The following is a 115343-nucleotide window of genomic DNA, read 5'->3' on the forward strand; positions in this document are numbered from 1 at the left end:
CGCCGTCTTACGGATTTTGATCAAAAGGTCGTTGTGCCCCAGCACAGGCAGGTCGGTTTCTGTCATCCAGATCCCCGGCTCTGCTTTCAGTTTTGCCAGCGCTTTCATTTTGTTCGTCATTGTCACTTACCCAATCAGACCCATTTCTTTGCCGACTTTGATAAAGGCATCGATAGCCTTGTCCAGTTGCTCACGGCTGTGCGCGGCAGACATTTGTGTGCGGATACGAGCCTGGCCTTTCGGTACCACAGGGAAGGAGAAACCCACCACATAGATGCCTTCTTTCATCATGCGTTCAGCAAATTCACCCGCTACTTTTGCATCACCCAGCATCACCGGGATAATGGCATGGTCAGCCCCTGCCAGCGTGAAACCTGCTTCACTCATGCGGGCACGGAAATGGTTGGCGTTGTCCCACAGTTTTTCACGCAGGTCACCGCTTTCTGCCAAAAGATCGATAACACGGATAGAGGCAGCCACAATCGCCGGTGCCAGTGAGTTGGAAAACAGGTACGGACGCGAGCGCTGGCGCAGCCAGTCGATCACTTCTTTTTTACCCGACGTGTAGCCGCCCGATGCGCCGCCCATGGCTTTACCCAGCGTGCCGGTGATGATGTCAATACGGTCAATCACATCATGATATTCGTGGGTGCCGCGGCCGTTTGCACCCATAAAGCCGACGGCGTGTGAGTCATCTACCATCACCAGTGCACCATATTTTTCCGCCAGATCGCAGATAGCCGGCAGGTTCGCAACCACACCGTCCATCGAGAACACACCGTCTGTCACAATCAAGGTGTGGCGCGCCCCTTTTTCTTTCGCCGCAATCAGTTGTTGCTCCAGCTCTTCCATGTTGTTGTTGGCGTAGCGAAAGCGCATCGCTTTACACAGGCGTACACCGTCGATGATAGACGCATGGTTCAGCGCATCAGAAATGATCGCGTCTTCTGCATCAAGAAGGGTTTCGAACAGGCCAGCGTTGGCGTCGAAGCAGGAAGAGTAAAGGATGGTGTCTTCCATACCGAGGAAGGCGGACAGTTTCTCTTCCAGCACCTTGTGTGCATCCTGGGTGCCGCAGATAAAACGCACGGAGGCCATGCCAAAACCATGCTCATCCATACCGGCTTTTGCCGCTTCAATCAGCGCAGGGTGGTTAGCCAGGCCCAGATAGTTGTTGGCACAGAAGTTCAACACGTCTTCACCGGATGTCACCGAGATATTGGCCTTTTGGGCTGAGGTGATCACGCGTTCATCTTTATACAGGCCTTCAGCTTTGACGTCTTCAAGCTGCTGGCGGATTTGCTGATAAAAAGCGGCAGTCATCGCTTACTCCATCAATGGAAACTGGAACGGGTTGATATCAATATGTTTATTCCATCACATTAAGCCAAAGCGTCTAAATAACCCCTAGCTTTCAGGATGACATATCAGAAAGAGTGTAGATGATAGAATTCTGGGGAAGGTTGCGTCTATCGAATTAGTACATCTAATTGTGTTTGATCACGCGGAATCTGTCGCGCTTTGGGTGGTTTCCATCTGGGCACGGTAATGTCCGATAAGCGCTGAGACCACCGCCTTGCCTTTACCGGTCGTCATGGGTGACACCATGTTGAGGATTTGAAGCACGCCCTGAAAAATCACAACCGGTGTCACCCTGGCCTGTGGCGACTGGGCGCTTTGGTAAAATATCCAGCTGGACGCAACAAGCTTGAGGGTACTACACAGTGATTGCAGGGCTTCATCATCCATATCCAGCCAACCGGTTTCACGGAACCGGCCCAGCATGGCAAAAAGATTGGCTTTCAGGGCCTGCTGAGCGTCAAGGTACTTTGTCTGCAGCTCAGCATCCCGGCTCAGGATGTCCGGCAGGTTGGCGTAGAAAAAACGGTAACGCCACATCAACTGAAACGTCGCATCAAGGTATGCAAGCAGGCGCTGCTCATCGGATTCCGCTGGCACTTCCGGCTGAAAACCGGTGGAAAGATCGCGCGCGTATTGATCGAAAATACTGTGTATAATCTCTTCTTTATTACGGAAGTGGTAATACAGGTTTCCCGGACTAATTCCCAGATCAGCCGCAATATGGTTGGTAGTCACATTCGGTTCGCCCTGCTCATTAAAGAGCGCCAACGCGGAATGAATGATGCGGTCGCGGGTTTTCATGGTTAAACTGCTATCCTCAAGCCCAGAAAGGGAAATGTTACCATACGCTCTCTCAGTTTGCTGATGGGGTGTTCTCATAATTCAGGCCGAACAGAATGTAGGTGAAGATATGATTATAGTGACTGGCGGCGCCGGCATGATCGGCAGCAATCTGGTTAAAGCGCTGAACGAAGAAGGTTATAACGACATTCTGGTGGTCGACAACCTGAAAGACGGCACCAAATTCGTAAATCTGGTTGATCTTAATATCGCAGATTACATGGACAAAGAAGATTTCATCGCCCAAATCATGGCCGGTGATGACTTTGGTCCTATCGAAGCGGTATTCCACGAAGGCGCATGTTCTGCCACCACAGAGTGGGACGGCAAGTATATGATGCTGAACAACTATGAGTATTCCAAAGAGTTGTTGCACTACTGCCTTGAACGTAACATTCCCTTCCTATACGCCTCCTCTGCCGCGACGTACGGCGGTCGTGACCATGATTTCATCGAAGAGCCCCAATACGAAGGCGCGCTTAACGTTTACGGTTACTCAAAGCAACTTTTCGACAACTATGTCCGCCGCATCTGGGCGGATGCTGAAGCCCATGGCGAAACCCTGTCTCAAATCACCGGCTTCCGCTATTTCAACGTGTATGGCCCACGTGAAGGCCACAAAGGTAGTATGGCGTCAGTAGCATTCCACCTGAACACCCAAATCAATGACGGCCAAAACCCGAAACTGTTCGAGGGCAGCGATACCTTCAAGCGTGACTTCGTGTACATCGGTGACGTGTGCAAAATGAACCTGTGGTTCTGGAAAAACGGCAAATCCGGCATTTTTAACTGCGGTACCGGTCGTGCCGAATCTTTCCGCGCAGTTGCAGATGCAGTGATCAAATACCATGGCAAAGGGGAAGTGGAAGAAATCCCATTCCCGGATCACCTGAAAGGCCGTTATCAGGCTTACACCCAGGCAGATCTCACCAAAGTACGCGCAGCTGGCTACCCGCATGAATTCAAAACCGTTGCGGAAGGCGTGGCTGAATACATGGCCATATTGAATAAGTAATTGGCGACAAACGGGCCTCGGCCCGTTTTTTCATCTTTCGTTCGACTTCCTGTAGTTTCGACTCTATGAGCCAAAATACAAAAAACAGCGCGTACCTGCCAACGTTTGAGTGGGCATTTCTACACCCCCGCTATTGGGGTACCTGGTTGGGCATTTTCTTTGCCGCCATCATGGCGTTTGTGCCATTTCGCCTGCGTGACAAGCTGGCCGAGTTTCTCGCTAAGCGCTTGGTAAAAATGAATAACCGCGCGAAGAAGCGTGCAGTGATCAACCTTCAGCACTGTTTTCCAGATAAAACCGACGAAGAGCGTTTCGCCATCCTTGAGCAAAGCTACATAAACGCAGGGTGTGTCCTGCTCGGCTTTGCCACCATCATGATGCGCAGCAAACGCTATCTGGAAAAGCGTACCCTGTTCCGCAACGAGGAAATCCTGACCGAACTGGTCGAAAAAGGGGAAAAAGTGATTCTGCTGGTCCCTCACAGCTGGGCCATTGACTATCCCGCCGTGCAGCTTGCTTCCCGCGGCTTACCCGTTGCGGCTATGGTGAAGAAGCAAAAAAATAAAGTCGCAGACTGGTTGATGAACGTCCAGCGCCTGAAATATGGCGGCCGCACCCATGAGCGTGCGGATGGCATCAAACCCTTTATCAAGTCTGTTCGTGAAGGCTATCTGGGCTACTATCTTCCTGACGAAGACCACGGCCCGGATTCCAGTGTATTCGTGCCGTTTTTTGCTACACAGAAAGCCACGCTTTCTGGCCTAGGCAAGCTCGCAACCCTAAGTCGGGCGAAAATCGTGCCGTTAATGCCGGTTTACAACCGTGCAACCGGCAATTTTGAAGTGATCGTACAGCCACCACTTGCACCGTTTCCGTCAGGCAGTGAAGAAACCGATGCCCGTATGATGAACGAGCGTATCGAGCAGTTTTTGGAAAGCGATCCCGGCCAATATATGTGGATCATGAACCTGCTGCGTTCACGTCCAGATAATACCCAGCTTTATTAAGAGGGAATAAGATGAATATATTGATGGCCCTCTCCCAACTGGAAGTCACCGGTGCCGAGGTTTATGCCACCACGGTGGGTAATACACTCACCCAACGCGGCCACAATGTCTTTTATGTGTCAGATACCCTGACAAAACCCCACGATGGCCCTTATTTTAAACTGCGTTTTAACAAGCGCAGCATCCCGCGTCGCTTCTGGCACGTGGCCTATTTGGTGTATCTCATTAAGAAACACAACATCCAAATGGTGCATGCACATTCCCGTGCTTCCAGCTGGAGCTGCCATGTCGCCTGCAAACTGACCGGCACGCCGATGGTGACAACCGTCCACGGTCGTCAGCCGGTTCATGCATCGCGTAAAAAATTCCACGCCATGGGCAACAAAGCCATGCCGGTGTGCGAAGCCATCTATCATCAACTAATTGATGATCTCAACGTGCCGCAAGAGACACTGGAAGTCAGCCGGAACGGCATTGATACCCACAGCTACCAATGGCTGGCGCCGCCTCAGAATACACGCAAAGTGATCGCCATCATCGGCCGTCTAAGTGGACCGAAAGGCGACCTTTGCTACCGGCTGCTTGAAGAATGCCTCGATCTGGATAAATACGATGTCAAAATCGTCACAGGTACTCAACCTGATGCGCGTTTTGATAAATTTAAAGCCAAAGCCGATTTCGTCGGTTATGTAGAAGATGTCCCCGCAATAATGGCGCGTGCGGATCTGGTGATTGGCGCGGGACGTGTCGCCATGGAATCACTGCTTTGTGGCCGCCCAACCATGGCCATTGGCGAAGCATTGAATATTGGCCCTGTTACCCAGGAAAATCTCCAACAGGCCATGGCGACCAACTTCGGCGACATTGGCAAAAAAGAGCTGGATATCGACTTTTCCGTCATTCCAGCACAAATTGAAGCCGCACTTTCAGCGCCGCACTGTGACCCGCAGGTGTCAGAGAAAATCAAGCAAAGCTACGATCTTCAAAACATCGTCAGCCACCTCGAAACCATTTACCAGTCGGTTTACGTCTACACCAAGCGTAAAGATATTCCGGTGTTGATGTACCACCGCTTTATCAACAGCGATGACGGGAAAGGTACCATCGGCCCTTACCTGGATATTCGGATGTTCGAAAAACACCTCAAATTGCTCAAACGACTGGGGTTTGAAACGCTGACGTTTTCTGATCTGAAAGAGCACGGAGTGATCTCCCGCCTGAAAGCCGGCAAGCGCTATTGCATCATCACCGTGGATGATGGCTTTAAAGACAACTACACCCTGATGTTGCCATTGCTGAAAAAGTACAATTTTAAAGCGGTGGTTTATGCCGTTACTGGTGTGGACTTCAATAAATGGGATGTCGAACACCCTGAGTCACCAGAAAAACGTTTTGAACTGATGACCCCTTCAGAAATAAAGGCCATGGCCGATTCAGGTTATATAGAAATAGGGGGACACACACTCACACATCCACACCTGAATACATTGAGCCGTGAAGAACAAAAAGCGGAAATCATGGAAAACAAGGCGCAGTTAGAAACCTTGTTGGGTAAAGAGTTGGTTTCATTCGCCTATCCATATGGTGACTGGAACGAGGACAGCAAAGCACTGGCTAAAGAAGCAGGCTACCAATTTGCTGTGGCGACCAACAGTGGCCCCGTCGCGTTTCATGAAGACCCGTATTTAATCCGCCGAATTGGGATATTCCCGGGGACGGATGTATTATCTTTAGCAAGGAAAATAACTGGTGGGTATTTATTTAGAAAACTCACGCCTAAAAAGAATGTCTTCACCCACCTTGTTTTTAAAGTTCGCAATAGCGTCAAAATTGCGAAAGGAAACACCATCAAGTTTGGGGTGAAAAACCGGATTCGCAAATGCACCATTGCTATTCACGGGCGTGGAAACCGGCTTATTTTTGAAGACGGAGCGAATTTGAAAGGGGTTCACATTGAACTGGATGGCAATCATTGCACCATGATCATTGGCAAACACTGTGTAATAGGTGAAGGTTGTTACTTCTCAGCACGTGAAAATAATACAACACTGCGCATAGGCGATCATTGTATGTTTTCTCGCAATGTGAAATTAATGACCAGTGATGGGCATGATATACACACTCTGGAGCAAGAAAAAAGGATCAACTCGGCCAAGAATATCACTATCGGCAACCGTGTTTGGCTTGCCGACAGTGCTGTGGTACTCAAAGGTTGTACCATCGGTGATGGTGCGGTGGTAGGAATCAATGCAGTTGTCACAAAAAATGTGCCTAACAACAGCATTGCAGCCGGTAATCCAGCCAAAGTGATCAAAAACAACATTCGCTGGAATGAAGAGTTAACTTACTAACGACAACGATGTCGGCATTCCTCACCGGTATGAGGATAAGGAATGCATGACATTGTTTCGTGAAAGAAGTTGTCAATAAAGACAGATATTCCCAAGTGTCGAACCCAAAGCACGGTTCAAGTGACGCATTGATATCACTTTTTTTCAATATTTTTCCTTGGTTTTTCTCATTCATTCAGCACTAATTTGGGCTATTTAGCCTGCTTTTTAGCGTTTTCCCTAGCCTCCTCATGGGCTAACAAAAACAAACCCGATCCCGTATCTAAAAAGACAGGAGGATAAATGAACATATTGATTATTGGTCCGTCTTGGGTTGGAGATATGGTCATGTCTCAAAGCCTCTACAAAAGACTGAAAGAAAAACATCCCAGTGCACAAATTGATGTACTTGCCCCTGCATGGTGCAAGCCGATTTTAGAAAGGATGCCAGAAGTAAGCACGGCCATTGAAATGCCGGTTGGCCATGGTGAACTTAACCTGTCTACCCGTTGGAAGCTGGGTAAATCATTGCGCCAGAACGGTTATTCCCATGCATTTATCCTCCCGAATTCGGCAAAATCGGCACTCATTCCTTTTTTCGCCAAGATCCCGAAACGCACAGGTTGGAAAGGGGAAATGCGTTATGGACTGCTTAATGATCTTCGCCCTGATCGCAATGTTTTTCAGTACATGGTCGAACGGTACGTTGCATTAGCCCACGACAAAGAGCAAATGTTAGCGGAAGTCTCTATTGATAGCCTCCCTTTCCCTTCGCTAACCGTTGACCCAGAAAATCAGGCGAGCTGTTTTTCAAGGTTCGGCATTTGCGCCGACAATCAACTGGTTGGCCTATGCCCAGGCGCTGAGTTTGGCCCCGCGAAACGCTGGCCAGAAGAACATTACTCAGCATTAGCTCAACAACTGATTGAACGAGGCAATCAGATCTGTCTGTTTGGGGGCGAAAAAGACAGGGTTGTTGCACAAAACATTATCGACAACCTTCCCCGCGCCTCTCAAACGCAGTGTTACAACTTAGCGGGAAAAACATCGCTCGTCGATGCGGTAGACATGCTCGCAGCCTGCCATACTGTGTTTTCTAACGATTCCGGTTTGATGCATGTGGCTGCAGCGGTTGGCGCTCACATCGTCGCGATTTATGGTTCGAGCTCACCAAAGTATACGCCGCCACTATCAACATCCGTGGCGACAGTGAACACGGATATTGAATGTCGCCCTTGTTTTAAAAGAGAGTGTCCTTATGGGCATTTAAAATGCTTAAAAGACTTACATCCATCAACCGTTTTGGCGTCCTACAGCAGAATGGAAAATAGCCCCTAGCGTAGGACAAACGAAAAAACATATATAACAAACTGTTATGAGAATTATTATTGTCAGCCTTAAACATTCATTGGAAAGACGAAAGAAAATAGAAAAAACGCTTAGTGCATTAAAGCTGCCATTCTGTTTTTTTGATGCTGTAGACGGTAAAAATGAACACCATAAAATTTTTGACCACTACAACAACAAAAAACGCGTTTTTATTAAAGGGTATCCTTTAAAACCTGGTGAACTTGGCTGCTTTGCCAGCCATTACAGCCTATGGGAAAGATGCGTTGAGTTAAATGAGCCGCTATTAGTGCTTGAAGATGATATTGAGCTAGAGGATGACTTCCTCAATGTCTACAAAAAAATGCATTTGCTTGCAGAAAGTATCCCATACTTTAGAATAGGCCGTGTCCTTGATGCAAAATATAAAATATTTAAGCAAATAGATGATTGCCATGATCTCGTTCTGTATACAAAACCAGTGAGAAGTACTCAAGGTTATATGATTACTCCAGAAGCAGCGAAAAAATTTATCGATGCCGCTTATAACTGGTATGAACCGGTTGATGATTTCATGGAAAAAGAATGGCTGCATGGTGTTTTAAATTTTGGCATTGAACCTCCTTTGATTCGTCATGATTTTAATATTCATTCTGAAATTGGGGAAAGAGCCAAACCCTATATTCCACTGAACGTTAGAGTAATCAGAGAACTGTATCGAAGCTATGAATCGATAAGGAAGCTGTGTTACAGCTTTTATAAAATGAGAAAAGTTAATTTAACGACATAAGGCTAAGTCATGAAAAAGATCATTGCATACCTTCTTGGCTTGCCCAAGTCCATTTATGTTAATTTTTCTCTTTGCACCTTTAAAGATGCGATAAGGCTTCCTATTATCGTTTCCAGGCGAGTGAAATGTATCTCTCTATCGGGATCAGCCTCGTTTGAAAAAATAAGGCCAGGTATAGTACGAATTGGATTCGGCAGCGTAGAAACTGTTGATGACAAACATGAAAGAACCCTGCTTTTTATAAAAGGAAAAGTGCATTTTAAAGGAAAAGCAAAAATTGGCAAAGGGTCAAGAATTTCGGTGGTAGGGAAAACAACCTTTGGGAATAATTTTCATATTTCAGCTGATGCAAAGATCATATGCAGGCATGAAATTGAGTTTGGCGAAAATATTTTAATATCATGGGAAACACTGATCACGGATACGGATCATCACATTGTTACTGATTTTACTGGCAATATATTAAATAAAAACAAACCTGTCATCATTGGAAAAAATTCATGGATTGGTGCCAGATCGACCATACTCAAAGGGGTAAATCTCCCTCAAGGAACCATTTTAGGTTCTAACAGTGTTGTCACCAAAACAATAGACACTGAGCACTGTTGCATCGCAGGAAACCCAGCCAAAATAATTAGAAAGAATGTAAAGTGGAAAGAATGAAAGTCATCTATGTTATCAGTGATATATCCACTACAGGTGGTAGAGAAAGAATAACATTAGAAAAAGTAAAAGCATTTGAAAAATATGGTATTACCGCGCATATCATTTCACATAAAATATCAAATAAAGAAGCAATCACCCATTATTTTAGCGATAAAGTAATAGACTTAGGCATCAATGACTTTAACAATAAGCTATTGAATAAGCTGATAAAACGTCCTTTTAGAAAAATACTGTTCAAGCATAAAATAAAACATCACTTAAAGAAATTATCGCCTGACATCATCATTTCTCTGGGTGATGCGTACTCAGATAAACTAAAAAATATCTATCCTTCTTGTCAGCATATTACTGAAGTACATGGCAGTTATGATTTGTTCTTTGACACCTCCAAAAAGTCAAGAAAAAAAACAAGAATAGCGAAAGTAAAAAAATTTTGGCATAATGTCTCTCAAAATAACCACATGGTTATTTTGTCTGAGGTTGATGCTGAAAAATGGCAATTCCCTTCTATCTCTATCATTCCAAACTTTATTGAACACAGATCATTATATGAGAAAGACAAACAAAAGCGCTTCATTTTTGCCGGACGACTGTCTCCAGAAAAAGGCCTTGATTTACTGATAGAAACATGGCGAAACATTCAACGTAAAGGATTCCAAATAGAACTCGATATTTTTGGCGAAGGTATGGATTTATTACCTATCATAAAACAGTATGGTTTAGAAAATATGATCAGCGTACATCCATTCGATCCCCATATTATCGAAAGATACCAATCTTATTTGGGATGCATCATGCCATCTCGATCTGAAGGTTTTGGTATGGTTGCCTTGGAAAGTATTCATCAAGGTACCCCGGTAATAGCGTTTAATATTGAGTCAGGCCTCAGAGACATTGTCAAACACAACAGGAGCGGTTTACTTGCAGCCCCTTTTGATACCGAGGAAATGGCTGAGCACATTATCTCTCTGTACGACAATGACGAACTCGCAAAATCACTCTCAGATGGCGCAAGAAAGCACTCTATGTCTTTTACTGAAGAGAGCATTCTCCCCAAGTGGATGGCATTATTTGAGAACCTGGTGAACCAGACGTGACAGATTAACCGCCGACAGTGTCCGCAAAATCTGTACAAAGTTCGAACTGGTGCCGACATATTACGATAGTATCATTAGATACTAAGCGGTCTGCAATATTCCCAGCAGGGCAGCACTGCGCAATGATTAAGTCAAAAACCTGTTACCTATGAAAAATGATATCGCATCTCCGGTGATTTCCATCATTTGTCCCTGCTATAACGAGCAGGAAGTACTGGAAACCTTCACCACGACTATCACCGGTATTCTGACCGATACCGGCTTTAGCTATGAACTGTTGTTCATCAATGATGGCAGTAAAGACAATACCCTCGCGGTACTCAATAAGCTGGCAGAGGGTTGCAACCATGTCCGTGTGGTCAATTTATCACGCAACTTTGGCAAAGAGGCGGCATTGACCGCAGGTTTAGATCTTGCCCGGGGGGAAGTGGTCATTCCGATTGATGCGGATCTACAGGATCCGCCAGAGCTCATTCATGATTTTCTGCGCGAGTGGCAAAAGGGCTATGACGTGGTCGTCGCCAAACGCATCGACCGCAGCAGTGATACCTGGGCGAAAAAAATCACCGCTAATCTGTTTTATAAGTTCCATAATAAAATTGCGAAAATTGAGATACCCGATAACGTTGGTGACTTCCGCCTTATTACCCGTCGCGTGGTCAACGCCATCCGTTTACTTCCAGAAAATCAACGTTTTATGAAAGGAATTTTCTCTTGGGTAGGCTTTAATACCGCCGTCGTCGAGTACGTGCGACAGCCAAGGGCTGCTGGTCAAACCAGCTTCAATGGCTGGAAATTATGGAATTTCGCGTTAGACGGGATCACCAGCTTCAGTACCGCGCCTTTACGTGTCTGGTTGTATCTCGGCATTCTGTTTTCCGTCATCGCCTTTGCCTATGGCAGTATGATTGTTATCAAAACCTTAATTTTTGGTGTTGATTTACCGGGTTATGCCTCAATGCTGACCGCGGTGCTATTCTTCGGCGGCATTCAGCTGATTGGCCTTGGGGTGATGGGAGAATACCTCGGCAGGCTTTATATGGAATCAAAACGTCGCCCGACGTACATCGTCGAAAGCGACACGTATACGAAAAGCGACAACACGCCGTGAATCTGATCGATAACCTACTGGCACACCGTATTGTGCGCTTTGCAATGACCGGCGGGCTCGCTACTCTGACCCATATTGCTGTTGCTTTTACCTTGCTGCATTTTTTTTCTACCCGTGTGTTTTATGCCAACCTCGCCGGGTTTGCCTGTGCGTTTGGTTTGTCATATTTGATGCAGTCTCTGTTTGTTTTTCGCAGCACTTTGTCGCTGAAAAACCTGGTGCGGTTTTTCACTGTGCAGTTTTCAGCCTTACTGATTTCACAGCTGCTCAGTGAACAACTTCAAGAGACCAACAGTTACCTTCGGGTTTTACTCGTGGTGTTTATGATCCCCTTGGTCACTTACCTGATCCACCGTATTTGGACCTACAATCAACCCTCTACTTCTAAAGAATAATGTTCGGATAACCCAATGAATGTAAATCCGCTAAACCGATATGCGCCTTGGTTACTTGGCACAGGCTTTATACTTGGACTGGCTATGGCACTGCTGTATGCCAGCAACCAAATCTTGACTGGCGACCAAACACAGATGCTGCACAAAGGCTACTTGGGTGCCTATCAGGATATCTGGCTCGCCTTTGGTAATGCTGCCAGTGCAGTGGGTAATGTACCGGGTTCACTTTCTGCCTGGTTGGTGGGTGGCCCACTTCTGTTATGGGACAACCCCTGGGCACCGATGTTGGTGATCGTTACCTTGCGCATTGTTTCTTTCTTTCTTTTTGATGCCGTGATCAACGCTGTTTTCAGCCAGCCCGTGCGCATTTTCTTTATGGTGGCGTATTGGCTGAACCCTTGGTTGCTATACGACAGCACCATCTACAACCCCGCGTATCTTTGCTTTTTCACCGCACTGCATTTCTGGTCGGCGTTCAAACTGCGCGACACACCGTCCTTCTGGTACAGTTTTCTTCACGTGCTTGCCATTGGTGGAGCCATGCAACTGCATTACTCCTGGCCAGTACTGGCGGTGATCTCCTGTTACCTGCTGTACCGTAAAATGGCACACCCCAACTGGGCCGGCGTATTTGCTGCCGGTGCGGTGATTCTGGTCTCGCTGATCCCCTATTTTCAAGAATATATGACCAATGAAAGCATCAGCCGCGAAAGCGACCGCTACATTGGCTACGGCGCGGTGCATGTTTATCCGGTGTTGAAGGCTGTGTTGTACTGGCTTCGCTACAGTTCAGCTCTGTTCTCGAACCGCATTATCACTGATGTTACGTTCGACTGGGTCACCACCATTAGCTGGTTGCAAATGGCGCTGCAGTATTTGTGGCAAGCGGTGTTGTATGTCGTCGGTGCTGCGACTGTGGTGCTAACAGCACGCGTAAACTGGCGTATGTGGAAAACCATCAAGCCGACAGTCAAACGCGGTACTGCGATTGAGGATGATAAACAATGGCTGTTGCTGTTTGCTGTAGCCACCGTCATTGCCATCATCATTAACGCCATGTTGTCACCAATCACCTTCTCATACTGGCACCTGATCCTGACCTTCCCGCTGGCGCTGATCCCACTACTGGTCGCTGCCGAATCCTGGGCACAAACCATGCCGGAGCGTTTCACCAAGGGCGTGCTTGCTCTGGGTGTTTTCTTTCTGGTGGTCAATCTGGTTGCCGCCCACGGCAGCAACAAGTACTCCTATAACGTCGACTATGTGGAACAAGTTCAGCAATACCTGGTTGAGCAAGGTCTGACCCACTGATTCAGCACAGGGCCCGAAAGGGCCCTTTTGTTGTACACTAGCGCAGGTTTTACTGATAAGGCTTGATTGTGCGTATTCTCTACACCCTATTACTGGCGCTGGCGGCCCCTTTTCTTTTACTGGGCCTGTACCGGACAAAAGACAATAAACCCAAGGTAGGTAAACGCTGGGTTGAGCATTTTGGCCGCACACCTGCCCTTAAAGGCGACAATCCGATTTGGGTGCACGCGGTGTCTGTGGGCGAAGTGATTGCAGCCAAGCCTGTGATTGAGGCGCTGAAAAAGCGCTATCCCGACATTGCTGTGCTGGTGACCACCACCACAGCCACAGGCGCTGATATCGCGTCCAAAATAGAAGGTATCGAACACAGGTACATGCCGATTGACTTTGGTTTTGCGGTGCGTGGTTTCCTAAAAAACACCCATCCCAGGCTCATGCTTATCATGGAAACCGAGCTGTGGCCCAATACCCTTACTGCGGTAAAAAAGGCTGGTATTCCGATCATTGTGATGAACGCGCGCCTGTCAGAAAAATCCAAACGGGGGTATCAGCGCATTAAACCGCTTTTCAGCCTGTTGTCACGCAATATCAGTCACATTCTCTGCCAGTTTGACGATGATGCCCGCCGTTTCCTCGAACTTGGCGTAGCAAAGGAAAACGTCTCTGTCTCCGGCTCGATGAAGTTTGATCTCCCCAAATTCGATATCGACTCACCGGCAGTGACTGCACTTATCAGGCAAGTGACTGGCCGCCCTGTCTGGATCGCGGCCAGTACCCACCCCGGCGAGGACGAAATTGTGCTGGCTGCCCATAAAATCATCACTGAGATCGCCCCAGATGCGCTGCTGATTTTAGTGCCCCGCCACCCGGAACGTTTTGGGGAGGTGGCCAGCCTTATCGAATCCCGTGGTTTTGTACTGGCAAGGCGCAGCCTGGGGCAAACTATCGGTCCAGACACCCGTGTGTACCTTGGTGACACCATGGGCGAGATGATGAATTTACTGGCGGTCAGCGATGTTACCTTGATGGCAGGCAGTTTGATCGGAGAAAAGGTCGGTGGGCACAATTTGCTTGAGCCGGCTTCACTGGCAAAGCCACTTATCACAGGTCCCAGCTACTTCAATTTTCAGGTCATTGCCGAACAACTGATTGAAAGCGGCGCCTGCACCGTCTGTGACAACAGTCATCACATCGCGCAGCAGGTTATCTCACTGTTCAAGGATGAAGAAAAGAGGCGAAAAGCCGGCGAGGCAGCGCTTGGGGTGGTGGATAAAAACCGTGGCGCGGTCAAAAAAACGCTCGATGCCCTTGCTCCCTGGCTGGGATAAATAGCTCTGAATAGACAGCTCACCGGTTACATAGCACGCTGGATAACCGATTAACCCTGGTAACCTTTGAGCAGGCATTGCCAGTCAGATGCCTGCCAATGGATCTGGCGCTTGCCAACCTCTTTTCGAAATGATCGCTGCAAACGGCTCAAGTTTGCCGCTTTCCAACTGTCTCCCGAACGGCGGCCACACTTATCAAAATCAATCAGCCAAAACGCACCCTGACCATCAAGCAAAATATTGTGGATGTTGAGGTCGGTGTGGCAAACCCCGGCATCATGAAGCTGCCTGACGAGCCTGCCGATATGCTGGTAGCACGCTTCTGTGAGTGGCTTTTCCATTAATACATCCACCAGATCACGGGCCCCGTGCACTTTTTCAACCAGAATATCCGCGCGGTAGGTAAGACCCTCTTTCATCGCACGGGCAGCCAGTGGACGCGGGACGGGAATGCCTTTCTCACGAAGGTAATGGAGAAGACGAAATTCCGCCGCAGAGCGGGTGCGCTCCCAGCCAGTGAAAAAGTAACTGTCGCTCACTACGTTGCCGAACAGGCCTCCCCGACGGTAATGACGAAGTGCAGCAGGCACCGATTCGGTTTGAACGAACCAGGTTGTCCCCCGTCCAGTTGCTGAACCCAGCACGGCATTCTTAGCCTGCCAATGTGCAATGTCGAAGCTCTCAAGCACCTCTTCCGCTGCAATTAACGCATCATCAAACCAGACCCGGGTATTATTCTCAGCCAACACTTTCACAGGCACTCCCATTAATCGGCCCATTCTCGTCAAAGGCATTTTACATTGCAGATCGGCAACTGCATAATTTCAGGCAAGACAACCACAAAAGCATCATCATGGCCTTATTTACCACCCCACCCCAGTCTCTTTGCATACTCCGTCTTTCTGCCATTGGGGATGTATGCAACGCAATGGCAGCCGTGCAGGCTATTCAGTCCCAGTGGCCTGACACCCGGATAACCTGGATTGCCGGCAAAGCAGAAGCCGCGTTGCTCACACCGCTTTTGCCGGATGTCACCGTCATTGCTTTTGATAAAAAACAGGGTATTAAAGGCATGAAAGCGGTGTGGCAATCGTTGAAAGGGCAACAATTCGATGCACTCCTGCACATGCAAAGCGCGATTCGCGCCAGCGTGCTTTCCTTAGGCATCAAGGCCAAATACCGCCTTGGCTTTGACAAGGTTCGCGCCAGCGATCTGCAATCGTGGTTTACCAACATTAAAGTGCCATCGCCTGCTTCCCCACATGTGCTTGATGGATTTATGGCATTCACCGAAATGCTGGGGCTAGCACCGCAAACACCGACATGGAAAATCTCTCTCGCCAAGGAAGATATTGTTTGGGCGAAAGCACAACTGCGCGATAAACCGACACTCATCGTCGCGCCTGCTGCCAGCAAGGCCTTTAAGAACTGGACAGCCGAAGGGTATGCAGCGGTGATTGAACATGCCATGAAAAAGGGCTTTGACGTGATTCTGGCAGGCGGTCCGGGGCAGATTGAAATCGCGCTGGGTCAGGCCATCGAGAACCAGTTGTCACAACCGGTAAAAAACCTCATCGGAAAAACTACCCTGCTCCAGTTGCTGGCACTGGAAAAAGAAGCTTCACTGGTACTGGCACCAGACAGTGGCCCGGCCCATCTTGCCAATGCGGTCAATACACCGGTGATTGGCTTATACGCCCACCACAACCCCGCACGTACCGGTCCCTATAACTGGCGACAGTATGTGGTGAGTGTTTATGCCGAGGCCATTGAAGCTGAAACGGGAAAAACCGTTGAGCAGGTCTCCTGGCGCACCCGCGTGAAAGATGAAAACGCCATGCAACGCATTACGATTGAATCGGTGATCGCACGATTCGATGACGTCACCGAGAAAGAGGAACTGTTATGAGCCAGGCACAACGCGCCACCATCAGCGCCATCATTATCACCAAAAACGAAGAGCACATTCTGCCTGAGTGTCTTGCCTCATTAGACTGGGTCGATGAAATCATTGTTGTGGATTCTGGCAGCACCGACAACACGGTCGCAATTGCAGAAGCGGCTGGCGCAAAGGTGTATGTGAATGCTGAATGGCCGGGATTTGGTAAACAGAAACAACTGGCGCAGCGCTACGCTACCAAAGACTGGATCATCGCCATTGATGCTGATGAAGTCGTATCACCGGCGCTCAAGCAAAGCCTGCTCAAATTACTGGAAAACCCACCGGCAGAAACATTAGTTGAAGTCAATGAGCTGACCTGGGTGTTTGGGCGCTTCCTGCGTCACTCGGGATGGTATTACAGCCATGTCCGTGTCTATCCGAGGGAATACACCCAGTATGACGATGCATTGGTGCATGAAAAAATCATCCGTCCGGAAGGAGCGAAAACCCTTGTGCTGGACGGCGATTTGCTCCACTACTCGTATCGCGACCTCAACCACTATCTGGTGAAATCAGCGCACTATGCCAAAGCATGGGCAGATGCCCGTCAGGCCCGCGGTAAAAAAAGCAGCATCAGTCAGGGGCTCCTCCATGCGCTGGGGTGTTTCCTGAAAATGTATGTACTGAAGCGGGGATTTTTAGACGGCAAACAGGGCTTTTTGATTGCAGTGCTGTCAGCGCACTCCACCTTTGTAAAGTACGCTGATTTGTGGATCCGCGCAAACGACAGCCGAGCGGTTAAATAACGCGGCCAAGAAACCCCTTCACGTCCGGCAGAATGGCGTCGATATCAATTTTTGACATGTCTGCCGCCTCTTCCTTGTTTTTCGCGGCTGGTGGCGCAAACGCGATATGCCGCCCTTCGCGGTTAATCGGTTTCCAGCGAAGCGGCGTCGCACTGCGTTTGGCCGGGAAAAAGCCAATAGTTGGCACATCAACCGTCGCGGCAATATGAAGAGGCCCCGTTGAGCCGGCAATAAATGCACTTGCACAGGCAATGGATTGGGTGAAATCCTGCAAGCCATCATTTTTGTCATAAACGGCAGCATTGACGGACTTTTCCGCAAGGAAAGACTGAAGCGCTGACGCTTTTTCTTGTTCTCCCGGCCCGGCAGTCAGCACCCATTCAACCTCATGTTCAGAAGCAATGCCCGCCACCAAGCCAGCATACTGCTGAAGTGACAGGTTATTTGCCGATCCGCCGCTCCCGGCGTGTACATAAAACCAGGGCTTATTGGGATCCAGCCCCAATGCTGACGAGAGTTTTTGCTTTTGCGCAAGCAAGGTGCTGTTCTCAAAAGCAAGATAGGGAGCATGGGGTTCTTTTGCTTCAACGCCCAGCGTTGCCAGAAACGCACGGATAAGGTCGAGGTTATACTCAAACTCAGGTTTTGCGGACTGCGATCGGCGTTGCGTCACGCGGTGATTATACAAAAACTGGCAAATTTTGGTCGCCGGTGCCAAGCGAAACGGCACCCCGGCTTTCCAGACCAGCATCGCGTTGTAGCTGTCTGAGAACAGGCAAATAGACGCGTCAAACCGTTCGGCCCTGATTTGGCTGACAAGCGCTTTTTTACGCTGTTTATCGGCGTTTTTGCCACCATCGACCAACACTTTGTCTATCGATGGACAGAGTTCTGCCAATGCTTTGGTATAGGAAGGCACCAATGCGGTAATTTCCACGTCCGGCAGGGATTGTTTCAACATGGCAAATGCAGGCCATGCAAGCATGAAATCGCCAATCTTATCGTTTCTGATGACAAGGATTTTTTTCATTGTATCTACCTGATGCCCTATTCTGCACCGATCATACCTGATGAACGGCCTGTCGCTAAGTATTGGGTAAAAAGAAAAAGTGTCGTATGCATTGCTGTTTTTATGACTTCACCCTATGACGGGGAATAAAATGTCACGCGTTTTTGATAGCATGTCGCCAGTTCAGAAAATTGCAGGATACGACTGTGAGCAAGAAAGCCATCACCCGCGTGATTTACCCGGGTACTTTTGATCCTATTACCAATGGCCATGTTGATCTGGTGGAGCGTGCGGCATCCATGTTTGATGACGTCGTGGTCGGCATTGCCGCAAGCCCAAGCAAAAAGCCGCTGTTCGAGCTTGATGAACGTGTCGAGCTTGCAAAAGCCGTCACCGACCACCTCGATAATGTCAGTGTGGTCGGCTTCTCGGGCCTTCTGGTGGACTTTGCCAAGCAGTACCAGGCAAACATTCTGGTTCGCGGCCTTCGTGCAGTGTCAGACTTCGAATATGAATTCCAGCTTGCCAACATGAACCGTCGTTTGATGCCAGAGCTGGAAAGCGTGTTTCTGACGCCGTCTGAGGAAAACTCGTTTATTTCCTCAACACTGGTGAAAGAGGTCGCGCTCCATGGCGGCGATACCCGTGGTTTTGTCCATCCAAAAGTATTGGAAGCGCTGAATTCACGACTGAAAAAGTAACGCCAGCAACGCCCGAACCGCGGGCGTTGTCTATTTTTGGCACGCTGGGCAAAACACCGTATTGCGCTGGCCAATCTTCACGCTTTCAAGCACCTCACCACACACCGGACAGGGTTTGCCCTGTTTGCCATACACCCGCAGTTCCTGGGCAAAGTAGCCGGGCTTACCATCGGCCTGGGTAAAGTCTTTCAGCGTGGTGCCTCCCTGCCTGATGGCCATTGCCAATACCGCCTTGATCTCGGCCACCAACGTCTGGGCTTCTTCATGGGTCAGCTGTCCTGCTGACCGTGTTGGATGAATCTTTGACGTAAACAGGGATTCATTGGCATAGATATTCCCTACTCCAACCACCACCGCGTTATCCATGATAAAGGGTTTAATGGCGGTGCGTTTCCCTTTGGCTTTCTCAAGCAGGTAATCACCGGTAAAGTCGTCAGTGAGCGGCTCAGGGCCGAGCTTTTCAAGGACCGGATGATCGTCCCCTTTTTCCTGCCAGAGCCAGGCACCAAAACGGCGAGGATCGTTATAACGGATCACTTTGCCGTTAGAAAGATGCAGATCGACGTGATCGTGTTTGCCTGCGGGGGTTGCCTCCGGCAGTACACGCAAACTACCCGACATGCCAAGGTGCACCAGTGCATAGCCAATATCGGTTTCCAGGATCAGGTATTTGGCACGGCGTTTCACCGCCCGTATGGTCTGTCCTTCAATGTTGAACAAGGTATCCGGCACAGGCCAGCGCAGTTTGGGCTGCCTGACCTCCAGTTTGGTCACAACCTGATCTTTGGCATGGGGCGTGATCCCCATACGGCTCACTTCTACTTCCGGTAACTCTGGCATCCAGCTAGTTCTGTGTGTTGATTGGAAACAGATAGTTTGGATCAACCGAGACCGCAAGCCAACGATTTTCCCAGTTTTGGATAAGCCAGAATTGAGGCAGTTGATAATACATCAAACGAAATGGCTCCACCGACTCTCCCCGGTCAACCACCAGCGTGGCCGGTTTATTCAGTCCGGGCTTGAGCTTGTCATAGGTTGGCTTATCAATTTCCGTGCCGGAGAGATTTATCCAGCGACGGGCTAACTCAGATGCAGAAACCGAAAGCGGTGTATCGGTTTGCCAGGGCGTGCCATAGGTCAGGGTGAACTTTGGGAAACGCAGGGATTGTACTTCCACACCGGGCGGCATCAGCGTGATGATACCATCTGCTTGTACCTGTTCAGTCTGGCGTTCAGCATCACTTCCAGCCAACTGGCTTTCAAGGTATGTCGGCAGGTTTATCAAGGTGATAAACACCACAACACCCAGGATCAGGAAGTTATTGAACGTCTTGCGGGACGGTGTCGCCATCATTCACTCTCAGTATCAAGCACGTGTTCCCATGCTACCTGATACGACAGACATTCAGGTATAAAAAAACCCAGCCTAAGCCGGGTTTTTTACCAAAGCAAAGACCAATTATTTGATTTTTGCTTCTTTGTACATAACGTGCTGACGAACAACTGGATCAAATTTCTTGATCTCAAATTTGCCCGGCATGTTACGCTTGTTTTTATCAGTGGTGTAGAAGTGACCAGTACCAGCAGATGATACCAGACGGATCTTCTCGCGAATGCCTTTAGCCATTCTTTAAGTCCTCTTAAACGTTCTCACCGCGGGCACGGATGTCTGCAAGAACAGCATCAATACCTTTCTTATCGATGATACGCATACCTTTAGGGGTAAGACGCAGTTTAACAAAGCGTTTTTCGCTTTCTACCCAGAAACGATGAGTTTGCAGGTTCGGCAGAAAACGACGCTTGGTGGCGTTATTAGCGTGAGAGCGGTTGTTACCAACTACAGGACGCTTGCCAGTTACTTGGCATACTCGTGACATGAATGTCTCTCCAAAATCGTTTCAGCTCGATGCTAACCTTGTCCGCCATTCCTGCAATTTCTAGGTCAGGCTCAAGGTCAAGGCTAATCAAAGGTGGCGCATTATACAAAGTGAATCGGCATTGCTCAAGTCCCGAGCAGATCCTTTTGACACTTTTTGATCGTTTTTTAGCAACCTAGGTGACGCTGACCTGAGGCAAACCTCGCTCGCCCCCAGGAAAAACGCCATACAGCGGCTTTCTACCGAATTAGAGAGAAGATGTTAAAGTACGATCGAGTATGAAACATACTCTTAAATCCAACCACGCTCGGCGAAGGATACCACGTCACCATCACCGATCACCATATGGTCGAGCAAACGAATGTCCACTAACGCCAGCGCATCACCAATTCGATGGGTAATATGGCGATCGGCATTGCTTGGCTCAGCGATACCTGAAGGATGGTTATGGGCCAAAATGACTGCATTCGCCCCCAGCTCCAGTGAACGTTTGACCACTTCACGCGGATACACCCCAGCAGTATTGATGGTGCCTTCAAACAAGATTTCATCGGCAATCGGACGGTTCTGGTTATCCAGATACAACACCAGAAATGCCTCCCGCTGACGGTCGCGCAATTTCAGCGACAGGTAGTTTGCGGTGTGGGAGGGGCTTGCCAGCGCATCTTCCCGCGCAAGTGTTTCGCCCAGGTGGCGCTTGCTCAGCTCAAGTACCGCCTGCAATTGTGCATATTTCGCCGCACCCAGCCCTTTTCTTGCACTGAATTGCGTCAACGTTGCCAGCATCAGGCCGCGCAGGGAGCCAAAATCTTCCAGCAGATAGCGTGCGAGTTCGATGGCGTTCATTCCGGTGACACCGGTGCGAAGGAAAATGGCCAGAAGCTCAGCATTGGTCAATGCTTCTGGCCCCTTTGCCAGCAGCTTCTCCCGTGGCCGGCACTCTTCCGGCAAATTTTTCAACGACATGGCATTCTCTATCGGGAAAAGCCATGAGCGTTATCCTCATCAATGTATCCGTCAAGTAGTACAGCAGTAAGCTGCGATGAGAGCGCTAATCCCAGTGAATTGTGCAAACACATGATTACATTTCCCTGGGTGATACTTCTGTTTTCACATTCGTGGACGCACAATGGGCGATCACCGGTCTATTTATGCTATCTTTCCTCCCATTATCTATTGGTTAAATTCGTTATGGCCCAGAAAATCACTCAGACCCTGTCGGGCAAACATATCGTGCTTGGCATAGGTGGCGGTATTGCTGCCTACAAATGTGCCGATCTCACGCGTCGCCTGATTGAACGCGGTGCCGAGGTGCGCATCGTGATGACCCACGCAGCGAAAGAATTCATTACCCCGCTGACCATGCAGGCGGTATCCGGCTATCCGGTAGCAGACAGCTTGCTCGACCCGGCAGCAGAAGCGTCCATGGGCCATATCGAAATCGCCAAGTGGGCAGATTTGGTGCTGCTGGCACCGGCGACTGCTGATTTGATTGCCCGTGTCGCAGCCGGTATGGGGAACGATCTCCTGACCACTTTGTGCCTGGCTACCGATGCGCCTGTTGCCCTCGCCCCCGCCATGAACCAGCAGATGTACCGTGCCGTGGCAACCCAGGAAAACCTCGCCACACTGAAGCGCCGTGGTCATCCTGTATGGGGTCCAGCCAGTGGTGAGCAAGCCTGTGGCGATGTCGGTCCGGGCCGAATGCTGGAGCCAATGCAGCTTGTCGGGCTTATCGAAGAACACTTTACCGAAGGTGACCTCTCCGGCACTTCTTTCCTCATTACCGCTGGGCCAACCAGGGAAGCGATTGATCCGGTACGTTATCTCACCAACCACAGCTCAGGGAAAATGGGCTATGCGATTGCTGAAGCCGCAGCAAAACGCGGGGCAACAGTCACCCTTATCAGCGGCCCGGTCAACCTGCCGACGCCGGCAGGCGTTTCACGGATTGATGTGGAAAGCGCACAGCAAATGCATGATGCCGTCCATGCACATGCCGGACAGCACCAAATTTTCATTGCCTGCGCCGCAGTCGCTGATTTCAGGCCGGCAAACATTGCCGACCAGAAAATGAAGAAACAGGACGGTCAGGACGACATGACCCTCACACTGGTGAAAAACCCGGATATCGTTGCTTCTGTCGCCGCCATGACGGAAAACCGCCCCTTTACGGTGGGGTTTGCTGCAGAAACGCAGGACATTGAGCACTATGCCCGCAACAAACTGGCGAAAAAGAATCTCGACTTGATTTGCGCCAATGACGTATCACGCGAAGGACAAGGGTTTAACAGCGACCAAAACGCGTTACACCTGTATTGGCCAACTGGCGACAAAGCGTTGCCTCTGGCAAGCAAAGCCGACATCGGCCACCAGCTTGTCAGCGAAATTACAGCACTCTATCACTCGAAATAACGATTCAGCGGAAACTGGTTATGAAAAAAAATTGATCTTAAAATCCTCGACCCACGCGTTGGTAGCGAATTCCCCTTGCCAGCCTACGCAACAGAAGGCTCTGCTGGGCTGGATTTGCGCGCGGTACTGGATGCCCCGCTGACACTGGAACCAGGCCAGACTGAACTGCTGCCTACCGGTCTTGCTATCCATATTGCCGACCCGTCACTGGCGGCGACTATCCTGCCGCGTTCAGGTCTTGGCCACAAACATGGCATCGTGCTGGGCAACCTGGTTGGCCTTATCGACTCTGATTACCAGGGTCAGCTGATGGTTTCCTGCTGGAACCGCGGGAACACCACGTTTACCATTGAACCGGGTGAACGCATTGCACAACTGGTTTTCGTGCCGGTGGTCCAAGCTGAATTTAATATTGTGGAAACGTTCGACGAAACAGCGCGTGGTGCTGGTGGATTCGGGCATTCAGGCACAAAATAACCGTATTAACCCAGTGAAAAGTCTGAAAAATGCCACAGATGCGTGGTATTTTTCATGCCGCATTCACGCTTTCAGACATCCCTACAGGCACTGTCTACATCCATAGCGCATTATTCTTTTAATACAGAGAGTTCATCGTTAAGATAGCGGCTCTTCAGCCGATATTTGGGTCTGTGACCCCTAGAACAACAAAGGAACCATCTATTCATGGCTGGTCAAAGAAAACAGAATCGCAGAGAGGAAATTCTTCAGGCTCTGGCCCAAATGCTGGAGTCCAACCAAGGCAGTCAGCGCATTACTACTGCAAAGCTTGCTGCGCAGGTCGGTGTTTCTGAAGCGGCGCTTTACAGACATTTCCCCAGCAAAGCACGCATGTTTGAAGGCTTGATCGAGTTTATCGAAGAGTCATTACTCACCCGCATCAACCGCATTCAAAGTGACGAAAAAGATACCCTGACCCGCCTGCGCCTGATCCTGCAACTTCTGCTTGTTTTTGGTGAGCGCAACCCGGGCCTGACCCGCATCATGACCGGTCATGCATTGATGTTCGAACAAGACCGGCTGCAAAGCCGCATTAATCAGTTGTTTGAAAAGATTGAGACCCAGCTCCGTCAGGTGCTCCGTGAACGGCGCCTGCGGGAAGGCAAAGGGTTTCCCATTGAGGAATCTGTGCTGGCAGCACAACTGCTGGCCCAGGTGGAAGGCAGCCTGAACCGCTTTGTCCGTTCAAACTTCAAGCACCTGCCAACAGCAGAGTTTGACCAGTACTGGCTGCTGTTGAGCGCACAAATTCAATGATCGTGCAGGCATATATGTAAAAAAGGCTGCAATCATGCAGCCTTTTTCGTTTAAGTGCGAAAGTGGTTAAATCCCGTATTCTGCACGGTACGCTTTTACCGCCGCCAGATGTTCAGGGTTGCCGCCCTGCTCTTCCAGGTACGTCACCAGATCGCTAAGGCTGATGATAGACACTACCTGACAGCCAAAATCGCGCTCCACTTCCTGGATAGCTGACAGCTCACCCTTGCCGCGCTCCTGACGGTCAATGGCCACCAATACACCAGCCAGTTCAGCACCCTGTGCCTGAATCACTTCCATCGATTCACGAATCGCGGTACCCGCTGTGATCACATCATCCACCAGCATGATGCGGCCTTCCAGCGCGCTGCCAACCAGATTGCCGCCTTCACCGTGATCTTTGGCTTCCTTGCGGTTGAAGCAGTATGGCGTATCCACATTATGGTGCTCTGCCAGCGCCACTGCTGTGGTTGTGGCAATGGGGATCCCTTTATACGCAGGGCCAAACAACACATCATATTCAATCCCGGCATCCACCAGTGCTTCTGCGTAGAAACGGCCCAGACGCGCCAAATCCCTGCCGGTGTTAAACAGGCCGGCATTGAAGAAGTAAGGGCTCTTACGGCCAGACTTCAAGGTAAATTCACCGAATTTCAACACTTCTTTTTCCAATGCAAACTCGATGAATTGACGCTGATAGGCTTTCATTTTCTCTCCTGTCGAACTCACGCCGGCGCACGTGCCGGTATTACCTGAGGCATGGCAGCCCCAATCAAAGTAAGGTTTAAAAAAAGCGGCTCCCCGGGAAGCCGCTTTTTCATCAGTCAATTAACGATGCTTTCTGGATCGCCACAATGTCCTGAATACCTTTCGCTGCCAGAGACAGCATGGCATTCAGCTCTTCTGCGGTAAACGGTTCGGCTTCTGCGGTGCCCTGCACCTCAATCATGCGGCCATCTTCCAGCATCACCACATTCATATCGGTGTCTGCCGCAGAATCTTCCACATATTCCAGATCGCAAATCGGTGTGCCCTCAAAAATGCCCACCGACACCGCCGCAACATGGCCTTTCATTGGATTTTCTTTCAGTTTGCCTTCGCTGACCAGCTTGTTCAGTGCATCCGCCAGCGCTACGCTCGCGCCAGTAATGGATGCAGTGCGGGTACCGCCGTCCGCCTGAATCACGTCACAGTCAACCGTGATGGTGAAATCGCCCAGCTTTTCCAGATCCACCGCCGCGCGCAGGCTGCGGGCGATAAGACGCTGAATTTCCATGGTGCGGCCACCCTGTTTACCGTTTGCCGCTTCACGGCGGTTACGGGTATGGGTCGCACGTGGCAACATGCCATACTCCGCCGTGATCCAGCCTTGTCCCTTGCCTTTCAGAAAGCGTGGCACGCCCTCTTCCACGCTCGCGGTACAGATCACTTTGGTGTCACCAAATGCCACCAGTACTGAGCCTTCCGCGTGGGCGGTAAAATGACGGGTAATAGTGACCGGACGAATTTGACCAACTTCTCTGCCGCTAGGACGCATAGGGTTCACCTGTATAAATATGCTGAATTTCGTTAACCGGCGATTATAACGGCTTCCCCTTTTACACGCTAATACAATGCAGTGCTGTCGGATTTTTTCTCCTGTTTCCCGACAGGCTGCTGACATAAAAGCGGGTGACTGCGTATAATCAAAACAACTTTTATCAATGAGTGAACTTCAATGATCCACAGTATGACTGCCTACGCCCGTCGGGAAATCAAGGGCACATGGGGCACCGCCGTTTGGGAAATCCGCTCGGTTAACCAGCGTTACCTCGAAACCTATATCCGTATGCCAGAGCAGTTCCGTGGCCTTGAACCTATCATTCGTGAACGTTTCCGCAGCCGCCTTGCCCGCGGCAAGGTGGAGTGCAACCTGCGTTTCGAAGCCAACCAGTCCGCCAATACTGAGCTTAAAATCAACGAAGAACTGGCAAAACAGGTGATTCACGCCGCCAAGTGGGTCAAAGAAGTGTCCGGTGAAGGCAACATTGGTCCTTTCCAGGTATTGCAGTGGCCGGGGGTGATGGAAACGCCAGAGCAGGACATGGACCTGATCAACAAAGCCCTGCTGGAAGGCTTTGACCAGACTGTTGATGATTTCATTGCTGCCCGCGCCAGCGAAGGCAGCAACATGAAGGCCCTGATTGAACAGCGCCTCGATGGTATCGCGGCAGAAGTGGTGAAAGTGAGGGCGAAAATGCCGGAAATCCTGCAATGGCAGCGCGAGCGCCTGTTAACCAAACTGGAAGAGGCCAAGATTGAACTCGACGCCAACCGCGTAGAGCAGGAAATCATCCTGCTGGCGCAAAAATCGGATGTTGCCGAAGAGCTGGATCGTCTGGAGTCACACGTCTCCGAAACCCGGAAAATCCTCACCAAAGGCGGCGCCTGTGGCCGACGTCTGGATTTTATGATGCAGGAGTTCAACCGTGAGTCGAATACTCTGGCATCGAAATCGATCAGCACGGACATCACCGCCTCCGGCGTTGAACTCAAAGTGCTAATCGAGCAAATGCGCGAGCAGATCCAAAACATCGAATAAGCATCCAGCCAGACCGAAACAGGCTCCCGTTGCGGAGCCTGTTTTGTTGCCGGGCACCACCCAAATCCCGTATAAAAAGCCAAGAAAATCAATCCGATCTGCTTGTGTAAACGCGTTGCTTCCCCGATAATGTTACCGTAACATTGAAGGTAGCCATTGCATATGTCAAATCCCAAGAAAAACCGCACCACCCTGCAAGATATCGCTGATCGGGTTGGCATCACCAAAATGACGGTATCACGCTACCTTCGTAACCCCGACGCTGTCGCGGAAAAAACGCGCGATAAGATTGCGGCGGCGATTGAGGCGCTGGGGTATATCGAAAACAAAGCGCCGGCCATGTTGTCCAAGTCCTCCAGCCGTGCAATTGGTGTGCTGCTACCCTCACTCTCAAACCAGATTTTCGCTGCGTTTGTCCAAGGTATAGAAGCGGTGACAAACGCCCATGGTTACGAAATCCTGCTGGCGCACTTCGGTTACGACGAAAACGAAGAAGAGCAGAAAATCGCCTCGCTGCTCTCATATCATGTTGACGGACTGATCCTGACGGAAAGCCACCACACTCCCCGTACCTTGCAGATGATCCAAACCGCTGGCCTGCCGGTGGTGGAAACCATGGAAATCCCGGCCCAGCCCATTGATATGGCAGTGGGGCTGGATCATGTTGCCGCCTCGTATGACGTGGTGAAACGCATGCTCGATTCAGGCAAACGCAATATCGCCTACTTTGGTGCCCGGCTGGACACCCGGACCCGGCTTCGCATGCAAGGGTATGACAACGCGATGCAAGAAGCGGGGCTGGCACCCATTCACATGCTGACCGAAGAACATTCCAGCTTTTCATTGGCGGAAACGCTGTTGGCTCGTGCCCTTGACGCCCACCCGGATCTGGATGGCGTGTTCTGCACCAACGATGATATCGCCACCGGCACGCTGTTAAGTGCACTGCAACGGGGAATAAAGGTGCCGGAACAACTGGCTGTTGTCGGCTATAACGCATTGGATATCGGTCAGTCTGTCCGCCCGACCCTTACCAGCGTGGATACCCCGCGTTATGAAATAGGCAAGAAAAGTGCGGAGCTTTTGCTGGCACGGCTGAAAGGTGAACCCATCAAAGAAAAGGTGATTGATTTGGGGTATCGCATCACCCATGGGGAAAGTCTCTAGCGAGTGCAGAGAATAAAAAGGGCAGACCCGCTGCCCTTACCCATTTATCAGACGATAAAGCTTGCGCCCTCTTCGGCACTTGATACGTTTTCTCGCATCACCCGGAACAGGTTGCGCCCCCAGGTCTGCTGATACGCTTCGGTATCACGCTCAACCACGTCCCGCCCACGGGTATCACTGAGGTTATTCAGCTCGCCGGTCTGGCAGTTAAGGGAAATCAGGTCGCCATCACGCACCAGACCAATCGCACCGCCACGAATAGCTTCCGGCGAGACATGAATCGCTGACGGGATCTTTCCGGACGCGCCAGACAAACGGCCATCTGTCACCAAGGCCACGTTAAAACCAGCTTTCTGGATATTGCCCAGGATTGGCATCAGCTTGTGAAGCTCTGGCATACCGTTTGCTGCCGGGCCATTGTGCGTCACCACCACGATGCAATCCCTGTTCAGCTCGCCGCGCTTGTACGCCGCTTCTACCTCGTGCTGGCACTGGAACACTACTGCTGGCGCTTGAATAACCCGCTGCTCTTCTTTAACGGCAGACACTTTCACCACAGCGCGGCCAAGGTTACCGTTCAGCACTCGGATACCGCCGGTGCTTTGGAACACCTCACCATCAGCAGCAATCACTGAGGCATCCAGCGTGCCACTGCACGGCTGCCAGCTCAGGGTGCCATTTTCCAGTACAGGCTGGGTAAGCTGGTCTTCAAAGCCACCAAACACCGGCGTCACATCGGTGTGCAACAGGCCAGCAAGATTCAGGCGACGCAGCAGGGCTGGCACACCGCCCGCTTGCTGGAAGGCATTCATGTCTGCCGGGCCATTCGGATAAATGCGTGCCAGCAACGGCACCACATCCGACAAATCACTGATGTCCTGCCAGGTCAGTTGGATACCTGCCGCACGCGCTACCGCCACCATGTGGATAGTGTGGTTGGTGCTGCCGCCGGACGCCAGCAGGGCAATCACACCGTTCACCAGACTCTTTTCTGTCACCACATCATACAAAGGACGATACTGAGCTGACTCCTTGGTCATTGACGCCACTTTAACGGCTGCGTGCTCTGTCAGTGCGTGACGCAGGGCGGAGTGTGGATGCACAAACGCTGAGCCCGGCAGCATGAGTCCCATAGCCTCAAACACCAGTTGGTTGGTATTGGCAGTGCCATAGAACGTACAGGTGCCCGGCGCGTGGTAGGCGCGGCACTCCATATCCAGCAATGCCTCTTTACCCACTTCACCGGCAGCAAAACGCTGACGGACATCCACTTTTTCTTCGTTGCTTATTCCTGTCGGCATTAAACCTGCCGGGACAAAGGCGGTTGGCAGGTGCGCATAGGCCAGCGCGCCCATCAGTTGCCCCGGTGCAATTTTGTCGCAAATACCCAGCAGCAATGTGGCATCAAAGGTATTGTGACTCAGTGACAACGCCGTGGACTGGGCAATCAGGTCGCGGGAGAACAATGACATGTCCATTCCCGGCTGGCCCTGAGTCACACCATCACACATCGCCGGTACTGCCCCGGCCACCTGTGCGGTATGTCCATGTTCCGCCAGTGCTTTTTTAATCTGTGCCGGATAGTCCTGATAGGGCTGATGGGCACTCAACATGTCGTTATAGGCACTGACCAGTGCCACGTTGGCGTGGGTAAAATCAAGGATTGCTTTCTTTTCTGCCGAGCAGGACGCCGCAACCGCATGCGCCAGGTTGCCGCAACTCAGGCGCGCACGGCCCTTGCCTGCTTTTTCCTGTTCACGGCAACGCGCCAGAAACGCCTCTCGTGTTGGTCGGCTTCGCTCAACCAGCCTGTCAGTGATGGCCTGTACCTTGGGGTTGATCATTGCACCACCTCTTGGTCACCTTGCAGCACCCGGGCTGCTCGTTCAACCACCTCTTCCAGTGAGCCGCTGATGTCGACAACAAAGGTATTCGGTTCGCCGTCCGGGCGCTCCAGCGTTTCAAACTGGCTTTTCACCATGTTTTCTTTCATAAAGTGACCCTGACGTGCGCGCATGCGCTCCATGATCAATGCCATATCGCCGTCCAGAAACAGGAAGGAGACGTTGTCATTCCCCTCACGGATTTGGTCGCGGTACTTTTTCTTCAGCGCAGAGCAGACAATGATGCCATGCTCGTTTTTGCTTTCTAAGCTATAGGCCGCATCGCGGATACGCTCCAGCCAGGGCGCACGGTCATCATCATTCAGCGGTTGACCAGACGCCATTTTCTGGATATTTGCGCGGGGGTGAAGATCGTCCCCATCAATGAATTTGCGGTTGAGACGTTTTGCCAGCAATTCACCTACGGTTGTTTTCCCACTGGCACAAACGCCCATCACAATGACACTACTTCCAGCCATGACTATTCCTCTATACCAAATTTGCGCGCGCTCTCAATTTTGAAATTCTCAGCGCGATTTGGGTTTATATTAATAATGTTATCGGTAACATGTTACCGGTAACTATGACAAGTGTGAACTCACACACAAACAAGACCTAATCGTGAAAGGTGTTAAAAATGGAGCAGTTTGTACAAGCCTCTGACCCTACCTATCTGCTGACTGTCGCCGCACTTGCTATCGCCGCGCTGTTGGTTCTGATCATCAAAATGAAAGTTCACGCTTTCGTGTCACTGACCGTTGTCAGCCTGGGTACGGCTCTTGCGACCGGCGTCGCGTCTGAAAAAGTGGTCCCGACGATGATGGGCGGCTTTGGCGGCACCCTCGCTTCTGTTGCCCTGTTGGTTGGCCTGGGTGCCATGATAGGTAAAGTGCTGGAAGTGACTGGTGGCGCAAAAGTGCTGGCAGATACCCTGATCGGCCGCTTTGGTGAAGACAAAGCCCCGTTTGCGTTGGGTGTGGCGTCACTGATGTTTGGTTTCCCCATCTTCTTTGATGCTGGCCTTGTGGTGATGATGCCTATCATCCTGAGCGTCGCAGCACGCTTTGGTGGTTCGCCACTGAAGTATGCATTGCCTGCAGCGGGTGCATTTGCCGTAATGCACGGTTTTGTACCGCCGCACCCGGGCCCGGTTGCGGCGGCGGAGTTTTTAGGCGCGAACATCGGCCTGCTGTTGGTAGTCGGTATCCTGGTTTCAATCCCTACCTGGTACGTCGGTGCATATCTGTTTGGCCTGTATGCAGGCAAGAAATTCGACATCCCACTGTCAAAAGCGTTCTTCAACAGCGACACCGTGGTGGATGAAAACAAACTGCCGAAATTTGCCACTGTCATGGGTATTCTGGTGCTGCCGGTTCTGCTGATCTGTCTTGACACCGTTGTACACACCCTGTCTGTGGCTGGCGTGATTGACGGCAAAACACCGCTGGTTGAATTCCTGCGTATGCTGGGTAAAACCCCGGTAGCCCTGCTGATCACCCTGCTTGTCTGTCTGGCAGTATTTGCCAAAGACTATGGCATGGCAAAACTGGAAAAACTGTGTGGTGATTCTCTGGCACCTATCTGTGGCGTCGTACTGGTGACCGGTGCCGGTGGTATGTTTGGTGGTGTGTTGCGCGCAAGTGGTATTGGTGATGCACTGGCAGGTGCACTGACAGATACCGGCATGCCGATTATCGTTGCCGCTTTTGTCATTGCTACCTGTTTACGTGTAGCGCAGGGTTCTGCAACCGTTTCACTGACCACCACTGCAGCGCTGATTGCGCCAGTAGTGGCAGCAACCACTGGCCTGAGCGAATTGGATCTGTGCTTTATCGTGATTGCTATCGCGGCGGGTGCAACGGTACTGTCCCACTTCAACGATTCCGGTTTCTGGCTGGTTTCACGTCTGCTGGATATGGACGAGAAAACCACACTGAAAACCTGGACCGTGATGGAAACGTTGCTTGGCGGTATCGCATTTATTATCGTCGCAACACTGAGCTTTATTCTTTAGAGGTTAACCATGAAGACCCTTGAACAACGTCTGCAAGCGATCAAAATCGTCCCGGTCATTGCCATCAATGATGTCGCGCATGCGCTGCCACTGGCAAAAGTCCTGGTGGAAAACGGCTTGCCTTGTGCAGAGGTGACTTTCCGTACTGACGCCGCGGCCGAGTCTATCCGCGTGATGCGTGAAGCCTATCCCGATCTCTTGATTGGTGCCGGCACCGTACTGACCACTGAGCAAGTTGATATGGCTATCGATGCCGGTGTGGACTTCATCGTCAGCCCTGGTTTTAACCCAACCACAGTGAAATATTGCCAGCAGCGCAATGTCGCGATCGTACCGGGCGTCAACAACCCAAGCCTGGTTGAACAAGCCATGGAAATGGGACTGAAAACGCTGAAGTTTTTCCCGGCAGAACCGTCTGGCGGCGTGAATATGCTCAAAGCCCTGACCGCGGTGTATCCGGTGAACTTTATGCCAACAGGCGGCATTAACCCAGCCAATGTCGGTGACTACCTGAATGTGAAAAGCGTGGTCGCGTGCGGCGGTACCTGGATGGTGCCGACGGACCTGATGGACAAAGGCGACTGGGATGGCCTGGCGGCACTGGTGAAAGGTGTGGCAGACCTACTGGCATAATCCCCGAAAATAAATAAGCCGGGTCCCGGACAGGGACCCGGCTTTCTTTTAGGTGGGGCCTAGGCTGAGCTGCGTTCACTCACTTTCAGTAACATCAGCGGCAGCATCGCCGCATCCACATCCAGTTTTTCTTTCAGGGTATCCAGCGCTTTGGGGAAGTTTCCGCCATGGCTGCGCGCACGGTGAAAACTTTGCACAACCAGCACCAGATCGTCATCGGTCAGCGGGGTTTCCGCTGCCATTAACATCAATGCCCCACGAAGATAGAAGAAATCCACAATGATTTGGCTGAACTGTTCATACATGTTGTCAGCCGGAAAATCCAACTGGTACATCTGGTAAATAAAGTAATTTATCCATACGTGCTCATGCTCAGCCATGTACGCCTGATAATGGCCGTTAAACCCTTTTTCCAGCACCGCCTGTTGCTGGGAAATATTGTCACCCACGCCTGCCAGCGCTGCTTTCATGCGCTGATGGATTTTACTCAGGCGCGCCAATACCTGCGGTTTTTGCTCAAGCACATTGAGTGCAAACAAGGCGTTGTAGCCTTTTAGCAGGTACGATGCGTGTAACTGGGTCGCTGTCGGCAGGTCAGCATAAAACCCAGCAATCTCACCGCTCTGGATCTGGGCAATCACCTGCTCAAACACGTCTGTGCGCTGTTCAGGCGCACTCTGTGCCAGCTGTTTCAATGCCAAACCAAAGGTGAACAGACGTTGCTCCAGCGCCATGCTGGTATCAGACAACAACAGCACAAACAACTCACGCACGGCGTCATAACAATCGGGACGCACATAGGGCCTCGGTTTGAATGCGGGATCCTGAGTAACCTGGGTATCAAATGTCATCGCATCAGGGTTCAGCAACGCTTGCCGTACCGCTTCCGGACAAGACAGGGTGAGGTTTTTTTGTACCTGATCGCCACGCACTTTCTCCAGACGCGGATAGGTCTTACAGGTATGCGACAGCCGCGCATGTCCGTGTGTCGCATGCACCTCACACAAGCCATTTTCCATACGAAACGGGCAATTCCCCTGTGCATCGAGCTTAATTCTGGCATAACCCGCTTTTCCTCGGGTGCGTTCAATTGCCTGTGACGACTTAGCCTTAAACGCACTTTTCCGGGTCATAAAAATATACGTTCCCCGGTCGATGTTCACAGTCCAACTGTGGCAACAGTGATCTTCGCAATCCGACCCAATGCAGGAGAAGGTGTCATAGAATTTTGGAGTTACCGTGTACTTGTTCATGACTGTGTCATCGCCTTTAATCGGGAAACTGGCGCATTGTCCAACGCAAATTGCTTGGCACTTTTCACCGCTTCACCATGTTCATTGATGCTGTTGGGCAACGCAGGAACAGTGCCAAACAAACGCACCAGTTGCTCATCAGCCTCTTTTGTTAACACCATAATTTCTATCCGGCGGTTTTTACCGCTTTGCGGGTCAGCCTCATCCAGCAGGGTACGGTCGGCCATCGCGACCACCTGTAGCACCTGTTGCTGAGGCAATCCCGATCCCACCATCACCTGACGGGCTTTTAAGGCACGATCCCCCGATAATTCCCAGTTGGAATACGCTTGGGTACTAAACACTGTCGAATCTGTGTGGCCGCTGATAATCAAACGGTTTTGTATTTTTCCCAGCTTTGGCGACAGCGCGTAGAGTATGTCTTCAAAAAACGGCGTCATCTGGGCACTGCCCCGCTGGAACATCACGTTCCGTTTACTGTCCTGAATTTGAATACGCAGCCCCTGAGGCACAACGTCAAGGTGGATGTTTTCCATCGCATCCAGCGACGCCACAATCTCTTTCAATGCAATAGCCAACCCACTCAACTGCGCGGCATTCAGATACTGCCCCTCCATCACAGACATGGCGTTTTCCCCCTGTCCCGCGTTATTGCCTTTCTCCCCCTGCGGCACCTGCTCATGCAGAGAGTTACCGAGCTCACTTGTCCCACTGAGCGTCGAATTGATCGGGTTCTCAAACGGCGACGCCTCACCACCAAAATCAATCGGGAATGGGCTATTTCGAATATCGAACAGGTTGTCGATGCTTTCAAAGATAGTACTTTGCTGCAAACGGTACTGGATTTCTTCCCGCTCTTCCTTTGAGGTGATTTCCATGATCCAAAGCACCATAAAAAAAGCCATCATCGCAATTGCAAAGTCAGCGAAAGCCACTTTCCATGCGCCGCCGTGGTGATCATCATGATCGCCATGTTTCTTCTTTTTGATAATGATGACGTGTTGCTTATCGTGGGCCATGGCTCAGTCTCTCACCATCCACTGTTCCATCTCAGAGAACGATGGTTTGTACTCGCTATACAGCAAACGACGACCCGAATCCAATGCCAGAATCGTGGGTTTGCCCTGCGCCTGCGCCACTAAAATCGTCGCAACCATACGCAGCGCCAACATCTCTTTTTTCACCAAACCCGTGATACTGGATGACAACGGGTCAAACACGCCATACGCCATCAACACCCCGAAGAACGTCCCGACCAGTGCCGCTGCCACCTTCACACCAATCAATGTCAACGGACCACCAATATTTTGCATGGTGACGACAATCCCCAGTACCGCCGCCACGATACCGAAGCCCGGCATCGCCTCACCGGTTTTGGTCAGCGCTTTGGAAGGGCGCATCAAGTCTGCTTCCAGCGCTTCCATCTCCAGCTCCAGCGCCGCTTCCAGATCGTGATGGGTCATTTTTCCCATCGCCAGGGTACGCAAATTATCTGTAATAAATGGCAATAAAATGGGCGACTTCACCACATTCGGATAGCGCGAAAAAATGTCACTGCTCTCTGGATTTTCAATATGATCATCAAGCTTTTTCATGCCATCTTTACGCACCACTTCCAGCAACTCATACATCAGTTGCAGCACGGATTTATAGAAATCATCGCCGTAAGGCTTCCCCATCAGCATCTTGAGGCGGGTCAGGATATTTTTCAGCACATAAGGGGGATTGGCGATCACCATCGCCCCCAGTGCCGCGCCCAAAATGATGACAAATTCCGGCGGCTGCCACAGCGCAGCGATTTTGCCTGTCGCCATCACATAGCCGCCCATTACCGTGGCAAAAACAACAACAAACCCCAGTATTACCTGCATAAAAAGTGACTCCGCTATACCAACTGCCAGTCAGACAGTTTCTGATTAAGGGTCGCCAATGCTTTTTTCTGGATCTGGCAGATCCGGGCTTCCGTGAGATCCAGCACCAGCGCAATCTCCTTCATGCTCATTTCATGCTCAAAGTAAAAGCTCAGGACGATTTGCTCGCGTTCTGTCAGCGTCGCCAGTGCCGCTTTCAGTGCGACCGCCAGCTTTTCTTTTTCTATGTGATCGCAATACACTGCCAATCCCGGTATCGCGATATTATCTTCCTGCATCGATTCAAAACTGTGTGGCCGTTCCGCCTCATAATCCAGACGCAGCTGACGCACATCGCTGACAGACATCTCCATCGCCTGTGCCAGTTCCGGATCGGTCGGCGCACGCCCCAGAGTCTTCGCCACCTCCCGTTCTTTTTCACACAGTTGGTGGGTTTTCTGGCGAAGCTGGCGAGATCGCCAGTCTAAACGGCGCATTTCATCTAACAGCGCACCACGAATACGCGGCACCGCCAGCTTTTTCAGCCCACCTTCATCTTCCTCCGGATACCGGCGAATCGTTTCCAGCAGTGCCATCAGGCCGATCTGCTCCATGTCATCCCGGTTCATCACCACATCAGCCTGAATTGCCAGATGGTTCACCACCCGTTTAACCAGACCAGAGAGTTGCATCAACAGACGTTTTTCCCGGATTTTGCTGCCTACCTGATGCTGCTGATACGCGTGCAGTCCCACGGAAGACACTTCATTCATCATCAACATACTCACCCCTTACTGAATAACCATTTTGGTGATGAGTACGCGTTCCACGCCTTTGCCGCCGGTCATCTCATTCATCCGCTCCTGTAACGCGTTACGGATGTCCTCCTCCAACGCAGGAAGCGCGCCTGCCTTCGACAGCTCATTAAAATGTTTCCCGTTGAGCAACTTCACCACGGTGTTACGCAGCACGGGCATCATGTCTTCCATCTTCTTGAGGTCATCTTCCTCATAACTCATCAACGACATTTCCAGCATCAGGTAATGCAAACGGGAACCGCCTTCCAAACTGACAACAAAACGTGGCATAGAAAGAAACTTCGGCTTTTTCACCATCGCGGTCGGGGCAACCTCGGTTTCCTCCTTCACTTCGACGACACTTTCTTTCCATTGTGCATAAAACAGCCAGCCACCCACGGCCAGCAGCAAAAAGACAACGCCTGCCACCACCACGATAAGGCGCGACTTAGATTTTGGTTGTTCTTCAAGTGCTGTATTGGTCATATCATGCTCTCAATCTGATTAAACCACCGACGCATAGCGACCCAGATCGCTCATCGACGGCGTAGAAAAAGGGGATGATTCCTTCATTGGGTTACCCTTCACGGCGCGGTATTCTTGCTGCCCGCCCTGTGACTGGTCATGCCCTTGCTGCTGCGAACCACTCGACACAGACACATTTGCCAGTTGTAACTGGCTCTGTTCAATGTCAAGGCGAAGACGATCTGCATGCGTAAGCAGCGCTTCACGCAACTGCGGGTGCGCGGCTGCGATATGCACGTTCACTTTGTCGCCTTCTACGCGCAGGGTGATTTCCAGTTTGCCAAGCTCTGGCGGATCAAGCCGCACATGGGCGGTCTGGACAGCATCCTGCTGGTTAAACCGCAACCGGGCGCGTAACTGGTCAACCAGCTCACGTCCCCACTCCGGTTGAGAAATATCAACCGATGCGTCAAGCTGCTGCGCCGCGGTAGCCGGACTGGCGCCGGGTACCATGATCGCAGGGCGTGTTTGGGGTGATGGCTGAGGCGCCAGCCCTGGGGCTAACAGGCGCTCAGGGGCCGCGTCGTTCATCGTCACCGCCAAATCAGAGACCGGCAACGCATTCAACGGCTGGGCGGCACGATCCCCCGACATCTCCCGTAGCAACGGGGCGATGTCTGCCCGATCTGCGCGCACCGCAGCATCCGCCATTGCCGTTGTCTGAACGTGTGTCTGCCCTTGCGGTTGCAGATGAAGCAGCTTCTGCGCCTGTGCAGGCAGACTCTCCGAAAACGGTTTACCGGCCCCGTCCAGCACACCCTGGCGAGACGACTGCCCCAGCGCGGTCAGCGCCTGTGTCAGCTCAGACACAGGCAGCGCCCCGTCAGCCACTTGCCCAAACAGACTTTCCAACGTCGCCAATGCTGGCGGCGGCACAGATACGCCGTTTGCTTTCAACTGGGTGTTCAGCGTCGCCACTAACGCTTCTGGCGTGATCCCACCGTGTTGCAGGTTCACTATCCACTGGGCGATCTGTTCGCACTGCGGTGCAGCAAGAGCAGGAAACACCGTATCCAGTGCCGCTGACAGGGCATCCAGTTCTGATGCCTGCCACAGCGTATCGCTGGCCGAGCTCTGTTCGAGTGCCCCCTCACCCTGTGGCACGCTGCCAGGCAACACAGTCGTTGGGGCGGAAGGCTGTTGCTCCGCACTGTGCGACAGTTCTGCCCCCTGCGCAGCACCGTTTTGCGCCGCCAGCTCGCTGGCTTGCGCGTGATAGTTAACAGGTGTCGCTGCATTTCCTGTCTGTCCGCCAGTGACAGCAGGACGGGCACTGATGGTTTTTCCACCGGCACTGGGCACAGTGGCAGCATTGGTGGCTGTAACAGAAATTTGCATGTGAACTCAGTTACTCATGGTGTCCCAGATAAGCCATCACCCCCTGTTTTGTGGCTTCCTGTTGTGACAATTGAAGCCGAATACGTGCTTGCTCCTTTCGGCCCTCAGAAATCATGGTCGTATAAAACGCATTCAACCGGGTCAATGCCGCCTTGGTGTCAGCATTCAGCGGTTGTTGTTTAAACCGGTGCAACGCCTCGGACAACTGGATATCCAGCGCGCCAAGCGCAGCCCAGTCCCCAGCATTGAGCGCCAGCTCAAACTGGGTATAAAGATGATCAAGCTGCTGCGCGGTGTCGGCGCCATTTGATGAAGCCCGGGGTGCAGAGACGGGACGTGTCATCGGGTTCACTGTGCCACCTCAACTTTTTCCGGTTTCAGCACCACCCAACCTTCAAGGATTTGGGTGATCAGGTTGACCACCTCATCAATGCCCGCCAGGTCATTTTTCAGGTTCGCCTCAAACAGGCGACGCCCACAGTAGTCGTACAGACGGTACAACTCCTGCGTCACCTCTCCGCCTTTTTCCGCATCCAGCACCACGCTCAGGCCGTTAAGGATGTCCAGGCATTTGGAAATGGTCATGCCTTTGTCTGACACCTGACCACGTTCCATATAGCCGCGTGCACGGCTGAGATTTTCCAGCAACCCTTCCAGCAACATCTGGATCAGACGGTGCGGGCTTGCCGACGCCGCCTGCGCATGGTTTTTCGAATGTTGGTAGGCACCCAGGCCTTCATCAATCATCATGGTATTACCTGCTCTACATCAGCATGCTGATCAGCATGCTCTGGGTTTGGTTCATCTGTGCGATCTGGCTGTCCATCTTGGCGTAATAATCACGCAGAGACAGAGCCTTCGCTTCCATCCGCGCATCCAGTGCTTCCCGCTCTTCCTGCAAACGCTGATTGTCTGCATCCAACCGGTCGATCCTGACATCAAACAGGCCGCCGTTTTTGTGGTAATCGTCCAGTACGGTCAGCATGCTGCCCATGATGCCGGTCTGTTTTTCCGGCACTGAGCTGGCTGGATCGCCCATAAACAACTTGGCGATTTCATCGAAGTTGTCTTCCATCGCCTTGTCGAACTTGTCAGATTCCAGCTCCAGCGTACCGTCCATCTTGGTGGTGATCCCAAGCTGTGACAGTGTGCCCAGCGTCGACGAGGCGTATTGGTCAGAAATCACCGAACGCAACCGGCTGATCATCGAACGGGTTGCCGCATCACCAGACAGGGCCGCCGCCATTTCCTCACTGGATTTGGTGTAGGTGTTAACCGTTTCCACCACCTTGTTGTAGCTGTCGATAAACGTTTTCACCGTTTCTTTCACGCCGTCTTCATCACGCTGGATGTTGACGTTAACCGTGCCGGTTTCTTTCAGCGTCAGGGTGATACCGTCAATCACGTTTTCCATTTTGTTGGTCGGCGAAGTCAGTTCCATGTTACCGAACTTAACAACCGCATCTTGCGCCGCCTGAAGCGGCACGCCGAGATCGCTTACCGCCACATCGCTTCCGTTATCATCTTTGGCGGTCACGTTCGTCACCGACAGCCCTTTCACCGCGTTTGCCACCCCGGTGTCTTTGGCGTTGAGCACCATGGTCAGCTGATCGCCGGTCTGCACCAGCGTGACCTTGGCGCCATCGGCGTTTTCATGGCGGTTAATCGCACTTTGCAACTCCTCAGCCGTCACGCCTTTTTCGTCATAACGGGCAATGTTCTGGTCATATTCTTTGATGCGGGCATCAAAGCTGGCTTTGGCCTCTTGATCTTCTGCCAGTTTGGCCTCTGCTTTGGCTTCCCAGCCGTCTTCGCTGGTGTCAATGTTGTGCTCTTTTGCCACCTCGGTCAGGGTATCGGTACGGTACTGTGCCTTCTTGCTCTCTTCCTTGGTTTTCAGCTCGGTCGCCAGCGCGGCAATATCGACACTCACGGTTCCTTTATCCGTGGTGAATTCCACTTTTCCTGTGGTCAGATAGCTGCCTTTTTTCATCGTCAGCACTTTGTCACGCGCTGCCTGCGCCAGCTGGGTCACATCAAAGTTATATTCACCGGATACCGCACCGCCGGATACGGCCACGCCCATCACATCGGTGTTACTCAATTCGGCTTTCAGCTTGTTCAGTTCAGTGTAGGCGTTCAGATCTTCCACCGTGTTGCGAAAGCTGTTCAGTGCCCCCTGAATTTCTTTCAGGGCATCCATTTCCGCCGTGTTCATGCCTTCCTGGCGGTTTAACTGGTTCTCGACCGGGGCGCGCTCTGCCGCCACGATCGCTTGAATCATCGCTTCGTAATCAATGCCTGATCCGAGACCTGTCATTAACATGGGGTACTCTCCAAATACTGGGTGCCACGTCGACCTGCCGCTCTAACACTGTGTCGCGCGGCAGCAGGCCTTGAGCAATCTTTGTGCCAATTTCGCAGCATGAATTTTCAATGGGTTAATAAAAAGAAAGCGGAAGTAAACCTTCCGCTTTGAGGTGTTTTATGCGGTAAATTCCGCCCAGACTGAAACGTATTAACGCAGCAGCTGCGACACCATGCTTGGCATCTGGTTAGCCTGTGACAGCACAGTGATACCTGCCTGCATCATGGTGTTTTGCTTGGTCATATTGGCCGATTCTGCCGCAATATCGGCATCCATAATGCGGCCTTTTGCTACCGCCATATTTTCTGCAATATTGCCCAGGTTATTGATGGTGGACTGGAAACGGTTCTGGGTCGCACCCAGATCGGCGCGGATAGAGCCCACCGCATCTATCATATTGTCAATCGCTTCCATCGCTTTACCAGCATCTTCAGCCGTGGCGATATCACCCAGTTTTTCGGTATCCAGCATTGTGCTGTCTACTTTCACGTTAATTACATTAGGATCATGGCTTTTCAGTTCTTTACCAAGAGCCGTCATTGCTGCTTGCAGTTGAGACAAGTCTTTTCCATCCGCAATGTCTTTAAGCTCCCCCTTCCCTGTGTCTACATTTCCTTCTAACACGGATGCAAGTGCATCAAGTTTCTCCAGATTATCTTTATCACCTGTTTTCAGTGTTACCTTGACATTCGTGCCATCAGATTGATCTGAAACGGTTGCTTGGATACCCAAATCTTCAAGGACGGCTTTTAGTTCTTCTTCATTCGCAACCCCCAGAGATGCATAGGTAATATTTCCAGATTCAGCTCCATCAGTTTCAGTTTTAAGCTTCGTGGTAATTTTACTGACTGCATCCAATTTCTTCAGATCTTCTTCAGACGTACCCAATCCTAATTCCGCTAAACCAGCTTCTACAGCAGCCTGCACATCATATTTAGACAATTTACCTTCAGTCACATCATCTGCAGTCAAGACTTTGCTGTCTACATCCGCACCGACCTGGAAATCTACTCCTGCTTCTAATTTCTCAAACAGGTTTTCACCTTTACCATAGGTAGTAGTATCCGCAATACGGTCCAGCTCTTTTTTCATTTGCTGGAATTCTTTGTTCAGTGCCGCGCGGTCTGATTCTGAGTTGGTGCCATTTTTCGCCTGCACGCCCAAATCGCGCATACGGTGCAGGATATTGGTGTACTCCTGCAGCGCACCTTCCGCAGTCTGCGCCATAGAAATACCGTCGTTGGCGTTACGTTTTGCTACGTTCAGGCCGTTGATTTGTGATGTCATGCGGTTGGCGATTTGCAGACCCGCTGCATCATCTTTGGCGCTGTTAATGCGCAGACCGGTCGACAGGCGCTGCAAAGATGTGTTCAGTGAACTTTGCGTTCCCAGCAGGTTACGCTGTGCATTCATTGATGCAAAGTTGGTGTTGATGGTCATTGCCATAATAGTTTTCCTCTTTCATCGTCAAAAGGGATGTCAGTGCGGCGCCATGGCCATCTGCTCCCGTGTTCTTTTTCTGTCGATGAACTAAGACGACCGTTTTTTGGGGGACTTAAATAGAAAATAGAGATGAGAGGGGTGTTTATAGATTATTGATTTTATTGTCTTTTAAAGACACATAAAAAAGGCGGAAGCATTGCTTCCGCCCTGGTGACAAGGTGGGACAGCCCATCGCCACCCAAAATGAAACGTATTAACGCAGCAGCTGCGATACCATGCTTGGCATCTGGTTAGCCTGTGACAGCACAGTGATACCTGCCTGCATCATGGTGTTTTGTTTGGTCATATTGGCTGATTCTGCCGCAATGTCCGCATCCATAATGCGGCCTTTGGCGACCGCCATATTCTCCGCAATATTGCCCAGGTTATTGATGGTTGACTGGAAGCGGTTTTGGGTCGCACCCAGATCGGCGCGGATAGAGCCCACCGCATCAATCATGGCGTCAATCGCTTCCATCGCTTTACCGGCATCGTCGGCCGTGGCGATATCACCCAGTTTTTCAGTATCCAGCGTCGCACTGTCTACTTTGACACTGATAACGTTAGGATCATGGCTCTTAAGTTCTTTACCAAGGCCCTCCATCGCACTTTGGAGAGCTGTCAGCTCTTCACCTTGGTTGATATCTTTAAGCTCACCTTTTGTCATGTCTACATTTTCTTTCAATGCAGTTGCAAGAGTATCCAACTTACCTAATGCATCTTTGTCACCAGTCTTCAGAGTGATCTTTACTTTTGTACTGTCACTGCCCTGTGCAACCGTAGCACCGATACCTAAATCAGCAAGAACTGATTCCACTTCTTCTTTTGATGCAACTCCAAGATCAGTGAGATTAATATCATTAGACAGTTGACCATCAGTTTCAGTTTTAAGCTTCGTGGTAATTTTACTGACTGCATCCAATTTCTTCAGATCTTCTTCAGACGTACCCAATCCTAATTCCGCTAAACCAGCTTCTACAGCAGCCTGCACATCATATTTAGACAATTTACCTTCTTTCACATCATCTGCAGTCAAAACTTTGCTGTCTACATCCGCACCGACCTGGAAATCTACTCCTGCTTCTAATTTCTCAAACAGGTTTTCACCTTTACCGTAAGTCGTAGTGTCCGCAATACGGTCCAGCTCTTTTTTCATTTGCTGGAATTCTTTGTTCAGTGCCGCGCGGTCTGATTCTGAGTTGGTGCCGTTTTTCGCCTGCACGCCCAAATCACGCATACGGTGCAGAATATTGGTGTACTCCTGCAGCGCACCTTCCGCCGTCTGCGCCATAGAAATACCGTCGTTGGCGTTACGTTTTGCTACGTTCAGGCCGTTGATTTGTGATGTCATGCGGTTAGCGATTTGCAGACCTGCTGCGTCATCTTTGGCGCTGTTAATACGCAGACCCGTCGACAGGCGCTGCAAAGACGTGTTCAGTGAGTTTTGCGTGCCCAGCAGGTTACGCTGCGCATTCATTGATGCAAAGTTGGTGTTGATGGTCATTGCCATAATAGGTTTCCTCTTTCATCGTCAAAAGGGATGTCAGTGCGGCACCATGGCCATCTGCTCCCGTGTTCTTTTTCTGTCGATGAACTAAGACGACCGTTTTTTGGGGGACTTAAATAGAAAATAGAAACAAAAAGCGAAAATCTAACAGAGTAGAGAATAAACGAGAGAAATGAAAAGGATGGATGCAGGGCGGCGAGCGGGCTGGTATATGCCTGCGGTGGATAATGTCCACCGCAGTGCAGATATCAGTGGCCGTTTTCGGTGTCCAGCAGGGCCACAACATTGTGGCGGGTGGCATTGGCTTGTGCCAGCAGGGTCGGTACGGCGTTGTTAACCAGCAGCAGGGTAATGTCTTTGGGTAACTCAAACCAGCTGGCTTCGATACTGCCATCCGGTGCGATCAGGGTTGTATGTTCGTCTGGGGTGTAACGTCGCACCAAGGGGCTGGCGGCCAGACTTTGTGCCAGTTCGGCTTCCCTCTGCTTTTGTTGTTTATCCAGCGCTTGCAGGGAATGATGGATTTTCTGTAACAGACGTTCGATATCCGCCAAGGCCTGGCGGGTGGTCTCCGGTTTGCTGAAGTCTAACCCGTCCGGATCGGGACCGTGAGCCTCCTGCGGCTCGACTTTAGCCTTGACGGGGTTGCCTGCCGGAAGGACCTGACCATTACCCGACACCCAGATCCCGCCTTTGATGTCTGGCCAGCGCCCTTTATCAATGGTGAAGATCAGCTCTCCGTATTTGTCCAATGCCACCTGAATGTCGCGTGGGGCTAATGCCTTGTTCAGGGTTTCTACGATGGCTTTTGGGGTGTCATCCCAGCGAATACGCGCCCGAACCGTGCTTGGCTGACCGTGGTCAAACTGAAAACGCACCACTTCATCCTGATTGCGCCAACCATTCAGGCGCACCCCTTTCACGGTAAAGCTGTGTTGATCATTGCTGCCGCGCAAGCGTGGTGACAAGTCATGGTGCAGCACAGGTTCACCGTCATAGCGGGCATCTTTGGTCAACCGGGTCAGCCGGCTTTTCAGGTGACTGAGCGACTGTTGCAACTGTGACTTTTCATTTTCCCGTGCCTGCAAACTGCGGCGGGCGATCTGGCGCAATTGTTCCAACAGGGCCACGGCATCTTTCAACGCAGACACCGCACTTTGTGCATGGGCCGCCTCTTGGTGCCTGACCTTGGTTTCGACCAGAGCTCCGCGCTGCCTCCCCTTCGTCAGTGGTGGACGTTCTGACGACGGCGAGGGTTGTTCACGCTTTGCGGTGACACGGGCGGTTTCCGTCACCGGTTGCGAGGTCACCGGCTCCAGTGTGGTGCCTGTCGGTGCCGTCACAGGTGGCTGCTGGGTGTTGACTTTATTGACCAAGACGTCCTCTTTTTTCACTGCATCGGGCAATCAGGGGTTGCCCGTTGGGTTAACGCGTGGTGTGCGTACCGTTACATCATCTTGAACAGGGACAGGTTTTGGATCTTGGTATAGGACATTTGCGTTGCCTGTAAGGCGGCCATATGCGTGTTCAACCGTAAGATGGCTTCGCTGTAATCCAGATCTTCCACGTCGCTGATCAAGTTTTCGTTCATTAACGCATTGTCTTCGTGTGCCCCCGCAATGCGATCCATTGAGGCACGTTGCGCCCCCACGTCTGTCAATACCTGCCCCATTCCTTCTCTCACGGCCGAGATATGGGTTTGGGCGCGCGATACACTGGCGGTCAGGGCATCTCCGGTCACCGCTGGGTCGCGTAAGTCGTCGATCACAGATGCCAGCGTGTTAAAAATATCACTGCCATCATCCGCACCATTGAAGTATAGGTCATGTGCGGTCTGGTTGGCGGGGATCTGGGTTGACTCGGCAACAGAGACCATGCGCTGCTCTTGGTTTCCCTGAAACACATATAAGCCTGTGTCAGGATCGCGTGCCACCGCAGGGGTGTCTGTTTTGGTGCCTGAGAAAATATAATCCCCGTTCGGGTTTTGGCTGTTTGCCTCACTCAGTAACTGGTCAAGGATCCCTTCCAGTTCGCTGGCTATCGCCTCACGCCCTGTTTTATCGCTGTTACTGGCGTTGAGTACGCTGGCCACCAGCTCCTCTGCACGCAATAACGCATTGTTGGAGGCGTCAATGTGCGACTCCGTCAGGGTGAGCTGTTTTTCCAGATTAGTGATATTTTTCTGGAACTGGGCAATGTTTGATTGCTCACGGTTGAGCATCATCACCTGCACGGCACCCAGCGGATCGTCAGACGCGGCCAACATTTTTTTCTGTGAGCCCATTTCTGTCAGAACCCGGTTCACGCCCGCCGTTGAGGTCTGGATGCTGGTGAACATCATCTCATTGAGTTGCGCTGAACTTAAACGCATGGCTGACTCCTCCGCGGTTAGTTAAACATGCCCATGGTGATATCCAACAGCTGCTGTGCCGTTGAAATCACTTTGGCATTCGCCTGATACATTTGGGTGAACTGCATTAAACTCACCGCTTCCTCATCCAGGTTGACACCGCTGACGCTATCACGCGCGTTTTCTGCATGTTTTACCTGGCTTTCTGCTGAAGCCATGTCCGTTTTTGACTGTGAGGTTTTGATCGCCCAATCGCCACACAGACCGGTGTAAGCAGTAAACAGCGTTTTGCCATTGACCTTGTCAATGGTGTCGCCATATTGCGCCAAATCGGTCTCTGACAACTTTGCTTTATCAAGGGTGATCGGCGCATTTTTCAGGCCAATCAACGCCTCCAGATTGTCGCTGTTCCCCGGTTCATCCACCGTCCCGTTACCGGCAAAGGCCAGTGCTTTGGGATCGCTGACCAGCAGGGTCAGGTTTTTCGCTGCCCCTTCAATCTGATCCACGCCACCAAACAAGGGTTGTCCTTGCTTACCGTTCAAATCTACCCCCTGGGTGTGCTGGGCGTTGAACTGGGTAGCAAAGCTGTAGGCCATCACATCCAGTTCCCGCTCCAGCGACTGGAGATGACCATCCCGGTAATTGAGCATGCCGCCAATCGTCCCCCCGGCACTGCTGCCGAGCGTGAATGTGCTTTCGCCACGCTTGAGCACCAGCCCACCGTCACTGTTTTTCATCAATTGGCTGGCACTGGCCCCATTCACCAGTGGCTGGCCTTGATCCAGAGAAACCGACACCGAACCATCACTGTGATAGGTGGTGTTGATATCCATCATGCTGGATAACTCAGTCAATGTGGCATCCCGCGCATCCAGCAAGCTGGCTTTTTCTGCTTCTGAGCCGTTTGCCTCGCGCAGGCTTCTGTTCAGGCTCGCCAGGTTTGCCATCAGGGTATTGGCTTTGTTCACGCTCGCTTCCAGTTGGCCGTCAACCTGTTTTCTCTGGCTTTCCAGCTGTTGGCTCAGGTTGTTAAAGCGATCCACCATCGCCTCGCTCTGGCTGATGATAGTCTGACGGTACGCAATATCCTGCGGCTGTGCCGACGCTTCGTTCAACGCAGCATAAAAACGGTCCAACCCAACATTCAGGCTGGTGTTATCACTGGTCAGCAGCGCTTCAGCCTGGCTGAGGTACTGCGTGGTTGCCTGATGGTACCCAAACCCGCTGCGCTGACGCTGAATCTGCAGGTGGGTGAAGGTATCTGACATACGTTCAACGCTCGACACCTGAACACCACCATCCTGTGAACCAAAACTGATGCGCTGGCGACTGTAGCCCGGCACCAGGGATTGGTTGATGTTCTGGCCTGTCACAGAAAGACCGGCGCTCGCCGCATTCAATCCTGAAAGGCCAATGTTAAATAAGTTCATAGGTCATCTTTTCCCGTGATTCATTCATCACCGCGCAGGGCAAGGGAATCCTCGCCTGCCTGAGGGTTAAATTGACGTTGTTGCAACAGTGAAACCGTGCCGTTTCCCCAATACTGGGCGCTGTGATTGGTCACAGCAGAATGATCAACCCCGTCTGACGTGGTAATGGCGAACGGTTCAACGTTACCGGGTGTGCTTTGGTTATCTATAACGACCGTTTTTTCATCTGTCCTAACTGTATTTTTTTGACTGAGCTGACGCGTCAGCATGTCAGCAATTCCCAGGCTCTGCTGTCGGCTCAACTCCACGGCCAATTGTCCATCCAGCATGTCGCGGTAGAAGGTTTGCTGACGGCTGTTAAACAATCCGTCTTCTTCCTCTCTCAACGCATCAGAGGCTTGACGCATGTGCTTGAGCACTGTTTGTAAAAACAGGGCTTCAAACTGTTGGGACGCTGTCTGTAACGCCGCGTCTTTATCAGGATTGGCTTTGATGTTTTGTAGCGTGTGTGTGTCATTAAACAGGCGCTGCATATCGGTATCATTTACTTTCATTACAGGATCACCAATTCACCATCCAGTGCCCCGGCTTCATCCAGCGCGATCAGGATTGCCATCAAATCATTGGGGGAGGCCCCCAGGCTATTCACCGCGTCCACCAGCGTTTGCAACGAGGTGCCTTCTTCGCTTTCCGGCCAGATAAACACCTTGCCTTTTTCTTCGTCCACCGACACGGTAGAGTCAGGCGTGATCGCGGTGTTCCCCTGTCCAAACGCATTCGGCTGGCTGACATTGAGATTTTCCATCACGCTGACTGTCAGGTTGCCGTGGCTCACCGCAGCGGTATGGATATGCACATCCTGTCCCACCACCACCGTGCCCGTGCGGGCGTTAAAGACCACTCGGTCTTTGCGGGTGGTTTCTTCGACGTCCAGCTCTTCAAGCATCGACAGGAAGGTGACACGCTGGCTGGTATCCATCGGTGCCCGCACACGGATACGGGCATGACTTTCCGCCACGGCCACATCCGGCCCAAACACTTTGTTGATCGCTTTTTCGACATTGCGCGCGGTACTGAAGTTGGGTTTTTTCAGGTTCAGGACCACTTCTTCTTCCGTGGTGAACGAGGTCGGCACTTCCCGCTCGATGATGGCACCGTTCGGGATAAGCCCCGCCGTCGGGATATTCACGGTAACGCCCGACCCACTGCTGCCTTGCGCCTGAATCCCGCCCACCACTAAGTTCCCCTGTGCCATGGCGTAAATCTGGCCATCAGCCCCTTTCAGGGGGGTTAGCAGCAGCGTACCGCCACGTAAACTTTTGGCATCCCCCAGCGAGGACACAGTCACGTCGAGCGCCTGCCCTTTGCCCGCCATGGCTGGCAGGGTGGCACTGACCGCCACCGCCGCGACGTTTTTCAGCTTAGGATCCGCGTTGGCAGGCAACTGCACGCCAAACTGGCTCAGCATATTTTTCACCGACTGCTGGGTAAATTTGGTCTGGTTTTTATCACCTGTACCGCTCAGCCCCACTACCAGGCCGTAACCGACCAGCTGGTTTTCACGGATCCCTTTGACATCCGCAATGCTCAATAAAGGGCGGGCCATCGCCTGTGTCGGGATCAGCACCGAAAACAGGGTAAGTAATATCAGGGCACCCGTACCGAGCGAGCGGGTAAACGCGTTGTGTACTGTCTGTCTCATCACATTGGGAACCATGAGCTGTTGAAGAAACGGGTCAGCCAGCCGGCTTCATTGGCATCAGCAAGCGCCCCACGGCCTGAATAGGTAATACGTGCATCCCCCAAACGCTGGGAAGAAACCTGGTTATTTCCGTCAATGTCATCAACACGTACCAACCCAGACAGACGGATAAATTCATCCCCTTGGTTCAGTCGTAACCACTTCTCACCACGCACGCGCAATACCCCGTTTGGCATGACTTCATCCACCATGACAGTAATGCTGCCCGACAGGGAGTTCTGTTGTGAGCTGGATGAGGCACCACTGAAATCGCGGCTGCCACTCACACTCACCTCACCCTGAGGGTAAGACGTACCAAACAAGGTCGGGACGCCCATTGAGACATCACTGCTTTTATCAAAGCTGGTACCGGCTTTTTTGCTCGAACGTGTTTGCTCATCCAGCGTAATGGTCAGGATGTCACCCACGCGGAAAGCGCGTCGATCCTGAAACAAGGCCATGGAATAGTTGGCATTGAACAGCCCCCCATCAGGATCCGGGGTGTATACCGGCATGTCCATTTTTGGCACCACCTCTTCCGGTTGCTGCTCCACCACTGCGGACACAGGCGCACACCCTACAACCAACAAGCAAAGTAACGCGGATAACCACATTGCCATGACGCTTTGTGAGCGACGCAAAATCGAAAAATTCACTGACATTCTGTTCACCTGCCGACCCGGGTTGGATTACATGGATTGACTGATAAATTTCAGCATTTGATCTGCACTGGACACCACTTTGGCGTTCATTTCATAGGCACGCTGGGTGGTGATCATATTGACCATTTCTTCCACCACGCTCACGTTTGACCCCTCCAGCGCGTATTGGCTCAAATACCCCAAACCTTCTTCGCCCGGCACGCCTTCAATCGGTGCACCTGAAGCTCCGGTTTCACGGAACAGGTTGCCGCCAAGGCCTTCCAGACCCGCAGGGTTGGTAAAGTTCACCAGCGTCAGTTGACCGATTTCCTGAGGCTCTGCCTCACCCGGCATCGTGATGTTCACAATGCCATCTTTACCCACAGTAAAGCTCAGGGCGTTTTCCGGGATCTCAATATTCGGAACAAGAGGCAGCCCCGCGGCTGTCACCATCATCCCTTCGCTGTTACGGTGAAACTGGCCATTACGGGTATAGGCTGTGCTGCCATCGGGCATTTCAATCTGGAAGAAACCGCCGCCCATAATGGCTAAATCTGTTGCCTGCTGGGTGTTCTGGTACGCACCGCTGCGCATCAGTTTCTGGGTCCCCACCGTGCGCACACCGTTACCCAGCTGAATGCCACCCGGCACTTCATTTTGCTGATCAGCCATGGCACCAGGCTGTTTTTTGGTCTGGTAGAACAGATCTTCAAACACAACGCGGTCTTGCTTGAAGCCGACAGTGTTGACGTTTGCCAGGTTGTTAGAAATCACCTGCATTTGGGTGTCTTGCGCCGCAAGACCCGTTTTACTTACCCATAGTGCTGCGTGCATTGCTTTAAACCTCTGTACTTACTCTTATCAGTTGCCACGAACGAGACGGTTTCCGGTAGAGGCCAGTTCCTCTGCGGTTTTCATCATTTTGATCTGAAACTCAAAGTTACGTGACAGATCGATATTCTTGACCAACGCGTCAATGGCGTTGACGTTACTGCTTTCCAAATACCCCACGGCAACCGTTACGCCCTGATCCGCATCGACAGGCTCGCCGTTGTAGGTTCGGAAAAGGCCATCCTCTCCTTTGCGGAGCTGGTTAGGCTCTGGCTTCACCAGTTTGAGTTTCCCGACTTCCTGCACCGCCGCTGAGCCCGCAGTCACCACAGAAATCGTGCCGTCCTGGCCGATCATTAATTTTTCGTGTTCAGGGATCGCAATGGGCCCGCCGTCGCCCAGAACAGGGCGATCACCCAGCATCAGATCACCGTTCTCGTTAAGGTGAAAAGCCCCTGCGCGGGTATACGCTTCTCCGTCTTCCCCAACCTGAACTGCGAAAAAGCCGTTGCCACGGATTGCTACATCCAACGGGTTGTCAGTGCGCTTTAACGCGCCGGGCGTGAAATCGCTCCAGGTACTGCCTATCCCCGTCAACGTGCGGGTCTCCAGACCCTTACCCTGAATCTCGACGCTTTTTGCCAAACCAATATCAGCGCGGAAACCATCGGTGTTCACGTTCGCCAAGTTGTTCGCCAACACCTGCTGCGCCGTGATCACGCGTGTTGCACCAGATACCGCTGTAAAAAGTAATTTATCCATGACTCAATCTGTTACATGTTCTGGAACAGGATCTGAACCATTTCCTGGCTTGCCTGAATGGTTTTCGCGTTGGCTTGGTAGTTGCTCTGCGCGGACATCAGGGACACCATCTCTTCGGTCAAATCGACGTTCGAACTTTCATACGCCCCCACACGCAGTGCGCCAAACTGACCTGTACCAGGCTGGCCAAACAAGGCAGTGCCTGAGCTAAAGCTTTCTGTCCAACGCGTTCCGCCCGCTTGCTGCAACCCTTCCTGATTCGGGAAACGTGCTAACACCAGCTGACCTTGAAGCTGCGTTTTCCCATTGGAATAACGTGCATACACCGACCCGTCTGCATCAAAGTACCAGCCCGCCAGTTTGCCCGGCGCGTACCCGTCCTGTTTGCTTTCGTTAATCGAGAAATCGCTGCCGAACTGGGTAAATTCCGACACGTCCATCTCAATCTTCATTGTGGCAGAGCCATTTTTTGGGGTTAAGGTCACGGAGATAGGATCTTCTGGCTTAATCAGCTTGCCGTTCTCATCAAACTCCAGCTGCGTATTTTTAGGATCTAATTCCTTACCATCGGCCACGTAATGCACACTCCAGGTGTTCTCGTCAGTTTTGACAAAGTACTGGGTGATCTCGTGCTCACCGCCCAGTGAGTCGTACACTGTGGTGGACGCACTGCAGGTAAAGGTTGACGGGTCATCTTTGTCGAACTTTTTCTCTTTCGGAACGATAACCGCTGCGCTCGCATCCAGGTTCACGCCCAGCGACACTTTGGTGGTCACTTTCGCGGCCATATCAGCAGTAGAGATTTGCAAGTCAGTCAGCGCACCGTTTTGGATGCTGCCGGTTTCTGACACTCCATACCCTTGCAGGCGCAGACCGTCTGCCGTCACCAGATAGCCATCAGAATCCAGATTGAAAATGCCGTTACGGGTGTACATACGCTGGCCATTTTGTTGCACCATGAAAAAGCCTTCGCCGTTGATCGCCAGATCGCTGTTACGGCCGGTAGAGGTAGCGGCTCCACTGGTAAAGCTCTGACGCACATTGCTGACTTCAACGCCGCCGAACTCACCGCCACCAAACTGGGGGGCATACACATCCTGAAACTCGGTGCGTGACGATTTGTACCCCACCGTGCCAACGTTAGAAATATTGTGCGAAATGGTGTTGATTTGATCTGATGTTGCACGCAGACCACTCAAACCGATATTGATAGACATGACTTGGTATCCTCTTGGTAAATGTTATGCTGCGATTTCACGCATGTCGTACATAGACATCTTGCCGATGCCTTTCAGGTTCAGCATGATGACACCGCCATCAGACGGTATATTGACCGACTCAACGTCCGCCGCGATCATCATGCTGTGGGTGTCTGCGCTATCGCCGCGCTCACTCACCACGTCAAAATAAAATTCGCCGGTGCCCAGCTCCTGTGCGGATAGCTGGAATTCCACCATGCCAGCCGGCCTTGCCCCCAGCTTGATTTCCTCTACCACTTTGCCTTTCTCGTCGTATACCACCACTTTGGCGTTATCGACCGCTTCATCAAACTGCACCCGGGCATCGACCGTCTGGTTTTCTTGCAGCGTCAGGCCGTTATTCACGTCCATCAACACTTTCTTGCCCACCAAATTGGTGGCCTGAAGCATTTCTACGTTGGTCATGCCAATGTTCAGGTTGTTCAGGCCCACTTTGACGCTTTCCAGACTTTCTACCGCTGACATCATGCCCAGTTGGGTCAGGTATTGCGTACCGTCAGTCGGGTTCAACGGGTTTTGGTTCTGAACCTGCGCCACCATCATGGTGAGAAAGTCATTGCTCGATGGGTTCATCCCATTGGCACCAACTTGCGTTTCACTCGCCACCGCCTGATGGCTGTACAGGGATTCAGATCGTACTTGTGCCAAGCTCATACAAACTCCTAACCTGTCTGTCCAAGACGCAGAATGCTTTGTTGCATGCTGCGTGCACGCGTCATCACATCCACGTTGGTTTCAAAATTGCGTGATGCAGACATCATGTCGGCCATTTCTTCGACCGGATTGACCTGTGAATAAAACACATAGCCTTCTTTATTCGCCAACGGGTGGTTCGGTTCATAACGGCGTTGCAATGGCGCATCGCTCTCTAACACTTCTTTCACGCGCACCATCGCACCCTGAGTGCCGTTGCCTTTGTCTACCATCACAGTTTCAAAAACCGGACGTTTGGCCCGGTAGCCTGTTTGCTCCGAGCCCGACACCACATCGGCGTTTGCAAGGTTGCTCGCCACGGCATTCAGGCGAACCGTTTGCGCCGCCATTGCCGAACCGGCAATATCGTAAATAGTTGAAAAAGACATCGTTTACTTACTGCCCCTTAATTGCTTCACGTAAACCGTTAAGCTTCATGTTCAAAAACGTCATGCTGGTTTCAAATGCCATGGCGTTTTCTGCGAATTTCGCCTGCTCGACACCCAGCTCTACCGTGTTACCATCTTGCGAAGGCTGCATCGGTTCGCGGTACTGCAACGTATAGTGTTGCGATACATCACGACGTTGGATGTGATTCATTCGCGCCCGACTCGCGATGCTGTCCATGGCTTGTTCAAAGCTGATATCCCGTGCTTTGTAATTTGGGGTATCGACATTGGCTAAATTGCCGGCAATAACCTTGGCACGTTGAATTCTGAAATCGACCGTGTTTAGGTGGACACCCAGCGCTTTGTCAAAATCAATCGTCATAGTGCTCTTCGTCTCAGAAAAATATCGCGGCACCTTTAGCAGCTTCCGTGCCAACATTTACCGGGGCAAATATCAGTGAGTTACAGTAGGTTCCACCCCCATTTTCCGACGAGGCGGAAGCAAAACTTCCTCTTTTCCGCCCTGCGATGGGGACTGTTTTTGGTCACCTGGATGGGGATTTTTTCCGCCTCTGCCCATGTCAGTACGCCTGCCGTGAGCCGGACTTCCGTGGTGACATTTGTTGAGCAGTCGGTTGCTGATTTTGCGCGCTCGGTGGGCAGTGACACCTTCACTGCCACCGTGGATGCATTTGAGGTGCCAGGCACATGTGATACGCCAGTCACGATGGCGCTGAGCGACCCAACCCGTCCTGTCGGGCGCTTTACGGTGACCCTCAGCTGTGAACAACCGAAATACTGGAAGATACGGGTAAAAGCGGAAGCGGCGGTGATGGTCGATGTGGTGGTGGCCAAATCCCCCCTGAAACGGGGGCAGGCTATTCAGTTGACGGACGTCGCCACAAAAGCCGTCAATATTGCCTATGTCCGCCATGGCTTTTTTACTGACACGGAACCGCTTATCGGCAAACAGGTTCGCCGGAATATCTCGCCGGGGCGGATCTTAACGCCTAAGCTTATTGATCGGCCCGTGTGGGTGAAACGCGATCAGGAAGTCATTATCGAGGCCCGCCGGGATACGATGATCGCCCGCATGAAAGGCATTGCGCTGGAAAATGGCAGTGAAGGTGACATCATCCGGGTAAAGAACAGCACGTCAGAAAAGGAGATCCGGGCCAGGGTTTCCTCTCCTGGCACCGTCAGCACGATATTCTGAGTCATTGAAGCCACTTTTTTCATTTATGGGTTTAAGGTCTCAGCAAAGTTGGTCGTTCTTCAACAACCAGAATTTAGAGCATTTGGGCGTTAGGCAATGATCGGAAAAATTGGATTGAATCAATCGGTAAACTACCGACGTGAAATAAACAATACAGACACAGTGAAAACACAACGTAAGCCAGAATCAAACATCGCACTAAGTGAAGAAATGCGCACACTGCATGCCGCAAAAGCATCAATGGAAAACACACAAGACGTGGATATGGATAAAGTGGCAGCCATGAAAGCCATGCTCGAACGTGGTGAGATGACTGTCAACCTCGACAATCTGGCGAACAGTATCATCAATTATTACGAACCGGCGAAAAAATAGCCGATATCGGGGACGAACATGAACGACCGTACCACCCTTGTTAAAACGTTGCTGTCAGATCTGGCGCAGGACGCAGCAAACTATGACAAACTGGATTCCCTGTTGGCAAAGCAGCATGCGCATTTAACCCGCCGTGACAGTCAGGCATTGAATGCGATAAGCGAAACGGTGCAGCCTTTAATGGACGCATTGAACAGCAATGCGCAGCGTCGCGTGACATGCTTGGAAACACTGGGCGTATCAGCGGATGATGAGGGAATGCGAAAAGTGCTGACGGCATTGCCTGAGGCATATGGTCGTCAAGGATTGGCACACTGGGAGCGCATTTATGCATTGGCAAAACGCTGCCAGGAACAGAACAATGCCAATGGCCGTTTATTAGCACAACAAAAACAGTTGTTCGATAAACTGCTCAAGCCTGAACACGCTTTCAGCTATGCTCCCAGCCTATAAATAAAAAACACCCGCCGACACAAAGCAGTATGTCGGCGGGTGTTTATTTTCTTATTCGATCAACTCACAGCGCATCAATCCCCATCAAAGCGCGCGTCAACAGCACTGATGTCGGCGGGCGCTCGCTTGCATCGCCAATTCATCCAGCATTTTCTGCTCGGCCTTGGCTTTTTTCTGGTTGATGGCGTTCATCCTTTTTTCTATGACCTTGTCGCACATTTTCACCTGACGGTGCTGGTTAACGACACGCTCATTCACACTGCGCAGCTCTATCTCTGACAGCATCATTTCCTGCTTTTGCATCAGGCTCAGGTTGTCAAGCTGGCCGCGAAAGCGTGCAGTCCCCTTCATCAGCAAGGACGACACCTGTTCGCCGGCAGAAAACGCGTATTGCGTCTTCAGGTTTTCCAGCAAATTAAGACGCGCCTGATGCGCCTGATGGCGGCGGGCCGCTTCCCCCGCTTGGGTTTTCAAATCATCCAGCCGTTTTTGTTGCTGATCCCGCCAACGGCTAACCGCTGCTACTCGTCGCATGATTAGTCAACACCCGGTATTTGCATGAATTGCTCCATGCTGTCCGTCAGCGTGACGTTTTCATGCATGGTTTGCTGAAGAAACTGACAAATCGACGGGTATGCCTGCACAGCCAGATCCAGCTCATGATCTGCGCCTTGCTGATACCCCCCTAACGAGATCAATTCCTGAACCTGCCGATAACGGGCATACAATTGTTTCACCCGCTGTGCGCGTTTCAGGTGTTCTGCTGACACAATTTGCGGCATGGCACGGCTAATCGATTGCTCAATGTCTATCGCCGGATAATGCCCTTGCTCTGCCAACGCACGGTTCAGGACAATGTGTCCATCCAGGATCGCCCGCGCCGCATCGGCAATCGGATCCTGTTGGTCATCCCCCTCTGACAACACGGTATAGAACGCCGTTATCGACCCACCGTCACTGGCGCCATTGCCTGCCCGCTCGACCAGTTGGGGCAGCAAGCTGAATACGGAAGGCGGATACCCTTTCGTCGCCGGGGGCTCCCCTACCGATAAGGCGATTTCGCGCTGTGCCTGCGCATAGCGCGTCAGCGAGTCCATCAGCAGCAAGACGTCTTTGCCCTGATCGCGGAAGTATTCCGCAATACGGTGACAAAGTACCGAGGCACGCAGTCGCATCAGCGGCGGATCGTCAGCAGGAGAGGCGATCACCACGGCGTTGCGCATGCCTTCTTCACCCAGCGAATGCTCGATAAATTCACGCACTTCCCGTCCACGCTCCCCGATCAATCCCACCACGGTGATCTCGGCAGAGGTATTGCGCGTCATCATGCCTAGCAGCACACTCTTACCGACACCCGAGCCTGCAAACAGCCCCAAACGCTGGCCTTTGCCCACACTCAGCATGGTATTAATCGCACGCACGCCGACATCAAGCTGATGGGTAATCGGCTGACGTTTCAGCGGATTAATGGTATCGCCCTGTAAAGGCACACGCTGTTCGCAACACAATGGCCCCAGACTGTCTAACGGCTCACCCAATCCGTTGAGTACGCGCCCCAACAGGTTTGGACCCACCGGAATTTTGCTGTCGCCAAACAGTGGCAAAACGCGGCAACCCGGACGCAACCCGGTGGTGTGACGGATTGGCATCAGTACCGTCGCATGGCGGTCAAACCCGACCGCTTCCGCTTCCACCATGTCACCGTGATCGGTTTCAATCAGACAGCGCTGCCCCGTGGACAAGCGGCAACCCACCGCTTCCATGGTCAATCCGGCCATACGCACCAAACGTCCGTAGCTGCGCGCAACGGGAACCTCAGGAATATGCTGGCCTGCGCTCAACAGGCGTGCGGACAGTTCCGCGGCATAATCACGCATCGCCCATCACGCTCTCACGTACAGAATCCATGCAGACCTCCAGACGTTCATCGATATCGGCAATGGCCTCAGCATCATCACTGACGACGCGACAGCTTCCTGTTGCCAATGATTCATCCTGTTTCAGCGTCCAGCTTGCTACCGCATCTGGCATTAATTCAATCAGACGCTGGCAGTCCTGCGGATTTAAATACACGGTGACGTTTTTCTGTTGTTCAGGGATCTCAGCCAATGCTTCATTGATCAGGCGGATCATATGGCTAGGCTGCAATGTTAATTCGGTACGAATCACCTGGCATGCCACCTTTTCCACCAAATCACAGATCATTTCACTTTGATCGCGAACATACTGGTGAAACAGCGTTTCTGTCTGCTTCATCAACTGATCAACCGCGGTGACAGAGCTGTGCATTTGTTCTTTCACTTGCTCCATCCCCTGCTGAATACCTTGTTGCAGCCCTTCCTGCCTACCTGTTTCAACACCCTGGTTCATCCCTTCCTGATACCCTTGGTCGAACCCTTTTTGGTGGCCGTCATCAAAGCCACGTTGAAACTCATCCTGATAGCTGCCACTTTCATTGCCATACACGTCATCCTCTGCAGAAAGCAGCGATGGGAAGTGGTAGTTTCGATACTGCCCAGGCGTTGGATGCATAATTAACGGCGCCCTCTTATTCATACTGAATCCGCCCCTTATTCACTGAACAGTTGCAGTTCGATTTCTCCCGAATCGGCCAACTGACGCAGCAAGGTAACGATCTCTTGTCGTGCTTCTTCAACCACACTCGCACGCACGCGCCCACTGCTTTCAATAGCATCTTGCAGATATTGCGCAGCGCGTTTTGTCATGGTGGCAAAAATCTTGTCCTGCAGGGCTTGGCTTGCGCCTTTCAGTGCCACTGCCAGGGTTTCCTGATTAATATCCTGTACCAGGCGCTCCAGCGTTTCTTCACTCTGCTGCTCAAGAATACTGAAGTTGTACATTTTACTTTCCAGCTTCCCAACCAGCTCAGGGTCGTGCTCCTTCATGCCTTGCATGACTTTGAGACTGTAATCAGGCTTGAGACGATTAATGATCGCTGTCGCCTGATCCGTGCCGTCAATCGGCGTGCTGCTTTGCTGCGCAGGCAATTCAAGGAAACGGTTAATCAACACCTGCACCTCTTCCACCATACTTGGATGGATTTCACTGAGATTCGCAACACGATAAAGCAGATCGTCCATGCTGCTTTCCGGCAGGTGCATCAATACCTCCGACGCCACATCCGGATCGAGGTAAGCCAGAAACACCGCCTGCATCTGTGGGTGTTCGCCACTGATAAGCTCAGCAATTTTTGACGGCTCAAGCCACTGCAACGATTGCAGGTTCTGTTTCAATGTGTCGCCATAAATTGCATTCAGCAAAGGCTCAGACAACGAGCGTCCCAACGCTTTGTCCAGCGTGCGTTCAAGATACGCACGCGACGCACCTGAAATGCCGGACTCCGCTCTGAAATCATCAAAAAATCGACGGTATACGTTCGACACTTCATCATTTTTTAATGCAGGAAGGCTGGCCATGGTCATTGTCAGCTGCCGCACTTGTTCGCGGTTAAGCTGCTTCAGCACATTCGCTGCAGCTTCTTCGCCCATACTGAGCAAAAGAATGGCGGCATGTTCTACGCCTGTATTAAGATCAAATGTCTGCATTTTTCGGGGTCATCCACTGTTTCACAACATGGGCAACACGCTCTGGCTCTCGCTCAGATAGCATTTGTAAATACGACGACTGACCTTCAAGTCCCGTTTCTGGTGTCGGCAAATCTGGCATGTCATTCATCGCAGGTGTTTTACTGCCCTCTGAACCGACCGCCATGTCAGTACTCCCGCCCACAAACTCGCCCGCAACGGTTCGACTCAGCGTGCCTTCATTAGCGCCTGCATTCACCGTTTCCCGTGACGCGTTTTGCTGCGCCAGAGCACGGACAGCAGGACGAATAACCACCAGCAATATCACCAGAGATACCACCGCTGACAAAATGTAACGCAGGTAATCCAACCAAATATTATCCATCCACCAGGACGGCGTTGACGCCAACAACTCAGGCGCATCCGTATTAAATGGATGCACAAACAGACTCAGCTTGTCACCACGCGCCTCATCCAGCCCCAATGCATCAATCAGCATGGTGCGGATATTCTCACGTTGTGCATCACTAAAACTTTCCGCTTCGCCGTTAAGCAACACCGATACCGTCAGGCGTTCAACCGAACCCTGTTGGTACTTGATGTGCTTTAACGTGCGGTCAACTGCATAGTCTTTGGACGATTCACCACGCTTGTTAACCAAGGTACCATCACCGTCCTCTTTCCCTTCTGGCAGCCGGTTACTCTGTGTGCCCGGTACGCCTTCTGGCTCCTTCTGCCCCTCATTATCAAACGAACTGAATTCGTTACGCACCGTTCCTTTCGGGCCATAGGATTCTTCCGTCGCTTCCACGCGGTCAAAATTGACACTTGCCGCGACTTCTACCTGAAAGTTGTTGACGCCCACCATCGGTCGCAGCATTTTGGCGGCACTTTCAATGTACTCGGCTTCCAGTTTTTGTGTGTAGCTGAGGTATTGGCTGTTCCCCAGTTCACCGATACCGGTCCCCTGCCCAATCTGGTTGGACAATAAGTTACCGTGCTGATCAATCACGTTAACGCGATCAGCCTGTAGATCAGGCACGCTGCCTGCCACCAAATTGACGATGGCGGCAATGTTGTCACTATGCAGTACACGACCTGGCGTCAGCACCACCACAACGGATGCCGATGGCAGTTCCTTATTACGACCGACAAACAAAGTTTGCTTGGGAAGCGCCAAATGAACGCGCGCATTACTGACACCATCGAGCGTCATAATCGAGCGGGCCAGTTCCCCTTCAAGACCATGTCGGTATCGGGCGTTTTCGATAAATTGACTGGTGCCTAAGGCAAAATCTTTATTCAGAATTTCCAGTCCGGCAGGTACTTTTGCCTCTATACCCGCCGCAGCCATTGCAATACGTGCTGCCGCCACCTGACTGCGCTCAACCATGATGTTGCCTTTTTGTGGCTCAACGTAGTAGTCGAAGCGATTTTGCTCAAGTGCAGCAATCACCTGATTACGATCATACTGCTCCTGTTCACCATATAGCGGACGATACTCCCCTCCTTGCCAGAGCCCTAACACCACGGCGACAGCGACTGCAACCGCAATGGTGCCCAGCAGTGCAACAGTGCGGGCGCCGCTAAACACACGCTGTGGTGAAACCGCCATATTCAGCGTGGCTAATTTGTTTTTGAGTACGTTGATCACCTACGTCACCTATTACACTACACCGGCATTTTCATGACATCGTTGTAGGCCGTCATCAGGCTGTTTCTCACCTGCACCATGGCCGAAAATGACAAACTGGCTTTCTGGCTGGCAATCATGGCGCCCACCAGATCATCACTTTGACCTGTGTCAACGGCATGCATTTGGGCTGATGCTTCTTTACCCATGTTGTCAACACTGCGAATGGTGCTAGAGATGACGTCAGAAAATGACACGTTCTCCGCTGCCCCCTGATTCATAGGATTGGAGGCAATCGGCAGGGTATTGATACTCGCAACCTGCTGGCGGATATCATTAATTTGACTCACAACACTGTCTAAGTTCTGCAGTTCTTTTTGCATTTCATCAACCTCAAACGTTTGGTCATACCGTTAATGATGGAACAGGCTTTTTGTTCGAATCGCCCTGTTCTTACGCCAGTATCTGATCCACATCCCATCCGTTTTCACGCATGGTTTGGATCTTGTAACGCAGGGCGCGCGTCGTCACCCCTAGTGCTTGCGCCGTCTTACTACGATGACCATCAAAGCGGCGCAATGTATCGATGATGGTGTCAAACTCCGCCCGTTTTCGACTTTTCTGCAAAGACGGACTTTCTTCCTGAGCCACATAATGGCGTTGAGGCTCTATGGTCGGCTCAGCAAACATGACTGCCTCTTCTCGCTCATTCATTTGTGTCGTCAGATACATCGTGCCCGGCAAATTCAAGTCTTCACTGCGAATTTCACACCCACGGCTTAATACCAATGCGCGTTGAACCACGTTTTCCAACTCACGGACATTGCCCGGCCAACCATAGTTTTCCATTGCCCGTTGTGCGTCATCAGAAAAGCAAATCGACTGGTAAAAGTCCGGCATGTATCGCTTCACCATGTGTTCTGCCAAAGGCAGGATGTCTTGTCGACGCTCTCGTAACGGTGCGCACTGCAATGGGAACACATTGAGGCGGTAATAAAGATCAGAGCGAAAACGCCCTTCAGCCACCGCCTGTTCCAAGTTCTGGTTAGTGGCTGCCACCACTCGGATATCCAGCTTGACCTTTTTATTGCACCCCAAACGTTCCACTTCACGCTCTTGGAGCGCACGTAACAGCTTGGCTTGCATCGTCAGTGGCAATTCCCCGATTTCGTCCAGCAACAGGGTGCCATGGTTGGCGATCTCCAATTTGCCTGGATAGGCCTGTGCCGCACCTGTGAATGCCCCCTTGGCATGACCAAACAAAATAGATTCCACCATGGTTTCAGGTAACGCCGCGCAGTTAATCGCCACAAACGGGCCATTCGCGCGGGGAGATGCATTGTGAATAAAACGTGCCAGCACTTCTTTACCTGTACCGCTTTCTCCTGTGATCAATACAGACGCATCCGTTTGGGCAACACGCTGTGCCATTTGAAAAAGCTGTCGGTTGTATTGTGATTCCGCGACCACTTCTCCACCTGCCCCTTCCAGCATTTTCAGCCGGTTGACTAGCTGGACGAGATGAAACGTCTCAAGCGGCGCCAATAAATAATCGGCTGCGCCATGTTGCATCGCACGTGACACAGAGCCTGCCTGAGCCACGTTTGCCACCACAACCACAAAACCCCCAAACCGGTTAAACGGCGCTGTTGTCAGACACTCCGCAACATCTGAGCCATCGTCGAGTTTGCTCGGTACCAGCACCATATCCCAGTGACGAGATGCCATCATGCGTGAAAACGTGTCAAAACAGGGGGCATCCACCAGTTCAAAATCGGTATGTTGCACATGCACCAGATTGCTCATGTTTACCGTTGAACTTTGAAGCATCAAGATTTGCCATTTCTGTTTCATGAATCACCCGACACGATTTTTTTTGATTAAACGCACTGTGACATATCGTTTTTTATCGCTTTGTTGTTCACTCTCCTCCGTGACGATGTATCTGTCTCCATGCCAGCGAATTTCTAATTTCGATAACGGCACACCCGACTCAACCAGCAGCGAAGCCACCTCCTCCGCACGGCTTTGCGAAAGACGTAAGTTCGCAGAACGGTCTGAATAATCGCCTGCATAACCATCAATCAGAACCTTGTTGATGGAGCTGTCACTGGCAATCAATTCTGCAATTGACGCCAAATCTTTTGCATTCCCTGCATCCACCTCAAACGCGCCATTGGCAAAGTTGAGGACGGTATTTCTTGCTGTTCCATAGCTGATAGGGAGTAGTTGCGCGCGACACGCATTGAATGCCTCTGCGACAACAGAAAAATTCACATTGGTAATTTGTACGCTCTGGATATCCCCCTCACGATCTTGAAGACTGAGCCAAATCCAATCTCCATGTGATAACGCGTCATAAATTGGCTGCGCCTTATTGAGAGAGAGCCCGCCATCCAGACGTGCCTGAGTGTTGCCAGCGTAAGTCAGAGGTCCAGCCACATCGGCATGCCAAGGTGGTGCAATAGCCTCCACCGACATCAGGCTTTTTACCTTATCGCCAGACGTAGGCTGAATTTCAACGCTGACAGGCACCCCCGGCTCAGCAACAAGATTGACGTTGCCAAAACCATCAATCCAATACGTCAATTCACAACGGTTATTGTCACCACTGAACAACCAACGGGTGCTATCTAGATCAGAAAACCAAAGTCTTTCCGCAGAGAAAGCCAGTGGTGAAAACAAAAAAAACAAACAGAGCAAGCGCCTCATCAGATGCCTCATTCATGCAGTAACTTTTATCTTCAACACAATGCAATCCCCAAAAGGGAGGATTAGATCCAACGCCACACACGTTTTTCACGAGTGCACCGCTGGGGGTTTGCAACGTCAGGCCAAGAGTTAGACAGCACCAACACCGTCGCCTACAAAACCAGACAAACCCATTCACCTGCTCTCAATGCAGGTGGTGTTCTTTTTCACCAATTGCCAGATGTCGAAAAAGATGAATTGATCACTTTTTAAGCGGACAGCTTTAAACCATACTCTCTCCATCATGTCAAGCACCATTTGACTCTAATGCATTATAAACACCAAAAACGCTGTGAAAAACCACTTTGTTTAAAATTTAAACATTCGATACTTTTAACTTTTTTATAGCTATTCATAATCAAATATCGATTTTTAATGCTAAATATTGTTGATTTTTGGTTTTTTATTTTAAAACAATGAATAAATCCCCCTTTTTTCATAGCATTAGATTATGCGATGAATATCACCATCAAAAAATGAAAATCGATAAAAAGTCGTGCATTTCTCATTGACAAAACGCTGCTCAATATTTAGTCTCCGCACACTTTTTGTCCACTTGCGTTCGCTATTTTCGTAAATAGCGCTGTTACAGACCGGATAATTTCCGGAAAAAACAACAGGCAAGTGATTAAGAAAGCAGACATTTGATTTGAGCAACAGCGGCCTGCCCTCAGGCATCTGTTAGGTCTTTAGACGTACGACTGCATCGGATTATTTGGTTGTGAGTGGTTATGACAAAGAGAAGCAAAATCATCGCAGAAAACGATCTGGCCGATGTAAGGCCTTACGACCTTACCAGCCCAGAGCACCGCATCGGAGCCGTTCTGGCAACCATTGACAACGTATGCAAACAGTTCGAAACCCTGGCTAAGCAGGCATTCCAACATATTCTGCGTTGTCCGGTTGAATTTACGTATCAGCAACAACACACCGAGACGCTTCAGGATCACCTGAAAGCCATGGGTGAACAGTCACTTTATCGTGAATTTACGGTGTCACCACACCACTTCAATGGGGTACTGGTCATTGAGAAAGAATTGCAGTTTCTCTTGGTAGATTTGTTTTTTGGTGGCAAAGGGATTGTCAAGGCACGCACAACCATCAGTGATACTGAATGGCGCATGATGGCGCGTTTCTTTGGTCAAATGCTGGACCAATACGCCATCGCCTGGCAATCCGTTTCACCCTGGCAATGTCAGTTGCAGCCCAAAGAGAATCTGGACCTTGAAAATACGCGGCAAGACAGCCAGCTGCATCAGATCTGCCGGTTCACGATGAATGTCTGTGGTCATCAGGGTTGGATTGATATCAGCTTGCCACTCAACGGGCTGGATTTTCTTCGCCACCGGCACGCCACAGATGACGATGCGGCGACAGCCCCTGAGTTGCAACACATTGTCAACGCAACATTGAAAAAGGCACCAATACGCCTGTTAAGCACGCTTTGCGAACGCCAATTATCACTTGGAGACATCATGGCACTGAAAGTCGGTGATGTGATCCCGGTCGAGCTACCCGGTGAAGTGGTTGTTCGGGCAGGAAGGACACCTTTGTTTACGGCCAAGGTCGCTGAACAGAATGCGACTCTCGTGCTTCAAGTGCAAAACGTAATTGAACAGTAGTTAAGAGCATCATGACTGACTTAAATAACGATTTGAATCTGGATCTCAATGACCTTGATCTGGGTGGCCCGAGTTCAGACGCTCCCGCTCCCGTCAGCAGCAACGACATGCGTTTTATTCGCAACATTCCTGTCAATCTGACATTGGAAGTGGCGAGCACCGAACTTAAGGTGGGCGATCTGATGAATATCAACGTCGGCTCGGTGATAGAGCTGGATAAGCTCAGTGGCGAACCGATGGATGTACGTGTAAACGGCACACTGCTCGGTCACGCAGAAGTGGTGGTCGTGAATAACAAATATGGCTTGCGCCTGGTGAACGTTGTCGATGAAAAAGACATGCTGAGAGGATTGGCCAATTGATGCAACAGAAGCCTCTGTTCATTATTTTCTTTTTGTTGTTCAGCTTGCCCGCATTTGGGCAGGACTTGCCTGTGCTCACCGTAACAGGCCCAGACGGTACGGAAGAATACAGCGTGAAGATGCAGATTTTCCTGCTCATGACCATGCTGAGCTTCCTGCCAGCCATGCTCTTAATGGTCACCAGCTTTACGCGGATCATTATTGTGCTGGGTATTTTACGCCAAGCCATTGGCTTGCAACAAAGCCCGCCCAACACCGTGTTGGTCGGCATTGCGCTTATTCTCACGCTGTTTACGATGCGTCCGGTGTTAACCGACATCCATGAGAATGCCGTCAAGCCTTATCAAAATGGGACGCTCTCGCTGCAACAAGCCGTCTCCGTGGCGGAAAAGCCGCTTAAGGCCTTTATGCTGCAACAGACGCGTGAAACGGATCTTGACCAAATTCTGCGGATCGCAAACGAACCACCGCATCAAGCCGGTGAAGACATCGACTTGCTGTTACTGATGCCTGCGTTTGTACTGAGTGAACTTAAAACCGCCTTTCAGATCGGTTTTATGTTGTTTGTGCCGTTCCTCATCATCGACATCGTTGTTTCCAGCGTGTTGATGGCGATGGGGATGATGATGCTGTCACCACTGATCATTTCATTGCCATTCAAGCTGATGATTTTTGTGATGGTCGATGGTTGGAGCATGTTGGTTGGTACCCTTACTGCGAGTTTCGGATAATGATGGGATCTGAATTTGTCTCGGCGTTTTTTGGTGACGCCCTGTTCATGATTGTCAGTATGGTTTGTGTCCTTATCCTGCCAGGCCTTCTGGTTGGCCTGGTGGTGAGCATTTTTCAGGCTGCCACGCAAATCAACGAACAAACGTTGAGTTTTTTGCCACGTCTTTTGGTCACGCTCGCGATGCTGGGTTTTGCCGGACCATGGATGATGCGCACTTTCAGCGATCTTTTCGCTCGCCTGTTTCAAGACATTCCCCACCTTATTGGGTAACCCATGTACACGCTCACTGACGCCCAGGTCATGGCGTGGTTTGGTCAGATCTGGTGGCCGTTTCTTCGGATCGGTGCCTTTTTGACCATGATGCCCATCTTTGGTGGAATGAATATTCCCGTGCAAGTGCGGATCGGTTTGACGTGGTTGATTGCCGCCATTGCCGCGCCCTTGATGCCGCCTATGCCAGAGGTTGAACCTTTGTCATTGCAAGCCGCATTGTTGTCAGCGAAAGAAATTCTCATCGGCGGCATTATGGCGTTTGTGCTGGAGTTGCTATTCTCTGTTTTTATGACGCTCGGCCAAATTCTTTCCACTCAGATGGGATTGGGGATGGCGATGATGAATGACCCCGTCAATGGCGTCAGTATTGCGTCTATCGGTAAGTTCTATCAGCTTTTTGCGATTTTGCTGTTTCTTGCTCTCGATGGTCACCTCATCGCATTAGAGGTAATCGTAACGAGTTTCGATATCTGGCAAGTCGGTGAAACAATGAGTCAAATGGCGCTCAAAACCGTATTCATGCAGTTTAGCTGGATGATAGGCGCAGCTTTGCTACTGTCCTTGCCCGCGATGATCGCTATGCTACTCGTGAATATTGCTTTCGGTGTCATGAACCGTGCCGCGCCGCAGTTGAATGTTTTTGCGCTGGGCTTTCCCATGACCTTGCTGCTGGGTCTCGCATGCCTGTTTCTGACCATGTCGGGCATTCCACATAACTTTGCCAATTTTTGTGGTGAGATTCTGACCCTGATGACGCACTTGGAGGGCTGATAATATGAGCGATAGCAGTGCCCAGGACAAAACGGAACGCCCCAGTGAACAGAAAATTCGCAAGGCGCGCGAGGAGGGTAATCTCCCACGCTCCAGGGAATTGGTCACGGCGTTAATGATGGTTGCCAGCGCACTGCTGCTCAGTGCCTTTTCATCCGCAATACATCATACGATTGTTTCCGTGTCTGAAATGACACTGAATATCGACAAGGACACGATTTTCTCTCCAGATAAAATGGGCGAACTTCTGTGGCAAAGTGCCATTTTGGCTACACAAGCCTTGGCACCCTTATTTGCGCTGATCATGCTGGTTTCGATCGGCGCAAATCTGCTTCGGGGTGGCTGGAATATATCGACCAAAGCCATGATGCCCAAGTTGTCGAAACTGAATCCCTTATCCGGTATCAAGCGTATTTTCTCTGCCAACTCTTTGGTTGAGCTGATTAAAAGCATATTGAAAGTCACCTTTATTGGTGGCGCGCTCTATTGGCTTATTAATCACTACCTAAATGAAATCATTGCCCTTCAGCACACCCGCCTCAGTGCGGCTATTCCCGCTTTCCTGGACTTATTATGGACGGGCTTGTTTGTCTATGGCCTGGTGCTTTTATTTATCGCGGTGCTGGAAATGCCCTACTCTTCTTATGAATACATCAAAAAGCTGAAGATGACGAAACAAGAGGTAAAAGAAGAGCACAAAAACACAGAAGGCCGACCGGAAATCAAAGCGCGTATACGACAGCTCCAGCGCCAGATGTCACAACGTGCATTTGCCAAAACGGTACCGACAGCCGACGTGATTATTACCAACCCAACCCATTATGCGGTCGCGTTGAAATATGATCTCAGCAAAGCTAACGCACCGTTTGTGATTGCAAAAGGTGTCGATCAGGCGGCGCTGCAAATCCGACAAATTGCGCAACAACACGGTTTACCGGTCGTTGAGGTACCGCCTCTTGCCCGCGCGGTGTATTACTCTACCAATGAATGGCAAGAAATCCCGGCACAACTGTATGTCGCTGTTGCCCATGTACTGAACTATGTCTTCCAGTTGGATCAATACAAGAAAGGCAGACAGAGTAACCGGCCTACGTTTCCTACAGTGGTTGTCCCTGAAGAACTTCGACGATAAGCGGTGATCATGAAAACGAAATTTGCCTCTATCAATCAAGTAGTAGCCAAAGGAAAACTGGGGATCCCTCTCCTGCTGATGACCATTCTGGCGATGGTGATGCTGCCCATGCCGCCTTTCTTGCTGGATATCCTGTTCACGTTCAACATTGTGCTGGCATTGATAGTCATGCTGGTCGCCGTTTACAGCAAAAAACCGCTCGATTTCTCTGTGTTCCCCAGCATTTTACTTGTTGCCACCCTGTTGCGTCTGGCACTGAACGTGGCCTCAACCCGTGTTGTATTGTTGCATGGCCATGAAGGTGGCGATGCCGCCGGTAAGGTGATCCAGGCGTTTGGTGATGTCGTTATCGGCGGTAACTACGTGGTCGGTATGGTGGTGTTCGTTATTTTAATGATCATCAACTTCGTTGTGGTCACCAAAGGGGGCGAACGCATTTCCGAAGTGAGTGCACGCTTTACACTTGATGCCATGCCCGGCAAGCAGATGGCGATTGATGCAGACCTCAATGCCGGCATTATCGATCATCTGGAAGCCAAAGCACGACGTGAAACCATTGCCACCGAAGCCGATTTCTATGGTTCGATGGACGGTGCATCGAAGTTTGTCCGGGGCGATGCCATCGCCGGGATGTTGATCCTGTTCATCAACATCATCGGCGGTATCGCGATCGGTGTGTTCTCTTACGGTTTAGACTTTTCCTCCGCGTTCAAAACCTACGCCCTGTTAACCATTGGTGATGGTCTGGTTGCGCAAATCCCATCCCTTTTGCTTGCCACCGCCTCTGCGATCATTGTGACCCGGGTGAGTGATGCGTCAGACCTTTCCGGTCAAATTTCGCGTCAGATGCTGGCCTCTCCCGTTGTTATCTTAGTGGTAGCAGGCATTATGGTGGTGCTCGGCCTGATTCCTGGTATGCCACACCTTGCCTTTTTAAGCTTCGCTGCCGTGCTGGGCCTGGTCGGCTGGAAATTGCAACAACGGACGGAAAGTCCGCAAGTCGCGGAAGATCTGGCCCGTGCTGAGGCCCTGGTTGAAGCCGCTCCTATTGCACAAGAACACCACGAAATCAGTGCCAGTGATATTCCGCGCGTCCATGCGATAACACTGAGTGTCGGATACCGGTTGGTGAACCTTATCGACCGTCGTCAGGGTGCAGAGCTGCTTAATCGGCTGGCAGGCATTCGTAAAACCCTGTCAGAAAAACGTGGCTTTGTGATCCCACAGATTCATGTCCGTGATGATTTAGGGTTGGAGCCAAATGAGTATCAAATCGCAGTACGCGATGCGAACGTGGAAAAAGTGGAGCTGGAACTGGACCACCTGCTGGCGATCAACCCAGGTCAGGTATTCGGCGAGGTCGATGGCATTTTAACCCGCGACCCGGCTTACAATATGGAAGCCGTCTGGATAAAAACGGCCAACAAAGACAAAGCCATCAACCTGGGGTATACCGTCGTTGACCATGCCACTATCATCTCGACACATATCAGCAAAATCTTCAACGAGTATGTTGATGAGATTATCGGGCCCGATGAAGTAGAAAGCGTGATGAATCGGCTGAGCCAGTTGAACACGCGTCTTGCCGACGATTTACGACAGAAACTGACACCACAACAATTGCTGCGCGTATTCCGCCAACTGGCCGTAGATGGCGTGTCACTGAACGATATCGTGACCATCGCAAACGCCCTGGTGGAATCGTCAGAATTGTCAAAAGACCCCATCTTTCTTGCCGCCGACATTCGCTGTGCACTGCGTCGAAATATTCTCAGTGCGCTAGTCGGCACGGCACGGGAAGTGGCGGCAATTACCCTCTCTGGTGAATTAGAAAACATGCTATTGGACGCGCTCAGTCAGGCACAGGCCAGTGGACACGTTCAGTTGGATGGCTTTGCACTGGAACCCAGCCTGATCGATAAGCTGCAACGCAGCCTGCCTGACGTATTGGATTCCATGCGCATCAATGGCCATCCCCCTATTTTATTGGTCATGCCGCAGTTACGCCCATTGCTGGCCCGCTACGCACGCGTCTGTGCGCGAGGGCTTTACGTACTCTCGTTTAACGAAATTCCCGATGACAGAAATGTGTCTGTTGTTGGCAACATGGGCTGATAACACACCATCACCCAACATGCGGTATGCTTTCTAACACCACAGGAAAGCGTGAGAAAAGCACGCAACGCAGTCAAGGTGGATTTTTTTTAGCGGGCGTTCATGGTAACCTGCGCGCCCTTTCATCTCACAGTGATCATGACCATGAGCCAAGGTACGCTTTATATCGTTTCAGCGCCCAGCGGTGCCGGTAAATCAAGCCTGATTTCGGCCCTGCTGAAAGACAATCCCCGTTATGACATGAAAGTGTCTGTGTCCCATACCACCCGCGCAGCACGCCCGGGAGAGGAAAACGGCGTTCACTACCATTTCGTGTCTGTTGACGAATTTAAAGCGCTGATCGAGAAAAATGCGTTCCTGGAGTATGCCGAGGTGTTCGGTAACTTCTATGGCACATCACGCCTGTGGATTGAAGACATGCTGGCAAAAGGTATCGACATTTTCCTCGATATTGACTGGCAAGGCGCCCAGCAAATCCGCGAGAAAATGCCCAATGCAAAAAGCATCTTCATTCTGCCGCCAAGCCGTGAAGAGCTTGAACGTCGCCTGAATGCGCGTGGTCAGGATACCGATGAGGTCATCGCAAAACGGATGGAAGAGGCCCGCTCCGAGATCTCCCACTATAACGAATATGATTACGTTATCGTAAATGACGATTTCGATGTGGCCCTGATGGACATGAAAGCTATCCTTCGCGCCGAGCGGATGAAACAAGACAAGCAATACAGTCGTCATCACGATATGATTGACAGACTACTGGAGCAATAAAGCGCGCTGACAGCAAAAGATGTTTGTTGTTTAGGCCAGTTCGCTTTTGTATAATTTTCGGTCATTTTGATTTTATTACTTACTGGAGTTCTTCATGGCACGCGTAACCGTTCAAGACGCTGTTGAAAAAATTGGCAACCGTTTCGACCTAGTATTGGTAGCAGCTCGCCGCGCACGCCAAATGCAAACTGGTGGTAAAGACGCACTGGTTCAGGAAGAGAATGACAAGCAAACTGTTATCGCTCTGCGTGAAATTGAGGAAGGCCTGATCACCAAAGAGATCCTGGATGCCCGTGAGCGTCAAGAGCAACAAGAACAGGAAGCAGCAGAAATGGCTGCTGTCAGCACCATCACAGGAACTCTTCGCTAATCTAACGTCAGGGAAGCAGGCAGATTGTATCTCTTTGATAGCCTGAAAGAAGTCGCTGCACAATATTTGCCGGAGCCTCACCTTGAGGCACTCCGGCAAGCGTATTTGGTCGCACGAGATGCCCACGAAGGGCAAACCCGCTCAAGCGGTGAACCCTATATCATCCACCCTATCGCTGTTGCCCGTATCCTTGCGGAAATGCGTCTCGACCACGAAACCCTGATGGCAGCCCTGCTGCATGACGTGATTGAAGACACCGAAGTCACCAAAGAAGACCTGCAACAGCGTTTTGGCGATACCGTCGCCGATTTGGTGGATGGCGTCTCCAAGCTTGATAAACTCAAATTCCGCGATCGTCAGGAAGCGCAGGCGGAGAACTTCCGCAAAATGATCATGGCCATGGCCCATGATATCCGCGTTATCCTGATCAAACTCGCTGACCGCACACACAATATGCGCACGCTGGGCGCACTGCGTCCGGACAAACGTCGCCGTATCGCCCGCGAAACCCTTGAGATTTTCTCCCCGCTGGCACACCGGCTGGGTATCCACAATATCAAGGTGGAACTGGAAGAGCTCGGCTTTGAGGCCCTCTACCCCAACCGCTACCGCGTGTTGCGTGAAGTGGTGATCCAGGCGCGTGGCAACCGCAAAGAGATGATCCAGAAAATCCACGCCGAAATTGAAGGCCGCCTCCAGGATGCGGGCATCAATGCCAAGGTGCTGGGCCGTGAGAAGAACCTCTACTCCATCTACAACAAGATGAAGAATAAAGAGCAGCGCTTCCACACCATCATGGATCTCTATGCCTTCCGGGTGATTGTCGACACGGTCGATACCTGCTACCGGGTGCTGGGGCAGATGCATAACCTGTACAAGCCACGCCCGGGCCGGATGAAAGATTACATCGCGGTGCCGAAAGCGAACGGCTACCAGTCCCTGCACACGTCCATGATTGGCCCCCACGGCGTACCGGTGGAAGTGCAAATCCGTACCGAAGACATGGATCAGATGGCGGACAAAGGAGTCGCGGCACACTGGGCATACAAAGACGGTGCCGAGCGCGCCAGTGGTGGTGGCACAACCGCACAGGTCCGGGCCCAGCGCTGGATGCAGAGCCTGCTGGAGCTCCAGCAAAGTGCCGGCAGCTCATTTGAGTTTATCGAGAGCGTGAAATCAGACCTGTTCCCCGACGAACTGTTTGTCTTTACGCCGAAAGGACGCATTGTCGAATTGCCGGTCGGTGCGACGGCAGTGGACTTCGCCTATGCAGTACATACCGATGTGGGCAACTCCTGTGTCGGAGCCCGGGTGAACCGCCAGTCTTACCCGCTCAGCCAGCCGCTGAAAAACGGCCAGACCATCGAGATCATCACCGCCCCCGGAGCACGCCCCAATGCTGCCTGGCTGAATTATGTGGTGACCTCGCGGGCACGTACCAAGATTCGCCAGGTGTTGAAAACCAAGCGTCGCGAAGAATCCATTATCCTTGGCCGTCGCCTGCTCAACCATGCCCTGGGTGAAAAGAACATTCAGGACATTGAGCAGGAGAACATCGACAAGGTTCTGGTGGATCTGAAACTCGACACCATCAACGACCTGCTGGCTGCTATTGGTCTGGGTGAATTGATGAGTGTGGTGATCGCCAAGCGCCTGCTGGGTGATGCAGACAGCCTGGAAGAGCAAGGCGGATGCCTGCCTATCCGGGGCGCTGAAGGCATCCTGCTGACCTATGCCAACTGCTGCCGCCCTATTCCAGGCGATCATATCGTCGGTCACGTCAGTCCGGGCAAAGGTCTGGTTATCCATCGCGAAGAGTGTGCCAACATCCGCGGTTACAGTCAGGAGCCGGATAAATATATGCCCGTGGAATGGGGCGCCGATATCGATCAGGACTTTGCTACCGCATTGCGTATCGATATGCACAACCACCAGGGTGCACTGGCAGACCTGACCAATGCCATCGCGGCCACAGGCTCAAATATCCAGGGCCTGACCACCGAAGAGCGCGACGGCCGCCTGTACACGATTTACGTTAAGCTAACGACCAAAAACCGCGTACACCTGGCCAATATCATGCGCCGCCTCCGGATCATGCCGAATGTGGTGAAAGTGGTCCGACGAAAAAACTGACCTGAGCGTCCTCGATCAACCAAAGCGCCCGCTGATGCGGGCGTTTTTATAAACGGGAAACACATGACACCAGAACGTTTTGCACGCATTCATGAGGTACTGGCCACCCGCCAGCCCGACCTGACAGTGTGCATGGAAGAAGTCCACAAGCCGAACAATATCTCTGCCATTATCCGCACGGCGGACGCCGTAGGCATTCATCAGGTTCACGCTGTCTGGCCGAAAAACAGCAAGATGCGCACTTTAGGCGGCACCTCTGCCGGCGCCCGCAACTGGGTGGATGTTGTCACCCATGACAACACGCCGGACGCCTTTGCTGCCCTAAAAGCCAAAGGGATGCAGATCCTGGTCACCAACCTGTCCGAGACCGCGGTAGACTTTCGTGAGATTGATTACACCAAACCGACCGCCATTGTGATGGGGCAGGAGAAAACCGGGATCAGCCAACAAGCGCTGGCACTGGCCGATCAGGACATCATCATTCCCATGGTAGGTATGGTACAGTCACTCAATGTCTCGGTCGCCAGTGCATTGATTCTTTACGAAGCACAGCGCCAGCGCCAGAATGCCGGTATGTACCAGCGCACCCGTACCCTGATCCCACAGGCGGAGGTTGACCGGATCCTTTTTGAACGGGGTCATCCGGTGCTGGCAAAAGTGGCCAGGCGCAAAGGCCTGCCTTACCCGGCGCTCGATGACGAAGGTCAAATTGTGGCAGACCCAACCTGGTGGGCCAGCATGCAGGCCGCCAAGTAATTTCAATGCAAATGCAGGAGAGATGAGACCGCCATGCGCGCTTCAATGTTAGATGCCGTCCCCGTCACCTCATTGACCGGCGTGGGCGGGAAAATGGCCGAAAAACTGGAAAAGCTCGGACTGTTTACCGTGCAGGACCTGCTGTTCCATCTCCCCTACCGCTACGAAGACCGTACCCGTGTCTGGCCCATCATGAGCCTGATGCCCGGGCAACATGCCACCGTAGAAGGAGAAGTGGTCAGCAACAACACAGTATTTGGCCGCCGCCGGATGCTGACGGTGAAAATCACCGACGGCAACGGTTCACTGACCCTGCGCTTTTTCAACTTCAACGCGGCAATGAAAAACAGCCTCGAACAGGGCAAACGCGTCAAAGCCTATGGTGAAATCAAACGCGGTCAGAGCGGCCTTGAAATCATCCATCCGGAATACAAAGTCTTCTCAGAGCCCACCGAGCTTACACTGGAAGAGACCCTGACACCGGTTTACCCGACCACAGAAGGCCTGCGCCAGCTCACGCTCCGTAACCTCACCAGCCAAGCACTCGCACTGCTTGATGGCGCAGCTGTACAGGAATTGCTGCCGGAAGGCTTGTACGACAGGCAAATCACTCTGCGTGATGCCCTGAAGATCCTGCACCGTCCTACGCCGGATATTTCTGTCGCCCAGTTGGAAAAGGGCGAGCACCCGGCGCAGAAGCGCCTGATCCTGGAAGAGCTTTTAGCCCAAAACCTGTCCATGCTCGCCGTTCGCAGCAAGTTGCAGCAAGATCCGACATTTTCGCTACCGCCTTCGACTGAATTAAAACCAAAATTGCTTGCCTCACTGCCCTTCTCGCCAACCGGCGCGCAATCCCGCGTAGTGGCGGATATCGAACGCGACATGGGGCTGAATAAACCCATGATGCGGCTGGTGCAGGGCGATGTCGGCTCAGGCAAAACCCTGGTGGCTGCGCTCGCGGCCTTGCAGGCGATTGAGCAAGGTTATCAGGTCGCCCTGATGGCCCCGACCGAACTGCTTGCCGAACAACACGCCATAAACTTCGCCAATTGGCTGGAGCCACTGGGCATTTCCGTCGGCTGGCTGGCGGGTAAACTGACCGGAAAGGCCAAAGAAGCCCAGCTTGCCAGTATTGCCAGCGGTGAGGCCAAAATGGTAGTCGGCACCCATGCCCTGTTCCAGAAGCAGGTGGAGTTCGACAAGCTGGCACTGGTGATCATTGACGAACAGCACCGCTTTGGTGTCCACCAGCGCCTTGAACTGCGCGAAAAGGGCATGAAGCAGGGCATTCACCCGCACCAGCTCATCATGACCGCCACACCAATCCCCCGTACGCTGGCAATGACCGCCTATGCCGATCTGGACACCTCCATTATCGACGAACTGCCGCCGGGCCGTACCCCGATCCAGACCGTTGCTGTACCCGATACCCGCCGCATCGACATCATCAACCGTGTCCACGCCGCCTGCATCGGGGAAGGGCGGCAGGCGTACTGGGTCTGCACCCTGATTGATGAATCTGAAGTACTGGAAGCGCAGGCCGCCGCAGACACCGCCGATGATTTGGCCCGTGCCCTGCCCGATCTGAAAATTGGTCTGGTGCATGGCCGGATGAAAGCGGCCGAAAAACAGGCAGTAATGCAGGCATTTAAAGCCGGGGAGCTTCACCTTCTGGTGGCCACGACGGTGATTGAAGTCGGCGTAGATGTGCCCAATGCCAGCCTGATGATCATCGAAAACCCGGAGCGTCTGGGGCTTGCCCAGCTTCACCAGCTTCGTGGCCGGGTTGGCCGGGGCTCGGTGGCCAGTCACTGTGTGCTGTTGTACCACGCGCCACTGTCAAAAACCGCTACCCAGCGCCTTGGCGTGTTACGTGAAAGCAGCGACGGCTTTGTGATTGCCCAGCGCGATCTGGAAATCCGGGGACCCGGCGAGCTGCTGGGCACCAAACAAACGGGGATAGCAGAGTTTAAGATTGCAGATCTGGTACGTGATCAGAAACTGATCCCGGAAGTACAGAAACTGGCACTTTACCTGCACCAACATTACCCGGAGAACGCCAAAGCCATCATCACACGTTGGCTTGGCAGCAAAGACAAATACAGCAATGCATAAGGGCGGTCTCCCGCCCTTTCATTTTCATTATAAACCCGGTTCCGGTGTTACCCCTCATCCCAGTATTGCATCACCAGCGCCATCACTTCCGATTTGCTGTAACCCACCTCTCTGGCATCAGCAATCAGGGTGTTCAGCGTGGGCTTGATAAACCTGAACCTGTCTTCCATCCTGCCCTGTAAACCCTGACGGGCGACAATCATGCCGACACCGCGTTTACGCTCCAGCCAGCCTTCTTTTTCCATCTTCTGGTAGCAACGGGAAATCGTCATCGGATTGATATTGAGCGTTGTAGCCAGCTTTCTGACAGACGTCAGTTTCTCACCGGGGATCAGCGTACCCGCCACAATCTGACGCTGGATTTGCGTCATCAGCTGACGGAACTTTGGCGACGGATCATGTGGGTCGATAACGATCTTCATATTGGATCTCTGCTGTATCGGCGTTTTATTACAGTATTAGCAGAAGGCTCAAATATGAGACAGTTTTATGCGTTATCTTTCATATCAAAAAAGAAAAGTGCAGGACAAACCCGCACTTTTTCTGGGAAGGTTTACAGACGTTTCCGTCCTTGCCGCTTGGTCACTGGCAATACGATTTGGGCCCGCAAACCGCCTTGTGAACGTTCACTGAGCTTTAACGCGCCATTATGCTGCTCAACAATGCGCTTGACGATAGCAAGGCCAAGGCCCGTACCTTCAGAGCCACGCGCGGTGTCACCACGGGTAAAAGGCTGCATCACAGTCTCAACCTGATCAGCGGCAATCCCGGGACCGTTATCTTCCACCGCTATCCATTGGTGGCGGCGATCTGCCGAGGTTCCGGTACTGATTTTCACCCAGCCATTACCATAACGCACCGCATTGACCACCAGATTGGTCACCGCACGGCGGATAGCCACTTCGTTGGCCTCAAGGTTCCCTACCAACTCGCCTTTCACCACTTCAAGCTCGTGCCCGGTTGCACCATCAGCCACCGAGACATCTTCTGCCACCAGATTCAGGTCAATCTCACTCATGTCCTGAAGCTGTACTGAGCGCAGGTAATCCATAAACTGATTGATGATCTCGTTACACTCCTCGGTGTCCTTAATCATGCTCTCGGCCAGATAACTGTCTTGCGGAGACATCATTTCTGTCGCCAGGCGGATACGGGTCAGTGGCGTTCGCAGATCATGGCTGACACCGGCCATCAGCAGCGCTCTGTCTTCCTCAAGCTTACGAATACCGTCACTCATCTGGTTAAACGCCCTGGTCACCGCGCGGATATCAGAGGCTCCGCACTCCGGCACAGGAGGGGGAAACTTGCCATGTCCTACTTCCAGCGCTGCCTTTTCCAGCACCGCCAGTGGACGGTTCTGCACCTTGATAAACATCCATCCCCCGCCAATCACCAGCAGGGCGATAAACATCGAATAGAAGAACAGGGGCTGGAAATCATCCTGGTGCAATTCAGACAGCGGGATACGCATGACATACCCCGGAAACGCCGCACTCTCAAGCCAGAGCACATAATTTTTCGATTCCAGACTGATACGGGCTTCCGTCGGGGCATTGAGTTTTTCCGACATGTCGGCGCTCAGGTAATCCACTTCCGCCGCATGCCGGAATTCCTCCATCATCACAGGATCAGCATCATCATGCATGGTCACACCCAGCTTTTCTAACAGCTGGCGACGCAGCCCTTCATCGAGGTGGTATACCTTGCCATCCGACAGTGTCATGTCCCCGTTCAGCATCACCTGGATTTCATGGGCAAGGATTTTGTTGAACTGCTTGATACTCGGCAGCAGGGCGTAATTCAGTATGGTGAGGTAGGAGAAAATCTGGCTGGCAATCAGAAGGCCAGCCATCACCACGAGTGTACGGGCAAAGTTACTGCGTGGGGAGAAGCGCATGGATTAGGCTTCTCCATCCGGTACGAATACATAGCCCAGCCCCCATACCGTCTGGATGTAACGGGGTTTGCTGGGATCTTCTTCAATCATGCGGCGAAGTCGCGAGATTTGCACGTCAATGGAACGCTCCATAGCAGAATACTCACGGCCACGGGCCATGTTCATCAGCTTATCGCGTGACATCGGCTCTCGGGCGTTGGTGACCAGGGCTTTCAGCACCGCAAACTCGCCGGACGTCAGGGTCAGTGGCTCATCGTTACGGAACATTTCACGGGTGCCGAGGTTTAAGCGAAACTGACCAAACTCCACCACTTTCTCTTCACTGGCCGGCGCCCCGGGTGCTTCAACCGTCTGGCGGCGTAAAACGGCACGGATACGCGCAAGCAACTCACGCGGATTGAACGGTTTAGGCAGGTAATCGTCCGCGCCGACTTCCAGACCGACAATACGGTCAATCTCATCGCCTTTGGCGGTGAGCATCAGGATAGGCAACTGATTATTGGCCTGGCGCAGGCGGCGGCAAATGGACAGGCCATCTTCGCCCGGCAACATCAAATCCAGCACCATCAGGTGGAAATTCTCGCGGGAGAGCAAACGGTCCATCTGCTCGGCATTCGCCACACTGCGCACCTGAAAACCTTGCTCAGACAAATAACGCTCAAGCAGCGAGCGCAGACGCATATCGTCGTCAACAACCAGGATCTTATGATTATCTTGCATGCCTTACCTTTCTCTCCGGAGGGTGGGAATGCCACCAATATTAACGCTGATATAAGACACCAGACTATGACACGATGGGAAGAAAAACTGTTACCAGTTGTAACCCCGACCTAAAAATTCACTGTGTTTTTCATGCTTCAACGTAACGCTGCAAGGCGCGATGACTTTAATCATGGCAGCAAAGCGGTTATAACTCTTGCCAGAAAGCCACGATAGCACTCGGAAAGCAGAATGAAAAAAACCGATTTGGTTACCCGAGAAGGTTATAACAAACTCAAACAAGAGCTCGATTACCTCTGGAACGAGCGCCGGCCAGAAATCACAAAAATTGTGTCCTGGGCTGCCAGTCTTGGCGACCGCTCTGAAAATGCCGACTACACCTACAATAAACGTCTGCTGCGTGAAATCGACCGCCGCGTCCGCTATCTCAGAAAGCGTCTCGAAGTGTTGCGCGTGATTGACTATAGTCCACAACAGGACGGCAAGGTGTTTTTCGGCGCCTGGGTCGATGTCGAAAACGACGACGGCGACACCCTTTCTTTCCGCATTGTCGGCCCGGACGAAATTTACGGCCGCAAAGACTATATTTCTATCGACAGCCCGATGGCCCGCGCCCTGATCAAAAAAGAAGTCGACGACGAAGCCGTGGTCGCCACCCCTGAAGGGCCAAAAGTCTGGTACGTAAACCGTATCCGCTACCAACAAGACGAACAGTAACGTCATGCCCTGGCGTGACAGTGAATCAAAGGAATACCATGACAACCTCTATCTACCAACAAATTGCCACTGAGCTCAATGTACGTGACGCACAGGTAGTGGCTGCCGTTAACCTGCTGGATGACGGCAATACCGTGCCGTTTATCGCCCGCTACCGTAAAGAAGTGACGAACGGCCTTGATGACACCCAACTGCGTACTCTGGAATCACGTCTCAGCTACCTGCGTGAACTGGAAGATCGCCGCCAGGTGATCCTGAAATCGATTGATGAGCAGGGTAAGCTCACCGACGCGCTGAAAAAGGATATTCTCGACGCCGACAGCAAAAACCGGCTGGAAGATTTGTATCTGCCCTACAAACCCAAGCGCCGCACCAAAGGCCAGATTGCCATTGAAGCGGGCATTGAACCGCTGGCAACCCTGCTTTGGGAGCACCCCGACCACGATCCGGAAACCGAAGCGGCCAACTATCTGAATGAAGAAGCAGGCTTTGCAGATACCAAAGCCGTGCTGGATGGCGCGCGCGCTATCCTGATGGAGCAGTTCGCCGAAGATGCAGCCCTGCTGGATAAAGTCCGCCGCCATTTAAACCAGAACGCCGAAATCCAGTCCCGTGTCGTGGCAGGCAAAGAGGAAGAAGGCGCGAAGTTTAAAGATTATTTCGCCCATGATGAACGGCTCAGCAAAGTGCCCTCGCACCGCGCCCTCGCCATGTTCCGCGGCCGTAATGAAGGTATCCTGCAACTCTCACTCAATGCTGACCCAGGTCAGGATGAAAAATCCACCGGCTCTTATTGTGAAACCCTTATCTGTGATCACTATGGCGTGAAACTGGGTACCGCCCCCGCCGATCGCTGGCGCAAACAGGTAGTGAGCTTTGCATGGCGCATCAAAATCCTAATGCACATGGAAACTGAGCTGATGGGCAACCTGCGTGAAAGCGCGGAAAATGATGCCATCAAGGTGTTTGCCGACAACCTGAAAGACTTACTGATGGCTGCCCCGGCAGGTCCGCGCTGCACCCTTGGCATCGACCCGGGTCTGCGCACCGGCTGTAAAGTCGCAGTGGTTGACGCGACCGGTAAGCTGCTGGACACCGCCACTATCTATCCTACCCCGCCACAGAACAAGATTGCCGAATCTGCCCGCGTGGTGATGGCGCTGATCAAAAAGCACAAGGTGGATTTGATTGCGATTGGCAACGGCACTGCATCCCGTGAAACCGATGCCTTCGTCGCCGCGATGCTCAAAGACGCGGGCGAAAAAATCCAGACGGTGATGGTCAGTGAAGCTGGCGCATCCGTCTATTCAGCCTCAGAGCTTGCTGCCGCCGAATTCCCGGATCTCGATGTCTCACTGCGGGGCGCAGTATCTATTGCCCGCCGTCTGCAAGACCCGCTGGCAGAACTGGTAAAAATTGATCCGAAATCTATCGGTGTTGGCCAGTACCAACACGATGTCAGCCAGACTCAGCTTGCCAAGCGTCTGGATGCAGTGGTGGAAGACTGCGTCAACGCCGTGGGCGTTGACGTGAATAGTGCCTCGGCGGCGCTGTTAACCCGTGTAGCCGGTCTTTCGACTACCATGGCGGCAAACATTGTGGCGTTCCGCAATGAAAACGGCCGCTTTGAAGATCGCAAAACCTTGCTGAAAGTGCCGCGTCTGGGGCCGAAAGCCTTTGAGCAGTGCGCAGGCTTTTTGCGCGTCATGAATGGCAAAAATCCACTCGACGGATCTGCGGTGCACCCGGAAGCCTATCCAGTGGTGAAACGCATTGCGGAGAAATCCGGCAAAGCGGTTGATGCCATGATTGGCAACCACGATTTCCTGCGCACATTGAACGCGGCAGACTACGCCGATGACACCTTTGGCATCCCGACTGTCACCGACATTCTGGCGGAACTTGCCAAGCCGGGCCGCGACCCACGCCCGGAATTTAAAACCGCGACGTTTGCCGAGGGCGTGAATGAAGTGAAAGACCTGATCCCCGGCATGGTGCTGGAAGGCGTGATCACCAACGTCACCAATTTCGGCGCCTTTGTCGATGTAGGCGTTCACCAGGATGGTCTGGTTCACATCTCAGCCCTGTCCGACAAATTTATCTCTGATCCCCGCGACGTGGTCAAAGCCGGTGATGTGGTGAAAGTGAAGGTGATGGAAGTTGACTTGCAGCGCAAGCGCATTGGGCTGTCTATGCGCCTGAGCGATGAGCCGGGCACGGACAGCAAGCCTGTGCGTGAATCGCGTCCACGCAATCAGGATCGCAACGCCAACGGCAATGGCCGTCGTGACAACCACCATAGCGCGCAACCGTCTGGCTTCGGCGGCGCCTTCGCCGATGCCTTTGCCAACGCCAAGCGCCGCTGAGCCCCTGTCTCACCCAAACCAAAACAGCGCCCGTCGAGGCGCTGTTTTTGTCTCTGGGTTTTACCCCTAAATCACAATCAGGACTTCCGACGGCAGGTTAGCGACCGTTGATTGCTGGTAACGCATCGCCACCACCGCACCGGTACGTTGCGAGGCTTTGAGCTGTTCGATTTTATCCAGCACTTCCTTGGGCAACTTGATACGCATCGCATAACCATTGTCATCCGGGGGCGCATAAGAGGCACCTGCCAGCATGGCAGAAAACTGGCTCAGGGCTTCATGCGCCGCCAGTCCATTATCACCGAAGTGATGAGGATTTTGCTGGGCAATATCCGTGTAATCCGGGTGCTCGGAGGGATCCCATGATGGCTTGCGAAGTTGTTTCTCTTCCTGAGAGACCGCTTTTTCTTCGGCGCTGGCACTGGCTTGGCGTGGAGGGACAATTTTTTCACGCACACGATTATCCCGCGCAACTTGCTCCGTTGGCGGGTTTACTGACGGTACGACAGCAGGGATGCTGACGTTTGCGGGCGAAATGTTCATGCCAATGTTTACTCCGAACATTGACCGAAGGCGAACCGCCTGCGTGCATGAGCGGGGAATCCCCGCCTATGCGCGTGCTATATCTCTATAGCGAAACTAAACCAATACAGCGATCAATCCACCAATGGTCCCGAGTGCGGAAAGCACCTGACCGGCAGAATACGCCATATCGTCGTTGTTTTTCACCTCTTCAGGGTGGTCCATACCGAGCGCCCCATAAGTGAAAGATTCAACGCTAGACGAAGGTTTGCCCTCGGCTTCCGTTGCTTGGTTAACAGCCTTACCGTCAGCCACCTCCTTGGCGGCTTGTGCATAAGACTGCTTGGTAGCCTCAGCAGCTTGCGCTTCATTCGCCTTTGCAGTCTGGTTTGGCTGCATCGGTTTAGCGTAAGCGTGCTGGGAATACCCAACGTTACCTATATTCATTATGGTCTCTCCTGATGCCATAGCAAGTAACTTGATTAAAGTATCGGCAGCCAACGATTAAAATTTAGCCCCAATTCACTTTATTTCGCTACTTTCCATTAACAGGACGGCAAACATTTTCCGCAAAACGTCAGAAGCGCCTGGGTAAAATGAGCAGGATCCGAGATGAACGGTGCGTGCGACGCTTTGGCAAAAATTTGCCGCTGCGAGCGCGGTGCCAGCACATCCAGCTCCTGTGCCACTTTGACAGGCACAAGGCCATCCAGCCGACCATAAATTCTCAGCCAAGGCATTGAAATTTCATGCAATTGCGGTCGCAAGTCAGCATTAGCAAGGATATCAAGGCCGGCGCGAAGCGCCTCTGGCTGGGGCGACGGGTGAGAGAGTACCGCCTGCTTCAACCACTTAATATCTTGTCTTGCTGTCGGGCTTCCCATTGCCTGAAGCGCCATAAAACGTTCAACCGTTGTCTGATAGTCTTCGGCCAGTTGTTCAGTAAACGCTTGCAACACCTCGGGTTTTATCCCTCGCCATCCATGTTCTGCAGCAAATCTTGGAGAACTGGCAATCGTGACTAGCCCTTTCACACGCTCAGGTGCGAGCAGCGCAGCCTGGGTGGCAACCATCCCCCCCAGTGACCAGCCAGCCCATACAGATTCCTGCGGTGAATTATCAAGCAAGCACTGTGCCATGTCCTCGAGCGAAAACGCCGCCGCCGGCTGGCTCCGGCCGTAACCAGGCAAATCCACACAGTGCACCCGGTAATGGGAAGTGAGAGCCGGCAGGATGTTTTGCCATACAGCACTGTTCATCCCCCAGCCATGAATGAGAATCAGATCGGAGCCCTGGCCTTCCGTATGCCAGTAAAGATTGGTCGCCATTTACACTGCCTACACCGTTTAGAAAATACGCATAACGCGATGTTGAACATTATCTTACGTGCCTTGCCCCTGCGCTGTCAGCTTTGCCAGCATCCTCTTGGGCAATCCAGACACCCCTGGTGCGAAACGTGTCACGCCAGCTTGCCTCGCCACCCCCGCTGCCTTCAGTGTGGGCTGCCTACCCCCTACGTGATCGAAAGTTGCGGGCACTGCCTGAAAAAGCCGCCGCTCTGGGATGGGTTAATCTGTGTCGGCACTTATACCTTCCCTTATGACAAACTGCTGCACCGGTTCAAATATCAGGGACACTACTGGCTGGCACCTGCACTTGCCACCTTACTGGCAACAGAAATCGAGGAGCCAGCCCCTTTACTGTTACCCGTCCCTATGCACTGGCGACGCCGTATCTCACGCGGATTCAACCACAGTGGCGTGTTAGCCCGCGAGCTTGCAAAGGTTCTGGAGACCCAATATGCGCCCAACGTCTTAAAACGCACCCGTGCCACTCGCCAACAGCAGGGATTAAACCGACAATCACGCCTTTCCAACCTGAAAAGTGCGTTTTCCGTTAACGGGAAACTACCACCACATGTCGCGCTGGTCGATGATGTGGTGACCACAGGCGCGACCATCGCCCAGATTTGCAGCTTGCTCAGGCGACATGGTGTGGAACGCATTGATGTGTATTGTCTTTGCCGTACCCCGCCCGATGCCATCTAGGCTTCCGTGCCCGGTGAGGAAAAAGTAACCCCGATGCTTGAGGGGTGATAGTGGACAAAAACAAGCGTACAATGTAAACAAAGACTGGATAAATCAGGTAAGAAGCCGTGTCACAAATTACTATTTCAGAAAGTGCACAAAGCCATTTCGTTAAGCTGCTTGAGCAGCAACCGGAAGGGACAAACATCCGCGTATTCGTGGTTAACCCAGGCACGCAAAACGCTGAGTGTGGCGTCTCTTACTGCCCTCAGGATGCAGTGGAAGCGACCGACACCGAAATCAAATTCAATGGTTTTTCAGCGTATATTGACGAGCTGAGCCTTCCTTTCCTGGAAGATGCAGAGATTGACTTTGTCACCGACAAAATGGGCTCGCAACTGACACTTAAAGCGCCGAACGCCAAAATGCGTAAAGTGGCCGATGATGCGCCATTGCTGGAGCGTGTTGAGTATGTCATCCAAACCCAGGTCAACCCACAACTGGCAGGTCACGGCGGTCATATCAACCTGATTGAAATCACCGAAGACGGTGTGGCTGTGATTCAGTTTGGTGGCGGCTGTAACGGCTGTTCAATGGTCGATGTCACCCTGAAAGACGGCATTGAGAAGCAGCTGTTAGAAGAGTTCAGTGGTGAGCTGAAAGGTGTTCGCGATGTAACAGAACACGCGCACGGCGACCACTCCTACTACTAATCGCCGCATACAGAAGAGAGGCGCCGGATGGCGCCTTTTTTGTATCCATGGGCAGCGTAATATCAATGGACAGCGGAAAGGAAGGTCTCCCTTCTCCACTGGTAGACAAACAGCGCACCGAGCGTCAGCCCGCGTAATGCCATAAAGCCCAGCATCGCCGCCCACAGTGCGTGGTTGCCAAAGCCACTCAGCGACCACCAAATGGCGAAAAAGCCTGCCATGGCAACAAACATGGTATTGCGCATCTCCCGACCCCGTGTTGCGCCGATAAACACCCCATCAAGCAGGAAACACCACATCGCCACCAACGGCATCGCAATCAACCAGGGCAGATAGATAAACGCCTGCTCACGCACCGCTGGAATATCCGAAATGATGCCGACAATCCCCTCTCCCCACAAAAGGAAAGCGCACGTGATCAACAGGGATATCAACAGACTCCAGAAAGTGGTGGCCACCAGAGAGTCCATCAGTTCATTGCGGTTGCGGGCGCCGACCGCTTTCCCTACCATGGCTTCCATCGCATAGGCGAACCCGTCCATTGCGAACGACACCAGCATCAGGAAATTCATCAGCACCGCATTGGCCGCCACCACGTCGTCCCCGAGCGTCGCGCCCTGGAACGTCATAAAGGTGAACGCAAGTTGCAGACACAGGCTTCGAAGGAAAATATCCCGGTTGAGCTTTAAAAGCCGCCCCATTCCCGCACTGGCTTTTTTCCACTGTGCCACGGGCGACGGCAACCCTTCGCTTTGCCAGCGTTGCGCCACGAAATAGAGCCCCAGCGCCATCCCACTGTAATCGGCAATCACACTGGCTGCGGCTGCCCCCTGCACTTTCCAGCCCAAAACGACCACAAACAGTACATCAAGCACGATATTGATGACATTTACCACAATCAGCAGGGTCATCGGTTTTTTCGCGTTCTGAGCCCCGAGCAACCAGCCCATGACCACCAGGTTGGTCAGCGCAGCAGGCGCACTCCAGATCCGCACCGAGAAATACTGTTCGGCATAACGCTTCACTTCAGTGCTCGCGTCACTGTAGGAAAAAACCCCGTCTGCGATGAGTGGATGCAGGGCAATGATGGCCAGAGCCAACAGCCAGGCCAGCGATATCCCCTGCAGGAAGACATTGGCCAAGCCGGGTTTGTCGTTGGCGCCATAGGCCTGTGCGGTCAGCCCGGTGGTCGCCATACGGAGAAAACCCAGCAACCAGAAAGCCACAGCAATCATGGTGCTGCCGACAGCAACACCACCAAGATACCAGGCATGGTCAAGATGGCCGATGACGGCCGCGTCCACCAATCCCAGCAGGGGAACTGTGATATTGGAAAGCACCATGGGAAACGCGAGCGAAAACACCCGCACATGAAGGCAATGCAGTTCACTTAAGCGGAGCCGCTTTGCGATTAATCGGATAACGGGTCTTTGACATTTTAACTGCCCTAGGTCTTGATGGTCTGGGGCGTTTTTCTATGAACAGGACAGATAAGTCTCCTCTCAATGCCTTAAGCCTCTTAGGCGTATTGCCCGGAGATAAAGCTTTGCTCATTATCCTTAGTTGACTCGCAATATACTGGCAAGCGTATTTGAAGCTTATTTCATTTGGTGCACGACCATGAGCTACCGCGGCTTGGCTGGCCTCTCGTCTCACCAGGTTGTATCCAAGAAGCAGTCCCCATAACTCCTGATAAACAAGCTCGACTGTCTTACTTCTCAACGTCATGGCATTGTGCTGCATAGAGCTTTTGATGTCTCGATATCCCAACTCTATCTCCCACCGCTCATGATAGAGCGTGGCCACTTGCTCAGCGCTGTACTTCTCTCGTGGCAGTGAAGTAAACACGGTCTTCTCTTTTCCATCCACTTCATAAGTCACCGCCCTGACTTGCCACTTCTCAGGTAGACTCGGATTCTTTTTTCTGGCCTGAGGGGAGACTTTCATTTCGATAAGATTGTCATTGGTTTCTTCCTCATCGAGAATCGTGTACACCAATCCCTTTCGAGCCGGAATGAGCCAGTGACGGTTTACACCGCTAGCCGATAGGCTCAGCAACAAATCTGCGCCATAGAACCCTTTATCCAACAGCGTTACCGAGTTATCAGGAAGCGAACTAATGAAGGGCTGAGCGAGGGGGATTTCACCTCGACGGTAGGGACTGATATCCGCATCAATGATGATATGAGAACGCACATTCATCATGGTAACAAGTCGGAGAACTGGGTAGGGTGTTTGACGTTTACCCGAGGTGTTCCCAGAGCCGAAGTGTTCGCGAAGCTCTGGAGTGTCTGCCGTTCTGAATAATGCACCATCAACAGCAAAAACCTGGAGGCCATGCCAATCATCCTCTGGGTATCTTTCTTTGCCCCATCCCTCACTACACTTTTTAAACAACCATTTAGGTGCTTCAGAGCCGAGTCGTTGACGAGCCTGAGTCAGCGCACTTTTGGCGAGAAGCGCTTCGTCAGCAAGCCCTTCAGCACAGATGTTCATCCGACGGGCTACCTCAGCAATCGGTTCATTTCTGAAGAATGCCATCCCCACGATTAACCACAGGACCATATCGCTGGGTAATCTTCTACGCCTGATGGTGGCTTGAGTAGAGAGGGATGCGGCTGCAGCAACCCATTCTGAAGGGACATGCTCAGCAAACGTCGTGAGTTGGGAAACATCAACGGGTGATTCTTCGAGAAAATCACTTAGATATGAGGTAATAGGCATAAAAAATCTGAAATCAATGAATGATTTCAGATTCTGACTCATCAGAAGGATCGGTCAACCGATCCTTAACTGATCAGCATTGCGCACATGAAGGGCTTTTTGTTGCAGCGCAGACAGCATAAATTGGCTCAGGAGACGGTTGAAATGACGGCAGTTTATCAGAAAGCGGGAGTGACAGAGACGCTGCCGTTAACCGTTCTTACCCTAACGCCCGCCACGCATGGTCGGCGAGCAGTACAACAAACAAACCAAACACATGCCAGACAGAATACTTGAAGGTGTCCCACGCCAGTCCTTTGCGGTCATGGAATTTCAGTTGCCATGCATGCCAGACAAACCCCAGGTTGAGCGCCATGGTGCCAAAGAGGTAAACCAGACCACTCATTCCCGCCAGCCACGGCAACAGGCCCACTACGACCAGAAGCAGGGTGTAGAGCAAAATCATGGTTTTGGTGAAATCCACACCATGGGTCACCGGCAACATCGGCACACCCGCTTTGGCGTAATCTTTCCGGCGGTGGATAGCAAGCGCCCAGAAGTGTGGTGGCGTCCAGGTAAAAATCAGCATCACCAGCAACAGGGCATGGGAATCGAGAGTACCGGTGACAGCCACCCAGCCCAGCAGCGGCGGCATCGCCCCTGCCAGCCCGCCTATCACAATGTTTTGCGGGGTAGCATGTTTCAGCCACGCCGTGTATACCACGGCATACCCAACCAGGCTGGCAAAGGTCAGCCAGGCCACCAGCATATTCAGCACCCACAACAGGGAAAAACCTGCCACCATAAGCACTGCCCCAAATGCCAGAGCCTGTGAAGTGCTTACACGCCCCCTGGCGACCGGGCGGTGAACCGTGCGCTGCATCTTCCTGTCGATACGCTGGTCAATCACATGGTTGAACACCGCGGCCGCCGCAGACTGCATACCAATACCGAGAAGCCCCAGAATCACCGCACGGGCTGGGGGCAAGGCGGGCACGGCAAGGCACATGCCTACCATCGCGGTCAGCAGCAACATGGCGACCACTTTGGGTTTGGTCAGCTCGAGGTAATCGCGCCACTCAGCAGATTGCGTGTCCGGGGTGCTGTTTACCAGCGAAGGCAATGTGGTTTTAGCCATGGCTCAACCTCCCTGAATCTTCCAACGGTGACCGCGCGGCATTCACCCGTAGAGACGAAAACACCCCTGTCACTGTCCGTACTGTCACCAGCAATAAAAACAAACCGCACACATTATGTGCCACCGCCACAGACAGCGGCAGCAATGCAATCACATTGGTGACGCCAAGTGTAATTTGAATGCTAAGAGCCCCGAGCAATAACAGTGAAGCACCCAAACCCAATGGTTTGCGCACCGCAAAGGCCAGCACAAGAATGAGTGCCGTCACCACCATCGCGCCAATGCGGTGGGTCGCATGGATGGTTACCCGCTGGTCAAAATTCAGCACGCCATATTGGTAAGTGTCATTTTCCGGGCTGATGGGATGAAACGCCGACGCATCATATTTCTCCACCCAGTCCGCCTCACAGATTGGCAATTGGGTGCAGACCAGCGCTGAATAATTGGCCGATGTCCAGCCGCCAAGGGCAATCTGCATCACCACCGCAAGTAGCGCTGCAACGGAAAGCCCCTTGAGCTTGCCACTGACTGGCACTGTCCGGGCATCCAGTTCACGCTGGACTGGCGTGTTAATACGCCGCCTTTCCATCCATGCCAGCATAAACAGCAGTGTGACGGTGGTGAAACCGCCCAGTAAATGTCCCATCACGACCACCGGCATCAGGTTCATGGTCACTGTCCACATGCCAAGGGCAGCCTGGAAAGTCACAACAGCCAGCAAAACACTCGGTAATATGCGGTTGCGCTCAGGGCGTCGCCAAGCCAGAAACGCAATACTGGCAATCATCAAACCCAACGCTCCTGCGACATAACGGTGGATCATTTCGTACCAGGCTTTGTGGATTTCCACAGGGGCGTGCGGGAATGCTTCTGTCGCCTGTGCAAGTTTGTCAACTGATTGCGGCACGGTCAGAAACCCATAACAACCCGGCCAGTCCGGGCAGCCCAGCCCCGCTTCTGTCAGGCGGGTAAAGGCACCGAGCACCACCACCACCACAGCCAGCAACAGCGCGCCATAAATCAGTCCGAGGTAGCGCTTTTCATTCTCCATTACGACCTCCTACCCCACTTTGGACAGCTTCATCAGCTTGCGAAGATCAGACAGCAATCCCTTGCTCTGTGCCACCTGCGCTGCTTTTTCCTCAGGCACAGGGTAAGCAAGGATAAGGTAATTGAGCGGGTCAACCAGATAGATAGCCTGACCGGGAAACGGCAGGGATGACAGGGTTTTCAGCATCGCGGCATCCATCTTCTGGCGGGTCACATTCGTTCCCTCTTTTACTGGCGAGGCCTCAGGCGTAAGAAGAATACTGGCAACACGCTCACGCTCGCGTCCGACCGCTACCGGGATCTGGTTAAGCTGAAACAGCGCACTCTCACACTGGCTGCTGCAAGATTCTGGCAGGGCATAAACCAGCCGCCACTGCCCGTCATGTGCCAGCCAGTCGGCTTTTATTTCTTCAACAAGTAATTCGCCGTTGTTGGTGACGCCTTTGGTGTACCAGCCCATCTCAAGTACCAGCTTGGCGGCCAGCACCGGCAGAACAAAAATCACCGCGACCAGTATCAGTGCTTTTTTCCCTGTCATCGTCATGCTTTCCTCCACCAGAGCCCAGCCCCAATCACCACCACCAGCGCCAGCCCAAACCACTGCATGGCGTAGGCGTAATGTTTTTCCGGCTTCATCACCACAGGCTCCCACACGTTTTCCGTCCCGATGTTGAAGCGCTCGCCTTTTTCGTCTTGCAGCTTGTCACTGCGGATAAGCCAGGGCTGCAACACCAATCCGGTGGCATTGCCCAATTGTTCCATATCAACCGACTGCACCCGTCTGGGCCAACCCTGATCTGATGTATCTTCCGTCAATACCACACGGTCAGAAGGAAAATCGATAATGCCGCTGACCGTAAAGCGTCCATTGAGCCCGGCCAATTCTGGTAAGCTTTCCCGGCTGGCGGGTGCCGGTACCCAACCCAGCTCCACCAGCACCCAGCGGTTGTCTGTCATAAACGGTATCATCCAGCGGTAACCGACCCGGCCTTCAAAAATCTGGTTGTCGAGCAGCACACTTTTGCTGTCATCAAACCGCCCTTCGAGCACAACGCTGACGCCTGTCACATCAGCAGGCAACCTTGTCAGTGCGGTGAGCTGTTGCTGGGAACGCGCTGCAAGTTGCGACAACAGGGCTTCTTTTTCGGCCCCCCGTGACATTTGCCATATCCCCAGCTTGACCAGCAAGGCAGTCATCGCCACAGTAAACAGAAGGAAACCCATCCGTCTGCATTGCCGTATGTGGAACCTAGACATCCAGTCACCTTTTCGACGCTCAGGAGGCAATATGCTGCTCAAAGGGATCCTCGTCTGCCTGTTGGTATTTATCATCTTCAACCTGTTCCGGGCTCTGCCGGTGATGATCAAAGGCCAAACCGATGTACCAATGTCGCGCTACCTTGGCCGCCGAGTGCTGTTTTCTGTGATTGTGTTTGTGATCCTGCTGGTTGCACTGGCAACCGGGGTGATTGAACCTAACCCCCGCCCTTATTAACACGTCACAGGATGTAGACGAACACAAACAGGCACAGCCAGACTACATCGACAAAGTGCCAGTACCAGGCGCCCGCCTGAAAGGCAAAATGGTGTTTTGGTGTCATATGCCCTTTCAGTACCCGCAGCCAGACAATAAACAGGATGATTGATCCCATCAGCACGTGCATGCCGTGAAAACCGGTGAGCATAAAGAAGGTGGTGCCATAGATACCGGAATCCAGACGCAGGTTCAGTTCCTGATAGGCATGGACATACTCTTCCACCTGAAGCCCCAGAAATAGCCAGCCCAGTGCCACCGTTGCTGCCAGAAACACAGTGAGCTTTTTGCGGTTGCCCTGCTCCATTGCCACATGGGCAATATAGACAGTGATGGAAGACGTCAGCAGAATCAGGGTATTCACCAGAGGCAAGCCCCACGCCCCCATGGCGGTGGTTTCAATACCGCCCGGGGTTTTCTCCAATGGCCAGGTTGGAATGAATTCTGGCCATAGCAAAGCCGCTGTCATGGCGTTATTGCCTGCCCCACCCAACCAGGGAACGGCGACCAGACGGGCATAGAAGAGTGCGCCAAAAAAGGCGGCAAAGAACATTACTTCCGAGAAGATAAACCAGCTCATGCCCTGTCGGAACGAGCGATCCATCTGTGCGGAGTACATGCCATTCATCGATTCATGAATCACATCACGGAACCAGCCGAATAACATAAACAGCAGCACACCGATGCCAATCAAAAGCACCCACGGGCCGTTGCCACTAAACAGGCCTGCAACTGTCGATCCTGCGCCCATCGCAACAAAAAACAGTGCAACGGCACCGACAATCGGCCACTTGCTCTGAGCAGGCACATAGTAATTTTCGTACTGGGCATCTGTAGGGGTATCTGTTGTCATGATGACCTCACTGCATTTACTGGGCCACAGGCTCAGTCTTTGCGCTAAACAAGGTATATGCCAGCGTCAGGGTGCTGATATCGTCCGGCAATGCTGGGTCGACATAAAACACCAGCGGGAGTTCGGCATCCTTTCCTGCTTCCAGCGGCTGGCGGTTAAAGCAGAAACATTCAATTTTGTTCAGGTACTGCGCAGCAAGGCCCGGAGTGACGGAAGGCACCGCCTGACCGACTGAATTCTCATGCGTGTTATTGGTGGCGCGGTACGCAATGGTGCGGGTTTCTCCCGGATGGACAGTCAGCTTTTTCACTTCCGGAACGAATTCCCAGCCAAGACCGGGGTTGATGTAAGCGACAAATTCCACCGTCACCGTACGCGAAAAATCCACCTGGCTGCTTTCAGCAGCAGCTACATCACGGGTTTTCCCGTTGATCCCCGTGATGTCACAGAATACGTCATAAAGAGGCACCAGCGCGAAGGCAAACCCAAACATCAGCACAGCAATACCTGCCAGCTTAAGCGCTGAACGGCTCGCTTGTTGTGTCTGTTTTCCCTTATCTGCCATGTGTAATCCCTACTCGATTTTCGGTGGCGTAGAGAAGGTGTGGTATGGCGCTGGCGAGGGAATACTCCACTCCAGCCCTTCTGCCCCTTCCCAGGGCTTGGATGACGCGGGCTGTCCGCCACGGGCACATTTGACCACCAGCACCAGGAAAATGAGTTGGGAAAACCCAAACAGGAAAGCACCAACACTGACAATGGCATTGATATCAGCAAACTGCAGCGCGTAATCCGGAATACGGCGCGGCATGCCTGCAAGGCCAAGGAAATGCATCGGAAAGAACAGGATGTTGACCGACACCAGCGAGCACCAGAAATGCCAGTTGGCAAGTTTCTGGTCATACATATGGCCGGTCCATTTCGGCAGCCAGTAATACGCCGCCGCCATGATGGAAAAAATCGCACCGGAAACCAGCACATAGTGGAAATGCGCCACCACAAAGTAGGTGTCGTGATACTGGAAGTCCACCGGTGTTATCGCCAGCATCAATCCCGAGAAGCCCCCTATGGTGAACAGCACAATAAAGGCCAACGCAAACAGCATGGGGGTTTCAAAGGTCAGCGAGCCACGCCACATGGTTGCCACCCAGTTAAACACTTTTACCCCGGTCGGCACCGAAATCAGCATGGTGCAGTACATGAAGAAAAGCTCGGCAAACACCGGCATCCCGGTCGTGAACATATGGTGCGCCCACACGATAAAACTCAGGCCCGCAATCGATGCCGTCGCATACACCATCGAGGAATAACCAAACAGCTTCTTACGTGAAAAAGCGGGAATAATCGCCGAAATGATGCCAAAACTTGGCAGGATCATGATGTACACCTCCGGATGGCCGAAGAACCAGAAGATGTGTTGGAACATCACCGGATCGCCACCGCCAGCGGCATCAAAAAAGGCAGTGCCAAAATATTTGTCGGTCAACACCATGGTCACCGCCCCGGCCAGCACCGGCATCACCGCAATCAATAGAAACGCAGTGATGAACCAGGTCCAGACGAACAGCGGCATTTTCATATAAGTCATACCCGGTGCACGCAGGTTCATGATGGTAACAATCACATTGATCGCCCCCATGATCGAGCTCATCCCCATGATATGAACCGCAAACACAAACAGTGCCGTACTGTCAGGTGAATAGGTGGTGGAAAGCGGTGCGTAGAAAGTCCAGCCAAAATTAGGGCCGCCCCCTTCCATAAACAGCGACATAATGAGTATCAGGAACGCAAACGGCAAAATCCAGAAGCTCCAGTTATTCATCCGCGGCAACGCCATATCCGGTGCGCCAATCATCATTGGCACCATCCAATTGGCAAGGCCGGTAAATGCAGGCATTACCGCCCCGAAAACCATAACCAGACCATGAACCGTAGTCATCTGGTTAAAGAAATTGGGTTCCACCAACTGCAGGCCGGGCTGGAACAGCTCAGCACGGATCACCAGCGCCATTGCCCCGCCCAGTAAAAACATAGTGAAGCTGAACACCAGGTACATGGTGCCGATATCTTTATGGTTGGTCGTCAACAGCCAACGCATCAACCCACGGGGTTTATGATCATGGTCATCATGACCGACCTGATCAGGCGTCATATCTGTCATTGCCATTTCTCCTTAGAGATCGTCACCGTTTAGCACTGCATTGATTTGAGATGCCTGAACCACATCTCCCGTGTTGTTACCCCAGGCGTTACGTTCATAAGTAATCACCGCCGCCAGCTCTTTCAGGCCCAGTTGCGCACCAAATGCCTGCATTGCCGTGCCTTGTTTCCCGTGAATAACAATATTGAGGTGGTCGAGCAGTCTCTCGGGATCCGCGGATATTCCCTGTCCGGCAAGCGCGGGGAACACACCGGGAAGACCAAGACCATTCACCTGGTGACAAGCAACACAGCGGGCGTTGTACACCTTCTCACCCAGTGCCATCAGTTCATCCATGCCCATGTTCATTGCCAGCAGTTTCTGCTCTTCTTCTTTTGCCTTAGCCTGCACGGCAGCCATTTCTGTCACCCAGGCCTCGAATTCATCCACCGGCTTGGCGATCACCACAATCGGCATGAAACCGTGATCTTTACCGCAAAGCTCCGCACACTGGCCACGGTAAATACCGGGTTTGTCAATGCGGGTCCACGCTTCGTTAATGAAGCCTGGATTGGCGTCTTTCTTCACTGCAAAATCCGGCACCCACCAAGAATGGATCACATCTTCCGAGGTAATCAAAAAGCGCACTTTTTTACCGGTTGGCACCACCAGCGGCCGATCGACTTCCAGCAGGTAAGCTTCCCGTTTAGTCGCTTCACCATCAATTTGCGCAGCGGACGTTGCCAGCAGTGAAAAGAATGCGACATCATGATCAAAATAGCGGTAGTGCCATTTCCACTGTGAACCAGTGATCTGGATGGTCAGATCGGAGTCAGACGGGTCTTCCATCGCCAGCAATACCTTCGTCGCCGGTATCGCCATACCGATAAGGATAAGAAAGGGGATCAGGGTCCAAAGGATTTCCACTTTGGTGCTTTCATGGAAATTGGCTGCCACAGCGCCTTTGGACTTACGGTGATGAATAATGGCCCAAAACATGGCACCAAACACCACCACGCCGATGGCAACACAGATCCACAAAATCGTCATGTGAAGGCCATAAACCTTCCCACTGATTTCTGTCACACCGGGCGTCAGGTTAAACGAGGATGATTCGCTGGCAGCATGGGCTGTCAACGAAGAGAAAATTGCGAGCGCGTACAGAAGTTGGCGAATCTTCACCGGTCTCCTCCTCAAAGTCACTTCGCAGTGAAAAATGTAAACAGGTGCTAAAAAACGAAAAATTAATTAACAATCTATTTACAAGTAAAGCTAGGCAAGGAACGGAGAAAGAACAAAGTTTGTACAACAGAATACCCAGAAATATGATGCCAACCTCAAATTTAGGGGATGAAGACAACTGTTTCATTTACGATGCTTTTACGCTGTATTTTGCGGCAATTCGACGTTTTATGACTCAGTGCTAAACATCAAGAAAATTGATGCTGTTAATTACACAGCATGCAAGGTAAGAAGGGATAAAAGAAAAGCGATATCGCACGTGGAATACACAAAAGAAAAGCAGCCAGAGACATCAGTCCCAAGCTGCCTTTTTCTATTCTTGCCACCTCGTAATGGCGGGAGATTACATCCAGTCCGTGTTACGAATCACACCGACAGCAATCCCTTCAATGGTAAACGGTTGCTGTGACAAATCGACCACAATAGGAGCAAACTCCTCATTTTCAGCATGCAGCAACACCTGATTACCCTTACGCTCCAGACGCTTCACCGTCACATCATCTTCAACCCGCGCCACCACCACCTGGCCATTACGTACTTCCTGGGTTTTGTGTACTGCCAACAGGTCACCGTCTAAAATGCCGATGTCTTTCATACTCATGCCGCTGACACGCAACAGGAAATCTGCATTGGGTTTAAACAGGTTAGGATCGACCTGATAGTACATTTCGACGTGTTCTTGCGCCAGGATAGGCTCACCCGCTGCCACACGGCCAATAAGGGGCAGCCCTTCTTCCTCTTTGGCGGCCTCGGTGTCAACCAGCAGGCGAATACCGCGCGACGCACCAGGTACGATTTCCAGCACACCTTTACGCGCCAGTGCTTTTAAATGTTCTTCAGCCGCATTGGCAGAGCGGAACCCCAGTTCTTTCGCGATCTCAGCACGCGTCGGTGGCATACCGGTGTCATCAATCTTTGCTTTGATTAAATCAAAGACTTGCTGTTGTCTTGCGGTTAACGGCTTCATATTATGAACCTGTCTTTTTATACAGTTAACTGTGAGTATATCCAGTGTTTAACCGATTGAAAAGGTGGATTTTGCGTCAATGCGTGAGAAAGACCTCGCCGGGTTCACATTTTTTCTGACTGCCTGAGTAAACAGACGCTGGCTCAGGGCTGACATAATGACGGCAAACCGCGTCATTTCCCTGCAAGTTAGGGGATGTTTTCTGCTAGACTTGCCACGCATTAAATATAAGAGGCTGCGATCAGATGTCTGCTTGCCAATCGATATATCACACGTTACTGAATTTACCGCTGTCGGTACTGGTGAAAACCATCAGTATTCCGTCAGACCCTATTAACCAGTTGGATCTGGATTTGTCCCGTCCAATGGTTTACGTACTGCCTTTCCGCTCCCATACCGATCTGCTGACCCTGCGCAGCAGTTGTCTGCAACTGGGCCTGCCCGATCCGCTTGAGCCCCTTGAACTTGGCGGAAAAAGCCTGCCACGCTATGTGTTTGTCTCCGAAGGCAAGCGCATCTTTAAAGACAGCGATCCGGTACCGGCAGACTCCCTTGCCCTGTTCACCGAATGGCTCGAACTGCACAAGCGCGATACCGAACTCGATATCCAGATGATACCGGCATCTGTCGTCTGGAACCGCGACCCCGGCAATGAATCACGTCCGGCGGCTCCTGCCCTGAAGGCGCTGAATGCCTTCCAGAAGTTTTACACCATCCTGACCCTGGGTCGTGACAGCATGGTGCGCCTGAGTAACGCCGTTTCCCTGCGCTACATGGCGGACAAGCACGGCACAGACACCACGATTGCCAACAAACTGGCACGGGTAGCGAAAATCCATTTCTCGCGCCAGAAAATGGCCGCATCCGGTCCAGGACTGCCCAACCGCCAGTTACTGTTCAAACGCCTGCTGGCATCGAAAGCCATCGACAAAGCGGTGCAGGACGAAGCGGCAAGCCGCAATGTCCCGATAGAGAAAGTGCGCAAAGAAGCCATCGACATGATGGAAGAAATTGCGGCGGACTTCTCACCGAGCCTGATCCGCTACGGTGATCGGATCCTGACCTGGCTTTGGAACAAGCTGTATCAGGGCCTGAATATCAATAATGCCGAGCGCGTACGTAAGCTTGCGCAGGATGGTCACGAGATTGTCTACGTGCCATGTCACCGTTCGCACATGGACTACCTGTTGCTGTCCTACGTGCTGTATAAAGAAGGGTTGGTGCCACCGCACATTGCCGCAGGTGTGAACCTGAACTTCTTCCCGGCAGGCCCGATTTTCCGCCGTGGTGGGGCGTTTTTCCTGCGCCGCACATTTAAAGGAGACCGCCTCTACTCTACGGTGTTCCGGGAATATCTGGCAGAGCTGTTCACCAAAGGCTATTCAGTGGAATACTTTTCAGAAGGCGGACGCTCGCGTACCGGCCGTCTGCTGCCAGCCAAAACCGGCATGCTGGCAATGACCATCCAGGCCATGTTGCGCGGCCTGAAACGCCCGGTCACCCTGGTGCCGGTTTACATCGGTTACGAGCACGTGATGGAAGTAAGCACTTATGCCAAGGAGCTGCAGGGCAAGCGCAAGGAGAAAGAAAGTTTCGGTCAGGTACTGGGGATTGTTCGCAAGCTGCGCAACTACGGTAAAGGTTATGTCAACTTTGGTGAGCCTATCACGGTGAACCACGTCCTGAACGAAAAAGTCCCTGAGTGGCAAAAAGACATCAACCCCATTGAGCCACAGCGTCCGAACTGGCTGAACCCCGTGGTTAATGAGCTTGCCGAGCGTATGATGACCAAAATCAATGATGCTGCCGCGGCCAACGCCCTGACCCTGTGCGCCACCGCATTGCTGGCGTCCCGACAGCGTGCACTGAGCCGGGAAACACTGGAAGAACAGCTGACGATTTACCTCGAGCTGCTGCGCCAGGTACCGTATTCAGCAACCAGTACGGTGCCGTCAGAGTCAGCTCAGGAGCTGGTTGAGCATGCGCTGACCCTGAACAAATTCGTGGTCGAGAAAGACTCGCTGGGCGAAGTGATTTCGCTCGATCGCCAGCAGGCAATCCTGATGACCTTCTACCGCAATAACATTATTCACCTGTTCGCGCTGCCATCACTTATCGCGCAAACGCTGGTGTTCAATACCTGTGTTTCCCGTGAAAGCCTGATGGATGCTGTTTGCAAGCTTTACCCACTACTCAAAGCCGAATTGTTTATGAGCTTTGATGAGGCGACGCTGGAAAACTACATCGATGCGACCCTGACTGAAATGGCACGCCAGTCACTGATCACCATCGACGGTGACACCATCAGCTGCAACAACGCCAAGCTGACACAGCTTCAGTTGTTGGGACGCACCATTACCGAAACCCTGCAGCGCTATGCGATCACCCTGACCCTGTTCAGCCATGAGCCAGATGCCTCCAAGTCAGATCTGGAACAACAGAGCCAGATGATGGCGCAGCGCCTGAGCCGCCTGCACGGTATCAATGCGCCAGAGTTTTTCGACAAGGGCGTATTCAGCACCTTGCTGAACTCGCTGAGAGAAGAAGGTTACCTGAATGATGACGACCATGCCTGTGCGGAGCGGATTGAAGCACTGCGTGAATGCGTATTCAGCCTGATCTCGCCGGACGTGCAACTGACTATTCAGGCTATCCTGAACCAGTCCTCAGAAAACTGAGCTCCCGGAAACAAAAAACTCGCCTAAGTGGCGAGTTTTTTGGCTTTGAACGTGTATTACCTGAACAAAACAGCCAGCGCTATACCTATAAATACCAGCATGCCGACATAGTTATTGTTCAGGAAGGCTTTAAAGCAGGGGTCACGTTCACGGCTGCGTACCAGCCACTGCTGGTAAACAAACAGCGCGGAAGCCACCAGCAGGAACCAATAGTAGATCGATGAAAGCCCACAGAGGTAGCCTACCAGTACCAAAAGCAAAACAGTGACCAGTTGCAGGATGCCCACGGCAATCTTGTCAAAACGGCCAAACAAGATGGCGGATGACTTAATGCCGATTTTCAGGTCATCATCACGGTCAACCATGGCATACAGGGTGTCATAGGCCACGGTCCAGGCGACGTTGGCCAGAAACAGCATCCAGGCCACAGGCGGCAATTCACCGGACTGCGCCGCGTAGGCCATGGGGATTGCCCAGCTGAACGCCATGCCCAGCACCAGTTGCGGCATGTGGGTGTAACGCTTCATAAAAGGGTATACCGATGCCAGCAACACCGCCACCACAGACAGTTTGATGGTCAGCGGGTCAAGCGTCAGCACCAACAGGAAGGCACCAAGCACCAATAGACCAAACAGGGCCAACGCTTCTTTTGCCGTCACCAGCCCGGAAGGTAAAGGCCTCGCCTTGGTGCGTTTTACGTGGCCATCAAAATTGCGGTCAGCATAGTCGTTGATCACGCAACCGGCTGCGCGCATCATGACAACGCCCAGTACAAACACCACTAAAACATGCAGGTCCGGTAACCCGTCAGCAGCCAGAAACAATGCCCACAGCGTTGGCCAAAGCAACAACAAACTGCCGATAGGCCTGTCCATGCGTGTTAATTGCCAATACGCTTTCGCCTTGGCCGCATCCATTTAGCCTTCCTCCTGATATACCGGGGCGTGGGGTAAAAACAGCTCAGAAACCAGCATCGGTTTTTCGTTAACCCACAAACGTGAGCGGCGCGCCAGCAGTGGTTGGCCTTCCACCATCACGGTCGCCACTTCAATCGCATCGCGCCTTGCATTCGCCTGGTTAAAGACGCGCTGTCCCAGAGGCACAGCGCCTAACTCTGCAATATCCTGTTCTTTCTCTGTCAGCGTTGACTTGGGCACCAGGGTGCGCGCGCACAACCAGGCTTTGCCATCTCCCGACAACACCACTTCACGTACCATACAGGCTTGATCACCCAGCAGGGTGCTTTCATCGTAAGACAAGGCAGATTGTTCGATTTCATACAGGCCCAGCAGCTCTACCGACAGGGTGTGACAGTGCGCTTTCAACCGCTCTGTCATGGAGTGGCGCTCAAGCAGCCACGACCCCACTGGGGATGCTTCAAGCCGTTGCCATTCCGGCTCCTCCCAAACGGCATCCATGAGAGCTTGCAAGTGTAATTCCTTGAATTTTGACATGTTATCCTGAGCAAAAGAGCAAAAAAAACACAAAACCTTCGCCGAATAGGCCAATAGTGTTTAGTATTAGTAGTGCGCTATTGTACACAGCTGTGCCTTCTGACGCGCAGCTAAACTACCATAAGAGATTGACGAAATCCGGGGTTTGGCAAAAACCATGAAAAAAAATATCACGGCGGTTTTCGCCTTAATATTGTCTCTGCTGGTCACCTTCCCTTCAATGGCAAGTGAGGAAGGGAATGACACACAGTTCAGCTATTTTACGCTTGAGCCAGAGATAACCACTAACTTTATTACAGAAGGCCGCAAACTCGGGTTTATTAATGTCCGGGTTGACCTGATGGTGGATGATCCATCGCTGCTCCAGATGCTGGAATATCACCAGCCGCTAATCCGCGATGCCATTATTGAAATGCTAAGTCAGGAAAACGAAGTCCGGATCAAATCACTGTCCGGCAGAGAATCGATCCGTAAAGCGTGTCTGGATAAGGTAAATGCGATGCTGCTCGCTGAAACCAACCAGAAAGTGCTGACAGACCTACTGTTTACTAAATACCTCTACCAGTAAGTGCACCAGATAACAAAGGCGGCCCAAAAGCGCCGCCTTTCGTGTTTGTCTACGCCATCAAATCAAGCTGTGACCGCCTCATCTTCCTTCTGCAAGCTACGGGCAATGTAATCTGACAGCGCAGATTGCTGGGCATTATTGAGATACAGCCCCAATTTGGTACGTCGCCACAACAGATCTTCTGCACGCTGCACGTATTCTGATGCCATCAGGTAGTCGACCTCTTTCTGGGTCAGCCCTTCACCAAAATCGATACCCAGATCCGCCGCTGTTTTTACACCGTCTAACCACACCCAGACACGGCTGCCATAGGTGGTTGCCAGGCGGTGGGCAGTGAATACATCCATCCACGGGTATTCACGTTTCAGTTGCTGCTTAACATCATCAAAACCGGCGATCCCTTCCCCGCCCGGCAAAACCTGATCAGCCGTCCAATCCGGCCCCATGTCAGGGAAGAAAGGAGCGAGTTTGTTCACGGCTGCACGGGCAAGTTTGCGATATGTGGTCAGCTTGCCGCCGAAAATAGAAAGCATTGGCGCATCGCCGCCGTTGTCATCCAAATCCAGGGTGTAATCACGGGTGATCGCTTGCGGGGAGTCTGACTCATCATCGCAGAGCGGACGCACTCCACTGTAAGTCCACACCACATCATCACTGCTTAACGGGCGCTTGAAGTGCTGGTTGTACACCGACAGGATATAGTCAATCTCTTGTTGCTCAATCGCGACATCACGCGGATCACCTTTGTATTCCACGTCCGTGGTGCCAATGATTGAGAAGCGGTCAAGGTAGGGCAACACAAACACGATACGCCCATCTTCATTTTGCAGGATATACGCCACCTCTTCACTGTGAACACGTGGCACCACAATATGGCTGCCCTTGATAAGGCGAATGCCACGGGGAGATTTCAGCGAGGTGCTTTCATCGTAAAAAGCTTTCACCCAGGGGCCCGCTGCATTCACCAGTACTTTGGCGTTGCGGATCAGGATTTCACCGGTCAGGGTGTCCTGAATTTCCACATGCCAGAGACCTCCCTGACGCCCGGCCTTTACCACCTTACAACGGTTACGCACTTCAGCGCCGCGCTCTGCCGCATCCATCACATTCAACATCACCAGGCGCGCATCATCGACCCAGCAATCGGAGTATTCAAACCCTTTTGTGATGTCCGTTTTCAATACCGAGCTGTCACCAAAGCGAATGCCTTTACTGGCAGGGAGTGTGGTCCGTTTGCCAAGGTGGTCATAGAGAAACAGCCCGATACGGATCATCCAGGCTGGTCGCAGGTGCGGGCGGTGCGGTAAGCGAAAGCGCATCGGCCAGGCAAGGAACGGGGCTTTTTTGAGCAGCACTTCACGCTCAGCAAGCGCTTCACTCACCAGGCGGAATTCATAGTGCTCAAGATAGCGCAGGCCACCATGGATCAGTTTGGAACTGGCCGACGAGGTTGCCGATGCGAAGTCCGCCGCCTCATAAAGCCCGACTTTCAGCCCCCGCCCCGCCGCATCTGCCGCGATACCCGCACCGTTGATCCCGCCACCCACCACAATGACATCAAGCACGTCATCATGGTGATTGTTTTGATTATGGTTTTCCTGTTCCCTGACCTGACTCATTTCACCCTCACGCTCATACGAACATTTAATTTTCGTTTTCGAGCATTCTAGTACAAATATTTCACAATCCCAATGGTTAAATAGTGAATATTTGTTCAAAACAGGCACAAAAAAACCGCCATACGGCGGTTTCGATAATAGAAAGAATATTCATTCGACCATTTCTACCAAGGTTTCAAGCTCTTGCATTCTGGCCTGTAACGGCTCTGGCAATGGGGCATTGGTGAACAACATATCAATTTGTGCGATATCACCGACATTCACCATGGCGTTGCGACCAAATTTGGTATGGTCAACCGCCAGCATCACAGAACGGCTGTTTTGCATAATCGCCTGCTTTACCCGCACTTCGTGGTAGTCAAAGTCAAGCAGGCTGCCGTCGTGGTCGATACCGCTGATCCCGAGAATGCCAAAGTCGAGACGGAACTGGGAGACGAAATCCAGCGTCGCCTCCCCCATGATCCCGCCATCACGGTTACGCACTTCCCCACCCGCCATGATGATGCGGAAATCTTCTTTCGCCATTAGGATGCTGGCGGCATTGAGGTTATTGGTAACAATGCGCAAATCCTGGTGATTCAACAAAGCGCGGGCCACCGCTTCAGGGGTGGTGCCAATATCAATAAACAGGGTGGCGCCATCAGGAATGTGTGCCACCAGCGCTTGTGCCAGACGGTTTTTGGCATCCAGCTGCATGACCTTACGGGCATCATAGGCGGTATTCACAGAGCTGGAGGGAATGGTTGCCCCGCCATGCTGGCGGCGAATTTTGTTTTCTGCCGCCAGCTCATTGAGATCGCGACGGATGGTTTGGGGGCTGACATCGAAGTGGGCCACCAGATCATCAGTACTGACGTAACCCTTGCTTCGGACCAGATCGAGTATTTCCCGGTGACGTAATGTTTGTTTCACGGCATCCCCTGCGCAAAAGTAAAAACTGCCCACAGTTTACGTGGCTACACTGGGAATGCCAATCCGAGCACCCAAGGGGTGATCAAGGTTAGCGTAGGTGTCTCAATTTGGCGTCGATGAAGCCAAGCACACAGCCGGACACCAAACCAAACAGGTGCGCCATGTTGGCAATCGCCATACCAAACGGTTCGAAAAAGCCCACCACCAGCCAAAGCAGCATAAAGCCAACGTAAGCCGGTTCAATAGAGAGCCCACGCTCCGGCGCGAGTGCGCCCATTAGCCACAGATAGCCCAGCAGCGCATAGACCACCCCGGACATACCGCCAAACGCAGGGCCGTCGAAAACATACTGGCCAAGGCCGGAAAAGAGGGAAGTGAGGAGAAACAGTGACATCAGCTTGGTGCTGCCACTGTGCTGTTCAATTTTGCCGCCAAGTACCCACCACCACAGCAGGTTAAACACAATGTGGGTGGCAGAGAAATGGAGCAGCGCATGGGAAAACAAGCGCCAGAGCTGCCATTGCTGCGCCTCTGTTGCCGGGAAGTGCAGCAGCGAAAACACGTCGTTACCCAAGCCCAGCGTCAGCCCAGCAAACACCACGATACAAACCACCATCACGGCCAGCGTAAACGGACCTGCGTTTTGTTTCAGTGACGCCAGCAACCCTTGGCGTGGATAGAAAAACTGGGCGGTGCGGCTTTCCGCCATCTCCCACGAGGCAGCCTGGTATCTTTCAGCCATGGGATTTTGCAGGAAAGTATCAAGCTCCGCTTCTACCTCAACCTGATGCTGACTATCAGCCAGCCACAAGGCAAACTGGCCTTCCCCTTCCGGCATCATGTGAATAGCAATGTTCCGTGATGCCATGTAATCAATAAACGCCTGTGCGGCCCTGGGATTGGAAAGTGCAGTCAGCCTTATCATAGTACCTCTTCGTTATTCGCAATCAGATGCCCGATGCCACCGGTAAGGACTGTCGGCGCCAGGCCTCAAAACCCCCATCCACACTGTACACTTGCTCAAAACCCTGATTGATCAAATATTGCGCCGCCCCTTGGCTGCTGACGCCGTGATAACACATCACCAGCACAGGCTGCTCGAAATCAACCTCATTCATGAACTGTACAATGGTATCATTGGTAAGGTGGAATGCCCCCTGTGGATGAGATAGCTGAAATGATTGAGGATCCCGGATGTCCACCATCACAGCGTGATGATCGTCACTTTCCAGCATCGCCAACGCATCCACCACAGAGATATGCGCAAATTGTTCCATGGGTTATTCCACTCCCGTTAATCCAGATAAATCAACGTATCCTCGCCGTAATACCCGCAAAGACACGTAAAACGGCATTGTACATGACTTTTTTCTTCAGCAGGCCACAGAGATCTTAAGGGATTTGTGTAAATTATCACCACCTGTGGAAAAAACTGTGGATTGCGTTGATAAAGTAGCTCGACGATGAAGGATCCACAATATGTAGTGTTGATCGTAATAAAGCTGTGGAAAACATTTCCCGGAGGAGCATATTGACGAATTAACAGAGACAAAAAAACCGGCACATGGCCGGTTTCTGTCTCGATAACGGGCGATTACAGGGCATCACCCACAGCATCTTTTAATTTACGCATCGCATTCTTTTCAAGCTGACGGATACGCTCTGCTGAGACCTGATAATGATCAGCCAGCTCCTGCAAGGTCACCTTATTGTCATCATCCAGCCAACGTGAACGGATGATATGCTGGCTGCGCGCATCAAGACCCGACATGGCTTGCGCCAGACGACGATTGGTATGGTCCTCCCAATTTTGGGATTCCAGGTTGGTGGCAATATCTGAGCTTTTGTCTTCCAGATAGAAAACCGGTGCAACTGCACCACCTTCGCGCTCGTCATCACCGACGCCAGCGTCAAACCCTGCATCCTGCGCAGCAAGACGGGATTCCATCTCACGCACTTCTGCTGCATCCACCCCCAGCTGCTCAGCAACCATATTCACTTCTTCGGCATTGAACCAGCCCAGACGTTTTTTCGATTTTCGCAGATTGAAGAACAGCTTGCGCTGAGCTTTGGTGGTCGCGACTTTCACGATACGCCAGTTACGCAACACGTACTCGTGGATTTCTGCTTTAATCCAGTGAACCGCAAAAGACACCAAACGCACACCCACTTCCGGGTTGAAGCGTTTTACCGCCTTCATCAGGCCGATATTCCCTTCCTGCACAAGATCAGAGATTGGCAATCCGTAACCGGAATAACCACGGGCAATATGAACAACAAAGCGCAGGTGAGACAGGATCAGGCTTTTTGCTGCATCCAAGTCTTCCTCGTAGTGCAGACGTTCTGCCAGCTCACGCTCCTCATCAGCAGTCAACATTGGGTAGCTGTTTACCTGCTGCAGATAGCTGTCCAGGCTATCTTGGGAGATGGGGGCCAGTGCATACATCTCTGCTGTCATTTTCACCTCTTTTCGAATGTATCGAACATTGTGTTGCCCTCAGGGCAACCGTCATACTCTACTTAAGTTCAAAAAAACTGCAAGTAGGCACCCTTTTGTGACCTTCATTTATTAAACAGGTTCAATTTCCCGTAAATGTTTTGTGGCTGCAAGCTTTGCAGCCAGAAGCCCTATCAAGCCCGCCACCATCAACAGAATCAAACCTTCATCCAGGCGGAGGCCCGCCAGGCGGAAACCACTGTCATACAGTGTAGCCAATTTCGCGACAGCAGCATCCAAAAGCAAGCCGTTGATCGTAGCAACAATCCAAGCCACCAGTGCCCCAGCCAGTGCCAGCCACACACCGGTATAAAGGTACGGACGCAGGATATAGCTGTCCGTCGCCCCAACCAGCTTCATCACCTGGATTTCTTCTTTCTGACTCAGAACCTGCAAACGCAAGGTATTCCCGATAATGAGAAATACGGCCATTAACATCAGACCGGAAAACACCCAGGTTAATGTCAGCACCAGAGACTCAATCGCAGAAAGACGCTGCAACCAGTCACTGTCGAGGCGCACCTCTTCTACCTCAGGGGCAGCTCGCAGCCTGGCAGCCAGCGCAGTCACATCCTCAGCCCGGTCAGAGGATGGGGTCACCACCACCACTGCTGGCAGCGGGTTTTCATCCAACAGACTGACCGCTTCTTCAAAACCCTGGATCTGCCGAAGCTCGGTGAGCCCCTGTTCCGGCGAAATATACTCGGCGGTCGCCACGTCCGGCCAACCGGCCAACGTTTTGCCAAACGCCTCTGCGCGGTTTTCTGACACCGGATTGAGGTACACCGTCAGTTGGTTTGGAGCCTGCCATTCTTGGGTCACCAACATGACGTTTTTTGCCAGCATGTACAGAGTGGCAGGTAACGCGAGCGAAAACGCCAGCGCCAGAATGGTCAGCAGGTTGCCCAATGGCTTAGCCATCAGATCGTTAAAAGCCTGACGGCCTTGCTGCTTATGCAGTGAAAGAAAGTTAGCCACGGACCACCTCCGAAAGATGCCCTTGGTTAAGTTCAAACCGGCGCATGTCATAGCGGTTGAGCAGCGATGTATCGTGGGTGGCCATCAAGACGGTCACTCCCACCTGGTTAAACTGGAGGAACAGCTCCATGATTTGCTGTGACAGCTCGGCATCCAGGTTGCCGGTCGGCTCGTCGGCAACCAGCACCATAGGACGGTTCACGACAGCACGGGCAATGCCGACGCGTTGTTGCTCACCACCGGAGAGCTGAATAGGCAGGCAACCGGCTTTATCCAGCAGTCCAACCTTATCCAGCGCGGCCGAAACACGCTTTTTAATGTCATTCTCGCTGGCCTGTTCAATGCGCAGTGGCAGTGCCACGTTGTCAAACACGCTTCGGTCCATCAGCAGTTTATGATCCTGGAAAATCACCCCGATATGGCGGCGCAGGAAAGGAATGTCCTTGCGCGCAATACGTGAGATGTCATGGTCATTGAACAGGATTTTCCCGTCGCTTGGCCGCTCAATCGCGCACAGCAATTTCAGCAGGGTGCTTTTCCCTGCCCCTGAGTGACCGGTCAAAAACGCCATATCACCTTTGGGTAAGTGAAAACTCACTCTTTGCAGTGCCTGTTGCCCACCACGGTAGGCCTTACTTACCTGCTGAAAATGGATCACGCCTATCAGTCCTCCCGACTAAACAGAGCTTCGATAAATTCTTCCGCCACGAACGGACGCAAATCGTCAATGCCTTCACCCACACCGATATAACGGATCGGGATATTGAACTGGTCAGCCACCGCGAAGATCACGCCACCTTTTGCCGTGCCATCCAGTTTGGTCAGGGTGATGCCAGAAAGTGGAGCGATGTCGTTAAACAGGCGCGCCTGGCTGATGGCATTCTGGCCGGTACCAGCGTCAATGGTCAGCATGATTTCATGCGGCGCATTTTCATCGAGCTTTTTCATCACCCGGACGATTTTCTTCAGCTCTTCCATCAGGTTGGCTTTGTTTTGCAGGCGGCCTGCCGTATCGGCGATCACCACATCAACATTACGCGCTTTTGCCGCTTCTATCGCGTCATAGATCACTGATGCACTGTCCGCCCCGGTATGCTGGGCAATCACAGGCACATTATTACGTTCACCCCATACTTGTAGCTGTTCGACTGCGGCTGCGCGGAACGTGTCACCGGCGGCCAGCATGACAGACTTACCCTGCTGCTGGAACTGCTTGGCCAACTTACCGATAGTGGTGGTTTTACCCACGCCGTTTACGCCTACCATCAGGATGACAAACGGGCCATCTTTCCTGTCGATCTCCAGCGGTTTTTCCACCTTGCTCAGGATGTCTGCCATCTCTTGCTTGAGGATACCGTAAAGTGCTTCACCGTCTTTCAGCTCTTTGCGCGAGGCTTTTTCGGTGAGGCTATTAATAATTTTGGTGGTGGTGTCCATGCCGACATCAGCAATAAGCAGCTGTTCTTCAAGCTCCTCAAACAGCTCATCATCGATTTTCTTACCGCTGAACAATCCAAAGAATCCTGCGCCCAGATTGACTTTGGTTTTCTGTAGGCCACGTTTCAGGCGGGCAAAGAACCCCTCTTTTTTCGGTTTTTCCTGCTCAACCTTCGCAGCTTTTTCAGCCGCAAGGCGTGCAGCTTCTTCTGCTGCTTTGGCTTCTGCTTCTGCTTCTGCCTGCTGACGGGCTTCCTCTTCAGCGCGGGCTTTGGCTTCGGCCTCTGCTTGCTGGCGGGCTTCTTCTTCGGCGCGGGCCTTGGCTTCTGCCTCTGCCTGCTGACGGGCTTCCTCTTCAGCGCGGGCTTTGGCTTCGGCCTCTGCCTGCTGGCGGGCTTCCTCTTCAGCGCGGGCTTTGGCTTCGGCCTCTGCCTGCTGGCGGGCTGCTTCTTCAGCGCGGGCCTTGGCTTCGGCCTCTGCCTGCTGACGGGCTTCCTCTTCAGCGCGGGCCTTGGCTTCGGCCTCTGCCTGCTGACGGGCTTCCTCTTCAGCGCGGGCCTTGGCTTCGGCCTCTGCCTGCTGGCGGGCTGCTTCTTCAGCGCGGGCCTTGGCTTCGGCCTCTGCCTGCTGACGGGCTTCCTCTTCAGCGCGGGCCTTGGCTTCGGCCTCTGCCTGCTGGCGGGCTGCTTCTTCAGCGCGGGCTTTGGCTTCTGCTGCTAGGCGTGCTTCCTCGGCTTTTCGCTGTTCTTCTTGTTCGTCATTTTTTCGGCCGAAACCCAGCCAGGACATAAATCCGCGTTTCTTTTTTTCTGCCATTGGCAAATCCTAAAGCTTGATTGGTACAATCAGCCCGGTAACCACGAGCTGATCTAGAAACTGTGAACACTGCTCCCCAGCGAGTGCAGTGGTGTAACGGCGCGACATGCATACCTCATCGACGCAGCCACTCCGGCGAAAGGAGCCGAAAGCCCTTACGTCGCTAACTGAATAAGATTGGGGGAATGCAGTGCCATTACCGAAAGCGTATAGTCTAACACCTTCTTAGCGGTCAAAAAATCTATGGTAAGACGTAACCCTAAAAACCCTGCGAACCGGAACACGGGTCGCAGACACGCTTCAACGGCCAATACAGGAGGCGGCACTGGTTTTGTCCGCATCATTTCCGGCAAATGGCGAGGCCGTAAGCTGCCGGTAAAGAACGTGGAAGGCTTGCGCCCGACCACAGACCGCGTCAAAGAAACGGTCTTCAACTGGCTGGCCGCAGACCTTTATGAGGCACGCTGCCTGGACGTCTTTGCAGGCAGTGGTGGGCTGGGCCTTGAAGCCTTGTCCCGCCATGCAGGGCACGTCACCTTGCTGGAATTGGATAAAGGCGCGGCGACGCAAATCCGCCAGAATCTCAACACGCTGAAAGCCGAGAACGCTACGGTACACAATACCGATGCCCTGACCTATCTTTCCAATCAGGGGCAGCCGTTTGACGTGGTCTTTATTGACCCGCCATTTCGCAAAGACTTGCTGGGTGATGTGATCAACAAACTTGAGCACAATGGGTGGCTAAGCCACAACGCGCTGGTCTACATTGAGGCAGAGAAAGAACTGGGACAACCGGTCGTGCCGGCGCACTGGGACATGATTAAGGAAAAGCATGCCGGGCAAGTCAGTTTCCGGCTGTATCAAAGAGAGGAAAAATGAAAGCACTCATCCTGTTAGCAAAAGCGGCCATCGGCTTTGTCTGGTTTGTCCTGATTGCCAATATCGTCCATCCCTTTCCCGGGGTTGCCGCGATGGCGCTTTATATCATGACCGCCTTCCTGTTCTGTATGCACGGCCTGCAGATGCTGATTTTTATCGGTGCCTTCGGTGACAAAATCACTATGACGAAGTGGGAAAAGTGGTCAATCCTGTTGTTTGGCATTTTTGCCCTGCTCGACATTCGCCGTAAGTATATGGTCAGTCAATAACATATCCGACAAGAATGACAAAGGTCTCGACAGAGGCCTTTGTCTTTTGTCGATTAAAACAGCCCTAGTGGTTGCAAACCCGCGCTTCGTTGACGGAGAGGGTACCCATCTCCTCAATGATTTTCTTGCGGCGACGCAAAAACGTGAGCACTTCACTGAAGGAAAGCGCTTGCCGGCTGCAGGTGTGAAAACATGCTTCTGTGCCCCATTGACTCTCAACCCAGTGCGCTAGTGCCTGTTCAGACATAGGTTGCTGCTTGAGATGATTTAAGATCTCGTGGACATGAATAGATGCAGACATGTTGTCTCCGCTCAGTGAAAAAACGCGCATATCAAATCACAGCTTCGCCGGTAACAACATGATATGGCGCAAAGCTTATTGTGCTTTGAGTTAAGGTTTCGATCCATTGTGAGGTGAGCCGCACTGCCAGCATAGTTCAAAACTTCCCCCGTTCTCTTCACCACAACCTGAACAAAACCAGATTGTATCCCCCTGCGCTTCGTACTCTTTCAATGCCGCCAAAGCTTTCTTCTCTCGCAACTCTTCAACCCATAACGTCACCGCAATCACATCGACCGGCAACTCTCCCGTCGCACTGGCAAGGGATTCCCCTTTCAATACCACCTCAATCCCCATGCTCTCCAGCATGCCTTTCAAACTGTGTGCCTCAAGTGAATTACTGGCGCTATACACTTGTACCCACGACATATAAGGCTCCTATGACAACACGGACAGCGTGATCAGTCCCTGAGCAAAAAAGTAGGTACTCATGATCAGCAGTACCGATGTTTTGAACGGACCTTTAAAGCGATCAAACGCCAAGACCGTATCTGACACCATAAATAGCAGTGCCCCACCAAAAGCATAGGCCGCAGCCTGCGAATGGGCATTCATCCAGAACTCACCCGCTCCCCAGGCCATCTGGGCAATCACAGCGATGTAAAGACCCACCGGGATCAGCAAAGTGCCAAGGTTGGGAAGCAGCAACAGGAAAATAATCACACTTGCAGCACCAATCAGGGAGGGTAACCACCAGACCATCGCCCCCTCAAACTGTTGCCAAAAAGCGATGCTGTAAAGGATATGGGCGACCAGAAAGCTGATAAGACCGGGAACAAAACGGTCTTTAGGCAACATCAAAAAGACATCTCCCAGCAGGGAAAATACCAGCCCGGCAAGAATAAGGTGGGTATAAATGTTGCTCTCTCCGCCCATCACCGCAATAGTAATCATCAGCGCGATGGTCAGTGGTTTGCACAGGTAGAACTGCCATTGTGGCCCTTTGTAAGCCGCATTGATATGCAGTAAGCCGGAAAAACAGACGGCAACCCAACTCAACATGATGTGTTCCTCTAAACTGCGAGCCAACCAAGTCTAGAGATGCAAGATGGAAAGTCTACTGCCTACCTCTCAGAAAGCGAACAAGGCAGAAAAAACACGCCAGTCTCTTTGCACTGCCTGCCTAAAAGGCGATGTATTTTAATGCGTTACGCTCAGTCTCGAGAAAAAGAAAAATCATGGAGAATCGTGTTTCATCTCATGTTACTGACCAACAATATGGCGCCAGTTTTCTACGTAAAACCACACCGCCCCAGCAGTGACCGCAAAGATGAGAAACAGGGCAATCCGCCACATGGTCCGGCTACTACGCGGCAACAGCTCTTTTTCACACTGTTTACACGCACTCATAAAACCGCGCATATCATCGACCTCATAACCGTCTTCATGCACGGCTTTATTGCGCACCGTGGCAATAAAGCGCAGTTTAGCAATCACATCATGTGGCAGACGCTCCTGACAACTGCTCACTAACTCGTGTAATCCCCGCCCCTTGGCGTGGTAATGCTCTTTGAGAAGCCGTTCCAGGCGCCGACTTTGTCTCACGACAATGGCAATATCCTCCATGAGGGCCTCCTTTCTCTTTGCATGCAATGCGTCCCATGACATTAGATTACGTCATAACACCAAAAGTGAGAATGCACTTTAACTAACGTTAGCGCCATCCCTGCGCTGTATAAGTGCAGTGGATCACGAAATTTCCGTCCGTTGGGTTTGTAGAAACCGTGTGTGAAGTAGACTTTGCCGACTGTATCCCTGCCGCATTCCAGCGCGTTGGAATGTGGTTTACCGGAGAAAAGGAGAGAGCCGTGCCAGTTTCAGTGTTATTACTTGTAGGCGCCTTGGCGGTGATAGCAGGCGTTTACTTTGTACTGACCATGCAAAAGCACCTGATAGGACAAGGCGCTGAAGAGCGGACGATTGATATTCGTATTCTTGATAAGCAGGCCGTCACAATCCCCAACCCGCAGCAACATCAAGATCCCGAAGAATACTGGATCTATGTCGAACCAATGGAAGGTGGCCCCAAACGCGAATTCCAGGTCGGGATCCACTACTACCATGCGCTGCATCCGGGCGATTACGGCACCTTAACCTATCGCGGTGCCCAGTTTGTTCACTTTGCCAAAATGCAACGCCATTGATACTTTATCGGCTTAAGGCACCAGCCATGCGGTGAAACGTGACTTTGACAACCCCACACTGGCCATGTAAGACACCCCAAATACGGCCAGTGTGACCAGAGGGATCGTCAACCAGGCCATGGAAGGGGTGAATGCCAGCTCCCTCAGCGGCCACAAAAACACCGGATGCACCAGGTAAATCCCCAACGAATGCCGGCTTATGGTTGTGACTGCATGCCGGACCGATTCAGACATGCGCTCAGCCCAGTGCTGGCAAAGCCCAAACACCATGGCCGCAATCAAGACTGTATTCAGGGTTTTATAGGAGAACCAGCCTGCATTTGTGTATCGGTTTTTTGAGACACTTTCAGAAATCGCCGTGTATTCAGTCGCCACCAATGCCAACAGGCCCAAAAACAACAACCATTTCAACGGCAGTTTGCGTTGGTGAAGCACAAACCCCAGCAGCAGGTAGCCGCCATACAGCACCAAGTCTTCCAGCCACCCCAGCGACATCCCCGTCAGTCTCGCAGCGCACAGTACCAGCCAGCAGCCGAGCAAAGCGTGAAAGAGTCCCTGATCTTCCCGCTGGGCAACAGGACGTAATACAGGAACCAAAAAATAAAGCGGTATAAAATAATAGAAAAAACCCAGATGATAGTAGGTTTCTTCAACAGGAAAGGCGATTAGTCGCTGTACGGTTTCTGCCCAATTTACATGTTGTAATGATATTCCTGCCAATATCGCGTAAAAAACTGACCAGGTAACAAACGGTAACAAGACCTTCATCACCCGCCGTCGGACAAAATACCCCACCGAGAAAGGGCGAGTGTCTGAAAGTAATAATGCACCTGTGATCATGATGAAAACCGGCACCGCCCAACGGCTTGCACCATTAATGGCAATGGCGGAAACCCAATCAGCGTAGGGGGTTTCCCCCACCAGAAAACGGTAAGGCCCAAGCACATGGATAGCAACAACAGCAAGCGCCGCAACAACACGCAACAGTTCGATATAAAAG

The 115343-nt window shown here is 52.0% G+C and carries 123 protein-coding genes and 1 pseudogene (2 of these 124 only partly in view); 47 read left to right on the top strand and 77 right to left on the bottom strand.

What is annotated here, in order from left to right; genetic code table 11:
- The 3 genes from tdh to VHA_RS02415 form a co-directional block, all read right to left on the bottom strand.
- Positions 1-120 carry the start of an L-threonine 3-dehydrogenase gene (tdh, locus tag VHA_RS02405; RefSeq protein WP_005501465.1) on the bottom strand. 921 nt of this gene lie to the left of the window's left edge, so 120 of the gene's 1041 nt are visible here — the first part of the coding sequence; it begins with the start codon at positions 118-120; its stop codon lies beyond the left edge, outside the window.
- A 6-nt stretch (positions 121-126) separates the two neighbouring features.
- Positions 127-1323, bottom strand: a complete 1197-nt coding sequence (locus tag VHA_RS02410) for a glycine C-acetyltransferase (RefSeq protein WP_005501467.1) — start codon at positions 1321-1323, stop codon at positions 127-129.
- Between the two features lie 177 nt (positions 1324-1500).
- Complete coding sequence (locus tag VHA_RS02415; RefSeq protein ID WP_005501468.1) at positions 1501-2163, bottom strand: TetR/AcrR family transcriptional regulator; 663 nt, start codon at positions 2161-2163, stop codon at positions 1501-1503.
- Between the two features lie 109 nt (positions 2164-2272).
- Here VHA_RS02415 and rfaD point away from each other — a divergent pair, with 109 nt between their 5' ends.
- The 12 genes and pseudogenes from rfaD to waaA all read left to right on the top strand — a co-directional run bounded on the left by rfaD (position 2273) and on the right by waaA (position 14578).
- Positions 2273-3217 carry an ADP-glyceromanno-heptose 6-epimerase gene (gene rfaD, locus VHA_RS02420; RefSeq protein WP_005501470.1) on the top strand — a complete coding sequence of 315 codons (945 nt, stop codon included), beginning with the start codon at positions 2273-2275 and terminating at the stop codon, positions 3215-3217.
- Positions 3218-3282: 65 nt separating this feature from the next.
- A complete protein-coding gene (gene lpxM, locus VHA_RS02425; RefSeq protein WP_005501472.1) occupies positions 3283-4224 on the top strand; it encodes a lauroyl-Kdo(2)-lipid IV(A) myristoyltransferase in 942 nt (313 codons plus the stop codon).
- Positions 4225-4235: 11 nt separating this feature from the next.
- A pseudogene (locus VHA_RS02430) lies at positions 4236-5996 on the top strand (bifunctional glycosyltransferase family 4 protein/polysaccharide deacetylase); the annotation flags it as partial.
- A 57-nt stretch (positions 5997-6053) separates the two neighbouring features.
- A complete protein-coding gene (locus VHA_RS19075; protein WP_226926546.1) occupies positions 6054-6575 on the top strand; it encodes an acyltransferase in 522 nt (173 codons plus the stop codon).
- Positions 6576-6857: 282 nt separating this feature from the next.
- Positions 6858-7892 carry a lipopolysaccharide heptosyltransferase II gene (waaF, locus tag VHA_RS02435; RefSeq protein WP_005501477.1) on the top strand — a complete coding sequence of 345 codons (1035 nt, stop codon included), beginning with the start codon at positions 6858-6860 and terminating at the stop codon, positions 7890-7892.
- Between the two features lie 37 nt (positions 7893-7929).
- On the top strand, positions 7930-8670 hold the full coding sequence (locus VHA_RS02440; RefSeq protein WP_005501479.1) for a glycosyltransferase family 25 protein: 741 nt from the start codon (positions 7930-7932) through the stop codon (positions 8668-8670).
- Between the two features lie 9 nt (positions 8671-8679).
- Entirely contained in the window at positions 8680-9333 is a 654-nt protein-coding gene (locus VHA_RS02445) for an acyltransferase (protein ID WP_040528041.1), read from the top strand.
- The gene (locus VHA_RS02450) at positions 9330-10433 is read left to right on the top strand and encodes a glycosyltransferase (RefSeq protein WP_005501480.1); all 1104 of its coding nucleotides are present in this window, start codon (positions 9330-9332) and stop codon (positions 10431-10433) included. The genes VHA_RS02445 and VHA_RS02450 overlap by 4 nt, the downstream gene beginning before the upstream one ends.
- 148 nt (positions 10434-10581) lie before the next feature.
- Positions 10582-11544 carry a glycosyltransferase gene (locus VHA_RS02455; protein ID WP_005501482.1) on the top strand — a complete coding sequence of 321 codons (963 nt, stop codon included), beginning with the start codon at positions 10582-10584 and terminating at the stop codon, positions 11542-11544.
- The gene (locus tag VHA_RS02460; protein ID WP_005501490.1) at positions 11541-11939 is read left to right on the top strand and encodes a GtrA family protein; all 399 of its coding nucleotides are present in this window, start codon (positions 11541-11543) and stop codon (positions 11937-11939) included. Before VHA_RS02455 ends, VHA_RS02460 begins: the two co-directional genes overlap by 4 nt.
- 15 nt (positions 11940-11954) lie before the next feature.
- The gene (locus tag VHA_RS02465; RefSeq protein ID WP_005501492.1) at positions 11955-13250 is read left to right on the top strand and encodes a hypothetical protein; all 1296 of its coding nucleotides are present in this window, start codon (positions 11955-11957) and stop codon (positions 13248-13250) included.
- 62 nt (positions 13251-13312) lie between these two features.
- The gene (waaA, locus tag VHA_RS02470; protein ID WP_172465012.1) at positions 13313-14578 is read left to right on the top strand and encodes a lipid IV(A) 3-deoxy-D-manno-octulosonic acid transferase; all 1266 of its coding nucleotides are present in this window, start codon (positions 13313-13315) and stop codon (positions 14576-14578) included.
- A gap of 50 nt (positions 14579-14628) precedes the next feature.
- On the opposite strand, the gene VHA_RS02475 is transcribed toward waaA, so the two are convergent.
- Entirely contained in the window at positions 14629-15345 is a 717-nt protein-coding gene (locus VHA_RS02475) for a 3-deoxy-D-manno-octulosonic acid kinase (RefSeq protein ID WP_040528043.1), read from the bottom strand.
- An 86-nt stretch (positions 15346-15431) separates the two neighbouring features.
- On the opposite strand from VHA_RS02475, the gene VHA_RS02480 reads away from it, so the two are divergent.
- Together VHA_RS02480 and VHA_RS02485 are read left to right on the top strand one after the other, a co-directional pair.
- Entirely contained in the window at positions 15432-16487 is a 1056-nt protein-coding gene (locus VHA_RS02480; protein WP_005501495.1) for a glycosyltransferase family 9 protein, read from the top strand.
- Positions 16484-17266, top strand: coding sequence for a glycosyltransferase family 2 protein (locus VHA_RS02485; protein ID WP_005501496.1), 783 nt, complete (start codon positions 16484-16486; stop codon positions 17264-17266). Before VHA_RS02480 ends, VHA_RS02485 begins: the two co-directional genes overlap by 4 nt.
- Here the strand turns inward: VHA_RS02485 and VHA_RS02490 are convergent.
- Positions 17259-18296, bottom strand: coding sequence for a glycosyltransferase family 9 protein (locus tag VHA_RS02490; RefSeq protein ID WP_005501497.1), 1038 nt, complete (start codon positions 18294-18296; stop codon positions 17259-17261). The two genes, VHA_RS02485 and VHA_RS02490, sit on opposite strands and share 8 nt — an antisense overlap.
- A 185-nt stretch (positions 18297-18481) precedes the next feature.
- Here VHA_RS02490 and coaD point away from each other — a divergent pair, with 185 nt between their 5' ends.
- Positions 18482-18976: a pantetheine-phosphate adenylyltransferase gene (coaD, locus tag VHA_RS02495; protein WP_005501498.1), complete on the top strand. Its 495-nt coding sequence runs from the start codon at positions 18482-18484 to the stop codon at positions 18974-18976.
- A 30-nt stretch (positions 18977-19006) separates the two neighbouring features.
- On the opposite strand, the gene mutM is transcribed toward coaD, so the two are convergent.
- The 5 genes from mutM to radC form a co-directional block, all read right to left on the bottom strand.
- Complete coding sequence (gene mutM / locus VHA_RS02500) at positions 19007-19816, bottom strand: bifunctional DNA-formamidopyrimidine glycosylase/DNA-(apurinic or apyrimidinic site) lyase (protein WP_005501499.1); 810 nt, start codon at positions 19814-19816, stop codon at positions 19007-19009.
- Positions 19817-19820: 4 nt separating this feature from the next.
- Positions 19821-20330, bottom strand: a complete 510-nt coding sequence (locus tag VHA_RS02505; protein WP_005501501.1) for a hypothetical protein — start codon at positions 20328-20330, stop codon at positions 19821-19823.
- 105 nt (positions 20331-20435) lie between these two features.
- Complete coding sequence (gene rpmG / locus VHA_RS02510; protein ID WP_002535344.1) at positions 20436-20603, bottom strand: 50S ribosomal protein L33; 168 nt, start codon at positions 20601-20603, stop codon at positions 20436-20438.
- Positions 20604-20616: 13 nt separating this feature from the next.
- Positions 20617-20853: a 50S ribosomal protein L28 gene (gene rpmB / locus VHA_RS02515; RefSeq protein ID WP_005501506.1), complete on the bottom strand. Its 237-nt coding sequence runs from the start codon at positions 20851-20853 to the stop codon at positions 20617-20619.
- 291 nt (positions 20854-21144) lie between these two features.
- Positions 21145-21819, bottom strand: a complete 675-nt coding sequence (radC, locus tag VHA_RS02520) for a RadC family protein (protein ID WP_005501508.1) — start codon at positions 21817-21819, stop codon at positions 21145-21147.
- Between the two features lie 225 nt (positions 21820-22044).
- On the opposite strand from radC, the gene coaBC reads away from it, so the two are divergent.
- From coaBC to slmA, 3 genes are all read left to right on the top strand, one after another.
- The gene (coaBC, locus tag VHA_RS02525; RefSeq protein ID WP_005501510.1) at positions 22045-23268 is read left to right on the top strand and encodes a bifunctional phosphopantothenoylcysteine decarboxylase/phosphopantothenate--cysteine ligase CoaBC; all 1224 of its coding nucleotides are present in this window, start codon (positions 22045-22047) and stop codon (positions 23266-23268) included.
- Between the two features lie 30 nt (positions 23269-23298).
- The gene (gene dut / locus VHA_RS02530; RefSeq protein ID WP_040528047.1) at positions 23299-23745 is read left to right on the top strand and encodes a dUTP diphosphatase; all 447 of its coding nucleotides are present in this window, start codon (positions 23299-23301) and stop codon (positions 23743-23745) included.
- A gap of 207 nt (positions 23746-23952) precedes the next feature.
- Positions 23953-24543: a nucleoid occlusion factor SlmA gene (gene slmA, locus VHA_RS02535; protein WP_005501515.1), complete on the top strand. Its 591-nt coding sequence runs from the start codon at positions 23953-23955 to the stop codon at positions 24541-24543.
- A gap of 66 nt (positions 24544-24609) precedes the next feature.
- Here slmA and pyrE read toward each other — a convergent pair whose 3' ends face one another.
- Positions 24610-25251, bottom strand: coding sequence for an orotate phosphoribosyltransferase (gene pyrE, locus VHA_RS02540; protein WP_005501517.1), 642 nt, complete (start codon positions 25249-25251; stop codon positions 24610-24612).
- A 112-nt stretch (positions 25252-25363) separates the two neighbouring features.
- On the bottom strand, positions 25364-26080 hold the full coding sequence (gene rph, locus VHA_RS02545; protein ID WP_005501518.1) for a ribonuclease PH: 717 nt from the start codon (positions 26078-26080) through the stop codon (positions 25364-25366).
- Positions 26081-26260: 180 nt separating this feature from the next.
- Here rph and VHA_RS02550 point away from each other — a divergent pair, with 180 nt between their 5' ends.
- Both VHA_RS02550 and VHA_RS02555 read left to right on the top strand, forming a co-directional pair.
- Positions 26261-27124: a YicC/YloC family endoribonuclease gene (locus VHA_RS02550; RefSeq protein ID WP_005501519.1), complete on the top strand. Its 864-nt coding sequence runs from the start codon at positions 26261-26263 to the stop codon at positions 27122-27124.
- Between the two features lie 162 nt (positions 27125-27286).
- Positions 27287-28291 (top strand): LacI family DNA-binding transcriptional regulator, encoded by a 1005-nt coding sequence (locus VHA_RS02555; protein ID WP_005501520.1) that lies wholly within the window; start codon positions 27287-27289, stop codon positions 28289-28291.
- Positions 28292-28338: 47 nt separating this feature from the next.
- Here VHA_RS02555 and edd read toward each other — a convergent pair whose 3' ends face one another.
- Together edd and VHA_RS02565 are read right to left on the bottom strand one after the other, a co-directional pair.
- Positions 28339-30135, bottom strand: coding sequence for a phosphogluconate dehydratase (gene edd, locus VHA_RS02560; RefSeq protein ID WP_005501521.1), 1797 nt, complete (start codon positions 30133-30135; stop codon positions 28339-28341).
- Positions 30132-30653 (bottom strand): gluconokinase, encoded by a 522-nt coding sequence (locus VHA_RS02565; RefSeq protein WP_005501523.1) that lies wholly within the window; start codon positions 30651-30653, stop codon positions 30132-30134. The genes edd and VHA_RS02565 overlap by 4 nt, the downstream gene beginning before the upstream one ends.
- Before the next feature lie 158 nt (positions 30654-30811).
- Between VHA_RS02565 and VHA_RS02570 the strand changes: the two genes are divergently transcribed.
- Entirely contained in the window at positions 30812-32188 is a 1377-nt protein-coding gene (locus VHA_RS02570) for a GntP family permease (protein WP_005501525.1), read from the top strand.
- A gap of 9 nt (positions 32189-32197) precedes the next feature.
- Positions 32198-32821: a bifunctional 4-hydroxy-2-oxoglutarate aldolase/2-dehydro-3-deoxy-phosphogluconate aldolase gene (locus VHA_RS02575; protein ID WP_005501527.1), complete on the top strand. Its 624-nt coding sequence runs from the start codon at positions 32198-32200 to the stop codon at positions 32819-32821.
- 59 nt (positions 32822-32880) lie between these two features.
- Here VHA_RS02575 and fliB read toward each other — a convergent pair whose 3' ends face one another.
- The 23 genes from fliB to flgB form a co-directional block, all read right to left on the bottom strand.
- Positions 32881-34074: a flagellin lysine-N-methylase gene (gene fliB, locus VHA_RS02580; RefSeq protein ID WP_040528048.1), complete on the bottom strand. Its 1194-nt coding sequence runs from the start codon at positions 34072-34074 to the stop codon at positions 32881-32883.
- Positions 34071-35093, bottom strand: coding sequence for a flagellar motor protein MotB (locus VHA_RS02585; protein ID WP_005501533.1), 1023 nt, complete (start codon positions 35091-35093; stop codon positions 34071-34073). Before VHA_RS02585 ends, fliB begins: the two co-directional genes overlap by 4 nt.
- 3 nt (positions 35094-35096) lie before the next feature.
- Positions 35097-35945 (bottom strand): flagellar motor stator protein MotA, encoded by an 849-nt coding sequence (motA, locus tag VHA_RS02590; protein ID WP_005501536.1) that lies wholly within the window; start codon positions 35943-35945, stop codon positions 35097-35099.
- Positions 35946-35959: 14 nt separating this feature from the next.
- Positions 35960-36706 (bottom strand): FliA/WhiG family RNA polymerase sigma factor, encoded by a 747-nt coding sequence (locus VHA_RS02595; protein ID WP_104439911.1) that lies wholly within the window; start codon positions 36704-36706, stop codon positions 35960-35962.
- A 9-nt stretch (positions 36707-36715) separates the two neighbouring features.
- Entirely contained in the window at positions 36716-37207 is a 492-nt protein-coding gene (locus VHA_RS02600; RefSeq protein ID WP_005501539.1) for a flagellar basal body-associated FliL family protein, read from the bottom strand.
- 18 nt (positions 37208-37225) lie between these two features.
- Positions 37226-38584, bottom strand: a complete 1359-nt coding sequence (locus tag VHA_RS18375; RefSeq protein ID WP_005501541.1) for a flagellar hook-length control protein FliK — start codon at positions 38582-38584, stop codon at positions 37226-37228.
- 10 nt (positions 38585-38594) lie between these two features.
- Positions 38595-38936, bottom strand: coding sequence for a hypothetical protein (locus VHA_RS02610; RefSeq protein ID WP_005501543.1), 342 nt, complete (start codon positions 38934-38936; stop codon positions 38595-38597).
- Positions 38933-39334, bottom strand: coding sequence for a flagellar export chaperone FliS (gene fliS / locus VHA_RS02615; protein ID WP_005501546.1), 402 nt, complete (start codon positions 39332-39334; stop codon positions 38933-38935). Before fliS ends, VHA_RS02610 begins: the two co-directional genes overlap by 4 nt.
- A 13-nt stretch (positions 39335-39347) precedes the next feature.
- Positions 39348-40910 carry a flagellar filament capping protein FliD gene (fliD, locus tag VHA_RS02620; protein WP_005501548.1) on the bottom strand — a complete coding sequence of 521 codons (1563 nt, stop codon included), beginning with the start codon at positions 40908-40910 and terminating at the stop codon, positions 39348-39350.
- A gap of 192 nt (positions 40911-41102) precedes the next feature.
- A complete protein-coding gene (locus VHA_RS19180) occupies positions 41103-42398 on the bottom strand; it encodes a flagellin N-terminal helical domain-containing protein (protein WP_005501550.1) in 1296 nt (431 codons plus the stop codon).
- Positions 42399-42648: 250 nt separating this feature from the next.
- Positions 42649-43944 carry a flagellin N-terminal helical domain-containing protein gene (locus VHA_RS19185; RefSeq protein WP_005501551.1) on the bottom strand — a complete coding sequence of 432 codons (1296 nt, stop codon included), beginning with the start codon at positions 43942-43944 and terminating at the stop codon, positions 42649-42651.
- Positions 43945-44189: 245 nt separating this feature from the next.
- Positions 44190-45317 (bottom strand): hypothetical protein, encoded by a 1128-nt coding sequence (locus VHA_RS02635; protein ID WP_040528093.1) that lies wholly within the window; start codon positions 45315-45317, stop codon positions 44190-44192.
- Positions 45318-45388: 71 nt separating this feature from the next.
- Positions 45389-46312, bottom strand: coding sequence for a flagellar hook-associated protein FlgL (gene flgL / locus VHA_RS02640; protein ID WP_005501559.1), 924 nt, complete (start codon positions 46310-46312; stop codon positions 45389-45391).
- A 17-nt stretch (positions 46313-46329) separates the two neighbouring features.
- On the bottom strand, positions 46330-47724 hold the full coding sequence (gene flgK / locus VHA_RS02645; protein WP_005501562.1) for a flagellar hook-associated protein FlgK: 1395 nt from the start codon (positions 47722-47724) through the stop codon (positions 46330-46332).
- A gap of 20 nt (positions 47725-47744) precedes the next feature.
- Positions 47745-48278 carry a rod-binding protein gene (locus VHA_RS18380; RefSeq protein ID WP_005501564.1) on the bottom strand — a complete coding sequence of 178 codons (534 nt, stop codon included), beginning with the start codon at positions 48276-48278 and terminating at the stop codon, positions 47745-47747.
- A complete protein-coding gene (locus VHA_RS02655; RefSeq protein ID WP_050778519.1) occupies positions 48278-49426 on the bottom strand; it encodes a flagellar basal body P-ring protein FlgI in 1149 nt (382 codons plus the stop codon). The genes VHA_RS18380 and VHA_RS02655 overlap by 1 nt, the downstream gene beginning before the upstream one ends.
- Positions 49426-50127, bottom strand: a complete 702-nt coding sequence (gene flgH / locus VHA_RS02660) for a flagellar basal body L-ring protein FlgH (protein ID WP_226926537.1) — start codon at positions 50125-50127, stop codon at positions 49426-49428. Before flgH ends, VHA_RS02655 begins: the two co-directional genes overlap by 1 nt.
- A gap of 27 nt (positions 50128-50154) precedes the next feature.
- Positions 50155-50940 (bottom strand): flagellar basal-body rod protein FlgG, encoded by a 786-nt coding sequence (gene flgG / locus VHA_RS02665; protein WP_040528049.1) that lies wholly within the window; start codon positions 50938-50940, stop codon positions 50155-50157.
- 27 nt (positions 50941-50967) lie between these two features.
- The gene (locus VHA_RS02670; protein ID WP_005501577.1) at positions 50968-51699 is read right to left on the bottom strand and encodes a flagellar basal body rod protein FlgF; all 732 of its coding nucleotides are present in this window, start codon (positions 51697-51699) and stop codon (positions 50968-50970) included.
- Positions 51700-51710: 11 nt separating this feature from the next.
- The gene (flgE, locus tag VHA_RS02675) at positions 51711-52916 is read right to left on the bottom strand and encodes a flagellar hook protein FlgE (RefSeq protein ID WP_005501578.1); all 1206 of its coding nucleotides are present in this window, start codon (positions 52914-52916) and stop codon (positions 51711-51713) included.
- A 24-nt stretch (positions 52917-52940) separates the two neighbouring features.
- Positions 52941-53612, bottom strand: coding sequence for a flagellar hook assembly protein FlgD (locus VHA_RS02680; protein WP_005501579.1), 672 nt, complete (start codon positions 53610-53612; stop codon positions 52941-52943).
- 8 nt (positions 53613-53620) lie between these two features.
- Complete coding sequence (gene flgC, locus VHA_RS02685; RefSeq protein WP_040528050.1) at positions 53621-54040, bottom strand: flagellar basal body rod protein FlgC; 420 nt, start codon at positions 54038-54040, stop codon at positions 53621-53623.
- Positions 54041-54047: 7 nt separating this feature from the next.
- Complete coding sequence (gene flgB, locus VHA_RS02690) at positions 54048-54422, bottom strand: flagellar basal body rod protein FlgB (protein ID WP_005501581.1); 375 nt, start codon at positions 54420-54422, stop codon at positions 54048-54050.
- Positions 54423-54593: 171 nt separating this feature from the next.
- Here flgB and flgA point away from each other — a divergent pair, with 171 nt between their 5' ends.
- From flgA to VHA_RS02705, 3 genes are all read left to right on the top strand, one after another.
- On the top strand, positions 54594-55256 hold the full coding sequence (gene flgA / locus VHA_RS02695) for a flagellar basal body P-ring formation chaperone FlgA (protein ID WP_040528101.1): 663 nt from the start codon (positions 54594-54596) through the stop codon (positions 55254-55256).
- Positions 55257-55352: 96 nt separating this feature from the next.
- The gene (gene flgM, locus VHA_RS02700) at positions 55353-55631 is read left to right on the top strand and encodes a flagellar biosynthesis anti-sigma factor FlgM (protein ID WP_005501583.1); all 279 of its coding nucleotides are present in this window, start codon (positions 55353-55355) and stop codon (positions 55629-55631) included.
- Between the two features lie 18 nt (positions 55632-55649).
- Positions 55650-56084, top strand: coding sequence for a flagella synthesis protein FlgN (locus VHA_RS02705; protein WP_005501584.1), 435 nt, complete (start codon positions 55650-55652; stop codon positions 56082-56084).
- Positions 56085-56180: 96 nt separating this feature from the next.
- On the opposite strand, the gene VHA_RS02710 is transcribed toward VHA_RS02705, so the two are convergent.
- The 8 genes from VHA_RS02710 to VHA_RS18385 all read right to left on the bottom strand — a co-directional run bounded on the left by VHA_RS02710 (position 56181) and on the right by VHA_RS18385 (position 63956).
- Complete coding sequence (locus tag VHA_RS02710) at positions 56181-56618, bottom strand: flagellar export protein FliJ (RefSeq protein ID WP_005501585.1); 438 nt, start codon at positions 56616-56618, stop codon at positions 56181-56183.
- A 2-nt stretch (positions 56619-56620) separates the two neighbouring features.
- The gene (gene fliI, locus VHA_RS02715) at positions 56621-57961 is read right to left on the bottom strand and encodes a flagellar protein export ATPase FliI (protein WP_040528051.1); all 1341 of its coding nucleotides are present in this window, start codon (positions 57959-57961) and stop codon (positions 56621-56623) included.
- A complete protein-coding gene (gene fliH, locus VHA_RS02720; protein WP_005501587.1) occupies positions 57954-58616 on the bottom strand; it encodes a flagellar assembly protein FliH in 663 nt (220 codons plus the stop codon). The genes fliI and fliH overlap by 8 nt, the downstream gene beginning before the upstream one ends.
- Before the next feature lie 38 nt (positions 58617-58654).
- Positions 58655-59650: a flagellar motor switch protein FliG gene (gene fliG, locus VHA_RS02725; protein ID WP_050778520.1), complete on the bottom strand. Its 996-nt coding sequence runs from the start codon at positions 59648-59650 to the stop codon at positions 58655-58657.
- Positions 59637-61283, bottom strand: coding sequence for a flagellar basal-body MS-ring/collar protein FliF (gene fliF / locus VHA_RS02730; RefSeq protein WP_005501590.1), 1647 nt, complete (start codon positions 61281-61283; stop codon positions 59637-59639). Before fliF ends, fliG begins: the two co-directional genes overlap by 14 nt.
- Before the next feature lie 17 nt (positions 61284-61300).
- Positions 61301-61645 carry a flagellar hook-basal body complex protein FliE gene (gene fliE, locus VHA_RS02735; protein ID WP_005501592.1) on the bottom strand — a complete coding sequence of 115 codons (345 nt, stop codon included), beginning with the start codon at positions 61643-61645 and terminating at the stop codon, positions 61301-61303.
- A gap of 70 nt (positions 61646-61715) precedes the next feature.
- On the bottom strand, positions 61716-63116 hold the full coding sequence (locus VHA_RS02740; RefSeq protein ID WP_005501593.1) for a sigma-54 interaction domain-containing protein: 1401 nt from the start codon (positions 63114-63116) through the stop codon (positions 61716-61718).
- A gap of 3 nt (positions 63117-63119) precedes the next feature.
- Complete coding sequence (locus tag VHA_RS18385) at positions 63120-63956, bottom strand: OmpA family protein (protein WP_123912581.1); 837 nt, start codon at positions 63954-63956, stop codon at positions 63120-63122.
- A gap of 788 nt (positions 63957-64744) precedes the next feature.
- On the opposite strand from VHA_RS18385, the gene VHA_RS02750 reads away from it, so the two are divergent.
- From VHA_RS02750 to recG, 12 genes are all read left to right on the top strand, one after another.
- Entirely contained in the window at positions 64745-65635 is an 891-nt protein-coding gene (locus VHA_RS02750) for a FliM/FliN family flagellar motor switch protein (RefSeq protein ID WP_005501599.1), read from the top strand.
- An 11-nt stretch (positions 65636-65646) separates the two neighbouring features.
- A complete protein-coding gene (gene fliN, locus VHA_RS02755; RefSeq protein ID WP_005501601.1) occupies positions 65647-65997 on the top strand; it encodes a flagellar motor switch protein FliN in 351 nt (116 codons plus the stop codon).
- Positions 65997-66728 carry a flagellar type III secretion system pore protein FliP gene (fliP, locus tag VHA_RS02760; RefSeq protein WP_005501604.1) on the top strand — a complete coding sequence of 244 codons (732 nt, stop codon included), beginning with the start codon at positions 65997-65999 and terminating at the stop codon, positions 66726-66728. The genes fliN and fliP overlap by 1 nt, the downstream gene beginning before the upstream one ends.
- Before the next feature lie 2 nt (positions 66729-66730).
- Positions 66731-67000, top strand: a complete 270-nt coding sequence (gene fliQ, locus VHA_RS02765; RefSeq protein WP_005501606.1) for a flagellar biosynthesis protein FliQ — start codon at positions 66731-66733, stop codon at positions 66998-67000.
- Positions 67001-67003: 3 nt separating this feature from the next.
- Positions 67004-67774 (top strand): flagellar biosynthetic protein FliR, encoded by a 771-nt coding sequence (gene fliR / locus VHA_RS02770; RefSeq protein WP_005501609.1) that lies wholly within the window; start codon positions 67004-67006, stop codon positions 67772-67774.
- 4 nt (positions 67775-67778) lie between these two features.
- Entirely contained in the window at positions 67779-68906 is a 1128-nt protein-coding gene (gene flhB, locus VHA_RS02775; RefSeq protein ID WP_005501610.1) for a flagellar biosynthesis protein FlhB, read from the top strand.
- Positions 68907-68915: 9 nt separating this feature from the next.
- Positions 68916-71021, top strand: a complete 2106-nt coding sequence (gene flhA, locus VHA_RS02780) for a flagellar biosynthesis protein FlhA (RefSeq protein ID WP_005501612.1) — start codon at positions 68916-68918, stop codon at positions 71019-71021.
- A gap of 144 nt (positions 71022-71165) precedes the next feature.
- Positions 71166-71789 carry a guanylate kinase gene (gmk, locus tag VHA_RS02785; RefSeq protein ID WP_040528105.1) on the top strand — a complete coding sequence of 208 codons (624 nt, stop codon included), beginning with the start codon at positions 71166-71168 and terminating at the stop codon, positions 71787-71789.
- Positions 71790-71883: 94 nt separating this feature from the next.
- Positions 71884-72159 (top strand): DNA-directed RNA polymerase subunit omega, encoded by a 276-nt coding sequence (gene rpoZ / locus VHA_RS02790; RefSeq protein WP_005501616.1) that lies wholly within the window; start codon positions 71884-71886, stop codon positions 72157-72159.
- Positions 72160-72183: 24 nt separating this feature from the next.
- Positions 72184-74292, top strand: a complete 2109-nt coding sequence (gene spoT / locus VHA_RS02795) for a bifunctional GTP diphosphokinase/guanosine-3',5'-bis pyrophosphate 3'-pyrophosphohydrolase (protein ID WP_005501618.1) — start codon at positions 72184-72186, stop codon at positions 74290-74292.
- Between the two features lie 63 nt (positions 74293-74355).
- Entirely contained in the window at positions 74356-75048 is a 693-nt protein-coding gene (gene trmH, locus VHA_RS02800; RefSeq protein ID WP_005501620.1) for a tRNA (guanosine(18)-2'-O)-methyltransferase TrmH, read from the top strand.
- A gap of 33 nt (positions 75049-75081) precedes the next feature.
- Entirely contained in the window at positions 75082-77163 is a 2082-nt protein-coding gene (gene recG / locus VHA_RS02805) for an ATP-dependent DNA helicase RecG (RefSeq protein WP_005501622.1), read from the top strand.
- Positions 77164-77210: 47 nt separating this feature from the next.
- On the opposite strand, the gene VHA_RS02810 is transcribed toward recG, so the two are convergent.
- From VHA_RS02810 to ompR, 3 genes are all read right to left on the bottom strand, one after another.
- Entirely contained in the window at positions 77211-77585 is a 375-nt protein-coding gene (locus tag VHA_RS02810) for a GntR family transcriptional regulator (RefSeq protein WP_005501624.1), read from the bottom strand.
- Positions 77586-77716: 131 nt separating this feature from the next.
- On the bottom strand, positions 77717-79060 hold the full coding sequence (gene envZ, locus VHA_RS02815; protein ID WP_005501626.1) for a two-component system sensor histidine kinase EnvZ: 1344 nt from the start codon (positions 79058-79060) through the stop codon (positions 77717-77719).
- 3 nt (positions 79061-79063) lie between these two features.
- Positions 79064-79780, bottom strand: coding sequence for an osmolarity response regulator transcription factor OmpR (gene ompR, locus VHA_RS02820; RefSeq protein ID WP_005501628.1), 717 nt, complete (start codon positions 79778-79780; stop codon positions 79064-79066).
- A gap of 231 nt (positions 79781-80011) precedes the next feature.
- Here ompR and greB point away from each other — a divergent pair, with 231 nt between their 5' ends.
- Positions 80012-80497, top strand: coding sequence for a transcription elongation factor GreB (greB, locus tag VHA_RS02825; RefSeq protein WP_005501634.1), 486 nt, complete (start codon positions 80012-80014; stop codon positions 80495-80497).
- A gap of 38 nt (positions 80498-80535) precedes the next feature.
- Positions 80536-82863, top strand: coding sequence for a Tex family protein (locus VHA_RS02830; RefSeq protein ID WP_005501635.1), 2328 nt, complete (start codon positions 80536-80538; stop codon positions 82861-82863).
- A 66-nt stretch (positions 82864-82929) separates the two neighbouring features.
- On the opposite strand, the gene VHA_RS02835 is transcribed toward VHA_RS02830, so the two are convergent.
- The 3 genes from VHA_RS02835 to bioH all read right to left on the bottom strand — a co-directional run bounded on the left by VHA_RS02835 (position 82930) and on the right by bioH (position 84713).
- Positions 82930-83427, bottom strand: coding sequence for a hypothetical protein (locus VHA_RS02835; protein ID WP_040528056.1), 498 nt, complete (start codon positions 83425-83427; stop codon positions 82930-82932).
- 75 nt (positions 83428-83502) lie between these two features.
- Positions 83503-83832, bottom strand: coding sequence for a hypothetical protein (locus VHA_RS02840; protein WP_005501637.1), 330 nt, complete (start codon positions 83830-83832; stop codon positions 83503-83505).
- 98 nt (positions 83833-83930) lie between these two features.
- Positions 83931-84713, bottom strand: coding sequence for a pimeloyl-ACP methyl ester esterase BioH (gene bioH, locus VHA_RS02845; protein WP_040528058.1), 783 nt, complete (start codon positions 84711-84713; stop codon positions 83931-83933).
- A 39-nt stretch (positions 84714-84752) separates the two neighbouring features.
- On the opposite strand from bioH, the gene VHA_RS02850 reads away from it, so the two are divergent.
- Together VHA_RS02850 and nfuA are read left to right on the top strand one after the other, a co-directional pair.
- On the top strand, positions 84753-85433 hold the full coding sequence (locus VHA_RS02850; RefSeq protein ID WP_223173093.1) for a ComFC family protein: 681 nt from the start codon (positions 84753-84755) through the stop codon (positions 85431-85433).
- Positions 85434-85540: 107 nt separating this feature from the next.
- Positions 85541-86125 carry a Fe-S biogenesis protein NfuA gene (gene nfuA / locus VHA_RS02855; RefSeq protein ID WP_005501641.1) on the top strand — a complete coding sequence of 195 codons (585 nt, stop codon included), beginning with the start codon at positions 85541-85543 and terminating at the stop codon, positions 86123-86125.
- A gap of 62 nt (positions 86126-86187) precedes the next feature.
- On the opposite strand, the gene dinF is transcribed toward nfuA, so the two are convergent.
- From dinF to VHA_RS02885, 6 genes are all read right to left on the bottom strand, one after another.
- Positions 86188-87510 carry an MATE family efflux transporter DinF gene (dinF, locus tag VHA_RS02860; RefSeq protein WP_040528060.1) on the bottom strand — a complete coding sequence of 441 codons (1323 nt, stop codon included), beginning with the start codon at positions 87508-87510 and terminating at the stop codon, positions 86188-86190.
- Position 87511: 1 nt separating this feature from the next.
- Positions 87512-88849: an IS4 family transposase gene (locus tag VHA_RS02865; protein WP_040528107.1), complete on the bottom strand. Its 1338-nt coding sequence runs from the start codon at positions 88847-88849 to the stop codon at positions 87512-87514.
- A gap of 199 nt (positions 88850-89048) precedes the next feature.
- Positions 89049-89966, bottom strand: coding sequence for a heme o synthase (gene cyoE, locus VHA_RS02870; protein ID WP_005501648.1), 918 nt, complete (start codon positions 89964-89966; stop codon positions 89049-89051).
- Entirely contained in the window at positions 89959-91017 is a 1059-nt protein-coding gene (locus VHA_RS02875) for a COX15/CtaA family protein (protein ID WP_005501650.1), read from the bottom strand. The genes cyoE and VHA_RS02875 overlap by 8 nt, the downstream gene beginning before the upstream one ends.
- Before the next feature lie 9 nt (positions 91018-91026).
- Positions 91027-91560, bottom strand: a complete 534-nt coding sequence (locus tag VHA_RS02880; RefSeq protein ID WP_226926539.1) for a redox-active disulfide-containing membrane protein — start codon at positions 91558-91560, stop codon at positions 91027-91029.
- Positions 91557-92273: an SURF1 family protein gene (locus VHA_RS02885; RefSeq protein WP_172465011.1), complete on the bottom strand. Its 717-nt coding sequence runs from the start codon at positions 92271-92273 to the stop codon at positions 91557-91559. The genes VHA_RS02880 and VHA_RS02885 overlap by 4 nt, the downstream gene beginning before the upstream one ends.
- A 31-nt stretch (positions 92274-92304) precedes the next feature.
- Here VHA_RS02885 and VHA_RS02890 point away from each other — a divergent pair, with 31 nt between their 5' ends.
- Complete coding sequence (locus tag VHA_RS02890) at positions 92305-92511, top strand: DUF2909 domain-containing protein (protein WP_005501654.1); 207 nt, start codon at positions 92305-92307, stop codon at positions 92509-92511.
- Between the two features lie 4 nt (positions 92512-92515).
- On the opposite strand, the gene VHA_RS02895 is transcribed toward VHA_RS02890, so the two are convergent.
- From VHA_RS02895 to lexA, 5 genes are all read right to left on the bottom strand, one after another.
- The gene (locus VHA_RS02895; protein ID WP_005501655.1) at positions 92516-93403 is read right to left on the bottom strand and encodes a cytochrome c oxidase subunit 3; all 888 of its coding nucleotides are present in this window, start codon (positions 93401-93403) and stop codon (positions 92516-92518) included.
- Between the two features lie 16 nt (positions 93404-93419).
- Positions 93420-93968 (bottom strand): cytochrome c oxidase assembly protein, encoded by a 549-nt coding sequence (locus VHA_RS02900; RefSeq protein ID WP_005501656.1) that lies wholly within the window; start codon positions 93966-93968, stop codon positions 93420-93422.
- 9 nt (positions 93969-93977) lie between these two features.
- Complete coding sequence (ctaD, locus tag VHA_RS02905) at positions 93978-95564, bottom strand: cytochrome c oxidase subunit I (RefSeq protein WP_005501658.1); 1587 nt, start codon at positions 95562-95564, stop codon at positions 93978-93980.
- Between the two features lie 12 nt (positions 95565-95576).
- Positions 95577-96725, bottom strand: a complete 1149-nt coding sequence (coxB, locus tag VHA_RS02910; protein WP_005501660.1) for a cytochrome c oxidase subunit II — start codon at positions 96723-96725, stop codon at positions 95577-95579.
- 403 nt (positions 96726-97128) lie between these two features.
- Positions 97129-97752, bottom strand: a complete 624-nt coding sequence (lexA, locus tag VHA_RS02915) for a transcriptional repressor LexA (protein WP_005501662.1) — start codon at positions 97750-97752, stop codon at positions 97129-97131.
- A gap of 245 nt (positions 97753-97997) precedes the next feature.
- Between lexA and plsB the strand changes: the two genes are divergently transcribed.
- Positions 97998-100430 (top strand): glycerol-3-phosphate 1-O-acyltransferase PlsB, encoded by a 2433-nt coding sequence (gene plsB / locus VHA_RS02920; protein ID WP_005501665.1) that lies wholly within the window; start codon positions 97998-98000, stop codon positions 100428-100430.
- Between the two features lie 56 nt (positions 100431-100486).
- On the opposite strand, the gene ubiA is transcribed toward plsB, so the two are convergent.
- Both ubiA and VHA_RS02930 read right to left on the bottom strand, forming a co-directional pair.
- The gene (gene ubiA / locus VHA_RS02925) at positions 100487-101347 is read right to left on the bottom strand and encodes a 4-hydroxybenzoate octaprenyltransferase (RefSeq protein WP_005501666.1); all 861 of its coding nucleotides are present in this window, start codon (positions 101345-101347) and stop codon (positions 100487-100489) included.
- Positions 101348-101884, bottom strand: a complete 537-nt coding sequence (locus VHA_RS02930; RefSeq protein WP_005501667.1) for a chorismate--pyruvate lyase family protein — start codon at positions 101882-101884, stop codon at positions 101348-101350. It abuts the gene before it with no gap.
- Positions 101885-102041: 157 nt separating this feature from the next.
- On the opposite strand from VHA_RS02930, the gene VHA_RS02935 reads away from it, so the two are divergent.
- The gene (locus tag VHA_RS02935; RefSeq protein ID WP_040528063.1) at positions 102042-102452 is read left to right on the top strand and encodes a flagellar basal body-associated protein FliL; all 411 of its coding nucleotides are present in this window, start codon (positions 102042-102044) and stop codon (positions 102450-102452) included.
- A 62-nt stretch (positions 102453-102514) separates the two neighbouring features.
- Here VHA_RS02935 and glpD read toward each other — a convergent pair whose 3' ends face one another.
- From glpD to ftsY, 8 genes are all read right to left on the bottom strand, one after another.
- The gene (glpD, locus tag VHA_RS02940; RefSeq protein ID WP_005501672.1) at positions 102515-104071 is read right to left on the bottom strand and encodes a glycerol-3-phosphate dehydrogenase; all 1557 of its coding nucleotides are present in this window, start codon (positions 104069-104071) and stop codon (positions 102515-102517) included.
- A 150-nt stretch (positions 104072-104221) separates the two neighbouring features.
- Complete coding sequence (locus tag VHA_RS02945) at positions 104222-104983, bottom strand: DeoR/GlpR family transcriptional regulator (protein WP_005501678.1); 762 nt, start codon at positions 104981-104983, stop codon at positions 104222-104224.
- An 88-nt stretch (positions 104984-105071) separates the two neighbouring features.
- Positions 105072-105908, bottom strand: a complete 837-nt coding sequence (glpG, locus tag VHA_RS02950) for a rhomboid family intramembrane serine protease GlpG (protein WP_005501679.1) — start codon at positions 105906-105908, stop codon at positions 105072-105074.
- A 22-nt stretch (positions 105909-105930) separates the two neighbouring features.
- Positions 105931-106260, bottom strand: coding sequence for a thiosulfate sulfurtransferase GlpE (gene glpE, locus VHA_RS02955; protein WP_005501680.1), 330 nt, complete (start codon positions 106258-106260; stop codon positions 105931-105933).
- Positions 106261-106577: 317 nt separating this feature from the next.
- Positions 106578-107441, bottom strand: coding sequence for an RNA polymerase sigma factor RpoH (gene rpoH / locus VHA_RS02960; RefSeq protein WP_005501693.1), 864 nt, complete (start codon positions 107439-107441; stop codon positions 106578-106580).
- A gap of 111 nt (positions 107442-107552) precedes the next feature.
- Positions 107553-108458: a permease-like cell division protein FtsX gene (gene ftsX / locus VHA_RS02965; protein ID WP_005501695.1), complete on the bottom strand. Its 906-nt coding sequence runs from the start codon at positions 108456-108458 to the stop codon at positions 107553-107555.
- A complete protein-coding gene (gene ftsE, locus VHA_RS02970) occupies positions 108451-109116 on the bottom strand; it encodes a cell division ATP-binding protein FtsE (RefSeq protein ID WP_005501697.1) in 666 nt (221 codons plus the stop codon). Before ftsE ends, ftsX begins: the two co-directional genes overlap by 8 nt.
- Before the next feature lie 5 nt (positions 109117-109121).
- Positions 109122-110711, bottom strand: coding sequence for a signal recognition particle-docking protein FtsY (gene ftsY / locus VHA_RS02975; protein WP_005501700.1), 1590 nt, complete (start codon positions 110709-110711; stop codon positions 109122-109124).
- A 243-nt stretch (positions 110712-110954) separates the two neighbouring features.
- Between ftsY and rsmD the strand changes: the two genes are divergently transcribed.
- Together rsmD and VHA_RS02985 are read left to right on the top strand one after the other, a co-directional pair.
- Positions 110955-111590: a 16S rRNA (guanine(966)-N(2))-methyltransferase RsmD gene (gene rsmD, locus VHA_RS02980; RefSeq protein WP_005501702.1), complete on the top strand. Its 636-nt coding sequence runs from the start codon at positions 110955-110957 to the stop codon at positions 111588-111590.
- Positions 111587-111859: a DUF1145 domain-containing protein gene (locus VHA_RS02985; RefSeq protein ID WP_005501703.1), complete on the top strand. Its 273-nt coding sequence runs from the start codon at positions 111587-111589 to the stop codon at positions 111857-111859. Before rsmD ends, VHA_RS02985 begins: the two co-directional genes overlap by 4 nt.
- A 64-nt stretch (positions 111860-111923) precedes the next feature.
- On the opposite strand, the gene VHA_RS02990 is transcribed toward VHA_RS02985, so the two are convergent.
- From VHA_RS02990 to VHA_RS03005, 4 genes are all read right to left on the bottom strand, one after another.
- A complete protein-coding gene (locus VHA_RS02990; RefSeq protein WP_005501704.1) occupies positions 111924-112160 on the bottom strand; it encodes a YecH family metal-binding protein in 237 nt (78 codons plus the stop codon).
- 90 nt (positions 112161-112250) lie between these two features.
- Complete coding sequence (locus VHA_RS02995) at positions 112251-112568, bottom strand: putative signal transducing protein (protein ID WP_040528065.1); 318 nt, start codon at positions 112566-112568, stop codon at positions 112251-112253.
- Between the two features lie 9 nt (positions 112569-112577).
- On the bottom strand, positions 112578-113201 hold the full coding sequence (locus VHA_RS03000) for a lysoplasmalogenase (protein ID WP_005501706.1): 624 nt from the start codon (positions 113199-113201) through the stop codon (positions 112578-112580).
- Positions 113202-113402: 201 nt separating this feature from the next.
- Positions 113403-113765 (bottom strand): hypothetical protein, encoded by a 363-nt coding sequence (locus VHA_RS03005; RefSeq protein ID WP_005501707.1) that lies wholly within the window; start codon positions 113763-113765, stop codon positions 113403-113405.
- Positions 113766-114007: 242 nt separating this feature from the next.
- Here VHA_RS03005 and VHA_RS03010 point away from each other — a divergent pair, with 242 nt between their 5' ends.
- Positions 114008-114343, top strand: a complete 336-nt coding sequence (locus VHA_RS03010) for a DUF2500 domain-containing protein (RefSeq protein ID WP_005501708.1) — start codon at positions 114008-114010, stop codon at positions 114341-114343.
- 12 nt (positions 114344-114355) lie between these two features.
- Here VHA_RS03010 and VHA_RS03015 read toward each other — a convergent pair whose 3' ends face one another.
- A protein-coding gene (locus tag VHA_RS03015) for an acyltransferase (protein WP_040528112.1) crosses the window boundary here: on the bottom strand, positions 114356-115343 show its 3' portion. 14 nt of this gene lie beyond the right edge of the window; only the last 988 of its 1002 coding nucleotides appear in the window; its start codon lies beyond the right edge, outside the window — the gene reads right to left on this strand; its stop codon occupies positions 114356-114358.

This window comes from Grimontia hollisae CIP 101886, assembly GCF_000176515.1.
Lineage (GTDB): Bacteria > Pseudomonadota > Gammaproteobacteria > Enterobacterales > Vibrionaceae > Enterovibrio > Enterovibrio hollisae.

Excerpts from the sequence above, each read along its gene's own strand:
- trmH (WP_005501620.1), top strand. The coding sequence starts at position 74,356 with ATGACACCAGAACGTTTTGCACGCATTCATGAGGTACTGGCCACCCGC.
- VHA_RS02680 (WP_005501579.1), bottom strand. The coding sequence starts at position 53,612 with ATGAGCTTGGCACAAGTACGATCTGAATCCCTGTACAGCCATCAGGCG.
- fliR (WP_005501609.1), top strand. The coding sequence starts at position 67,004 with ATGTACACGCTCACTGACGCCCAGGTCATGGCGTGGTTTGGTCAGATC.
- motA (WP_005501536.1), bottom strand. The coding sequence starts at position 35,945 with ATGCAGGTAATACTGGGGTTTGTTGTTGTTTTTGCCACGGTAATGGGC.
- VHA_RS02840 (WP_005501637.1), bottom strand. The coding sequence starts at position 83,832 with ATGAATATAGGTAACGTTGGGTATTCCCAGCACGCTTACGCTAAACCG.
- fliH (WP_005501587.1), bottom strand. The coding sequence starts at position 58,616 with ATGCATCCAACGCCTGGGCAGTATCGAAACTACCACTTCCCATCGCTG.
- fliS (WP_005501546.1), bottom strand. The coding sequence starts at position 39,334 with ATGATGATTGATGAAGGCCTGGGTGCCTACCAACATTCGAAAAACCAT.
- flgE (WP_005501578.1), bottom strand. The coding sequence starts at position 52,916 with ATGTCTATCAATATCGGTTTGAGTGGTCTGCGTGCAACATCAGATCAA.
- VHA_RS19185 (WP_005501551.1), bottom strand. The coding sequence starts at position 43,944 with ATGGCAATGACCATCAACACCAACTTTGCATCAATGAATGCGCAGCGT.
- recG (WP_005501622.1), top strand. The coding sequence starts at position 75,082 with ATGCGCGCTTCAATGTTAGATGCCGTCCCCGTCACCTCATTGACCGGC.
- VHA_RS02890 (WP_005501654.1), top strand. The coding sequence starts at position 92,305 with ATGCTGCTCAAAGGGATCCTCGTCTGCCTGTTGGTATTTATCATCTTC.
- coaBC (WP_005501510.1), top strand. The coding sequence starts at position 22,045 with ATGGCCCAGAAAATCACTCAGACCCTGTCGGGCAAACATATCGTGCTT.
- flgM (WP_005501583.1), top strand. The coding sequence starts at position 55,353 with ATGATCGGAAAAATTGGATTGAATCAATCGGTAAACTACCGACGTGAA.
- VHA_RS02880 (WP_226926539.1), bottom strand. The coding sequence starts at position 91,560 with ATGACGATGACAGGGAAAAAAGCACTGATACTGGTCGCGGTGATTTTT.
- VHA_RS02750 (WP_005501599.1), top strand. The coding sequence starts at position 64,745 with ATGACAAAGAGAAGCAAAATCATCGCAGAAAACGATCTGGCCGATGTA.
- VHA_RS02585 (WP_005501533.1), bottom strand. The coding sequence starts at position 35,093 with ATGGCCCACGATAAGCAACACGTCATCATTATCAAAAAGAAGAAACAT.
- rfaD (WP_005501470.1), top strand. The coding sequence starts at position 2,273 with ATGATTATAGTGACTGGCGGCGCCGGCATGATCGGCAGCAATCTGGTT.
- VHA_RS02990 (WP_005501704.1), bottom strand. The coding sequence starts at position 112,160 with ATGTCTGCATCTATTCATGTCCACGAGATCTTAAATCATCTCAAGCAG.
- VHA_RS02550 (WP_005501519.1), top strand. The coding sequence starts at position 26,261 with ATGATCCACAGTATGACTGCCTACGCCCGTCGGGAAATCAAGGGCACA.
- fliE (WP_005501592.1), bottom strand. The coding sequence starts at position 61,645 with ATGCAAAAAGAACTGCAGAACTTAGACAGTGTTGTGAGTCAAATTAAT.
- VHA_RS02930 (WP_005501667.1), bottom strand. The coding sequence starts at position 101,884 with ATGTCAAAATTCAAGGAATTACACTTGCAAGCTCTCATGGATGCCGTT.
- rpoH (WP_005501693.1), bottom strand. The coding sequence starts at position 107,441 with ATGACAGCAGAGATGTATGCACTGGCCCCCATCTCCCAAGATAGCCTG.
- VHA_RS02485 (WP_005501496.1), top strand. The coding sequence starts at position 16,484 with ATGAGCCAGGCACAACGCGCCACCATCAGCGCCATCATTATCACCAAA.
- VHA_RS02475 (WP_040528043.1), bottom strand. The coding sequence starts at position 15,345 with ATGGGAGTGCCTGTGAAAGTGTTGGCTGAGAATAATACCCGGGTCTGG.
- VHA_RS02480 (WP_005501495.1), top strand. The coding sequence starts at position 15,432 with ATGGCCTTATTTACCACCCCACCCCAGTCTCTTTGCATACTCCGTCTT.
- VHA_RS02710 (WP_005501585.1), bottom strand. The coding sequence starts at position 56,618 with ATGCGACGAGTAGCAGCGGTTAGCCGTTGGCGGGATCAGCAACAAAAA.
- flgC (WP_040528050.1), bottom strand. The coding sequence starts at position 54,040 with ATGTCTTTTTCAACTATTTACGATATTGCCGGTTCGGCAATGGCGGCG.
- VHA_RS02450 (WP_005501480.1), top strand. The coding sequence starts at position 9,330 with ATGAAAGTCATCTATGTTATCAGTGATATATCCACTACAGGTGGTAGA.
- VHA_RS03005 (WP_005501707.1), bottom strand. The coding sequence starts at position 113,765 with ATGGAGGATATTGCCATTGTCGTGAGACAAAGTCGGCGCCTGGAACGG.
- VHA_RS02595 (WP_104439911.1), bottom strand. The coding sequence starts at position 36,706 with ATGTTGATGATGAATGAAGTGTCTTCCGTGGGACTGCACGCGTATCAG.
- VHA_RS02885 (WP_172465011.1), bottom strand. The coding sequence starts at position 92,273 with ATGTCTAGGTTCCACATACGGCAATGCAGACGGATGGGTTTCCTTCTG.
- flgH (WP_226926537.1), bottom strand. The coding sequence starts at position 50,127 with ATGTCAGTGAATTTTTCGATTTTGCGTCGCTCACAAAGCGTCATGGCA.
- fliN (WP_005501601.1), top strand. The coding sequence starts at position 65,647 with ATGACTGACTTAAATAACGATTTGAATCTGGATCTCAATGACCTTGAT.
- flhB (WP_005501610.1), top strand. The coding sequence starts at position 67,779 with ATGAGCGATAGCAGTGCCCAGGACAAAACGGAACGCCCCAGTGAACAG.
- VHA_RS02850 (WP_223173093.1), top strand. The coding sequence starts at position 84,753 with ATGTTGAACATTATCTTACGTGCCTTGCCCCTGCGCTGTCAGCTTTGC.
- VHA_RS02465 (WP_005501492.1), top strand. The coding sequence starts at position 11,955 with ATGAATGTAAATCCGCTAAACCGATATGCGCCTTGGTTACTTGGCACA.
- VHA_RS02440 (WP_005501479.1), top strand. The coding sequence starts at position 7,930 with ATGAGAATTATTATTGTCAGCCTTAAACATTCATTGGAAAGACGAAAG.
- VHA_RS02875 (WP_005501650.1), bottom strand. The coding sequence starts at position 91,017 with ATGGAGAATGAAAAGCGCTACCTCGGACTGATTTATGGCGCGCTGTTG.
- ftsY (WP_005501700.1), bottom strand. The coding sequence starts at position 110,711 with ATGGCAGAAAAAAAGAAACGCGGATTTATGTCCTGGCTGGGTTTCGGC.
- flgA (WP_040528101.1), top strand. The coding sequence starts at position 54,594 with ATGGGGATTTTTTCCGCCTCTGCCCATGTCAGTACGCCTGCCGTGAGC.
- glpE (WP_005501680.1), bottom strand. The coding sequence starts at position 106,260 with ATGGAACAATTTGCGCATATCTCTGTGGTGGATGCGTTGGCGATGCTG.
- VHA_RS02830 (WP_005501635.1), top strand. The coding sequence starts at position 80,536 with ATGACAACCTCTATCTACCAACAAATTGCCACTGAGCTCAATGTACGT.
- VHA_RS02995 (WP_040528065.1), bottom strand. The coding sequence starts at position 112,568 with ATGTCGTGGGTACAAGTGTATAGCGCCAGTAATTCACTTGAGGCACAC.
- rph (WP_005501518.1), bottom strand. The coding sequence starts at position 26,080 with ATGCGTCCTAGCGGCAGAGAAGTTGGTCAAATTCGTCCGGTCACTATT.
- VHA_RS02410 (WP_005501467.1), bottom strand. The coding sequence starts at position 1,323 with ATGACTGCCGCTTTTTATCAGCAAATCCGCCAGCAGCTTGAAGACGTC.
- VHA_RS02740 (WP_005501593.1), bottom strand. The coding sequence starts at position 63,116 with ATGAAACAGAAATGGCAAATCTTGATGCTTCAAAGTTCAACGGTAAAC.
- VHA_RS02900 (WP_005501656.1), bottom strand. The coding sequence starts at position 93,968 with ATGGCAGATAAGGGAAAACAGACACAACAAGCGAGCCGTTCAGCGCTT.
- gmk (WP_040528105.1), top strand. The coding sequence starts at position 71,166 with ATGAGCCAAGGTACGCTTTATATCGTTTCAGCGCCCAGCGGTGCCGGT.
- glpG (WP_005501679.1), bottom strand. The coding sequence starts at position 105,908 with ATGATAAGGCTGACTGCACTTTCCAATCCCAGGGCCGCACAGGCGTTT.
- fliP (WP_005501604.1), top strand. The coding sequence starts at position 65,997 with ATGCAACAGAAGCCTCTGTTCATTATTTTCTTTTTGTTGTTCAGCTTG.
- VHA_RS02490 (WP_005501497.1), bottom strand. The coding sequence starts at position 18,296 with ATGAAAAAAATCCTTGTCATCAGAAACGATAAGATTGGCGATTTCATG.
- flgK (WP_005501562.1), bottom strand. The coding sequence starts at position 47,724 with ATGAACTTATTTAACATTGGCCTTTCAGGATTGAATGCGGCGAGCGCC.
- VHA_RS02935 (WP_040528063.1), top strand. The coding sequence starts at position 102,042 with ATGAAAAAAAATATCACGGCGGTTTTCGCCTTAATATTGTCTCTGCTG.
- VHA_RS02415 (WP_005501468.1), bottom strand. The coding sequence starts at position 2,163 with ATGAAAACCCGCGACCGCATCATTCATTCCGCGTTGGCGCTCTTTAAT.
- flgL (WP_005501559.1), bottom strand. The coding sequence starts at position 46,312 with ATGCGTTTAAGTTCAGCGCAACTCAATGAGATGATGTTCACCAGCATC.
- glpD (WP_005501672.1), bottom strand. The coding sequence starts at position 104,071 with ATGAGTCAGGTCAGGGAACAGGAAAACCATAATCAAAACAATCACCAT.
- greB (WP_005501634.1), top strand. The coding sequence starts at position 80,012 with ATGAAAAAAACCGATTTGGTTACCCGAGAAGGTTATAACAAACTCAAA.
- flhA (WP_005501612.1), top strand. The coding sequence starts at position 68,916 with ATGAAAACGAAATTTGCCTCTATCAATCAAGTAGTAGCCAAAGGAAAA.
- rpoZ (WP_005501616.1), top strand. The coding sequence starts at position 71,884 with ATGGCACGCGTAACCGTTCAAGACGCTGTTGAAAAAATTGGCAACCGT.
- VHA_RS18380 (WP_005501564.1), bottom strand. The coding sequence starts at position 48,278 with ATGAAAGTAAATGATACCGATATGCAGCGCCTGTTTAATGACACACAC.
- envZ (WP_005501626.1), bottom strand. The coding sequence starts at position 79,060 with ATGCGCTTCTCCCCACGCAGTAACTTTGCCCGTACACTCGTGGTGATG.
- bioH (WP_040528058.1), bottom strand. The coding sequence starts at position 84,713 with ATGGCGACCAATCTTTACTGGCATACGGAAGGCCAGGGCTCCGATCTG.
- ompR (WP_005501628.1), bottom strand. The coding sequence starts at position 79,780 with ATGCAAGATAATCATAAGATCCTGGTTGTTGACGACGATATGCGTCTG.
- fliG (WP_050778520.1), bottom strand. The coding sequence starts at position 59,650 with ATGCAGACATTTGATCTTAATACAGGCGTAGAACATGCCGCCATTCTT.
- flgG (WP_040528049.1), bottom strand. The coding sequence starts at position 50,940 with ATGCACGCAGCACTATGGGTAAGTAAAACGGGTCTTGCGGCGCAAGAC.
- pyrE (WP_005501517.1), bottom strand. The coding sequence starts at position 25,251 with ATGAAAGCCTATCAGCGTCAATTCATCGAGTTTGCATTGGAAAAAGAA.
- flgB (WP_005501581.1), bottom strand. The coding sequence starts at position 54,422 with ATGACGATTGATTTTGACAAAGCGCTGGGTGTCCACCTAAACACGGTC.
- VHA_RS02895 (WP_005501655.1), bottom strand. The coding sequence starts at position 93,403 with ATGACAACAGATACCCCTACAGATGCCCAGTACGAAAATTACTATGTG.
- rsmD (WP_005501702.1), top strand. The coding sequence starts at position 110,955 with ATGGTAAGACGTAACCCTAAAAACCCTGCGAACCGGAACACGGGTCGC.
- ubiA (WP_005501666.1), bottom strand. The coding sequence starts at position 101,347 with ATGGATGCGGCCAAGGCGAAAGCGTATTGGCAATTAACACGCATGGAC.
- VHA_RS02455 (WP_005501482.1), top strand. The coding sequence starts at position 10,582 with ATGAAAAATGATATCGCATCTCCGGTGATTTCCATCATTTGTCCCTGC.
- VHA_RS02445 (WP_040528041.1), top strand. The coding sequence starts at position 8,680 with ATGAAAAAGATCATTGCATACCTTCTTGGCTTGCCCAAGTCCATTTAT.
- VHA_RS02810 (WP_005501624.1), bottom strand. The coding sequence starts at position 77,585 with ATGAAGATCGTTATCGACCCACATGATCCGTCGCCAAAGTTCCGTCAG.
- VHA_RS18375 (WP_005501541.1), bottom strand. The coding sequence starts at position 38,584 with ATGCAAATTTCTGTTACAGCCACCAATGCTGCCACTGTGCCCAGTGCC.
- waaF (WP_005501477.1), top strand. The coding sequence starts at position 6,858 with ATGAACATATTGATTATTGGTCCGTCTTGGGTTGGAGATATGGTCATG.
- fliB (WP_040528048.1), bottom strand. The coding sequence starts at position 34,074 with ATGAACAAGTACACGGTAACTCCAAAATTCTATGACACCTTCTCCTGC.
- rpmB (WP_005501506.1), bottom strand. The coding sequence starts at position 20,853 with ATGTCACGAGTATGCCAAGTAACTGGCAAGCGTCCTGTAGTTGGTAAC.
- radC (WP_005501508.1), bottom strand. The coding sequence starts at position 21,819 with ATGTCGTTGAAAAATTTGCCGGAAGAGTGCCGGCCACGGGAGAAGCTG.
- VHA_RS02575 (WP_005501527.1), top strand. The coding sequence starts at position 32,198 with ATGAAGACCCTTGAACAACGTCTGCAAGCGATCAAAATCGTCCCGGTC.
- fliD (WP_005501548.1), bottom strand. The coding sequence starts at position 40,910 with ATGTTAATGACAGGTCTCGGATCAGGCATTGATTACGAAGCGATGATT.
- slmA (WP_005501515.1), top strand. The coding sequence starts at position 23,953 with ATGGCTGGTCAAAGAAAACAGAATCGCAGAGAGGAAATTCTTCAGGCT.
- VHA_RS02505 (WP_005501501.1), bottom strand. The coding sequence starts at position 20,330 with ATGATGGCGACACCGTCCCGCAAGACGTTCAATAACTTCCTGATCCTG.
- fliI (WP_040528051.1), bottom strand. The coding sequence starts at position 57,961 with ATGCGTGATTATGCCGCGGAACTGTCCGCACGCCTGTTGAGCGCAGGC.
- cyoE (WP_005501648.1), bottom strand. The coding sequence starts at position 89,966 with ATGGCTAAAACCACATTGCCTTCGCTGGTAAACAGCACCCCGGACACG.
- VHA_RS02570 (WP_005501525.1), top strand. The coding sequence starts at position 30,812 with ATGGAGCAGTTTGTACAAGCCTCTGACCCTACCTATCTGCTGACTGTC.
- VHA_RS02655 (WP_050778519.1), bottom strand. The coding sequence starts at position 49,426 with ATGAGACAGACAGTACACAACGCGTTTACCCGCTCGCTCGGTACGGGT.
- edd (WP_005501521.1), bottom strand. The coding sequence starts at position 30,135 with ATGATCAACCCCAAGGTACAGGCCATCACTGACAGGCTGGTTGAGCGA.
- VHA_RS02555 (WP_005501520.1), top strand. The coding sequence starts at position 27,287 with ATGTCAAATCCCAAGAAAAACCGCACCACCCTGCAAGATATCGCTGAT.
- VHA_RS02865 (WP_040528107.1), bottom strand. The coding sequence starts at position 88,849 with ATGCCTATTACCTCATATCTAAGTGATTTTCTCGAAGAATCACCCGTT.
- VHA_RS02600 (WP_005501539.1), bottom strand. The coding sequence starts at position 37,207 with ATGACCAATACAGCACTTGAAGAACAACCAAAATCTAAGTCGCGCCTT.
- VHA_RS02985 (WP_005501703.1), top strand. The coding sequence starts at position 111,587 with ATGAAAGCACTCATCCTGTTAGCAAAAGCGGCCATCGGCTTTGTCTGG.
- mutM (WP_005501499.1), bottom strand. The coding sequence starts at position 19,816 with ATGCCAGAGTTACCGGAAGTAGAAGTGAGCCGTATGGGGATCACGCCC.
- VHA_RS19180 (WP_005501550.1), bottom strand. The coding sequence starts at position 42,398 with ATGGCAATGACCATCAACACCAACTTTGCATCAATGAATGCACAGCGT.
- VHA_RS02670 (WP_005501577.1), bottom strand. The coding sequence starts at position 51,699 with ATGGATAAATTACTTTTTACAGCGGTATCTGGTGCAACACGCGTGATC.
- lpxM (WP_005501472.1), top strand. The coding sequence starts at position 3,283 with ATGAGCCAAAATACAAAAAACAGCGCGTACCTGCCAACGTTTGAGTGG.
- plsB (WP_005501665.1), top strand. The coding sequence starts at position 97,998 with ATGTCTGCTTGCCAATCGATATATCACACGTTACTGAATTTACCGCTG.
- ctaD (WP_005501658.1), bottom strand. The coding sequence starts at position 95,564 with ATGACAGATATGACGCCTGATCAGGTCGGTCATGATGACCATGATCAT.
- VHA_RS02835 (WP_040528056.1), bottom strand. The coding sequence starts at position 83,427 with ATGTTCGGAGTAAACATTGGCATGAACATTTCGCCCGCAAACGTCAGC.
- VHA_RS03000 (WP_005501706.1), bottom strand. The coding sequence starts at position 113,201 with ATGTTGAGTTGGGTTGCCGTCTGTTTTTCCGGCTTACTGCATATCAAT.
- VHA_RS02705 (WP_005501584.1), top strand. The coding sequence starts at position 55,650 with ATGAACGACCGTACCACCCTTGTTAAAACGTTGCTGTCAGATCTGGCG.
- VHA_RS02565 (WP_005501523.1), bottom strand. The coding sequence starts at position 30,653 with ATGGCTGGAAGTAGTGTCATTGTGATGGGCGTTTGTGCCAGTGGGAAA.
- rpmG (WP_002535344.1), bottom strand. The coding sequence starts at position 20,603 with ATGGCTAAAGGCATTCGCGAGAAGATCCGTCTGGTATCATCTGCTGGT.
- fliQ (WP_005501606.1), top strand. The coding sequence starts at position 66,731 with ATGGGATCTGAATTTGTCTCGGCGTTTTTTGGTGACGCCCTGTTCATG.
- lexA (WP_005501662.1), bottom strand. The coding sequence starts at position 97,752 with ATGAAGCCGTTAACCGCAAGACAACAGCAAGTCTTTGATTTAATCAAA.